Consider the following 109,318-nt stretch of genomic DNA (forward strand, 5'->3'; position numbering starts at 1 on the left):
CGAAGAATAAGCGCTGTTGACGAAGCTGCTGATCTCCCCCCTTGTGGGGAGATGTCCGGCAGGACAGAGGGGGGCGCGAAGGATCGCTGCCTTCAAAGCACCGCGAGCGAATTCGCCCGACTAGACCCGCCGCTCCACCATCATCTTCTTGATCTCGGCGATCGCCTTGGCGGGATTGAGTCCCTTCGGGCAGGTCTGCGCGCAGTTCATGATGGTGTGGCAGCGATAGAGCCGGAACGGGTCTTCCAGATTGTCGAGCCGCTCGCCTGTCGCCTCGTCGCGGCTGTCGATCAGCCAGCGATAGGCCTGCAATAGGGTGGCCGGGCCGAGATAACGATCGCCGTTCCACCAGTAGCTCGGGCACGACGTCGAGCAGCAAGCGCACAGGATGCACTCGTAGAGCCCGTCGAGCTTTTCGCGGTCCTCGTGGCTCTGCAGCCATTCCTTGGCGGGCGTCGGCGAGACCGTCTGCAGCCAGGGCTGGATCGAAGCGTGCTGGGCATAGAAATTGGTGAGGTCAGGCACCAGGTCCTTGATCACAGACATGTGCGGCAGCGGATAGACCTTCACGGCGCCCGAAATGTCCTCGGCGCCCTTGGTGCAGGCCAGCGTGTTCGAGCCGTCGATATTCATGGCGCAGGAACCGCAGATGCCTTCGCGGCAGGAGCGGCGCAAGGTCAGCGTCGGGTCGATCTTGTTCTTGATCCACAACAGCGCGTCGAGAACCATCGGCCCGCAATCGTCCATGTCGACGAAATAGGTGTCCATGCGCGGGTTCTCGTCGTCGTCCGGCGACCAGCGGTAGATGCGGTATTCGCGCAGGTTCGTGGCGCCTTCCGGCTTCGGCCAGGTCTTGCCTTGCTGGACCTTCGAATTCCTGGGAAGCGTGAGTTCGACCATTACTTGCGGTCCTTTCGGATGACGAGCTTCAGCCCGGACCAGATTTCGTTCACGGCGGCGACCTTGACGTCGACGAGGTCGTTCACAAAGATTAGCGGAGTTGTCATCAGAAAAGCCCTAGGTAGCGCTTCCGCTTGACAGCGCTTGGTCTGCCTGCATCCAACACATCGGAAACACCTGCGGTGTCGAGCGCAATAATCAGAGCCTCGACACCCTTATTCAACTTCAGCGTCATCTCATCTGCGTGTAGCGGGACGACGGCAAAGAAATTAACCTTAGTGCCATCGGCCGCGCGGAGGATATCTCTCTTGTCGGGCCAACTCGGTGGACGGAGAAGAATTACGCCGGACATTTTGGTGTTCTCGGCGTAAGGCTCCGGCGGACCGTCTTGCGACGCAACAGTATGCGAACCCCATATCCAGCTTCCATAGTCGTGAGGCATCCGGGCGAGCGACTTCATCAAGCGGATGGGCCAGTATTTATTCGGGTCAGCGAGTTGGTTTTCGGGGATCATTCCGTTTTCCCCAGCAGCAAACCATGACGCCGGGAGCGTGAAAACCAGTTCGGCTCGTTCATAATCCTCGCGGGGGTGGAGATTGCCCGGAACATTCATCGGGAGATCGCTCATCCCGCTCGTTACAAGAGTCCAGTTATTTTTAATATCGTTTGGTGGAAACACGAGTAGATCAAGATGTACTTTATCAGAGATGATTTCGTGTAAAACGCCTGCTTGTTCGCCCAGGAATTCTCCAAGAAATCCTTGGATTTCTTCCAGGTAGACGGCGACATCTGTCGGGCCTCGAAACTCCGTTCTCACACCAGTGTAGTCGTACACTGAAGTTCCGTTGGGTAATTTCGACAGCTTTATCATTGCCGCGTCAGTACACCCTGGCCTTCGGCGCGATCTTGGCCAGGCTGATGCCGCCGTCCTTTTCCGCCAGCAGCGGCTCGGTGTGCACTGGCCGGTAGGTGAGCGTCACCTTGCCGTCTTCGCTCAGATGAGCCAGCGTATGCTTGCGCCAGTTGGCGTCGTCGCGCTTGTCGAAATCCTCACGCGCGTGCGCGCCCCGGCTCTCCTTGCGCGCCTCGGCGCCGTAGACCGTGGTGATGGCGTTGGCCATCAGGTTTTCCAGCTCCAGCGTCTCGACGAGGTCGGAATTCCAGATCATCGAGCGGTCGGTGACCTTGATGTCCTCGAGTTCGCCCCAGAGTTCCGAAATCCGCTTGCAGCCGTTCTCGAGCGAGTCCTGCGTGCGGAACACCGCGGCGTCTTCCTGCATGGCGCGCTGCATCTTCTCGCGCAACACCGCGGTCGGGATCGAGCCGTTGGCGTGGCGCAGGCGATCGAAGCGCTCCATGATCTTTTCGACCGAGGCTTCGTTGGGCGACGGGATCGCCGACTTGCGGTCGATCACCTGGCCGGCGCGGATCGCCGCCGCGCGGCCGAACACGACGAGGTCGATCAGCGAGTTCGAGCCGAGCCGGTTGGCACCATGCACCGAAGCGCAGCCGGCCTCGCCGACGGCCATCAGGCCGGGCGACACGCGGTCGGGATGCTCGGCCGTCGGGTTGAGCACCTCGCCCCAGTAATTGGTCGGCACGCCGCCCATATTGTAGTGGACCGTCGGCAGCACCGGGATCGGCTCCTTGGTGAGGTCGACGCCGGCAAAGATCTTGGCCGATTCCGAGATGCCCGGCAGCCGCTCGTGCAGCACGGCCGGATCGAGATGGTCGAGATGCAGGAAGATGTGGTCCTTGTTCTTGCCGACGCCGCGGCCCTCGCGGATCTCCAGCGTCATGCAGCGCGAGACGACGTCGCGCGAGGCGAGATCCTTGGCAGACGGCGCATAGCGCTCCATGAAGCGCTCGCCCTCGGAATTGACGAGATAGCCGCCCTCGCCGCGCGCACCTTCGGTGATCAGGCAGCCGGCACCGTAGATGCCGGTCGGGTGGAACTGCACGAACTCCATGTCCTGCAGCGGCAGCCCGGCTCTGGCTGCCATGCCGCCGCCGTCGCCGGTGCAGGTATGCGCCGAGGTGGCGGAGAAATAGGCTCGCCCATAGCCGCCGGTCGCCAGCACCACCATCTTGGCCGAGAAGCGGTGGATGGTGCCGTCGTCGAGGTTCCAGGCGACGACGCCGGTGCAGGTGCCGTCCGGCTCCATGATCAGGTCGAGCGCGAAATACTCGATGAAGAACTGGGCGTTGTTCTTCAGCGACTGGCCGTAGAGCGTATGCAGGATGGCGTGGCCGGTGCGGTCGGCGGCAGCACAGGTGCGCTGCACCGGCGGACCGTCGCCATAGTTCATCATGTGGCCGCCGAACGGCCGCTGGTAGATCTTGCCTTCCTCGGTGCGCGAGAACGGCACGCCGTAATGCTCGAGCTCGTAGACCGCGGCCGGCGCCTCGCGCACCATGTATTCCATGGCGTCGACGTCGCCGAGCCAGTCCGAGCCCTTGACGGTGTCGTACATGTGCCACTGCCAGGAATCGGGACCCATGTTGGACAGCGAGGCGGCGATGCCGCCTTGCGCGGCCACCGTGTGCGAACGCGTCGGAAACACTTTGGTGATGCAGGCGGTGCGCAGCCCCTGCTCGGCCATGCCGAGCGTGGCGCGCAGGCCGGCGCCGCCGGCGCCGACGATCACGACGTCGAATTTATGGTCGACAAAAGTGTAGGCGGAAGCCGTGTTGGCTGTATTTGCGTTGGCCAAGACGTCAGCCTCCGAATGCGAGTTTGAGCAGGGCAAACAGCGAAGCGACGCCGACTGCCACGCAGAAAAAGGTGTTGAGCGCGATCAGCGCCAACCTCAGGCCTTCGCCATGCACGTAATCCTCGATGATCACCTGCATGCCGATGCGCATGTGGTAAAGCGGCGAGATCAGCACCAGCCCGAGCATGACCACCACGAACGGGTTCGCAAGCGCCGCCCGCACATCCGCGTAGTCATGGCCGTTGATCGCGATCAGGAAGCCGACGAAAAACAGGACCAAAGGAATGTTGGCGATGGCGGTCAGTCGCTGCCGCCAGAAATGCCCGGTGCCTTCGCGGGCCGAACCGAGGCCGCGGACCTTCGCCAGCGGCGTGCGCATGTCCGAATTGTTCGCGCTCATCAGAAAGCTCCCCGCGCCATGTAGCCGGCGATCCAGATCAGCAGCGTCAGCACGATCGAGCCGGCGAGCGTCGCCCAGGCGATCCTCGACGCGGTGTGTTTTTCCAGTCCCGCGCCGGCGTCCCAGACGAGGTGGCGCAGCCCGCCCAGCATGTGGTGCATCAGCGCCCAGGTGTAGCCGAACAGAACCAGCCGGCCGAGCCAGGAGCCGAAGGCCCAGTTGACCCAGTCGAAGGCGGCCTGCGAGCTCGAAGCTGCGATCAGCCACGCCGCCACCAGCAGCGTCCCGAAATAGAGCGCGCCGCCGGTGATGCGATGGATGATCGACATCGTCATCGTGATCGGCGGCCGGTAGACCGTCAGATGCGGCGAGAGCGGCCGTTCACGTCTGGCAACTGCGCGGGTGGCTGGTGATTTGCTCATGGCTCCCCCAGATCGGCATCCTGGAGCCGCGATGGGAATGCGGCGTTTGCCGCCCTCATATATGGCTTCGGACAGCCGGTTTCTAATGCTCTTTTTGCACCGCGTCAAAGCCGGAAAAACGTTTTGGAAACATCATTTAGTCTGACAAATTGGAGGCCGCGCGCTTCAATCGATTAGCGGCTGTTTAGAAGCCGGCGCAGCGTTCGCCGCAGTGCAACAAACTGCGCTATCTTCTGCAAGTCTGCGGGGTGGATCCCCTCTTCATCACCAGCGCCTCGCGTCCGTCGATCACGATTGCGTCATGCGTCGCCGCTTCCTGGTAGCGGCTGCTCTGGTTGGCGGGCGAGGCGGCGAACTCCTCTGCCGTGCCATCCGGCCGCATGACGCGCAACGCGCTGCCCAGATTCTGGATGGTGATCAAGCCGCCATTGCCGCATCTGTAGCTGGCCGTGCCGATGCCGGACCGCGGCGTCGTAAGGTCGGGGACGATCTTGGTTGGTGGTGCGGGCGTCTTGGCCGCTGTCGGGACCGACACTGCCGCAGGTACTGGGGGCGTCGCAGGTATCGACGTCGCCGCTGGCGCGGCGGGCTGCTGGTTCGGCGCAGGCGAAGCCGGCAGCGGTGCGGCATCGGCCGACTTGGGCGCGCCGTCCTGCGGTACGCAGGCCGCGGCCGCGAGAAGCAGCGGGATGATGATCGAGACCCGAACCGTGTGGCCAAAGCTCATACGCTGCCCTTTCGTGCGCGGCACCCTACAGCAATTCCGGGAAAAGTGTGAACGGTTGGGTTCGGCGTGTTCGCCGTGGCCTTCCGTCCGGAATTGCGTCGAAACAAAGAGATAGCCGCTTGCCGTTACTGTGAAACGGTGGACCGCTGTAGCCACGCGACGTTGCAAGATCAAGGTGACCTGAAGTCAGATCGGCACTGCGACCGCCCTGTTGCCTGGCAAGCCGGCCCTCGAAAATTAACCATGTTCCTTAAGAACCGGCGCCGAAGGCCTCCCGCCTCTTAACAAAGGTTAAGAAAGAGTTAATTTCCGATTCGAACCGGATTCCAGGCGCGATCTGTCGCGCCGATCAAGGGAGAGCGACATGCGTTCGAATTCAGTGTGGGCAAGCCTCGCGGCCGCGGCGCTGGCAGGGTTTGTCATGGCAATCGCCGCGCCGGCCGAAGCCGGCTTGCGCCATCACGACCGCGTCTATGCCGATTCCTTCGGCAATCTCGTCATCGACAGCGCCGCCGGCTACAAGCGCATCGTCGTCGGCGAGGGCAAGCTTGCGAAAAAGCTTTCCGAATTCACCAGCGCCGGCCAGCCGGATGTCGTCTATGACGATGCGGACGAACCCGGCGCGCCCGGCTGCTACCAGCCGCCGGTGCTGGTGAAGGGCCGCTCCTATATGTACGGGCTTTCCGACGGCGAGATGCCCAATCTCAGCCCTTGCCGTTGAAGCTCGTCGGCGCCTGGCGCCGCCGCGCCTGATACGCGTCCGGTGTCATTAGCCGACGGCGAGCGGCTCGGCAGCGAAGGCGGTTTCAGGTCTCTCATAGGAAAGCCGCACGCTGTCGCGGCCGTTCTTCTTGGCCTTGTAGAGCGCTTCGTCGGCGCGCCGCATTAGCGGCATCAGCCCTTCCCTGCCGGAGCGGGCGGCGACGCCGAAGCTGGCGGTCACCCTGATACCGGGAGGCAGGCCCTCGATCGCGCCGGCCGAATAGAAGGCGCGGATCGCTTCGGCAAAGAGCCTTGCCGCCCCCAGGTCGCTGAGCGGCAAAAGCACGGCGAACTCTTCGCCGCCGATGCGGCCGGCGGCCCCGCGCGCGCCGGTGGCGGAACGCAGCTTGGCGGCGAAATCGGCGATCACCCGGTCGCCGGCCTCATGTCCGTGCTGGTCGTTCAGCGCCTTGAAGTGATCGAGATCGGCAAGCACCAGGGCGACGGGAAACCCCGCCTTGCCGCACTGGTCGAGCAACACGGTTGCCCGCTCCTCGAAGCCGCGGCGGTTGAGGATGCCCGAGAGCGGATCGGTATGGGTCTCGGCCTTCAGCGCCCGCATCACATCGAGCGCCGCGGCCGTGAACAGGCTAAGCGCGATCAGCAGCGACAACAGCGCGTGCGAAAGCAGCGCCGTCGTCCAGTAGGACGAGCCGTAGAAGCCGTCATAGCTGGGGAACGGTCCATGCGCGATGACGACGATCAGCGTGCGGGCGATGAAGTTCAGCCCGGAAAGCAGCGACAGCGCGAACAGGATTTTCTCGGTCGGACCGTTGTTGCGCACCGTTCTCAGTTCCGAGGCGACCAGCATGCTGAGCGCGCCAAAGCCGAAATTCATGACGAGCACGCGCCAGGTGAGGTCCGGCTCGACGAACATGAACCAGATGAAAGCGGCGAGCCCGCCTCCGGTCACGATACCGATGCCGACATAGGGCACGCGCCGCCCGTAGCGCGCGACGATCGCGCTGGAGAGGCAGCAGGCGGCGATCGTGAAGCAGATGTTGGAAGCCAGCTTGGTCAGCGCCACGCCGATCGGAAGCGTGAAATACTGCAGCAGGAAACCCGGCGCCGACAGGCAGTAGCTCGCGCCGAGCGCGGCCAGATACGGGCGATGGCGCTGATAGGAAAACAGCACGAGGAACGCGGCGCCAAGCGCCAGCGCTATCGTCGGATTGAGCAGCGCTATGAGCAGACCGGTGTCCAAAGGACTGCGACTTTCCCCAACTTACCCAGGGGGAGATACTAGGACCTAAGCCCAAACAAGCGGTTAAGCCCCCGACGAGCACATCGCATGCCACACGGAACCGGCCTGCCGGAGCGGCGTTGTCCGGCCAGACAGGAGACGCCAGACGGGAGACGATCGAGATGGCCGGCACGATCACTTTGACGAACCACGATGAAATCCGCTCCTGGGCGGCGGCGCGCGCCGGCTTCCCGGCCATTGTCGACATCTCGCCCGAGGCGGGAACGCAGCCCATGCTGCGGCTGGTTTTTGGGCAGCAGGCGTATGAAGACACCGACCGCCCGGAGCGTTCGATCAACAGCGGCGGCTACGAGCTCGTGGAGTGGGACGAGTGGTTCAGGATTTTCGACGAGCGGCAGTTGGCCTTGGTCGTCGCCGCCGACGAGCCCGGCAGGCGCGAGGAGTTTCACGAGATCATTCGCAGATAGAGCGCTGAAAGCAAAAGGCCCGGACGTCCTGTCCGGGCCTTTGTTGAGAGACGCAGCCGGCTGTTACTTCCAGTCGCGGATGTCGACAAAATGGCCGGCGATCGCGGCAGCCGCCGCCATGGCCGGCGACACCAGGTGGGTGCGGCCCTTGAAGCCCTGCCGGCCCTCGAAATTGCGGTTCGAGGTCGAGGCGCAGCGTTCATGCGGCTTCAGCCGGTCGTCGTTCATGGCCAGGCACATCGAGCAGCCCGGTTCGCGCCAATCGAAGCCGGCGGCAACGAAGATCTTGTCGAGGCCTTCGGCTTCCGCCTGTTCCTTGACCAGGCCGGAGCCGGGCACGATCATGGCGTTGACGCGCGGATTGACGGTCTTGCCCTCGACCACCTTGGCGGCGGCGCGCAGGTCTTCGATGCGGCCGTTGGTGCAGGAGCCGATGAAGACGCGGTCGAGCGCTATGTCGGTGATCTTGGTCCCCGGCGTCAGCCCCATATAGTCGAGCGCGCGGATCTTCGACGTGCGCTTGTTCTCGTCCGCGATCTCTTGCGGATTGGGCACGATGCCCTGCACCGAGACGACGTCCTCGGGCGAGGAGCCCCAGGAGACGATCGGCGGCAGTTTCTGCGCGTCGAGCACCACGACCTTGTCGAAATGCGCGCCTTCGTCGGACTGCAGCGTCTTCCAATAGGCGAGCGCGGCATCCCAGGCAGCGCCCTTCGGCGCGCGCGGCTTGTCCTTCACATAGGCAAAGGTCGTCTCGTCCGGCGCGATCAGGCCTGCCCGCGCGCCGCCCTCGATCGACATGTTGCAGATCGTCATGCGGCCTTCCATCGACAGCGAACGGATCGCTTCGCCCGCATATTCGATGACGTAGCCGGTGCCGCCGGCGGTGCCGATCTCGCCGATGATGGCGAGGATGATGTCCTTGGCGGTGACGCCTTCCGGCAACTGGCCGTCGACGCGCACCAGCATATTCTTGGCCTTGCGCTGGATCAGCGTCTGGGTGGCCAGCACATGCTCGACTTCCGACGTGCCGATGCCGTGCGCCAGCGCGCCAAAGGCGCCGTGCGTGGAGGTGTGGCTGTCGCCGCAGACGATGGTCATGCCCGGCAGGGTGAAGCCCTGTTCCGGTCCGATGATGTGGACGATGCCCTGGCGGATATCGTTCTCGGAATAATATTCGATGCCGAAATCCTTGGCGTTCTTGGCCAGCGCCTCGACCTGGATGCGGCTTTCCTCGTTCTTGATGCCGAACTTGCGCTCGGGTGAGGTCGGCACGTTATGGTCGACCACGGCCAGCGTCTTTTCCGGATGGCGGACCTTGCGGCCGCTCATGCGCAGGCCCTCGAAGGCCTGCGGGCTGGTGACTTCGTGGACGAGGTGGCGGTCGATATAGAGCAGGCAGGTGCCGTCGTCCTGGCGGTCGACCGTGTGGTCGTCGAAGATCTTGTCGTAGAGGGTGCGCGGTGCGCTCATGTGCGTAAATCCGTCGATATGAGAATAGGAAAAGCTGGCGTGGCTTCGGCCGGCAAGCGACTTCGATCAGTCGGCCCGGCGAAGTCGGCAGGTGAGCGCGCCGCAGACCCGCGCGGCAAATCGCGACGGCAGGCGCTTTCTGTCCTGCAGCACGAAGCCCTTGTAGGCCGGATCGCTGAAAAGCTTTTCCATGGCGGCGTAGATAGCAATGTTTTGGCTTTTCGGCAATTAGCGGCTGGGACCTTGTTCCTCGCCCTCACATTCCCACACCTTCGGAGGGCAAAGGCAGAGCGCCAAGGTCGGCGAGCGCGCGCCCTTCCTCTCCCCCGCCGATCGGGGGAGAGGTGGCGAGCGAAGCTCGACGGAGTGGGGGTCGACTTGGCTCGGCCATTGTTATTTCAAACCGAGCAATGCCTCGGCTTTATAGGGGCCGGTGGCGAGTTATTAGCGACGGCGCATTTGAGCACCGCCGTCCCCCGCTCCGTCGCTGCTTCGCAGCGCCACCTCTCCCCCCTCCGGAGGGAGAGGAAGGGAGGCAAGATCGGCGAGCTCACGGCTCAAACCACCTCGAACACGAACGTCTTCACCAGCGCTTCCGGGTCGCCGATCGCGTAGCAGCGGAACCACGGGCTTTGCTCTACGAGCCGCCATCTCTTCGCCTGGGTCAGCTCGTCGAACACCGTTTGAAAGCCGCCGCTCTCGAAAACCTGGTCGCGCACGGTGAAGATGGCATGGCCGCCGCTTTTGGTGATGCGCACCAGTTCGTGCAGGCCGGAGGCAGGGGCATGACCGATGGTGAAGACGCCGGTCGAGAAGAAGGCGCGGAAATGCCGGTCGGGCCAAGGCAGCGGACCGCCGAGCATCGCCTTCTTCAACTCGCCATAGGCCGGCTTGCCATTGGCTTGGCGGCTGCCGGCGATCTTCAGCATGTCGTCGGAGAGGTCGAGGCCGGCGATGTCGCCATAGCCCAGAGCCTTGAGCGACGGCCCCGACAGGCCCGTGCCGCAGCCGGCGTCGAGCAGCGGACCTTCGCCCGCCGGCACGTGCCGCGCCACCCAGGCGGTGATCAGGAAAGGCAGGAGATAGCCGAGCGAGGCGGTCTCGCTGTCATAAGTCGCGGCCCAGTCGGCATAGGCCTTTGCGAGTCCTTCCGGCGAGTCGGCCGAATAGACGGAGTCCAGCGCCGCATTGGCCTTGTCGAAATTCATGGGACGTCTCCTCCGCCGGATACATGTGACCAAGGTAGAGCAATTCCAGGAAAAGTGGGAACCGGTTTTCCGTCCGGAATTGCGTCGGAAACAAAGAGGTAGCGCCGACTTTGGCTCCCCGCTATTGCTGATGCTGCCGGCGCAGCCGCTGTTCCAGCGTCCGCAGCCCCAGCGACAGGCCGACGGTGAGGATCAAGTAGATATAGGCGACGATCGAATAGGTCTCGAAGAAGCGGAAGGAGCCCGCGGCATAGACCTTGCCGATCTGGGTGATGTCGGCGACGCCGAGCACCGAGACCAGCGAGGAATCCTTGACCATGGCGACGAAATCGTTGCCGAGCGGCGGCAGGATCATGCGGATCGCCTGCGGGAACACAATCAGCCGGAAGCGCTGCGCCCGGCTGAGCCCAAGCGCCTTCGCGGCTTCGATCTGTCCCTTCTCGACCGACTGGATGCCGGCGCGGAACACTTCCGAGATGAAGGCCGAGTAGCCGATGGTCAGCGCCATGATGGCGCGCCACAGCAGCGACACGTCGCGCACCAGCAGTTCGCCGATCACGCCGGCGCTCTGCAGCGGCGCAGTCAGCGCATTCCAGGCGGCGACGAAGGCCGGCGCGCCGGCAAAGGCGATCCAGAACAACAGCACCAGGATCGGCACGCCGCGGATGATCTCGACATAGAAGCGCGCGATCTGCCGCAGCCATTGCGACCCCGACAGCGCCATTAGCGCAATGCCAAGTCCAAGCGCGGAGGCCAGCGCGAAAGCGACCGCGGTGACGAAGATGGTGATGCCGATGCCCTTGGCGACGGTGGCGAAGACCTGCGCATAGAGGTCGCTGGAGGCAATGGCGAGGGCGGCGGCCAAAGCAAGGGCGAGGGCGGCTGCCAGCCACCAGGGGAATTCGGATTTGACGGATGGGGTGGCGGGCATCAGTTCCCAACGCTGGTGAATAGATGCCTTCGCAAGAGCTGCCAATCTCCCCCCTTGCGGGGGAGATGTCCGGTAGGACAGAGGGGGGTGCTGTCCCGCCGGCCTATCAACTGGTTGCGATCACCGCCTCTGACCGGATTCTCTTCGCAGAAGCTTAGAACGGAAATGTCGCGATCCTGCACACCCCCTTCTGCCCTGCCGGGCATCTCCCCCGCAAGGGGGGAGATTGGCAGCTTTGCCGGCCGTCGCGACAACAGCGCCTACTGCCCCATCTTGTAATCGAGGAACCATTTCTTGTTGAGCTTGTCGAACGTGCCGTCCGCCTTGAGCGCGGCGATCGCGGCATTGACCGGCTTCACCAGGTCCGACCCCTTCGGGAAGATGAAGCCGAAATCCTCGGTGCCGAGCGGCCCGCCGATCAGCTTCAGCTTGCCTTCGGAGGCATCGACATAGCCCTGGCCGGCGGTGCCGTCGGTGAGCACGACGTCGACGTCGCCCGTCTTCAGCGCCTGCACGGTCGCGCCGAAGGTCTCGAACAGCTTTATGCGCGGGTTCTGCTCGTTGCCGTCGAGCACGCTGTAGACGGCGGTGTAGAACGGCGTGGTGCCGGGCTGGGCGCCGATCAGCCCGTCCTTGAAGGCGCCGAAGGTCTTGGCGTCGGTGAAGCGGCCTTCATCGCCGCGCACCAGCATGAATTGCTCCGAGCGCATATAGGGGTCGGAGAAGTCGACTTTCTCCTTGCGGTCGTCCTTGATGGTGATGCCGGTCATGCCGATGTTGTACTGATTGTCGGAAACCGCCTGGATCATCGCGTCCCACGAGGTGTTCTGATACTCGACCTTGAAGTTCAGCCGCTTGGCGATCTCGTCCATCGCATCATATTCCCAGCCGATCTGCTTGCCGGTCTTCTTGTCGATGAACTGCAGCGGCGGATAGGCGTTTTCCGTTACCACCACGACCTTTTTGCCGCCGAGATCGGGCAAATTGTCGGCGAGCGCCGCGACAGGCGCGAGAAGGCAGGCCACCATGGCGGCCAGCAGCAGTTTCGACTTGGTCATGACAAATCTCCGAAGGTGCAGGCCGCGCTGCAATCTCGCGGCCAGGAAGAATCCGGTGCCGACTTTAGAGCAATTCCAGGAAAAGTGTGAAGCGGTTTTCCGTTCGGAATTGCGTAAAAACAAAGAGATAGAGCCGCATGCGCCTTGCAAGCCGGCCCGCGCTGACGCAGCCGGCCAACACGCAATCCGATGCTCTTCGGGGATGGTTTCGAGGATAGCCTTTGCGGCGTTCAATCCTGGTCGGCCGTGGCTTCGCGCAATCCGGCGACCAGTCGCGTCAGTGTGCCGTGCAGGGCTTTGAGCTCGGCTCGCTCCAGCGGCATGCCGCAGCTCAGTCCCTCCTGCACGTCCTTCATCTTCGCCCGCAGCGCCTGACCCTTCGCTGTCGGCTCGACCAGCACCCGGCGTTCGTCGGCGCTATCGCGCCGGCGGGTGACGAGGCCGCCGGCTTCCATCCGCTTGATCAGCGGCGTCAACGTCGCCGAATCGAGGCCAAGTGCTGCGCCGAGCTCGCCGATCGTGCTCGGCGAATGCCGCCACAGGACCAGCATCGCCAGATATTGCGGATAGGTGAGGCCGAGCGGATCGAGCAGCGGCCGGTAAAGCTTTGTCATCAGCCCGCTTGCCGAATAGAGCGCGAAGCAGAGCTGCTGGTCGAGGCGCGGCACCTCGATCGCCCCGGCGCCCTGCGCCGGAGCTTGCTTGGTCATGATTTCGGTTTTCGTCGTCATGCAGCCTTTGCCGAGAGCGCCACGTCGATATTGCCCCGGATGGCATTGGAATAGGGGCAGATCTTGTGCGCTTCGGATACAAGCGCCTCTGCGCCCGCCTGATCAAGTCCCTTGATCTCGGCCGCCAGTGAAACGCCGAGCCTGAAGCCGCCCTGGTCGTTCGGATAGAGGCTCACCGTGGAGGTGACCGAAGCGTCCTCAAGCGGCAGCTTCTGCTGGCGTGCGACGAAGCGCACCGCGCTCTCGAAGCAGGCGGCATAGCCGACGGCGAAAAGCTGCTCGGGATTGGTGGCGCCGCCCTTGCCGCCAAGTTCGTTCGGCATCGCCAGATCGACCTTGAGCAGGCCGTCGCTCGTCTCGCCGTGACCGTTGCGGCCGCCGGTGACGTGAGCCTGGGTGCTGTAAAGTGCCGACATTTTTGTCTCCATTTGATTGTACACGATTATTTAGTGTACAAAGTAATTTATTGTCAAGAGCCGCGATGTGCGTCCCTCACTTGTGTTCGGATGGATGAGAGGCACCGAGGTCGTCATCCACGGGCGGAGCGACGCGAAGCGGAGCGTAGACCCGAGGATCCATTCCGTTACCACTGTCGTAGGGTGCGACGGCGCAGAATTCTGCACCGTAGCGGTGCTTCAAAGTCACGGAATGGATCCTCGGGTCTGCGCGCGTCGCTGCGCTCCTTGCTCCGCCCGTGGATGACGACGCTCAGATGTTTCAGCCAATCGCCAAGACATGCAGTCCGAGAACGCGGGTAGGATAGGACTTGATCGGGAACCGAAAGCCCTGGCTCTTCCGCCCAATGAAAAAGGCGGCCGAAGCCGCCTTTCCAAAACTTGTTTCGACGAAACCTTATTCGGCGGAGGCGGCCTCGGCCGAAGCAGCCTCAGCGGCGGCCTTCTTCTCGGCGGCTTCCTTGGCGGCCGTCTCGGCGGCCAGCGCCTGGGCGGCCGCGACCTTCTCGGCCTCGATGCGGGCGCGCTCGGCGGCCAAAGCATCACGCTCTTCGTCGTTCAGCTTGCGGGCGCGCACGCCGGTGTTTTCCGAAATGCGAGCCGACTTGCCGCGACGGTCGCGCAGGTAATAGAGCTTGGCGCGGCGAACCTTGCCGCGGCGCACGATCTCGACGCCCTCGACCATCGGCGAGTAGACCGGGAAAACGCGCTCGACGCCTTCGCCGTAAGAAATCTTGCGTACGGTGAAATTCTCCTGGAAGCCCGAGCCGGCGCGGGCGATGACGACGCCCTCATAGGCCTGGACGCGGGTGCGGGTGCCTTCGGTGACGCGCACCTGGACGCGCACGGTGTCGCCCGGCTGGAATTCTGGCAGCTTGCGCTTGGCTTCGATCTTGGCGGCCTGTTCGGCCTCGAGCTGACGGATGAGATCCATCTCAAATATCCACTTCTTGTTCTTCCGACAGTCAGAGCGTCCAACGCTCGCCTTGCAGTTCCAATGACCGCTCGGCTATGCCCCCAGTCCCCAAATTGTATCGGGGAACATCGGGCAGGGACGGCTACACCGCACTTGTTGACGGGTCCGAAAGATCGTTCTTCCGGTTCGGGCGGGCACATACAGGCATTTTGCCGCTTTGTCACGCCCTAATGCATGTCGCCAGGAAGTGTGAGCGGTTCCGGCACGGCCTCATGCATCAAAAAAGACCTTGAGGCATATTTTTTGCCCCCATGGCCCCACATTACCGCGGCCGTGCCGGGTTGCGCGCGGCTTGTAAGCTTCCTAAGCGGGGAAAATGACTTTTTTCGATGCCGCCTTGCTCTTTCTCTCGGGTTTTGTCTCCGGTGCGGTCAACGCCGTCGCCGGCGGCGGCACCTTCGTAACCTTCGGCGCCATGACGCTGGTCGGCGTGCCGCCGATCGTCGCCAACGCCACCTCCTCGGTGACGCAGTTTCCCGGCTACATCACCTCGACGCTGGCCTATATCGACGACATCAGGCATTTCTGGCGCCAGGCGCTGCTGCTCTGCGTGATCTCGGCCTTCGGCGCGCTGGTCGGTTCGCTCATCCTGCTTGCGCTTTCCAACCCGTCCTTCCGCGCGCTGGTGCCCTGGCTGCTGATCGCCGCGACCGCGCTGTTCGCCGCCGGGCCATGGCTGAAACCGGCGCCCAAGCCCGGCGCCGAAGCCAGGGTCGGCTCGTTCGCCGGGTCGCTGGCGCAATTTGTGACCTCGATCTATGGCGGCTTCTTCGGCGCCGGCATGGGCGTGATGATGCTGGCCACGCTCGGCCTGACCCAGGCCGGCGATTACCACCGGCTCAACGCGCTGAAGAACATGCTGGCCGTGGTCATCGCGGCCATCGCCATCCTGGTCTTCGTTTCAGGCGGCGTCGTCGCTTGGCCGCAGGCGATCGTCATGATCCCGGGCGGCGCGCTCGGCGGCTATGCCGGCGTCTGGATCGCCAAGCGCGTGCCGCAGGGCGTGGTCCGCGGCTTCGTCGTCGCGGTCGGCCTGTTCCTCGCCTTTTACTATTTCACCAAAGGCTGATCCGCTGCCAAGAGGTCCGGCCGCCGCTCCCGTGTGAGCTTCTCGGCCTCGGCGCGACGCCATTCGGCTATTTTCTTGTGGTTGCCGGAGATCAGCACGTCAGGGATCGGTCTGCCTTCGAATTCCTGCGGCCGCGTGTAATGCGGATGCTCGAGCAGGCCGTTCTCGAAACTCTCTTCCTCGCCCGACACCGCATTGCCCATGACGCCGGGCAAAAGCCGCACCACGGCGTCGAGCAGCACGAGCGCCGCCGGCTCGCCGCCCGACAGGATGAAATCGCCGATCGAGACTTCCTCCAGCCCCCGCGCCTCGATCAGCCGCTGGTCGACGCCCTCGAAACGGCCGCACAGGATGACCGCGCCCGGTCCGGCGGCCAGTTCGCGCACGCGCGCCTGCGTCAGTGGTTTTCCACGCGGGCTCATCAGCAGCCTTGGACGCTCATCGCCCGGCGGCGCGGCGTGGTCGATCGCCTTGGCCAGCACGTCGGCGCGCATCACCATGCCGGCGCCGCCGCCGGCCGGCGTGTCGTCGACCGTGCGGTGCCTGTCGGCGGCGAAATCGCGGATCTGGATCGCCTCGAGCGACCAGGTGCCGGCCTCCAGCGCGCGGCCGGCCAGCGACAGGCCGAGCGCGCCCGGGAACATCTCCGGATAGAGCGTCAGCACCGAAGCGGCAAAGCTCAACGGTTGCCCCCGGCATCCTTCGGTCCGCGCGGCCGGCCTTTCGGGTCGAAGCCGGCATCCCTGGGCGCTTCGCCGTCTTCTTCGTCTTCAACCAGCCCCGCCGCCTGAGGGTTGACCTCCACGAATCCGTCGGCGATCGAAACATGCGGCACGGCGGCCTGCGTGAACGGGATCAGCACGCCCTTGCGGCCGGCAAGCGTGACGTCGAGGATGTCGCCGCCACCGAAATTATGCACGGCGACGACCTTACCGATGACGCCCGTATCGTCCCTGACGTCGAGACCGATGAGATCGGCGTGATAGAACTCGTCCTCCTCGCCGTCGTCGGGCAGCACCGAGCGGTCGACGAACAGCTCGGTGCCGGCCAAAGCCTCGGCGGCGTTGCGGTCACCGATGCCCTTGAAGCGCACGACCACGACCGTGCCGGCCGGCCGGATGTCCAGGATCTGGAAGGCGCGGCCATCCTTGGCATAAAGCGGACCGTAGTCGGCCAGCGCCAGCGGGTCCCCGGTGAAGGTCTTCACCCGCAATTCGCCCTTGATGCCGTGCGCGGCGCCGATAACGGCCATCTGTACGGGGTTTTCGAGCTTCGACATCGGCGGCGCTTCCTTTGCCCTGCTCTACCCTCCTGAGACCATCATTTCAATGATCGCCTCTTCACCGCTTCCTAACCCGCATGCCCGAAACTGCCGCCATGCAGGAATTCCTCATCCCGGCCAAACCCGACCTCCAGGCGGCGCGCCAGACCTGGCTGAAGACGCTGGCGCATGAGCGCCGGCTGTCGCCGGAGACGGTCGAGGCCTATGAGCGCGACACCCGCCAGTTCCTGCATTTCTTGACCGAACATCGCGGCGGCTCTCCAGGCATCTCGGACATTGCCGACCTGCGCCCCGCCGATTTGCGCGGCTTCCTCGCCAAGCGCCGCAATGAAGGCGCTGGCGCGCGCACGCTGGGCCGCGGCCTTGCCGGCATCCGCTCGCTGCTGCGCTTTCTCGAACGGCGCGGTCTGGTCAATGCCGCCGGCGCGGCTGCTCTGCGCGCGCCGCGCCAGCCGAAATCGCTGCCCAAGCCGCTGACGGCAAGCGATGCCAAACAAGTGGTGGCGACGGAAGGCCAGCTCGCGGACGAGCCATGGATCGCCGCCCGCAATGCCGCCGTGCTGACGCTGCTCTATGGTTCCGGCCTGCGCATCTCCGAGGCGCTCGGCCTGACCGGCGCCGATCTCGCGACGGAAGCCGACACCGTGCTGCGCGTCACCGGCAAGGGCGGCAAGACGCGGCTGGTGCCGGTGCTGCCGGTGGCCCGCAAGGCGGTCATCGAATACCGCCGGCTCTGTCCCTTCCACATCGATACCAAGGAACTGCTGTTCCGCGGCGCGCGCGGCGGCCCGCTCAACCCGGCCATCGTCCAGCGCGAGATGGCCAGACTGCGCTCGGCGCTCAACCTGCCGGACACGGCGACGCCGCATGCCTTGCGGCATTCCTTCGCCACCCATCTGCTTGGCCGCGGCGGCGATCTGCGCACCATCCAGGAACTGCTCGGCCACGCCAGCCTGTCGACCACCCAGATCTATACCGGCGTCGACACGGCAAGGCTGCTGGATATCTACGAGAAGGCGCATCCAAGGGCGTGAAGCCGCTGGGGGATGGCGCGAAGCCCTCCGGACTTCGTCATTCCAGGGCGGAGCAAGGAGCGAAGCGACGCGCGCAGACCCTGGAATGACGAAGCGATAAGCGTTGCGGCCAAAGCATTCTCTCCGAAAACCCGAGCGAACGTCAAAAGAGCTCACCGCACCAGAAACAATTTCATCCTCCCAATTAACCGTTTTGCCGCTTTTCGGCGCTAAGACGCTTCTCCATGAAACGCGTCATCGCCATCGCCGACCGCGCGGCCCTTGTCTCGTTGAAGCTGCTTGCGGCGCTCAACCTGCTGTTTTTCCTGTCTTTCCTCGTCGTTCTGCTGATCGCCGGCCGAGCGCATGCCGAAGCGCCCAGTTGCGCCGGCACCGATCTTTTGACCGCTCTGGAAAAGAACGACCCCGCCGCGTTCAAGAAGGTCGAGACCGAAGCGGCGGCCGTTCCCAACGGCAAGGGCCTGCTTTGGAAGCTGGAGAAGCCGGGCGAAAAGCCATCCTATCTGTTCGGCACCATGCACATGACCGATACGCGCGTCACCACGCTGCCGGCCGCCGCGCAGAAGGCCTATGACGGCGCCGGCACAATCGTCATCGAGACCACCGACGCGCTCGACAAGGCCAAGATGATGGCCGCCATGGCCAGCGAACCCGGCCTGATGATGTTCACCGACAACACCACGCTGTCGTCGCTGTTGTCGCCGCAGGATGCGGCGGCGCTGGACAAGGGGCTCGACGCCCGCGGCATTCCGCCGGCGACGGTCGCCAAGATGAAGCCGTGGATCCTGTCGGCGATGATGGCGTTGCCGGCCTGCGAGGTGGCGCGCCAGAGCGCCGGCGAACCCGTGCTGGACGTCAAGCTCGCCTCGGACGCCAAGGCTTCGGGGAAAGACATCGAAGGGCTCGAGACCGCCGTCGATCAGTTGCGCGCCATGGCTTCGCTGCCGCTCGAATTCCATATGAAGAGCCTGGTCGAGACGATGAAGCTCGGCGACAAGGTGAACGACGTCAACGAGACGATGATCGTGCTCTACCAGCGTGGCGAGGTCGGCATGTTCTGGCCGCTCTTCCGGGCCGTGCTGCCGGAGACGGCGGACGACAAGGCCGGCTATGCCGCCTTCGAGCAGACCATGATCACCAGCCGCAACAAGGTGATGGCGGCGCATGCGGGGCCGATTTTGGCCAAGGGCAACGTTTTCATGGCCGTCGGCGCCATGCATCTGCCTGGTCCGGAAGGACTGGTCGAGGATTTTCGCAAGGCAGGGTATAGTGTTACCGCCGTCAACTGAGTCGTCTGGCGGCTGGCGGACCTGAAAACGCCGGTTTTTCAGCGCTTTCCGTCCGTCCGCGTGAAACCCGATGCGGGCTCAGCGCGTTGATGGCTGTTATTTTGATGACTTTCATCCAAGGAGGACACGTTTCATGGCGAACCCTAACGACCCCTTCACCCCTTCGAGCACGCCTCCCAAGTCGGGTGGTGGCGGCAGCGGGTGGCTGATCGCCCTAGTTGTTATTATCCTGGCCATTGTTGCCTATTATGTCTTTGGCAGAAGCGGCGGCGAGCATGCGCCGGCCCCGGCTGAGCCGCCGGCCGCCAGCACGCCGGCTCCGGCGCCTGCAACGCCGGCTCCAGCCCCTGAGCCAGCTCCGGCGCCTGCCCCGGCTCCCGCTCCGGCACCTGCACCCGCCCCTGCGCCGGCACCTGCACCGGCACCGGCTCAGTAATAGGACGGCATCAAACGACAAACGGCCCGCCAACAGGCGGGCCGTTTTGGTTGGGACAACTGCGGCGCCTCGTCATACCCGGGCTTGACCCAGGTATCCATGCCGTAACCGTTGCCGTAGAGCGCAACAGAGCAAAATTCTGTAACCGTTGCAACGGCTTAGCGTCACGGCATGGATCCTAGGGTCTACGCGCGTCGCTTCGCTCCTTGCTTCGCCCTAGGATGACAAAGCGATGGGTTCTGCGCTGGCGCGCAGCTAAATATGAATCGGCTTGAAGAACGTCGCCAGAGCCGCTTCCTTCACCGCTTCCGACATCGTCGGATGCGCGTGGCAGGTGCGGGCGAGATCTTCGGACGAACCGCCGAATTCCATCAGCACCGCCGCTTCGTGAATCATCTCGCCGGCGCCGAAGCCGACGATATGGACGCCGAGCACGCGGTCGCTGGCCTTGTCGGCCAGGATCTTGACGAAGCCGTCGGTGTGCAGCATGGCGCGCGCGCGGCCATTGGCGCTGAACGGGAATTTGCCGACCTTGTAGTCGATGCCGGCCTTCTTCAGCTCTTCCTCGGTCTTGCCGACCGAAGCGATCTCCGGGCTGGTGTAGACGACGCTCGGGATGACGTCGTAGTTCACATGGCCGGCCTGCCCGGCGATGATCTCGGCGACTGCCACACCTTCATCCTCGGCCTTGTGCGCCAGCATCGGTCCGGCGATGACGTCGCCGATGGCATAGATGCCGGGCACATTGGTTCTGAGATGCCCATCGGTCTTGACCCGGCCGCGCCCGTCGAGCTCGACGCCGGCCTCCTTCAATCCGAGACTGTCGGCATAGGGACGCCGCCCGGTGGCGACCAGCACGACATCGGCCTCGATGGTTTCCGCCGCGCCGCCCTTGACCGGTTCGAAGGTGACAGTCGCGCCCTTCTTGGCCTTGGCGACGCCCGTGACCTTGGCGCCGAGCTTGAACTCGAAGCCTTGCTTGGAGAGCAGCCGCTGGAACTGTTTCGACACCTCGCCGTCCATGCCGCCGAGGATGGTGTCGAGGAACTCGACGACCGTGACCTTGGCGCCGAGCCTTGCCCAGACCGAGCCGAGCTCCAGCCCGATGACGCCGCCGCCGACCACCACCAGGGTGGCTGGCACCTTGGCCAGCGACAGCGCGCCGGTGGAGGAGACAACCGCCTTCTCGTCGAAATCGACTTGGACGCCCGGAATGCCGGCGACGTCCGAACCGGTGGCGATGACGATGTTCTTGGTCTCGATCTCCTCGACCTTGCCGTCCTCGCCTGTCACCGACACCTTGCCGGCGGAAATCACCTTGCCGGTGCCGCGGAAGGAATCGATCTTGTTCTTCTTGAACAGGAAGGCGACGCCGTTGACGTTGGAGGCGACCGTCGTGTCCTTGTGCGCCATCATCTTCTTCAGATTGAGCTTCGGCGCCGGTATCTCGACGCCCAGCGTATCGAAGGCGTGGCCGGCTTCCGCGAACATCTCGGAGGCGTAGAGCAGCGCCTTCGACGGAATGCAGCCGATGTTGAGGCAGGTGCCGCCGAAAGTGGCGTTCTTCTCGACCACCGCCGTCTTCAGCCCGAGCTGCGCCGCCTTGATGGCGCAGACATAGCCGCCAGGCCCCGATCCGATGATAACGACGTCATAAGCCATGTCTTTTTCCTTGTCCTGGCGCCGGAGCGGTTCGGATAGGAACCACTCCAGATTATTTCCTTGTACGCAATTCCGAACCGGAAAACCGCTACGCACTTTTCCTGGAATTGCTTTAGCGGCCGCCGCTCACATCGAGGATCGTGCCCGTTATATAAGAGGCCGCGTCCGACAGAAGATAGAGAACCGCGCTCGCGACTTCATCCGCCGTTCCCGCGCGTTTCATCGGCAGCGCGTCCTGCATCCGCGCCACGCGGTCTGGCTGGCCGCCCGAGGCGTGGATTTCGGTCTCGGTGATGCCGGGGCTGACCGCGTTGACGCGGATGCCTTCCAGCACGACTTCCCGCGCCAGCCCAATGGTCATGGTGTCGATCGCGCCCTTGGAGGCGGCATAGTCGACAAATTCGCCGGGCGAGCCGAGCCTCGCGGATGCCGAGGACAGGTTGACGATGGCGCCGCCCTTGCCGCCATGCCTCATCGACATACGCTTCACCGCCTCGCGGGCGCACAGGAAGGAACCAACGACATTGATGCGCATCATGCGCTCCAGCCGCGCCATGCTCATCTCGTCGACCCGCGCCTTGACGTCGACGATGCCGGCATTGTTGACGAAAGCGTCGAGCCGGCCAAAGGCCTGGTCCACGGCTTCGAAGATTGCGATGACATCGGCCTCGTTGCCGACATCGCCCTTGACCGCGAAGGCGTCGCCGCCAGCGGCTTTGAGTTCGGCGACAAGAGCGTCGGCAGCCGACTGGTTGGAGACGTAATTCACCGCCACGCGATAACCAGCCTCACTCGCCTGCCGGCAGATGGCCGCGCCGATGCCGCGGCTGCCGCCGGTGACCAGCAGTATCTTCCTGTCCACGCTCATTCCTGGCAGCCTTTCAGCACGAAGATGTCCCACGGCACTTTGGAGAAGCCGGCGGGGCCATAAGCGGCCGACATTTCGAGCGACGGCCCAAGATCGGGAAAGATCAGGCTTTTCGGCGCATCGGCGCCTTCGGCCGGCAGCAGGCCGATCGTGCCCTTCTCGTCGGCGCTGTAGATGACGCCTTCCCAGACCGTGCAGGCGGCAAGCTCCTCGCCGGTGACGTCGCCGGTCGGGCATTTGTACATCAGCGAGCCATGCGGCCGCGCGGCGCTGCCCTCGGTCCACATCGCGATGCCGTCGAGCACGACATTGTTGTCGAGGATCATGCGAAAGGCGTTGGTGATCGTCGCCGAGCTGCCGGCCGCGCCGAAGTCGATTTCGGCGCCGCTCTGCGCCTCGCCATAGACGGCGAGCTGGATCGGGCAGGCAGCCTGCGCGCCGGAACTCGCCGCAGTGAGCACCAGCGATCCGGCCATCAATCCGATCATGGGCGAGGCGGCATTCGTCATCACTTGGCCTGGTCGCCTTCTCGGCCGTCGGCGTTTTCCAACACGCCGAAATCGGTCATCAGGACGACCGGCTCGCCGGCTGCGTCCAGTCCCCAGAAAGACGGATAGAAGCCATCGCCCCAGCCGCTCCAGAACATCGCGACGTTGACCGGATTGCCGGCGTCCGGATGGTGCATGACGAACCGGTCCTGGTTGGGCGCGAACTCGGCCGCCAGCACATCGTCATAATAGTTCTGGTCGGGCTTGAGCTTGTCCTGCGCCGCCGACATCAGGGCCATCGCGGCCTTGTCCATGAACGAGCCGAGGCCGGCATCGACTGGATAGCCGAAGATCTCGTCGCCGTTCAGCGTCGAAACGTCCTGGCCGGGCAGAAGGGCAAGCTCCCAGCGCACCGGCACGCCGGAACGGAAGCGAAGGAATGCGGCGGCGACGCGGCCCTGCGCCTCGAACAGCATGACCGGATAGCGCCCCGGCTTCACCTTGCGGGCCAGCGCCGGCCAGTCGTCGGTCGTGATCAGGGGATCGCAGGCGATGATCTCGCCGGTCGGCAGTTCCAGCTCGCCGATCGGCGAGACGATGATCTTGCGCTCCGCCAATTGCGCATCGGAGAGCGCAAAGATGCCGAAATTGCTGCTCGCCGTCGCCGGATCCCAGTCGGCGGCCACGGCGAGCGATGGGATGGCGGCGGAGAAGCCAAGCAGGATAGTGCCGCACCGGAAAGTCCGCCGCATGCCGCGCGCCGTCTGGCCGAGCCCGAACCCGAACTTTTCCAGCCAGCTGCTCACGGCACGACCGATCCGATCACAGATCGAGCACCAGCCGCTCGGGGTCCTCCAGGCTCTCCTTGACCCGCACCAGGAAGGTCACCGCTTCCTTGCCGTCGACGATGCGGTGGTCGTAGCTGAGCGCCAGATACATCATCGGCCGGATGACGATCTGGCCGCCGACCACCACAGGCCGGTCCTGGATCTTGTGCATGCCAAGAATGCCGGACTGCGGCGCGTTCAGGATCGGCGTCGACATCAGCGACCCGTAAACACCACCGTTGGAAATCGTAAACGTCCCGCCTTGCATGTCGGCGACCGACAGCTTGCCGTCGCGCGCGGCAACGCCCAGCCGGCCGATCTCCTTCTCGATCTCGGCGATGGACATCTGGTCGGCATCGCGCACCACCGGCACCACCAGCCCCTTGTCGGTGCCGACGGCAACGCCGACATGGGCGAAATTCTTGTAGATGATGTCGGTGCCGTCGATCTCGGCGTTGACCGCCGGGATTTCCTTCAGCGCATGCGTCACCGCCTTGGTGAAGAAGCCCATGAAGCCGAGCTTCACGCCATGCTTCTTCTCGAACACGTCCTTGTACTTGGACCGCAGCGCCATCACCGCGCTCATATCCACCTCATTGAAGGTGGTGAGCATGGCGGCGGTCGACTGCGCCTCCTTCAGGCGGCGTGCGATGGTCTGGCGCAGCTTGGTCATGCGCACGCGTTCCTCGCGCGGCGCATCCTCGGTCGAGGACGGCGCCCGGGCAACGACCGGCGCCGGAGCAGCCTTCGGCGTCTCGGCGGGCTGCGACGGCGCGCCCTTGGCGATGGCGTCGAGCACGTCGCCCTTCAGCACCTGGCCGCGTTTGCCGGAGCCGGACAACTGGTCGACCGAGAGATTGGCCTCCGCGATCAGCTTGGCGGCGGCAGGCGCCGGCGGCATGGTGCGCGGCTCGATCTGGCCGGCATCGCCAGCGATCCTGGCGGTTTCGGCCGCGGCCTGCTTGCCGGTGGATGCGGCATCCGGGCTGGAGGCCTGGGCGACTGCCTGCGGCTTGGTCGCCGGGGCCGCGCCGCCCGCCGAAATCGAGCCGAGCAGCGCCCCGACATTGACTGTCTCGCCTTCCTTGACGGCGATCTCGGCCAGCGTTCCGGCGCCCGCGGCAGGCACTTCCACCGTCACCTTGTCGGTTTCGAGCTCGACCAGGGGCTCGTCCGCGGCGATCGCGTCGCCGACCTTCTTGAACCACTTGCCGACAGTCGCCTCGGTCACGGATTCGCCGAGAGTGGGGACGCGGATTTCGGTAGCCATTGTGCCTGTCCGTTGTCTTCTTGAGGTCTGTTTCGTCAGGTCTGCTTATTCACCAAGCGCCCTATTCGCCGAGAGCATCGTCGAGCAACGCGGCCAACTGGCTGAGATGCTTCGACATCAACCCTGTCGCCGGCGAGGCCGAGGCCGGCCGGCCGGTGTAGCGCACCCGCTGATGCTTGGCGTCGATATGCGCCAGCACCCATTCGAGATAGGGATCGATGAACGACCAGGCGCCCATGTTCTTGGGCTCTTCCTGGCACCACACCATCTCGGCGTTGCGGAAACGTGACAGCTCGGTGATCAGCGCCTTGGCAGGGAACGGATAGAGCTGCTCGACGCGCAAAAGGTAAATGTCGTTGATGCCGCGCTTCTCGCGCTCTTCGTAGAGGTCGTAATAGACCTTGCCCGAGCACAGCACGACACGGCGGATCTTGGAGTCCTTCACCAGCTTGATCGGCTGGTTGGGGAGCAGCTGCGCATCGTCCCACAACAGGCGGTGGAACGAGCTTTCGCCCGACATTTCCGGCAGCGTCGACACCGCCCGCTTGTGGCGCAGCAGCGACTTCGGCGTCATCAGGATCAGCGGCTTGCGGAAGTCGCGCTTCAACTGCCGGCGCAGGATATGGAAGTAGTTGGCCGGCGTGGTGACGTTGGCGACCTGCATGTTGTCTTCCGCGCAGAGCTGCAGGAAGCGCTCCAGGCGCGCCGACGAATGCTCCGGCCCCTGGCCCTCATAGCCATGCGGCAAGAGGCAGACGAGACCCGACATTCTCAGCCACTTGCGCTCGCCCGACGAGATGAACTGGTCGAACACGACCTGGGCGCCGTTGGCGAAGTCGCCGAACTGTGCTTCCCAGAGCGTCAGCGCCTTGGGCTCGGCCAGGCTGTAGCCATATTCGAAGCCGAGCACCGCCTCTTCCGACAGCATCGAGTTGATGACCTCGTAGCCGGCCTGCGCCGCCGACAGATTGTTGAGCGGGATGTAGCGGTTCTCGTCGCGCTGGTCGTAAAGCACCGAATGGCGCTGCGAGAAGGTGCCGCGCTCCGAATCCTGGCCGGAAAGCCGGATCGGATTGCCGTCGAGCAGAATGGCGCCGAAGGCCAGCGCCTCGGCTGTCGACCAGTCGATGCCTTCGCCGGACTCGATCGCCTGGCGGCGGTTCTCGAGGAAGCGCAGGATGGTCTTGTGCGCCTCGAAATCCTTCGGCACCTCGGTCAGCTTCTTGCCGATCTCCTTCAGCGTGCGCACCGGCACGGCGGTCTTGCCGCGCCGCTGTTCGTCCTGGTTGTCGGCGGTGCGCAGGCCCGACCACGCGCCGTCCAGCCAGTCGGCCTTGTTGGGCTTGTAGTGCTGGCCGACTTCCCATTCGGCTTCCAGATGCGCGCGCCAGTCGGCCCGCATCTTGTCGACCTCGGCCTGGGTGACGTGGCCTTCGGCGATCAGCCGGTCGGCATAGACCTGCACCACGGTCTTATGGGTGCGGATGTTGCGGTACATGATCGGCTGGGTGAAGGCCGGCTCGTCGCCCTCATTATGGCCGAAGCGGCGGTAGCAGAACATGTCCACCACCACCGGCTTGTGGAACTTCATGCGGAACTCGGTCGCGACCTTTGCGGCATGCACCACGGCTTCCGGATCGTCGCCGTTGACGTGGAAGATCGGCGCCTCGATCATCTTGGCCACATCCGAGGGATAGGGCGAGGAGCGCGAGAAGCGCGGATTGGTGGTGAAGCCGATCTGGTTGTTGATGATGAAATGCAGCGTGCCGGCGACGCGATGGCCGCGCAGGCCCGACAGGCCGAGAATTTCGGCGATCACGCCCTGGCCGGCAAAGGCGGCGTCGCCATGCAAAAGCAGCGGCATCACCTTGGCGCGCTCCGACAGCGGAACGACCTCGCCGCGCTCGCGGCCGGCGAGCTGGTCCTGCTTGGCGCGCGCCTTGCCCATCACGACGGGGTCGACGATTTCCAGATGCGAGGGATTGGCCGTCAGCGACAGATGCACCTTGTTGCCGTCGAACTCGCGGTCCGACGAGGCGCCGAGATGGTACTTCACGTCGCCCGAGCCTTCGACCTCGTCGGGCGCGGCCGAGCCGCCCTTGAACTCGTGGAAGATGGCGCGGTGCGGCTTGGCCATCACCTGGGAAAGCACGTTGAGGCGGCCGCGATGCGCCATGCCGAGCACGATTTCCTTCAGGCCGAGCTGGCCGCCGCGCTTGACGATCTGCTCCAGCGCCGGGATCAGCGACTCGCTGCCATCGAGGCCGAAACGCTTGGTGCCCTTGTACTTGACGTCGATATACTGCTCGAAGCCCTCCGCCTCGACCAGCTTCGACAGGATCGCCTTCTTGCCGGTGGCGGTGAAGGTGATCTCCTTGTCGGCGCCTTCGATGCGCGCCTGGATCCAGGCCTTCTCTTCCGGGTCGGAGATGTGCATGAACTCGACGCCGAGCGTCGAGCAATAGGTACGGGCCAGGATGTCCAGCATCTGCCGCACGGTGCCGAATTCGAGCCCCAGCACATTGTCGAGGAAGATCGGCCGGTCGTAGTCGGCTTCGGTGAAGCCGTAATTCTCCGGCGACAGCTCGTTGTAATCCTCGAGCGGCTTGGCGATGCCGAGCGGGTCGAGATTGGCGTGCAGATGGCCGCGCATGCGGTAGGCGCGGATCATCATGATGGCGCGCACGGAATCGCGCGTTGCCTGGTGCACGTCGGCGTCGGAAAGCACGGCGCCGTTGATGACCGCCTTTCCCTTCACCTTCTTTTCGATCGCCTTCTCGATCAGCCCCCAATTGCCGTCGAGCGCCGAGACCAGCTCGCCATTGGCCGTCAGCGGCCAGGACGGCTTCGCCCAGGAGGCGCCCTTGGCGTTCTTGCGGACGTCGCCCGCGTCGTCCTTCAGCGCCGCGAAGAAGTCCTGCCACTCCGGATCGACGGAGGCGGGGTTGTCTTCATAGGCGGCGTAGAGCGCGTCGATATAGTCGGCATTGCCGCCATAGAGGAATGAGGTGAGCGAGAATTGGTCGTTGGCCTGATCTTGTCTTGCCATTTTCGTCTGCGGAGCCTGGCTCCGTCTCCTTTCGAGGGGAATAGTGAGTAGTCAGTAGTGAGTAGAACGATGGAAATTCCCGCTCAGCTGCTACTCGCCCGTTCTTCCCTGTTCACTACTGCCTACTCACTACTGCCTTAACCCTTGATCGCCTCGACCAGCGTCGTTCCGAGCCGCGCCGGCGATGGCGAGACCTTGATGCCGGCCGATTCCATCGCCGCGATCTTGTCTTCCGCGCCGCCCTTGCCGCCCGAGATCACCGCGCCCGCATGGCCCATGGTTCGGCCGGCCGGCGCCGTGCGCCCGGCGATGAAGCCCGCCATCGGTTTCTTGCGGCCGCGCTTGGCTTCGTCCTTGAGGAACTGCGCGGCGTCTTCCTCGGCGGAGCCGCCGATCTCGCCGATCATGATGATCGACTTGGTCTCGTCGTCGGCGAGGAACATCTCCAGCACATCGATGAATTCGGTGCCCTTGACCGGGTCGCCGCCGATGCCCACCGCCGTGGTCTGGCCGAGGCCGACATTGGTGGTCTGGAAGACTGCTTCATAGGTAAGTGTTCCCGAGCGGGAAACAACGCCGACCGAGCCCTTGCGGAAGATGTTGCCGGGCATGATGCCGATCTTGCATTCGTCGGGCGTCAGCACGCCCGGGCAGTTCGGGCCGATCAGCCGCGAGGTCGAGCGATCGAGACGCGCTTTGACCTTGACCATGTCCATCACCGGGATGCCTTCGGTGATGCAGACGATGAGCGGGATCTCGGCCTCGATCGCCTCGATGATGGCTTCGCCAGCGCCCGCCGGCGGCACGTAGATGACGGAAGCGTTGGCGCCCGTCTTTGCCTTGCCTTCGGCCACCGTGGCGAAGATCGGCAGGCTCTCGCCCTTGGCGCCCGTCCAGGTCTCGCCGCCCTTCTTGGGATGGATGCCGCCCACCATCTTGGTGCCGTGATAGGCCAGCGCCTGCTCGGTGTGGAACGTGCCGGTCTTGCCGGTCAGGCCCTGCACCAGCACCTTTGTGTTCTTGTCGACGAGAATGGACATGGTGGCCCTTTTCTAAAAACCGTTGGTCGTGGAAGACTGCGCGGTCATGGTCACAGCCGCTTGAGATCGGCGACGGTGAGGTCGCTCTTGGCATTGCCGGTGTTGAGCGTTGTCGCCGGCTCGAACATCAGCACCACAGGTTCTTTGCTGAGCGAGCGTGGCCGGTGTTCGGTGCCTTTCGGCACGACGATGAAGTCGCCCTCGCCGAGCTCGACCGGCCCGTCGCGGAAATCGATGGCGATCCTGCCGCGCAGCACCAGGAAGGCCTCGTCCTCGTTGTCATGCGCGTGCCAGTCGAAAACCTCGCCGAACTTGGCGACCTTCGCCTGGCTGTCGTTGACGTCGCCGGCGATATGCGGATCGAAGACCTTGGTGATCGTCCGATCCGCTGCCTCGACCAAGTTTATCTTGCGCGGGGGCATCCGTTCAGCCCTTCACCGCCTTGACAATCTTCTTGGCTGCGTCGTCGAGATCATCGGCCGACACCACGTTCAAGCCGCTGTCGTTGATGATCTTCTTGCCGAGCTCGGCATTGGTGCCTTCCAGCCGCACCACCAGCGGCACCTTCAGGCCGACTTCCTTGACCGCGGCGATGACGCCTTCGGCGATGACGTCGCACTTCATGATGCCGCCGAAGATGTTGATCAGGATGCCTTCGACCGCGGGGTCCTTGGTGATGATCTTGAACGCCGCCGTCACCTTCTCCTTCGAAGCGCCGCCGCCGACGTCGAGGAAGTTAGCCGGCTCAGCGCCGTAGAGCTTGATGATGTCCATCGTCGCCATGGCAAGGCCGGCGCCGTTGACCATGCAGCCGATATTGCCGTCGAGCGCGACATAGGCGAGATCGTATTTCGACGCCTCGATCTCCTTCTGGTCCTCTTCAGTGGTGTCGCGCAGTTCCATCACGTCCGGGTGGCGGAACAGCGCGTTGTTGTCGAACGATACTTTTGCGTCGAGCACGCGCAGATGGCCGTCCTTCATGACGATCAGCGGATTGACCTCGAGCAGGCTCATGTCCTTCTCGACGAAGGCCTTGTAGAGAATCGGGAACAGCGTGCCGCCATCCTTGGCCGCGTCGCCGTCCAGCTTCAACGCGGCGTTGAGCTTCTTCACGTCGTCGGCGCTCACGCCCTTTTCCGGGTCGATGGCGACGGTGACGATCTTTTCCGGCGTGTCATGCGCGACCGTCTCGATATCCATGCCGCCCTCGGTCGAGACGACGAAGGCGATGCGGCCGACCGAACGGTCGACCAGGATCGACAGATAGAGTTCGCGCTCGATGTCGGCGCCGTCCTCGATATAGAGGCGGTTGACCTGCTTGCCGGCCGGACCGGTCTGCTTGGTTACCAGCGTGTGGCCGAGCATCTCGTTGGCGTTGGCGACCACTTCGGCCGCCGACTTCGCCAGCCGCACGCCGCCCTTGGCGTCGGGACCGAGTTCCTTGAACTTGCCCTTGCCGCGGCCGCCGGCATGGATCTGGCTCTTCACGACATAGAGCGGGCCGGGCAGCGCTTGTGCCGCGGCCTCCGCCTCGCTTGCCTTGAACACCGGAACGCCGCTTGCAACCGGCGCGCCGAACGTCTTCAGCAGCGCCTTGGCCTGATACTCATGGATGTTCATGCGCTTGGTCTCCGGGGAAGGACGTTTTACTTGCCGGCGAGATGCGGGGCGATCTTGGTGCAGGCCTCGGTCAGGCCCTGCACGGCCGCCACCGAAGAATCGAACATCTTCTGCTCGGTCTTGGAGAGGTCGATCTCGATGACGCGCTCGACGCCGCCGGCGCCGATCACCACCGGAACGCCGACATAGGTGCCCTTGATGCCGTACTGGCCCGAGAGGTGCGCCGCGCAGGGCAGCACGCGCTTCTTGTCCTTGAGGTAGGATTCGGCCATGGCGATCGCCGAGGCCGCCGGCGCGTAGTAGGCCGAGCCGGTCTTGAGCAGGCCGACGATCTCGGCGCCGCCGTCGCGCGTGCGCTGCACGATCTGGTCGAGCTTCTCCTTCGAGGTCCAGCCCATCTTGACGAGGTCGGGCAGCGGGATGCCCGAGACAGTCGAATAGCGGATCATCGGCACCATCGAGTCGCCATGGCCGCCGAGCACGAAAGCGGTCACGTCCTCGACCGAGACCTTGAATTCCTCGGCCAGGAAGTAGCGGAAACGGGCGCTGTCGAGCACGCCGGCCATGCCGACGACATGGCTGGTCGGCAGGCCGGAGAACTTCTGCAGCGCCCAGACCATCGCGTCGAGCGGGTTGGTGATGCAGATGACGAAAGCCTTCGGCGCGTACTTCTTCAAGCCGGCGCCGACCTGTTCCATCACCTTGAGGTTGATTCCGAGAAGGTCGTCGCGGCTCATGCCGGGCTTGCGCGGCACGCCGGCAGTGACGATGCACACATCCGCGCCCTCGATGCCGGCATAGTCGTTGACGCCGGTCAGCCTGGAATCGAACCCGTCGACAGGAGAAGACTGCGCGATGTCGAGGCCCTTGCCCTGCGGAATGCCCTCGGCGATATCGAACAGCACCACGTCGCCGAGATCCTTGAGGCCGATCATATGGGCGAGCGTGCCGCCGATCATGCCCGAGCCGATGAGCGCTATCTTGTTGCGTGCCATGTGAGGATGTTTTCCTTTGTCTGTGACGAGGTCGTGACGGGGCCGGGAGGCCGAAAGGATGCGGGAAACCGCGAGATTTGGCCGCACCGAATAACGCCGACACGGAAGAAATTCAAACGATTATTTTGAGCTCAACATTTTCAATCGGTTAGATGCATCGGGAATTACGTAAACGTCAAAGTTTGTGAGCCGACTGAGGAGAATTTACACAATGAACGTCGAAATCAGAAGGCTTCATCCCGGCGATGACGCCCTTGTGATGCGGGTGGCCGACAACGTGTTCGACGAGCCGGTGCGGCCCGACCGCCTCGCCGCCTATCTCGCCGCGCCCGGCCATTTCATGATCGTGGCTATAGTTGACCAAACCGTGGTCGGCCAATGCGCCGCTGTCATCCACCGCCACCCGGACAAGGTGAGCGAGCTCTATATCGACGAGGTCGGCGTGGCGCCGCCCTTCCAGCGGCAGGGAATCGCGCGAAAAATGCTCGACGCCATGTTCGAGATCGGCCGCGAGCATGGCTGCGAGGAAGCATGGGTGGGGACCGAGCCCGACAACGAGCCGGCGCGGGCGCTTTACGAGACAAGGCGGGAGCCGCACGGGAAGGCGGAGGATTTCGTGATGTATGTGTATCGGCTTGGAGACTAGCCGAAGACCTCTCCGCTTCGTCATTCTAGGGCGGAGTAAGGAGCGAAGCGACGCGCGCAGACCCTAGAATGACGAAGGTAACCCCTTCTACCCCTGCGCCTGTCTCGCCGCGGCGGTCGCCGCCCCGCCCTTCCGCCGCTCCGTCCAGTCGTCCAGCCAGTCGCGACTCTGCATCTCGACCAGGCGCGAGGCGGTGCGCTCGAATTCGAACACCTCCGTGCCGCGCTTGGCCGTGTAGAGCCCTTGCGGAGGCGCCGCGGCGCTCATCACCAGCCGCATGCGGTGGTCGTAGAGCGTATCGATCAAAAGGATGAAGCGCTTGGCCTCATTGCGCATGCCTTCGCCAAGCACCGGCACATGGTCGATGAACACGGTCGAGAAGCGGCCGGCGATCGCCAGATAATCGCGCGCGCCGAGCGGCTTTTCGCAAAGGTCGGCAAAGGAAAAGCGCGCGGCGTCGCCGGCGGCGCGCGGCACGATGAGGTGGCGGCCTTTGAGCGTCAACGTGACTTCGCCGGCCAGCTGGCCATACGTCATCGCCTTCCAGGCTTCGTCCAGCGCGAACTCGGCCGCGGCATCGTCCGGCGTGACATAGACCGGCTGGCGGTCGAGCTTTTCCTGCCGGTAGTCCTTCTCGGCATCGAGCGTCATCACATGGGCGTTGCGCTCGAGCAGCGAGATGAACGGCAAAAAGAGCTGGCGGTTCAGCCCGTCGCGATAGAGGTTCTCCGGCGCCACGTTGGAGGTGGCGACCAGCACCACGCCGCTGGCGAACAGCGCCGAGAACAGGCGCGACAGGATCATCGCGTCGGCAATGTCGGTGACGGAGAACTCGTCGAAGCACAGCACCCAGGCTTCATCGGCAAGCGATCGCGCCACCGGCGGGATCGGATCGTCTTCCTTGACGTCGCCGTTCTTTCGCGCCGCCCGGTGCTTCTGGATGCGGTCCTGCACATCGGCCATGAAGTCGTTGAAATGCACACGGCGCTTGCGCCGGACCGGCAGCAATTCGAAGAACATGTCCATCAGCATGGTCTTGCCGCGGCCGACGCCGCCATGGATGTAGAGGCCCTTGACTGGCTCGCGCGGCTGCCGCTTGGCCGCGAACAGCCAGCCCAGCGCGCTCGATTTCTGCGCCAGCCTTTTTGCCGAGATCTCTTCGATCAGCCGGTCGAGCGCTGCGACGATGCGCTCCTGCGCCGGGTCGCGCTCGACCGCGCCACTCTGGACGAGATGGTCATAGCGCTGCCTGACGGTCGCATGGGTCTGGATACCGTCGCGAAGATGCATGGGTCACGTCAGCTGGAGCAATTCCGGCTTTCCGCCCGGAATTGCGTGGAAGCAATAGTCGGTTTCGCTCACCTTGTAAGCGAGATCGGCTGCCCGCTGGAAGTCTGGCCGTCGAACTTTTCGCCGCCCGACGAATAGAGCCTGGCCAGCGTACCGCCATTTTCGTCATAGAGCGTCAGCTGCTTGCCGGCGACGTTCCACGACTTGATGCCGTCGATCGGAGCCGGGCAATGCAGCGGACCGGCGCGGTAGCCGGCGCCGAACTTGGTCTGCGGCGTCGCCACCTTGCAGCTCTGCCCGGAGACGTTGACGTTCCAGACGCCGGCGACGCTGGCCGCGGTGAGATCGGTGGCGCCGGCGGGCGCCGTGCCATCCGGCGGCAGCGAGGCGACCTGGCTGTTCTTCGGAGCGGTCGGGAATTGCGACGGATCGGTGGCGCCGGGGGAGGCCGGCGGCGGCAGCTGATTCTGCGTCACCGTGCCGGAGGGCGCCGGGGTCAGCGGCGCCGGCTGCTGGTCGTCCATCGACGAGAAGCGCGAGGTCGAGCAGCCGCTCGCAACCAGCGCGGCCAGCGATACGGCCGCGAGGCCACTCTTCGAAAAGAGGTGGAGCCGCGAAAAGGGGCGGGTCATCGAAAAATTCATCAAAACCTCCGTCGGATCCGGCCGGGGGGAGCCATCCGCGTAATCTCTGCTTCACCAAGATGGCGAAGGTGGCAGAATTTCAACCTGATATGGTTAAAATAGGGTTTTCGAGCCAGCTGTTGCAAATTTATCGCAGCCGGGAGCCGAAGCCGGGAAAATGCCGGAATACTCTCCTAAGCTGTTGAAATGGAGCATTAAATCCGAGCGCTCGGCACAAAGACATAGCCGTCCGGGCCAACGATATAGCATTCGCGCAGGCCATGCGGCTTGTCGATCGAGCCGGCCAGCACGATGTGGCCGAGCGCCGCCGCCTTTTTCTCGACCGCATCCGGATCGGCGCCGTAAAGCCGCAGCTCTATGCCGGCCCCGCGTGTCTCGGCGCCCGCCGTGATGCCGGTCATCGGATTGTCGAGATAGGAATGGTCGGCATGCAGCATGAAGATTGAGCCCAGAAGCTCGATCGCCGCAAAGTCCTCGTCGGCATAGATGATCCGGGCGCCAAGCACGTCGCGGCAGAAAGCCTCCATCGCCGTCATGTCGGTGACCAACAGGTTGACGCCGACCCCATGCGGCAGCGAGCGGCCGAAATCCTCGGCCTTCATCCACGGTGTCTTGGTTCGCTTCATTGCCATGGCGATCACCCCTGTCTCCCGATCCTAGACGAGCCGGGCTTCGGCCATTGGCATTCGCCGGCAAAAAGCTTGCGCCAGGCAGGCGCGTCCTTATCTCAGGAAATGACACAAGCGGGCGGGAGACAGGATGGCCGCGAGAACAGGAACCGCCAACCGCTACTACAGCGGGCCGCCCAGCGATCATTTCGACGGCGCCTTGTTCTTCAATCCCGGCGGCAAGCCGCCCGGGCGCTTCACCGATCTCCTCAAATGGCAGTTCGGCGGCGGGCGGGCGAAATGGCCGGCCACCTTTCCGAGCCCTTATCCCCCGGCCAAGCCGGACCTACGGGTGGAAGGCAGCGCGCTGAGGCTTACCATGGTCGGCCATGCCTCGCTGCTCATCCAGACGGCGGGCTTGAACATCCTGACCGATCCGGTCTGGTCAGAGCGCGCCTCGCCTTTCGCCTTCGCCGGGCCGAGAAGGGTCAATGCGCCGGGAATTATCTTCGCCGACCTGCCGCCGATCGACCTGGTCCTGATCAGCCACAATCACTACGACCATCTCGACCTCGCCACGCTGAAGCGGCTGAAAGAGAACCACGACCCGCTGGTGATCGCGCCGCTCGGCAACGACGCCATCATCGGCCGCGCGGCGCCCGGCATGCGGCTCAGCGTGCATGATTGGGGCGACAGGCTGAGCGTCGGCGCGGCCGCCATCCACATCGAGCCGGCGCATCACTGGTCGGCGCGCGGCGGGCGCGACCGCCGCATGGCGCTGTGGGCGGGCTTCGTCATCGAGACGGCGGCGGGCAATATCTATTTCGCCGGCGACACCGGTTTCCATGACGGCATCAATTACCGGCTGATGGGAGAAAAGCATGGCGGCTTCCGCCTCGCCATCCTGCCGATCGGCGCCTATGAGCCGCGCTGGTTCATGGCGCCGCAGCACCAGAACCCGGAGGAAGCCGTTCAGGGCATGAAGCTGTGCAATGCGGCTCACGCCGCAGGCTGCCATTGGGGCACATTCCATCTCACCGACGAGCCGATCGAGGAGCCGGCGCAAAAACTGGCCGAGGCGCTGGCGGCCGAAGGCTTGCCCTCGGAACGATTCCGCGCCATGCGGCCCGCAGAGTTATGGGACGTGCCGCCCGTCTGACAAAGGAACCCAAGCCGGCGAAACGCGTTGGTTCGCGACGCAATTTCGCCGGAGCTTCCCCATGATCAAGTGGATCATCATCCTTTTGATTGTCGCCGCCGCCGCGAGCCTGCTTGGCATGCCGGCGCTGGCCGGCGCCGCCGCCACGGGCGCGCGCATCCTTATCGGCATCGTGCTGATCATCTTCCTGCTGATCGTGCTCGGCGTCTTCGCAGTAACTTAAGCGCGACCCCTTGGTCGTCGCGGCGCGACCTCTTGGTCGTCGCGGCGCGACCCCTTGGTCGTCGCCACCTGGCCGGACTGGTAATTCCCGCCCGTTTCCGCCATATAGCGCCCAAACGGATTGGAATGACCGGTTAGATGGCAGGCACCGTCCCCTTCGCCAAGATGAACGGCATCGGCAACGAGATCATCGTTGCCGATATGTGCGGCCGTGCCGACAAGGTGACGGCCGCGGCGGCGATCGCGCTCAATGCCGGCGAGGCGACGAAGTTCGACCAGATCATGGCGATCCACGATGCGAAGACGCCGGGCACCGCCTATTATATCGACATCCTGAATTCCGACGGCACCAGTGCGCAGGCCTGCGGCAACGGCATGCGCTGCGTGGTGCAGGCTTTGGCTGCCGAGACGGGCAACAAGAGCTTCAGCTTCGAGACCCGCGCCGGCATCGTGAATGCGCAGGAGCACGCCGACGGCCTGATCTCGGTCGACATGGGCAAGCCCCGCTTCGGCTGGCGGGAGATCCCGCTGGCGGAAGAATTCCGCGATACCCGCATGATCGAATTGCAGATCGGCCCGATCGACGCCCCGGTGCTGCATTCGCCCTCGGCGCTGTCGATGGGCAACCCGCATGCCATCTTCTGGGTCGACAACGACGTCTGGTCCTACGAGCTCGACCGCTTCGGCCCGCTGCTCGAGAACCATCCGATCTTTCCCGAGCGCGCCAACATCACCATCGCCCAGGTGACCTCGCCTGAAACCATGATCATCCGCACCTGGGAGCGCGGCGCCGGCCTCACCAAGGCCTGCGGCTCGGCGGCTTGCGCCGCCGTGGTCGCGGCCGCCCGCACCAGGCGCACCGGCCGCAGCGTTTCGCTGCTGACGCCGGGCGGCGGCGAGCTCAATGTCGAATGGCGCAATGACGACCACGTCATCCTGACCGGCGCGGCCGAATGGGAATTTTCCGGCAGCTTCGATCCCTCGACCGGCGCCTGGGCTCGCGACACCGAAAGCGCCGCCTGATGTCCGCCCTTCAAAAGGGCGCGCCCCAAGCCCCCACCGGCAAGGGTATCGACGTCGTCACCTTCGGCTGCCGCCTCAACACCTATGAATCGGAAGTGATGCGCCGCGAGGCCGAAAGCGCCGGCCTCGGCGCGCTTCAGGGCGGCGCTGTCATCTTCAACACCTGCGCCGTCACGGCGGAAGCGGTGCGCCAGGCCAAGCAGGCGATCCGCAAGGCGCGCCGCGAGAACCCTTCGGCCCGCATCATCGTCACCGGCTGCGCGGCGCAGACCGAGCCGCAGAATTTCGCCGCCATGGACGAGGTCGACCTGGTGCTTGGCAATGAGGAAAAGCTCAAGGCCAACTCCTACCGCGCGCTGCCCGATTTCGGCGTCAACGACACCGAGAAGGCGCGCGTCAACGACATCTTTTCCGTGCGCGAGACGGCAAGCCACATGGTCGACGCCATCGAGGGCCGGGCGCGCGCTTTCGTCCAGGTCCAGAACGGCTGCGACCATCGCTGCACCTTCTGCATCATCCCTTACGGCCGCGGCAATTCGCGCTCCGTGCCGATGGGCGCGGTGGTCGAGCAGGTCAAGCGGCTGGCCGGCAACGGCTATGCCGAGATCGTTTTGACCGGCGTCGACATGACCAGCTTCGGCGCCGACCTACCCGGTAGCCCAAAGCTTGGAAAGCTGGTGAAGACGATCCTGCGCCAGGTTCCGGACGTGAAGCGGCTGCGGTTGTCCTCGATCGATTCCATCGAGGCCGACGACGACCTGCTCGACGCCATCGCCACCGAGCAGAGGCTGATGCCGCATCTGCATCTGTCGCTGCAGTCGGGCGACGACATGATCCTGAAGCGCATGAAGCGCCGGCATCTGCGCGACCAGTCGATCCGTTTCTGCGAGGACGTGCGCAAGCTCCGCCCTGCAATCGTCTTCGGCGCCGATATCATCGCCGGCTTCCCGACCGAGACCGAGGCGATGTTCGAGAATTCGGAAGGAATAATCGAGGAATGCGGGCTGACGCATCTCCACGTCTTTCCGTTCAGCCCACGCGAAGGCACGCCTGCCGCGCGCATGCCCCAGGTCCGCCGCGAGGTGGTGAAGGCGCGCGCCGCAAGGCTGCGCGCCGCCGGCGAGGCCGCCTATCGTCGTCACCTTTCGTCGCTTCCCGGCACGCGACAGTCGATCCTGGTCGAGCGCGACGGACTTGGCCGCACCGAGGGTTTCACGCTGACCGCGATCGACACCGGCGCGCCCGGGGAGATCGTCGATGCCGTGATCGCCGGCCATGACGGCGCCCGACTGATTGCGGCGCGCTCTGCCGCGCAAGCCGCCTGAGACTGCGAGACGCATGGCTGGTTTCTTCAAGAAGATATTTTCGTTCGGCAAGAAAGAGGTCGTCGAGGAGCGCGCCGACGAGACGCTGCCGCCGATCAAGTGGGACGCGCTCGACGCGCTGAAGCCGGAGGCCGAGCCTCAATCGGTTCCCGAAGAGCCGAAGCCCGAGCCTGCTCCATCCATCCCGCCGGCACCGGAGCCGACCATTCCCGCCGAGCCGGAACCGCTGCCGCAGCCCGAGCCGGAAGAAGAGCCGCAACCGGCGCCCGAGAAGCCGGAGCCGCCTGCCCCCGAGGAAGTGCCGCCGGCACAACCCGAGCCCTTACCCGCGCCGACACCGGAACCCGAACCTGCTCCGCAGGAAGTGCCCGCACCCGCGCCGACTCAGCCGGACATCGAGCCTTCGCGTCCGGAACCGCAGCCGGAGCAGCCACCGGTCGAAGTGCCGACGCCGCCTGCCGAAGTCCCGGTCGAAACGCCGCCGCCCATCGAGATTCCGCCAGTGGCGCCGCCCTCTGTGGAACCATCCGCCGAAGCCGGCGCGGAAATCACGCCTCCTATTCGACAGCCGACGCCCGTCGAGCCGCAGCCGATCCTGGCCGAGATCGCGCCGGAACCGGAAGCCGTGCCGCCGCCGCCAAAGCCCACGCCCTCTGCCGGCAAGGTGACGGTTTCAAAGAAGGTCGAGCAGAAGGCGGAGCCGGTAAAGGCGCCGGAGCCGGCGCCGCGGCGCTCCTGGTTCCAGCGCATGCGCGAAGGGCTCGCCCGCTCCTCGCGCGAGCTCACCGGCAACATTGCCGGCGTCTTCACCAAGCGCAAGCTGGACGAGGAGACGCTGCAGGATCTGGAGGACGTGCTGATCCGCGCCGATCTCGGCGTGGAAACGGCGCTGCGCGTCACCGATTCTCTCGCCTCGAGCCGCTACGGCAAGGATGTCTCGGACTCGGAAGTCCGCGCCGTAATGGCCGCGGAGGTGGAGAAGGTGCTGACGCCGGTGGCAAGACCGCTCGAGCTCGATCTCAGCCACAAGCCGCATGTCATCCTGGTCGTCGGCGTCAACGGCACCGGCAAGACCACCACCATCGGCAAGCTTGCCGCCAAGCTCACCGATGGCGGCCTCAAGGTGATGCTGGCAGCCGGCGACACGTTCCGCGCCGCCGCGATCGAGCAGTTGAAGATCTGGGGCGAGCGGACGAAATCGCCGGTCGTCGCCTCGAAACTCGGCGCCGATGCGGCGGGCCTCGCCTATGACGCCTTCGAGAAGGCCAAGGAGGCCGGCTCCGACGTGCTGATCATCGACACGGCCGGCCGGCTGCAGAACAAGACCGAGCTGATGGCGGAGCTGGAGAAGATCGTGCGCGTGTTGGGCAAGCTCGATCCGGAAGCGCCGCACACGGTGCTGCAGACGGTCGACGCCACCACCGGCCAGAACGCGCTGAACCAGGTCGAGATCTTCCGCAACGTCGCCGGCGTCAACGGGCTGGTGATGACCAAGCTGGACGGCACGGCGCGCGGCGGTATTCTGGTGGCGATCGCCGCCAAGCATCGGCTCCCGGTCTATTTCATCGGCGTCGGCGAGCAGGTCGACGACCTCGAACCGTTTTCCGCCAGCGAATTCGCCAGGGCGATCGCCGGCGTGGCTTGAACAAAGGCGCGATCTTGGAAGGGCCGCCTGCTTTTCGGCCAGATCATGCGCAAGAAGGACTTTTATGAACATCCTCGAACGCGACCCGTCCGATCCTCGCCGCAAGCCGATCAACCCCGGCTTGAAGTTCCTGCTCGAGCTTGGGCCAGGGCTGGTGTTCTTCTTCGCCACCATTCGCGGCGAATGGCTGGCCGAGAAATTTCCGATACTCAGCCATCTCGGCGAGCCGATCCTGATCGCCACCGCCTTCTTCATGGTCGCGACGGCGCTTTCGCTCGGCGTCTCCTGGCTGCTGACGCGCAGCCTGCCGCTGATGCCGCTGGTCTCGGCGATCGTCGTCTTCGTCTTCGGCGCGCTGGCGCTTTACCTGCAGGACAAGACCTTCGCCTTCATGAAGCCGACGATCATCAATTCGCTGTTCGGCGTCACGCTGCTCGGCGGGCTTCTGTTCGGCCGGTCCCTGCTTGGTTACGTTTTCGATTCCGCCTTCCAGCTCGATGCCGAGGGCTGGCGCAAGCTGACCTTCCGCTGGGGGCTGTTCTTCCTCTTCCTCGCCGTGCTCAACGAGGTCGTGTGGCGCAACTTTTCCGAGGCGACCTGGCTTTATTTCAAGGTCTGGGGCACGATCCCGATCACCTTGCTGTTCACCTTCAGCCAGATGCCGCTGATCATGCGCCACTCGCTGGAGGAAAAAGCTAAGGAAGAGAAGGCCGGGAATTAAAGCAACCCGGGAAAAGCGTGCAGCGGTTTTCCATCCGAAGTTGCGTCGAAACAAAGAGGGGGCGGCATGGAATTCCTCACCACGCACGATGAGCTGAGGACGATCTACAAGACGCCCCGGCCGACCGACGGCTCGATCCGCAAGGAGCTCAAAAACCTCGACGGCCATTGCCGTTCGTTCATCGGCAAGAGCCCCTTCGTGCTGATCGGCTCTTCCGACGGCGCCGGCAATGCCGACGTGACGCCTAGCGCATGACCCCGAAAATCGAAATCGATTTTCGGAAAGGATCATGCGCCAAATCAAAAGTGTTACAGCGTCCTTTGCGCGTCCAAAGGACGCGCGGCGCTGTAATGGCGACAAGCCCGGCTTCACCGCCATCCTCGACAACTCCACCCTCGCCATTCCCGATCGCCCCGGCAACAACCGGCTGGACACACTGGAAAACATCATCCGCAATCCGTCGGTCGGGCTGCTCTTCCTCATCCCTGGCATGAACGAGACGCTGCGCGTCAATGGCGATGCCCGCATCACCGTCGATCCCGTCTTACGCGAACGCCTTGCGGTCGACGGCAAGGAGCCGCAAAGCGTCATCGTGGTGACGGTCAAGGCCGCCTACATGCACTGCGCCAAGGCCTTCATGCGCTCGGATCTGTGGAAGCCGGAGACCTGGTACGACCGTGCGACCCTGCCGACGCTCGGCCAGATCATACGCGACCAGCTGGCTCTTGGCGAAAGCGCCGGCGAGATCGACCGCGAGCTGGACGACGATTACCGCCAGACCATGTGGTAGGCTTCGCGGACGACTCAACCCTTCGTCCGGCTCCCTCCCTTGATCGAGATCATCGCCATATCGGGCAGCCTGCGCGCCGCCTCGACCAACTCGGCCCTGGTTGCCGCATTGGCCGCCAACGCGCCCGCGAACTGCCGCGTCGAGGTTTATGACGGCCTTGGCCGGCTGCCGATCTTCAACCCCGACGACGAGGGCGAGCGCACGCCGCCGGAAGCGGCACGCCTGATCGAGACGGTCACCCAGGCCGACGGCGTCGTCGTCTCCTGCCCGGAATATGCGCATGGCGTGCCCGGCGGCGTGAAGAATGCGCTGGACTGGCTGGTCTCGCGCGACGCCGCGGTGGGCAAGCCGGCGATGCTGGTCCACGCCTCGTCCCGTTCGCTCTATGCGCGGGCGGCACTGGCCGAGATCATGCGGACGATGTCGTTCGCGATGTATGAGGAGGGGACGCTGGAGATCGCGCTGCTGGGCAAGAAGCCGGCGGAGATGGAGGCGATTCTCAGCGAGGATGCGAACCGGCGGGCGATCCGTGAGGCGGTGCGGGGTTTTGCGAGTTTTATTCGCGGACAAACATAAGGTCGTCATTCCAGGGCGGAGCAAGGAGCGAAGCGACGCAGACCCTGACGCTAAGGCGTTGCAACGCTTACAGAATTCTGCACCGTTGCGCTCGACGTCGAAGGTCACGGAATGGATCCTCGGGTCAAGCCCGAGGATGAGAACGCGAAGGGAAGCGCCCATATCTCGCCGTCGCCGAAAGAACCTCGCAGGCACCCGAACCTGCTGCGCCTTACCCCTTCCGCAGCGTCTCGACATCGGTCTTGCCGACATACCAGTCGCGGGCGTTGACCTCCTCGAACACCACCCAGACATCGTCATTGCCGAGCCCGGTGGCGTCCATGATGGCCGCAGTCACTTTCTTGGCGATGTCAGCCTTCTTGCCGGCCGGATCGGCGGCGATCACTTCCTTGACGATGCGGATGTTGACGAATGGCATGATGTTCTCCCCGTGGGTTCTTCCGTTTGGCGTCAGGCGACGGTTTGGCAATTCGCTCCGGCAAAGCGGATGGCGGTGGTTGCGGGAGCCGCAGCGCCGCGGGCGCTGCTGGGATGCGCAGAAAGGCCAGGAATGGCCGAAGAAGCGCCTGCAGGATCTTCAATAGGTTTTCGCCCCATTCACCATCAGCCGCACCATGTAGAGCGAGGTGGTGCCGGCGATGTAGAGACAGTTGAGCTTGTTGCCGCCGAACACGCAGTTGGCGGTCACTTCCGGCACCTTGACCTTGCCGATCAGCGTGCCGTCCGGATCGTAGCAATGGATGCCGTCGGCGGCACTCGTCCAGATGCGCCCGTCGGAATCGAGCCGGAATCCGTCGAACAGGCCGGCGGTGCAGTCTGCGAAGACCTTGCCGCCGGAAACCTTCTTGCCGTGCTTGCCGACGTTGAAGACGCGCATATGCGCCGGGTTCTTCTCGCCATGCGTGCGGCCGGTGTCGACGACGTAGAGCAGGCTCTCGTCGAGCGAGAAGGCGAGCCCGTTCGGCCGCACCATGTCGGTGATGACGGCCTCGACATCGCCCGTATCGGGATCGACGCGATAGACATTGCAGGCGCCGATCTCGCTTTCGGCCTTGTCGCCCTCATAATCGGTGTCGATGCCGTAGCTCGGATCGGTGAACCAGATCGAGCCGTCGGAGCGCACCACCACGTCGTTGGGCGAGTTCAGCCGCTTGCCCTTCCATTTGTCGGCGATGGTGGTGACCGAGCCGTCAAACTCGGTGCGGCTGACGCGGCGGCCGGAATGCTCGCAGGTCACCAGCCGGCCCTGCCGGTCGACGGTGTTGCCGTTGGAATTGCCGGACGGTTGCCGGAACACGCTGACGCTGCCGTCGGTCTCGTCATAGCGCAGCATGCGGTTGTTCGGGATATCCGACCAAACGACATAGCGGCCGGCGGCGAACCAGGCCGGCCCTTCCGCCCAGCGGCACCCGGTGAACAGCTTTTCCACCTGGGCGCTGCCGTTGAACAGGCGCGCGAAGCGCGGATCGAGAACGTCGTAATAGTCTTCGGCCGCCATGCATTTCCTCCCGGCATCAGGTGACGGGGCGGATCAAGCCAGCCCGGAAGCGATCTGGCAAGACGGCAGGCCAGTAATTTGTATGACAAAACAGATGAGCACTGCGTGAAGCTGGGCGGTCTTGCGTACCGCGTCGGACGCATAGCCTGTTAGCCTGCGATTAACCGGCTATGCGCTGGTTGCAATGGTGCATTGCAACATCTTTCTTTTGCAATGCATCATTCCTATGTCATCCTCACAATCGTCAGGGAGGAACAACTAAGAAGGAACCCTGTCATGTTCGACAATCTTGTCTCCCGCGCCCGCGCCAGCATGGCCAAGCGCCGTCATTACAACCGCCTCGTCGCCGAAATCGAGAACCTGTCCAGCCGCGATCTCGCCGATCTGCGCGCCGACCGTTCGGAAATGCTCTACCAGGTCCACAAGCAGATCTACGGCTGAGCGGCAGGCCGATCGTCCGGCCACTTCGTCATCCTCGGGCTTGACCCGAGAATGACGACGCAAGTATCCGTCTTGACCTGGCGTCCCCGCGCTAACCCGGCGCCGCCAGCGCTTTCTCGATCTGCGGCAACAGCAACGCCCTGACCGACTCGGGCGTCAGCGGCCCGACATGCTTGTAGGCGATCCTGCCATCCTTGCCGATGACGAAGGTCTCGGGCACGCCATAGACGCCCCAGTCGATCGCCGCGCGTCCGGCCGGATCGACGCCGATCGCCTGATATGGATTGCCGAGATCGCCAAGGAAGCGGCGGGCGTTTTCCGGCTGGTCCTTGTAGTTCAGCGCGGCAAGCGTGAAGCGCTTGTCCTGCGACAGGCCGAGCAGCACCGGATGCTCCTCCCGGCACGGCGCGCACCAGGACGCGAACACGTTGACCAGTGTCACCTTGCCGGTAAAGGACTTTGTATCCAGCCCCGGCAGGCTGATCCCTTCGAGCGGCGGCAGGCTGGTCTGCGGCGCCGGCAGTCCGATCAATGCCGAGGGGATTTCAGAGGCGTCGCGGCCCGAAAGCAGCTGCCACAGGAACAGCCCGGCCAGCCCCAGGAACACCAGAAGCGGCAGAAGCACGAACAGGCGGCGCCGCGGCGCCGCCGTTTCGGTTTCGATGCTCATGATTTGACAGCCTTGTCGGAGCGCCGGCGCACTCCGGCCGCCTCCAGCGCCGCGAGCTCGCGCTTGCGCGCCCGCTGGTCGAGCAGGATCCAGCCGATCAGCCCGGCGAGCACGACGGCGGTGATGGCATAGGCGGCGGTGACGAAGAGGGCATGCGCGCTCATGTCAGCCGCTCCCCGCTCTCCGCCGTGCCAATCGTTGCGATCATGTCTTCCCTTAACCTCGCGCCGGCAGTTCCGCAATTTGTCGCGGTGCCGCAGTGAAGGAACATTCTCGTCGTCTCAATCCGTCCCGTGCCGCAGCGCCAATGCCGCGGCCAGCGGACCAAGCACTGCAAGAAACAGCGTCAGCGCGGCAAGAATGAGGAAAGGCTGCAGGAATGGCGCCGGATCGGCCACCGCGCCATAGCTTGCCGAAACGCCGAAGATCAGCACCGGAATGGTCAAAGGCAGCACCAGCACCGAAATCAGCAATCCGCCGCGCGGCAGCGCCACCGCCACCGCGGCACCCGTGGCGCCGATGAAGGTGATGGCCGGCGTGCCGACGAGAAGCGTGAGCGCCGTGGCGCCGATGCCGAGCGGCTCCATGTTCATGAACAGGCCAAGCAGAGGCGCCGCGACCACCAGCGGCAGCACGCTGCCGGTCCAGTGCGCCAGGCACTTCGTCAGCACCGTCAGCGCCAGCATGTGGCGGTCGTTGTTCAGGACAAGGAGGTCGAGCGAGCCGTCCTCGCGATCAGCCTGGAACAGGCGGTCGAGGCCGAGCAGGCAGGCAAGCAGGGCGGCGATCCACAGGATCGCCGGGCCGATGCGCGACAAGAGGTTGAGGTCGGGACCGACGCCGAACGGGATGGTGACGATGACGGCGAGGAAGAAGATGACCCCGATCAACGCCCCGCCGCCGGCGCGGATGGAAAGGCGGATGTCGCGCAGGAAGAGGGGCCACATTATAAAGGGATCCCTTGGCGAGGCTGGCGCTCCGGCACACCCCCCTCTGGCCTGCCGGCCATCTCCCCCGCAAGGGGGGAGATCGAATGTCGCGCGGACTTTCGCCAATCACCGACGCCGCGAAGGAGATGCCGGCGCCGAAGCTGCCAATCTCCCCCCTTGCGGGGGAGATGTCCGGCAGGACAGAGGGGGGTGCCTCGCGCCGACATCAGTCGCCCATCCTCAACACCTTCGCCCCGTCCAACCCCAGCGGCAAATGCGTGGCCGCCACGACAATCCCTCCGTCGCGCAGATGCGCCTTCATCAGCCCTGCGAACCTTGCCTCCGAGGCCTTGTCCAGCCCCGCGGTCGGCTCGTCGAGCAGCCAGACCGGCCGGCGGCTCACCAGGAGCTTCGCGATCGAGGCCCGCCGTCTCTGCCCTGTCGACAGATAGCCGAAGGGCAGATGTCCGAGCCCGCCGAGCGCCACCGTCTCCAGCGCCTCTTCGACGCCCAGTCCCGGCTCGGCCTGGAAGGCGCGCCAGAAGCCGAGATCCTCCTCGACGCTGAGCGCCGTCTTCATCGCGTTGAGATGGCCTAGATAATGCGAAGCCGAGGCGACCGTCGGGAAGGCCTCGCCGCCATCCTCGAACCGCACCTTTCCCTGCGCGGCCGGCAGCAGGCCGGCGACGATTCTGAGCAGCGTCGATTTGCCCGAGCCGTTCTGACCGGTGACAATGAGCGCCTCGCCCTTGTCCAGCGCGAAGCCGATGTTGGAAAAAACCGTCTCGCCGCCGCGCTCGCCGCCTAGATTTTCGGCGATCAGCCGCATTCTTGCCCGTCCCGAAAGCACCGTTTCGCGGCCGTTTCCGGCTCACGCAAATTCGTCCTTCGACTGTCTAGAACTATTCCAGGAAATTCTCTATATGCGGTTCATCCGTGCCAGCGGTCGGCGCGGGATCAGAATTAGCGCCGAACCAGCGCACGCGCCGCCTTGAACGGCTCGGGTTGCTTGGGAGCGGACAGCGGAAATGGCCGTACCCGCACCTTTGCGCGTGATTGCATGCCAACGGCGTCCGTTCCCTTTCAGGCTGAACAGACAAGGACGGATCGCCGTGACCAAATCCCTCGACAGTTTCAATTGCCGCCGCACCCTGACCGCGGGTGGCGCGGACTATGTTTACTTCGACCTCATTGAGGCCGAGAAGAACGGCCTCACCGGCATCGCCCAGCTGCCCTATTCGATGAAGGTGCTGCTGGAGAACCTGTTGCGCAACGAGGATGGCCGTTCGGTCACCAGGGAATCGATCCAGGCGGTCGCCGCCTGGCTGACCGACAAGGGCACCGCCGGCGTCGAGATCGCCTACCGCCCGGCCCGCGTGCTGATGCAGGATTTCACCGGCGTTCCGGCGGTGGTCGACCTGGCGGCGATGCGCGACGGCATCAAGGCGCTCGGCGGCGATCCGGAGAAGATCAATCCGCTGGTGCCGGTCGACCTCGTCATCGACCACTCCGTCATCGTCGACGAGTTCGGCACGCCGATGGCCTTCGCCCGCAATGTCGAGCTGGAATATGAGCGCAACGAGGAGCGCTACAAATTCCTGAAATGGGGCCAGCAGGCCTTCCGCAACTTCCGCGTCGTGCCGCCCGGCACCGGCATCTGCCACCAGGTCAACCTCGAATATCTGGGACAGGTCGTGTGGACCAACGCCGAGGACGGCGAAACCACCGCCTATCCCGACACCTGCGTCGGCACCGATTCGCACACCACCATGATCAACGGCCTCGGCGTTTTGGGCTGGGGCGTCGGCGGCATCGAGGCCGAGGCCGCGATGCTCGGCCAGCCGGTCTCCATGCTCTTGCCGGAAGTCATCGGCTTCCGCCTCACCGGCAAGCTCAAGGAAGGCGTCACCGCCACCGACTTGGTGCTCACCGTCACCCAGATGCTGCGCAAGAAGGGCGTCGTCGGCAAGTTCGTCGAGTTCTTCGGCCCCGGCCTCTCCAACATGACGCTGGCCGACCGCGCCACCATCGGCAACATGGCGCCGGAATATGGCGCGACCTGCGGCTTCTTCCCGGTCGACTCGGAAACCATCCGCTACCTGACAATGTCCGGCCGCGAGGAGAACCGCATCGCGCTGGTCGAGGCCTATTCCAAGGCGCAAGGCATGTGGCGCGACACAGGCTCGGCCGATCCGGTCTTCACCGACCTGCTCGAGCTCGACCTCGGCGACGTCGTGCCGTCGATGGCCGGCCCGAAGCGCCCAGAGGGCCGCGTCGCGCTGCAGGACATCCCCGCCGGCTTCGCCAAGGCGATGGAGACCGAATACAAGAAGGCCGCCGAGATCTCGAAGCGCTACGCCGTCGAAGGCACCGACTACGATCTCGGCCATGGCGACGTCGTCATCGCCGCCATCACCTCCTGCACCAACACCTCGAACCCGAGCGTGCTGATCGGCGCCGGCCTGCTTGCGCGCAACGCCAACCGCCGCGGCCTGAAGCAGAAGCCGTGGGTCAAGACCTCGCTCGCCCCCGGCAGCCAGGTGGTGGCCGAATATCTCGAAAAGTCCGGCCTGCAGAAGGAGCTCGACCAGATCGGTTTCAACCTGGTCGGCTTCGGCTGCACCACCTGCATCGGCAATTCCGGCCCGTTGCCGGCGCCGATCTCCAAGACCATCAACGACAAAGGTTTGATTGCCGCCGCGGTGCTTTCCGGCAACCGCAACTTCGAAGGCCGCGTCTCGCCGGACGTGCAGGCGAACTACCTTGCCTCGCCGCCGCTGGTGGTGGCGCATGCGCTGGCCGGCACCGTCACCAGGGACCTCACCACCGAGCCGCTCGGCGAAGGCAGCGACGGCAAGCCGGTCTATCTCAAGGACATCTGGCCGACCTCGGCCGAGATCCAGGAGTTCATCGAGAAGAACGTCACCCGCGAGCTGTTCGCCCGCAAATATGCCGACGTCTTCAAGGGCGACGCCTACTGGCAGAAGGTCAAGGCGCCGGAAGGCCAGACCTATGCCTGGGACGACCACTCGACCTATGTGCAGAACCCGCCCTATTTCGCCGGCATGGGCCGCTCCTTCGGCAAGGTCGGCGACATCAAGGGCGCGCGCGTGCTCGGTCTCTTCGGCGACAAGATCACCACCGACCACATCTCGCCGGCGGGCTCGATCAAGGCTGCATCGCCGGCCGGCAAGTATCTGACCGAGCATGGCGTCGGCGTCGCCGACTTCAACCAGTACGGCACGCGGCGCGGCAACCATGAGGTGATGATGCGCGGCACCTTCGCCAACATCCGCATCCGCAACCACATGCTGGGCGAGAATGGCCGCGAGGGCGGCTACACGATCCACTATCCCTCGAAGGAGGAGATGTCGATCTACGACGCAGCGATGGAGTACAAGCAGGAAGGCGTGCCGCTGGTGATCTTCGCCGGCGTCGAATACGGCAACGGCTCGTCGCGCGACTGGGCGGCGAAGGGCACCAACCTGCTCGGCGTGCGCGCGGTCATCGCCCAGTCCTTCGAGCGCATCCACCGCTCCAACCTGGTCGGCATGGGCGTCATCCCCTTCGTCTTCGAGGACGGCACCTCATGGGCCTCGCTCAATCTGAAGGGCGACGAGCTGGTCGAGATCGACGGCCTGGACGCGATCAAGCCGCGCCAGAAGATGGTGGCCAAGGTCACCTATGGCGACGGCACGGTGAAGAACGTGCCGATCATCTGCCGCATCGATACGCTGGATGAGCTCGACTACTTCAAGAACGGCGGCATCCTGCAATACGTGCTGCGCGACCTGGCCGCGTAAAATAGGGAGTAGTGAGTAGGAATTAGCGAGTAGGGAAAGAGCGTCACTACTCACTACTCACTACCCACTACTGCCTTACCTTCGGCTTCCCAAACCGCGCCGTCGCCGCCAGCAACACGGCGAGCATCAGCCCGTTGAAGACATGCCAGAGGAAATGCGTGCCGAGCGGGAAGCTGGCGCAGACCAGCGGGTCGATCATGCGGCAGAGGACCGAGACGACGAAGATCGCCGACCCCGCCAGATTGTACCAGCCGGCCCGGTTGCCGGTGGCCGCCACCCACGCTCCGAAGAAGGCGAGCGCCAGGAAGGGCGGCAGGTAGCCCGTGGTGCCGTTCGACGCCTGGCGCAGCCAGTCCGGCACGGCGTAGGCGATCAGGCCGGCCACGGCATAGAAGGCGACGAAGACGAGGATCGCCTTGCCCCATTCCATGCCGAGGAAACGCCGCAGGTTGAACAGCGTGTAGGCCAGCGTGAAGCCGGCGATCGGCAGGATGTCGGCCCAGATCGTGCCTTTGCTGGCGAAGGTGTGGAAAAGGGTCGAGCCGATGCCGATCGCCACCACCCACCAGGCCAGCACTTCGGCGAAGGCGCCGGTCTTGTATCGCCGCACCTGCTGGACGCCCCATAGTCCCGCGGCAATGAAAGCCAGGTTGGTCAAAGCATTAGCCGGCTCGGCCCAAAGTCCAGGCCCCGTCCGTTCGCAATAGAGATCGACAGGGGTCAGGAGAGTTTGCCACATGGTGAGGATGCTGCTCCCGAATCGAACCACGCCTTGAAATGCAATCGCCTCTCCTATTGCGCCCTTACCTGCGGCTGCAACAGCAAAAATTTCACCGCAACGTGACTTCCCGTTGACTGGCGCTTCTGCCACATATTTTAGCAATCAGAACAAGGCCGGCGTCACCGGCGGGAATTGGAAAAGTCATGGCATTTCGAGGACGATTGCGGCTTGCGGCAGTAGCGCTGGCCCTTACGGCGTTGGGCGGCGTGGCCCTGGCAGCCGAGCCTGAGAAGGCCGCGACCGGCAAGCCTCAAGCCGACAAGCCTTTGGGCGTGGTCGAATTGTTCACCAGCCAGGGCTGCAGTTCCTGCCCACCGGCCGACGAGTTGTTTGCCGAGCTCGCCGGCAAGGACGACATCGTCGCGCTCGCCTACCACGTCAATTACTGGGACTATCTCGGCTGGCAGGACACGCTGAGCACCAAGGAGAACACCGAGCGCCAGTATGACTATATGCGGGCCTTCGGCAGCCGCTCGGTCTACACGCCGCAGGCCGTCATCAACGGCCGCAGCCACGTCAACGGCGCCAGCCGCAAGGATGTCGACGGCGCCTTGGCGCGGATGGACAGGACCGGCGAGGGCATGCGGGTCGCCATCAAGGTTAGCCGCACCAGCGACCGTGTCGTGATCGACGCGGGCGATGCCGGCAACGGCCCGACCGACGCCCATCTGGTGATCGTCTATTTCGATCCGCCGCGGATGGTGAAGATCGGCCAGGGCGAGAACAGCGGCCGAAGCCTGACCTACTGGAACGCCGTTTCCGACATCCAGACCGCCGGCATGTGGCACGGCAAGGCGCAGCGTTACGAATTGCCGATGACCGAGATCGCCAAGAAGGGCGGCTGCGCGGTGCTGCTGCAGTCGGTTGGTCAGGACGGCATGCCCGGCCCGATCCTCGGCGCCGCCTTCATCCGCAAGCCGGACCGGCTTTAGCTCCCGCCTTCTAGCAATTGGCTTCTCGTCCGCTCGCGCGCGGACCGCTTCTCACCACAAGGCAGGGCAATCTTTGGGAGTTCGGATAGCCGGCATGCCTTGATCGGCGTGATTGATCGGCCGAAGACCTGATTGCCACGTGGTTCCCCCAATCCGTCGCTGCTTTGCAGCGCCACCTTTCCCCCCTCCGGAGGGAAAGGAAGGGAGCCTTGCTGGACGAGCGTTGTCGGCAAAAAGCCTGGCGCGCCTTTCCTCTACCCCGTCGATCGGGGGAGAGGTGGCTCGGCGAAGCCGAGACGGAGTGGGGGTCGACCAGCGCTGCTTAAGACAATGCATGCGCCAAGCTGCCATTCACGCTATCGCCAAGACCAGCCGCTTGGAAATGTGTGCATGCCGTAGACAAGGGTGAAGGAAAATAAAAAACCGGCGTCAGCTTGCTTCTGACGCCGGTCATTCAGGTTTTGGGATCGTCGCACCTGATTTTTCCAAGGAAAAACCGAGGTTGGTTCGATCCGACGCTGACCCGTGGGCGGGGGGCTTGGGGTTTACGAGCCGGTGCCGGACCGAACCGTCTCAGGCAACGCCGGTAAATTCGTCGGACATTGGGGCATGAGCGCGGATTATTTGTGGCGAGAATGTGGCAGAGCATCACCAATTCCAACATGTGTTTCGCAAACGTGACTGGACGTTTGGGAAACCGCGCGACCATCGGGCCTGCTTAGCCAGGCCTTGCAATTCGACCGCGAAAGCGCGAACCTTGGCCGGCGCATGATTCAATCGAAGGATCGAGGCATGACCGATCACAGCAGCGGGACGGAGGATGGGGAAGCATCCGGAATATTGATCCCGTTGCACGAGGCGCGCAACGCCCGCCTCGACCAGCCGGTGCGATTCGACCGGCGCGAGCTCGACCAGATTCTGAGGCTTTACGGACGCATGGTGGCGGCCAATGAATGGCGCGACTACGCGATCGACCATCTCACTGATCGCGCTGTCTTTTCCGTCTTCCGCCGGGCCAGCGAAGTGCCGCTTTTCCAGATCGTCAAGGACCCCAGGCTGGCACGCCGGCAAGGCGCTTTTGCCGTCATCGCCGCAGGCGGCCGCATCCTGAAGCGCAGCCAGGAACTCGGCCGCGTGCTTGGCGTGTTCGATGCGAAGCTCAAGGTTGTCGAGGCGTAGTCCGGAAAGAGGAAGTGAGGAACTGGAGAAAAGGACTCTGAATACCTTTCTTCAATTGCCCAATTCCCCAGTTCTTCAATTCCCCTTGAGCCTTTCGCGAAACTTCCGTTCCGGCAGCGAATTCGGATCGGGCGGCAATTCCGCGCCGCCATTCAGCGAAAGCTGCATGAACACCGTGTCCAGCCAGCGTCCGTGCTTGTAGCCGGATCCCTCCAGACGCCCGGAATGGCGGAAGCCGAGCTTCTCGTGCAACCGTACCGAGGCGCTGTCCGCGTGGCCGTCGCCGATCACCGCGATGATCTGGCGGAAGCCCGCCGCACGCGCCGTCTCGATCAGCGCCTGCATCAGCAGGAAGCCGACGCCCTGCCCCTTGGCCTCCGGCGCGACATAGACCGAATCCTCGATGACGAATCGGTAAGCGGGGCGGGGCCGGAACGGCCCGGCATAGGCATAGCCGAGCACGGCGCCGTTCTTCTCGGCCACGAGATACGGAAAGCCGCCGGCCGCCAGAGCGTCGAATCGGTTGCCCATTTCGGCGCGGCTGGGCGGCTCCAGCTCGTAGCTTGCCGTGCCATGCGCGACCGCATCGGCATAGATTTCGGTGATTCGGTGGAGGTCGGCCGCGGTGGCGGCCCTGATCGCAGTATTGCTCATAATTTGTGCAGTTCTCTTTCCTGCCTCGATAACAGCAGAGGACTGCGCAAAAAGAAAGGGCGGCCGTTGGGCCGCCCTTCGCAAAGTCTATGGTCCACTGAGACTGGGTAACCGCCCTTAGAGCAGTTCCAGGAAAACTGTGCGCGGTTTCCGTCCGGAATTGCGTCAAACAAGGAGATAGAGGGTTCGCCGTTTCCGTGAAACGGCGAACTGCTCTAGCGGCGATCGCCCATGAACTGCAGCAGGAACATGAACAGGTTGATGAAGTCGAGATAGAGGCGCAGCGCACCCATGATCGCCTTGCGGCCGGCGACGTCGGCGACGTCACCTTCGAAATACATCTCCTTGATCTTCTGCGTGTCGTAGGCGGTGAGGCCGGCGAACACCAGCACGCCGATCGCCGAGATGGCGAAGCCAAGCGCCGACGACTGCAGGAAGATGTTGATCAGCATCGCGATCAGCAGGCCGATCACGCCCATGATCAGGAACGAGCCGAACGCCGACAGGTCGCGCCTGGTCGTGTAGCCATAGAGCGACAGGCCGCCGAAGGCCGCGGCCGTGGCGAAGAAGGTCTGGGTGATGCTGGTGCCGGTGTAGACGAGGAAGATCGTCGACAGCGACAGGCCGACAAGGCCGGCATAGACCCAGAACGTGGCCTGCGCCGCGCCCACGCTCATCGACTGGATACGGAACGACAGGAACATCACGGCGGCGAGCGGCGCCAGGATGACGACCCAGCGGAACGCGCTTGCATAGATGAGCTGGCCGAAGGCGGTCAACTGGCCGTCGCCGGTGACGGCGAGCTGGAAGGCGCCCCAGGCGGCAAGGCCGGTGATCAAAAGGCCAAGCCCCATGAGGTTGTAGACCTTGATCATATAGGCGCGCAGGCCCTGATCGATATCGACGCGCGCGCCGGGGGCGGCGGACGTCTGGTAGTTGCGAATGGGATCAGCCATTGGAAATCCTCTGTTGCTTCTGCCCCGTCCGGTGACAGGTCCACTCGGAGCGGTCCCCGGGACCAGGCGCCGCTGGCGGAGCTCCAGCATGCCTAGCGCGAAATATGATGGTTCTTGACGTCAAGAACAAGACGGTAACGGGCCGTAACGCTTTGTGAGAAGGCAAAAGGCCGGTTTTCGGGTCTTCCGGGCGGCATTCTTACAAAGATTTAACCGGGCGGACGGCTCTCGGCCCTCCGTCAGAGGTTGCGCAGCACCGGCGCTGCCCTGTGGCCAAGCACCCGCCAGGTGCCGGCAAGGCCGATTCCGACGGTGACCGCCAGCGAAACCAGGATCGTCGCCACCGCGACCTCCGGCATGAAATGCGACGGCAGCGTCATGATATGCGCGACCACGAACCAGGCGGCGATGCCGCCGGCGGCAAGCGCGAACAGCGCGGTCGCGAGGCCGATCAGCATATATTCCAGCGAGAAGGCCGTAATCAGCGTCCGCCGCGTCGCGCCGAGCGTCTTCAGCACCACCGCGTCGTGGATGCGCGCCCGGTTGCCGGCGGCAAGCGCCCCGGAGAGCACCAGCACCGAGGCGATCAGCGCCACGCCGGCGGCGGCGCGGATCGCCGTGCCCAATTGCGCGACCAGCCGGTTGACGATGTCGAGCGCGTCCTTGACGCGAACCGTCGTCACCGCCGGAAAGGCGCGGGTGACGGCGTTGAGCAGCCTTGCGTCGTCGGCCGTGCTGGCTTGTTTGTCGGTCAGCGTCGCCAGCCAGCCATGCGGCGCCCCGGCAAAGGTGTTGGGCGAGAAATCCATGACGAAGTTGATGCCCATCGTCTCCCATTGCACCTGGCGGAAATTGGCTATTTTCGCCGTGACGTTGCGTCCAAGCACATTGACCGTGACGGTGTCGCCGAGCTTCAGCCCGATCGCCTTGCCCTCCTCGGCCGAGAACGACACCAGCGGCTCGCCGGAATAGTCCTGCGGCCACCATGCGCCTTCGGTCAGCGTTGCGTTTTCCGGCTGCTTGGCGTCATAGGTCAGGCCGCGGTCGCCGCGCAGCACCCAGGCGCCGTCGGCCGGGATCTTCACCTTGTCGACGTCGACGCCGTTGAGCGCCATGATGCGGCCGCGCAGCATCGGCACCTTGACCAGCGTTCCCCGCGGCGACTCCTTGCCGACGAGGCCGGCAAAGGCGTCGACGTCGCTGCTCTGGATATCGACGAAGAAGAAGTTCGGCGCCCGCTCCGGCAGGCTGCCGGAGATCTGCCGCCTGAGATTCCCGTCGATCAGCGCCAGCGTCACCAGCAGCGTCAGCCCGAGGCCAAGCGACAGCACCACCGAGGGCGTCAGCGCGCCCGGACGGTGGATGTTGCCGAGCGCCAGCCGCAGCGAAACGGAACGCACGCGCGGGCTCTTTTTTGCCGCCCACTGCACCAGCATCGCCACCAGCCGCAGCACCAGGAAGGCAAAGACCGTGGCGCCGACGAAGATCGAGGCGATGCGGTAGTCGTTGGCCGAGAGGATCGCCAGCGCCGCCAGCGCCAGCACAATCGCCAGAGCAGCGCCCGTGTAGGGCACGCGCGGCAGGCCGCGGCTCTCGAATCCCATTTCGCGGAACAGCGCCGTCGCCGGCACGTCGCGGGCGCGTCCGAGCGGCAGCAGCGCGAAGGCCAGCGTCACCAGAAGGCCGAACAGCGCGGCCATGGCGAGCGCGCCAGGATAGAAGCCGCCTTGCGCGGGCACCGGGATGACGGACTGCAGGAGCGCGCTCGCCACGAACGGCATCGCGGCACCCAGGATGAGCCCGAGCACGATGCCGAGGCCCGCGATCAACAGGATCTGCACCAGATAGACGGTGAAGACGAAACCGCCCGAGGCGCCGAGACTCTTGAAGGTGGCGATGACGCCCCGCTTGCCGTCGAGGTAGGCGCGCACGGCATTCGCCACGCCGACGCCGCCGACCACCAGCGCCGTCAGCCCGACGAGCGTCAGGAACTGCGAGAAGCGCTCGATGTTGGCGGAGAGCGCGGGGGCGGCGTTGCTGCGCGTGCGGATCGACCAGCCGGCCTGCGGGAAATCCTTCGCGGCCTCGGCCTGGATCTCCTTGATCCGGGCCTCGGACGCGCCGTCGGGCAGCCGCACCTTGTAGGCATTCTCGACCAGGCTGCCGGGCTGCACCAGGCCGGATGCGGCAAGGCCCTCGCGCGAAATCATCAGCCGCGGCGCGAAACCGAAACCGTCCGAAACCGCATCCGGCTCGCTGACCAGCCTGGCTCGCAACTTGAAAATGGCGCTGCCGAGCTTCAGCCTGTCGCCGATATGAACATTGAGGCGGTCGAACAACAGGTCGGGCGCGGCGGCGCCGAACACGCCGGACCTTTCGCCGAACAATTGGTCCTTCGGCAGCGCCGGATCCGTCTCCAGCGTGCCGTAGAGCGGATAGGCGTCGTCGACGGCCTTTGCCTCGACCAGCGCCTGGTCGGAGCCGTCCTCCAGCCGCGCCATCGAGCGCATGCCGGAAGTCAGTGAGACCGTGCCGAGGCCTTTGATGAAGCCGAGCTCGGCATCCGAAGCGCTGCGCTGGTTAACCTGGAAGCGCAAATCGCCGCCAAGCAGCGTCTGGCCCTGATTGGCGACGCCGGCGGAAATCGCCTGCGCCACCGAATTGACGCCGCCGATCGCCGCAACGCCCAGCGCGATGCAGGCAAGGAAGATCATGAAGCCGGACAGGCCGCCGCGCATCTCGCGCAGCGAGAAGCGCATGGCGAGCTTCAATGTCCGCATCAGGCGGGAACCTTCACGGCTTTCGGCGCGTCCTCGATCCGCCCCGAGCGCATCGAGACCTGCCGCGCGCAACGCGCGGCAAGCGCCGGGTCGTGCGTCACCAGCACCAGCGTCATGCCGCGTTCCGCCGCCTTGGCGAACAGAAGATCGGCGATCTGCTTTCCCGTCGCCTGGTCGAGATTGCCGGTCGGCTCGTCGGCGATGAGGATGCGCGGCGACGGCGCCAGCGCCCGGGCGATCGCCACGCGCTGCTGCTCGCCGCCGGAGAGCTCGCCCGGATAGTGCGTCACGCGGTCGCTCAGGCCGACGGCGGCGAGATCGCGCGCGGCGACGCCGAACGGGTCGGCATGGCCGGCAAGCTCGAGCGGCACCGCGACGTTCTCGAGTGCCGTCATGTTGGGAATGAGATGGAAGGACTGAAAGACGATGCCAATGTTTCGTCCACGAAACGATGCGATCTGGTCCTCGCTTTTGCCGTTGAGCAGCTCACCGGCGATCTGGACCGTACCCGAATCGACCCGTTCCAGGCCGGCAAGAACCATCAGCAGGGTTGATTTGCCCGAGCCCGACGGTCCAACGATGCCGGTGGCTTCACCGGCCGCCACGTCGAGGCTGACGCCCTTCAGCACATGGACGGAGGACGCGCCCTCGCCGAGCGTCAGCGATACGTCCCTCAGCGCGATGACGGCTTCTGTCACAATGAAAGTGCCCTATATGTGGAAAAAGGAGACGCCCGTGTCTCTTTCCTTGGGTTGTTTCGGTCATATGGGGCTCGCCGCATGGCATTCAAACACCGTTTTGCCGCAGCCCTCATGCTTTTCCTCGCCGTTTGCGGCGCCATTACGCCGGCGCGCGCCGCCACCTTCACCATCGTCGGCTTCGGCGACAGCCTGATGGCAGGCTTCGGCCTTGGCCCAGGCCAGGGTTTCACCGACAGGCTGCAGGCGGCGCTGAAGGCTAAGGGCCTCGACATCACCGTCGCCAATGCCGGCGTCTCCGGCGACACATCGAGCGGCGGGCTGGCGCGGCTCGACTGGTCGGTGCCGGACGGCACGAGGCTCGTCATCCTCGAACTCGGCGCCAACGACATGCTGCGCGGCGTCGCTCCCGACATCGCCGAGAAGAACCTCGACGCCATGCTGGGCAAGCTGAAGCAGCGCAACATCCCGGTGCTGCTCGCCGGCATGCGCGCCGCGCCCAATCTCGGCGCCGACTACCAGAAGACCTTCGACGCCATCTACCCGAAGCTTGCCGCCAAATATGCCGTTCGGCTCTATCCGTTCTTTCTCGACGGCGTCGCCGGCCACCCCGACCTGCAGCTGGAGGACGGCCTGCACCCCAATCCGAAGGGCGTCGACGTGATCGTCGAGCGCATCCTGCCCACCGTCGAGAGGGCAATCGCCGACAATGACGGCCCGTCGTGAGTCCAAAACGCCACGGTTTCCGCTGGGGAAACTTTGTGGACAACAAAGCTCTTGCCCCGCGCTTATATCGATGATTCGCTAGGGACGAGAGTTTCGATTCGAGGACAGGAGGCTTCACATGCCACGTCTTTTCACCGCCCTCGAAATTCCGCGTGATGCCGCCCTCTCTTTGTCCCTGCTCCGGGGCGGGTTGCCGGGAGCGCGCTGGATCGACGTCGAAAACTACCATCTGACGCTGCGCTTCATCGGCGATGTCGAAGGCCATGTCGCCGACGAGATCGCCAACGCCCTCGACCGGGTCGACCGCCCCTCTTTTCAAATGACGCTCTCCGGCGTCGGCGCCTTCGGCGGCAAGAAGCCGCATGCGGTGTGGGCCGGCGTGTCGGCTTCGCCCGACCTGGCGGCGCTGCAGGGCGAGATCGACCGCATCTGCCAGCGGCTCGGCCTTCCGGCCGACCCGCGCAAATTCTCGCCGCATGTGACGCTGGCGCGCCTGCGCAATGGGAGCCCGCTCGATGTCGCGCAATACCTTTCGGCGCGCGGCAATTTCGCGGCGCTGCCCTTCCGCGTCGGCCGCTTCGTCCTGATGTCGTCGCGCGATTCGGTCGGCGGCGGCCCCTACATCGTCGAAGAAGCCTGGCCGCTGGTCGGCGAAGCGCTGGCCTCGAGCCGCTTCGCCAGCGCCTCAGATGCCTCGCGGATCATGCGATAGACCGAAGCGAAGGCTCGGCGCCGTCGTAATAGGGATCCGGCACGTCCGCGGTCTTTCCTATCGCGAAATCCAGATAGAGATGGACCCGGTCGCGCGCGGTCGCTGTCGCCAGCGCCTTGAGGTCGCGCACATTCGCCTTGTCCATGCCGAGGATCAGGTCGAAGCGCGAAAAATCCTCCGCCAGCACCTTGCGCGCCCGCTGACCTGAAATGTCGACGCCATGCTTTGCCGCCACCGCGACAGAGCGTGGATCGGGCGCGGAGCCGACCTCCCAGCCGCTGGTCGCGGCCGAATCGAGCACGATGCGCCTGGCCAGTCCGCGCTCGGCCAGCACGCTGTGGAAAACGCCCTCGGCAAGCGGTGACCGGCAGATGTTGCCGAGGCAGACGAACAGAATGGATTTTATGGGCTTTTCGCGCATCGATCCGGCGCTATGGTTGGTTCAATTTCTCGAATAGCACGGGAGCCCGACATGACCAGAGAAAAACTCAGCAAGGAAGCGATCACGGCGGCGCTCGCCGAACTCGAAGGCTGGTCGCTCGCCGCCGACGGCGCTTCCATCAAACGCAGCTTCGTCTTCAAGAATTTCTCCGAAGCCTTCGCCTTCATGACGCGCGTGGCGCTGGCGGCCGAAAAGATGGACCATCACCCGGACTGGTCGAATGTCTACAAGACTGTCGACGTGACGCTGAACACGCATGACGCAGGCGGCGTGACGGCGCTGGATATCGAGTTGGCAAGGCAGATGAACCGATATTTCGGCTGAGTCGAAAAGACTCGCCTTTCTTCGTCATTCCAGGGCGAAGCAAGGAGCGAAGCCCGTGGATGACGATGGGAAGGATGCCTCGGCCAATCGCAGAAACTAGGCGATCGCCAGCCGGGTCACCGCTGGCCAGCATCCCTTTCCGATTTTCCGGCCAAGCAACCGCCCAAACTCTTGTAGCAGCCCCCCGCTTTCACCACATTTTCACGCGGTGGGCCGGCGCAACGATGCGACCGGTCGCCAAGGAGCGACTGATGACGCAAGGTACCGGTTTCGATTTCTTCGGCTTCGGCGACAAGCTTGCCGGCGAGGGCGAGGTCCGCGAGAAATTCTGGCGCACCGCCAGGAAGGCGGCGCGGCAGATTCCGTTCATGGACGAGGTGGTCGCCGCCTACTATTGCGCCATGGACAAGGGCACGCCGATGCGGGCCAAGGCAATCCTGCTCGGCGCGCTGGGTTATTTCGTCCTGCCGTTCGATTTCATTCCCGATTTCGTCGTCGGCCTCGGCTTCACCGACGACCTTGCCGTGCTGACCGCAGCGATCACCGCCGTCAGCGCCCATATCACGCCTGCCCACAGGCAGGCCGCCAGGGACGCGCTGGCGGACAAGAACTGATCTCGCCTCGCCTCACGCCCGTAAATCAGCGCGTGCGAAAAGACAAACTCTTGCCGTTTTCGTGGCATCCAACTCCGCGCCGGGACGTCGCGCCGGCCTCAATCCACAGTGGCGGCGCGGATGGTGGCGGTTTCCTGGGGTGAGTTCCTTTTCTTCGAGGACAATTCACCGTTTGGTAACCCTGATTAAATCAAAATGAAGCGACGGCAGGACGCCACGCGGCCCGCCTCCGCACCATTTGGAATACGGGAAGAACGATGCGCGGATTGATTGCTATAGTTTCCAGCCTGGTCCTGGTGGCCTCGGCAGTGCCGGTGTTGGCGCAACAGGCGACCAAGATCGGCCAGCACAATGCCTGGGGCACCTACAGCTATCAGTCGGCCGCCGGCAAGGTCTGCTATGTGCTGACCGTGCCCACCGACAAGCAGCCGGCGACGCTCGACCATGGCGACATGTTCTTCTTCGTCAGCCAGCGGCCCGGACAGCAGGTCTCCTACGAGCCGCAGTTCATCGCCGGCTACAACTTCCAGGAAGGCTCGAAGGCCACCGTCACCATCGACAAGAAATCCTTCTCGATGTTCACCCGCGGCAAGTCGGCCTGGGTCGAGAACGCCGCCGAAGAGCCGGTGCTGATCGCAGCCATGAAGACCGGCTCCGACATGAAGGTGCAGGCGAAGTCCGGCCGCGGCAACCCCACCTCCTACGTCTTCTCGCTCAAGGGCATCTCGGCCGCGCTGTCTTCGATCGCCAAGTGCAAATAGGCAAGAGCCACAAACCGCCAAAACGACGAATGAACTGACGCAAGGCCGGGCCACCAGGTCCGGCCTTTCCCTTCAGCTTGCCTTGTATCCGCGCCGGTTCGTCTCGGCGGGCGGCGTCGGCGAGGCACGGCCGGGAATTCATACCCGCGGCCAATCGCCCGGAAAAATTTCGCGGCCGACGGAATAGTTTCCCGCCGAGCCCGGTAGATAGCGCAAAGAGGGAGAACACGTTTTGACGCGGCCCGTCATTTTCAGGGCCGCGCCGGAAACAGGGAGCGGCGGCAAGCACTGGGGGATGAGTGTCTTTCAGGGCTTGCAGTCGGGAGGAGCACGCTCCCAGCCGGCCCAGCGGTTGCCTGTCCCCCTGTCCCTGACCGCTGGGCCGCTTTTCACGCCGGCTTTGGCTGGACAGCGCAGTAAGGTAGGCCCGGCTTGCGCCAACACGGGCATGAGACGGGCGGCATGAGATGGGATGAAAGCGAAGTTCGACGTCATACCGCACCTGGAGGATCTGTGGCGTTACGGCAGAGTGCTCACCGGCAATGATTCCGACGCCGATGACCTTGTACAGGAATCTCTCGCCCGTGCGTTGTCGATGGCCGGCAGCTACGATCCCTCCCGGCCGCTGCTTCCCTGGCTGATCAGGATTGTCCGCAACACCTTCTTCACCGGTGCCAGTCAGGCCGATGCCGACAGGCGGCGCCTTGCGTCCATCGCCGACATGTCGGATGCCGCCTCGCCGCCGCCGCAGGAGCACAGCGCCGAACTTTCCAACGTCGGCAGGGCCCTCGCCCGGATGCCGACCGACCAGGCCGAAATACTGCACCTGGTCGGCGTGCTGGGTTTTACCTATTCCGAGGCGGCCGAACTTCTGGGCGTGCCGACGGGAACCGTGATGTCCCGTCTCAGCCGGGCTCGCGCTGCCTTGAAGCACAACATGGAAAATATGGATGACGGAGCTTCCCGTCATCTGAAGATCATTGGAGGGCGTGATGTGGCCCGATAGTCGCGTTTCCGAGCAGGATATCGGCCGCTTGCTGGATGGCGAGCTGTCGCCGTCGCAGCGATCCGAGCTGCAGGCCCGGCTTGCCCGCGAGCCGGAACTGGCAGCGGAGGTCTTTGCCCACGCGCAACGCATGGAAGCGTTGCGCGATTCCCAACCAAGGCGATTGTTTCCGCCCGGCGCGACCGTCGACAAGGCGAGACAGCTGGAACAGGCGCTTCGCCGCAGACGGATGTTCGCGATGCTCCGACTTCAGGTCGCCGCCGTCGCGCTAATCGCGATCGGATGGTCGGCCAACTCGCTGACCGTGCCGCTTCGCCAGGGCGGCAAGACGGCGGATGAAACCTTCATCCTGGCCGCGCGGGATGCGCTGCGCGTCGCGCAACTCAATGCCGGTCCCGAAAAGGGCGTCGAGCTCAAACAGGACAAGATCCAGCGGCTGGTTGGCGCCGTCAACGTCAGCATGCCGACGCTGCCCTCGGCATGGGTGGTCAAGGATGTCCAGGTGCAGCCCTGGAACGGACAGCAGAGCCTGGTCGTGACGGCCGATACACCAAGCGTCGGGCGCATCACACTTGTGGCGGCTCCGATGAACGGCGAGGACGCCGTTCCCCCGACGCCTGCCACCGACGGCCGCGTGCCGACGGTTTACTGGCAGTCTGGGGGTACCGCCTATGCGCTGATGGGGTCCGCCGCGCCGGATCGGCTCGAAGTGGAAGCAAAGCAGATCGAGGTCGCCACGCGCCGGAGCGTCGCGCCCAAGACAAGAGGCTGATCGCGGCCGCCGGCTGCCGGACAAGGGAGACAGAATGCACGCGAAGCTGGAATTCACGATCCGCCGATGCCGCATGCCGTCGGATAAGTCCGCGCGATGAAACTCCTGCCGTTCGAAAGGAGATACTATCCGTCCACCTGTCCCGTTTGCGCCGGAGTGGCCCTGGAAGCCGAGGTCATGCTGCGCAAGGTGGAGTTCCAGTGTGCCGCCTGCGGGCCATTCGAGATCACCTCCGCTGCTCGCACCGCGATGAAGGGCCTATCGCAGGAGCACCGCCGATTGTGGCTGTCGCAAGCGCGGCTGCCGAATTCGACCGTCCCCCTGATTGCCTGCGCGAACGAGATGCTGTCGCAGGTTACCGGCTCCCCAGGTGACCCGGAAAGGTGACCCGGGAAGCGCTGCGCGCGGGCGCTTGCCGATGGCCCGGCATCTCGGCTTGGAGGTTGCCGGGCCGTTTTCGCGCAAGAAGAGATGAGCACGGCTTCATCGACCAGGGACTTATTTGCGATGCGCAGATTGGAAGACTACGAGGAAATCGCACTGATCGGTTATCCTTGCGATGGAGAATATATCGCCGTGATGACGAATGGCGGGCAGCGGAACTGGCTGCTCGGCGGCGAGCTCTGCGAATGGAACGGCGCCATCCTCGCCGATCAAGCCGCTGCCTTGCTCCGATATTATCCGCGGGGGTCGCGCCTCGTCCTCGTTACGATCAAAGGTGACAGCCTCGTTGCGATCCGGGACTGCGACACCGCCACGGGCCCGGCAAAGTCGCAGGCGACTGCGAATGCAAAACCGGGTGAAGGGCAAGCCGGTCCGGCCGAGGACGCGCGGCTCGCCGATTTTCGCGCCGCGGCGATGCTGCGCGATTCCGCGTCCATGTCGTTCGACCCGGCCACCGAAATTGCGCTGTCGACGATCGCGGCGCGCATGAAGCTCGGACGCATGGAATTAATCCGTGTCGCGCTTCGCGAGTGGCTGGCGATGCGTGCAGCCATGTGCTTCCCTCCAGACGAAGGCGCGCCATATGGCTCGCAGGCGCCGGACGGTTTCGGCTGACCGCATCGCGCTTCGAGTTACCGCCGAGTAGCCATGCCCCAGGAATCGCCCGCCGACAGGTCCGCTCTCGATCTCTATGAGCCGATCGATGTCCTGAAACCCGTCGCTCCCGATCTGTGGATCGTGGATGGACCACGGATCGGCTTCGGCGTCGGACCGTTTGAATTTCCTTTCACCACCCGCATGACAGTCGTGCGGCTTCGCAGTGGCGACCTGATCCTGCATTCGCCCGTCGCGCTTGCGCCCGCGCTCCGGTCCGCGGTCGAGCTTCTGGGGCCGGTCCGCTTCCTGGTCGCGCCGAACTCCCTTCACTACTGGTGGCTGCCCGACTGGAAGGTCGCCATGCCTAGGGCGGAGGTTTTGGCCGTGCGCGGCCTGCGGGAACGGGCAAAGCGTCCTATCGCCGTGGACCGGCTGCTGGTGGGGCGCGCCTCGCCCTGGCCCGCTGAGATCGACCTTTTGGTCGTGCGCGGCGACGTCCTCACCGAGGCCGTGCTGTTCCATCGCGCATCGCAAACGCTGATCCTCACCGACCTGATAGAGAACTTCGAGCCAGGCCGGATTCATAGCTGGTTTCTGCGATTGCTCGTCAGGCTCGCCGGCGCGATCGATCCGGACGGCAAGGCGCCGGTCGACATGCGGCTGAGCTTCTTTCGCCGTCGTCGGGCCTTGCGGGCGGCGGTTCACCAGATGCTCGCTTGGCAGCCGGAGCGCGTCATAATCGCGCATGGCCGATGGTATGACAAAGACGGCGCCGCCGAACTCAGGCGCGCGTTCCGTTGGGTTTTGTGACGACGACCCACCTTCGAAGCGCTACGCCTTGACTGATTCGCTCGTCTCCGCGCGCCGCCGCCGGATTGCCTCGGCGATGAAGACGCGCGACAGCGCGTGATAGAGCGGCTCGTGCGAGATCAGCCGCGCCGTGCCGTAGCCCAGCACCGCCGCGCACATCAGCGCGATCACATTGTCGTGGTTGCCGGTCATTTCGAGGATGATGACGAAGGCCGTCATCGGCGCCTGCACGACGCCGGCGAAATAGCCGGCCATGCCGAGCAGCGCCGCGGTTCCCGTGGCCGCGCCGAAGACCAAGCCGAGCGTGCTGCCCAGCCCGGCGCCCACCGCCAGCGACGGCGCGAAGATGCCGCCCGGTATCCCCGACACCATCGACAACAGGCCGGCAGCGAATTTCTCGACGAAGAAGAAGGCCGGCAGCGGCGTGCCTTCGATCGCGCCGCGCGCCTGCGTGTAGCCGGTGCCGAAGGTCAATCCTCCGGAGGCGATGCCGATCGCGGCCACGGCCAGGCCGCAGACAGCCGCCACGACCAGCGTGCGCGGCAGCGGCTGCAGCGCGTTCCAGCGCCGTATGCGGCGCATGACCTTCAGCGCCGAGAGCGAGAACAGCGCGCCGACACCGCCGCCGATGATGCCGCAGGCCAGCACCAGCGGCCAGTCGGCGGCGAAGGCGACCGTGTCCTTGGCGACGCCGAAATAGGTGTAGTTGCCGATGAGCCCGAGCGAGGCAAGGCCGGCTAGGATAACCGCCGTCAGCACCAGGCCGTTGGTGCGCGATTCATAGGCCCGGCCCATTTCCTCGATGGCGAAGACGATGCCGGCGAGCGGCGTGTTGAAGGCCGCCGCGATGCCGGCGGCCGAACCGGCAAGGATCAGGCCGCGCGCCTGCGCCATGCCGCCCCAGCGCGCCGCCTGCAGCATCAGCGAAGCGCCGACTTGCACCGTCGGGCCTTCGCGGCCGATCGAGGCGCCGCAGGCGAGGCCGACGATGGTGAGCGCGATCTTGCCCGCCGCCAAACGCAGCGACAGGATGTGGCTGCGGTCGTCCTCGTCGCGCAGATGCCGTGCCGCGATCGCCTGCGGAATGCCGCTGCCTTGCGATCCCGGGAAGAAGGAATGCGCCAGCCAGGCGCAAAGGACGAAACCGAGCGGCGTCACGAGCAGCGGCAGATAGAAGCGCCAGCCGCCGTCATTGCCCGTCATGAGATGGAACAGGGTTTGCGCGCGGTCGGCGAGCAATGCGAACAGGACGCTGATCAGGCCGATCGAGATGGCGCCGGCCCAGAAGACCAGGCGCGGCTGCCAGACGCGCCGCGACACCCACATCGCCTGTGAGCGCCGCAGCATACGATTCTTTCGGGATATGCCGGCCATGTCCGCCCTCGTGATGGAATTCAGCCCTAGCACAGGCTGAGGGTCGATCAAGACCGCGCAAGCGTAATCGTGCATGCGCTCAAGATTGTCCCGCCGGCTCCGATGCCCGCGGGAATGTCAGGCGGGCAAGGTGGATCTCACATCGCCATTTTTTCACATTCGGCCTGGGCCTTCTTGGTCGACGTATCGATCATGTAGGCTTTGCCCTTGGCGTCGGTGATCATCATCATGCAATGCTTGATGGGCTTGGCCATCTTCATCATATCGGCGCTCATCTTGGCGTCCGGCATCATGGTGCCCATGTGACCGTCCGGCATGATCGCGGTGACCTGCCCGCCCTTCATCATCGTCATGGCGCCCATCGTGTCCTCGGCAAAGGCCTGCGAGGCGCAAAGACCGGCGAGGCCGGCAACGAGTGCGAACTTGATCGAGTGCATCAGAACAACTCCCATTGTTGAGGGGCATGGTCGCCCCTTTCAGGTTCGCGGATGCGCTTCGATTGGTTACGCCAACACGAATATGTGATCGATTTTCAGCCGACCATGGCGGGAGCCAGCCCCGTTCCGCCCTGGCACAGGCGGCAGGGCTCAAAATTTGTTGACCCCTGTGCCAGTCGAAATCGCTATCGCTTCGCATCGATCGGGACATAAAGCATTCGGGTGCGGTGGGAAGGCCAAGCCGGCTGGGCCGCACGACATCGACGCCGGCTTGATCGTGGATGGCCCACAGGCGGGCCACCGCTTCCTGCACGACGGAACTGGCGGACAATTGGAACAGCATCTTTTTGCGACCGAGCGCGACCCGCGTCTCAAGCTGATCATCCCGGCAATCGTCGCCATCGCCTTCCTGATGGAGCAGCTCGATTCCACCATCCTCACCACCGCTATCCCGGCCATCGCGCAGAGCCTCGACACCACCCCGGTCCGGCTCAACCTGGCGATCACCACCTACATCCTGACGCTGGCGGTGTTCATTCCGGTCAGCGGCTGGTTCGCCGATCGGTTCGGCGCCCGCAAGATCTTCGCCCTGGCGCTCTTCACCTTCACCCTCGGTTCGGTCCTGTGCGGCGTGGCCGACAGCGTCGGCATGCTCCTGGCAATGCGCGCGCTGCAAGGACTGGGCGGCGCCATGATGACGCCGGTCGGGCGGCTGATCCTGTTGCGCTCCTTTCCGCGCAGCGGGCTCATCACCGCCATGACCTACATGACCTTGCCGGCGATCGTCGGTCCCGTCATCGGTCCGCTGCTCGGCGGCTTGCTGACCACCTATGCGTCCTGGCGCTGGATCTTCTACGTCAACGTGCCGTTCGGCCTCATCGGCATCTTCGCCGCCTTGCGCTTCGTCGACGATTTCCACGGCGAGGAGGCGCAGCCTTTCGACTTCGCCGGCTTCCTCATGGTGGGGGCCGGCGCCGCGCTGCTGCAGTTCGGCCTGGAGAATATCGGCAGGCCGATCATTTCCTCGCTGGCGACCATGCTGGTGCTGGCCGCGTCGGTCCTGCTCCTGCTCGCCTTCGGCCGCTATGCCCGCCGCGTCGCGGCGCCCGCGGTCGATCTCACGCTGTTTCGCTTCCGCTCCTTCTGGGTCGGCACGCTGGCCGGGGGGCTGTGCCGCATCGGCCTCAACGGCGCGCCGTTCCTTTTGCCGCTGATGCTGCAGGTCGGCTTCGGCATGAGCCCGGTCACGTCCGGCTCGCTGACCTTCGTCGGCAGTTTCGGCGCCTTGCTGATGCGGCCGCTGCTGTCGTTCTTCCTGCGGCGCTTCGGCTTCAAGGCCGTGCTGAGCGGCAGCGCGGTGGTCGGCTCTGTTGCCGTGGCGGGCTTTGCCCTGCTCGATGCCGACACCCCGCATTGGCTGATCGGCCTCTATGTCTTTTTCTTCGGCATCGTGCGTTCGGCGCAGTTCATGTCGTCCAACACGCTGTCCTATGCCGACCTGCCGGCGGAGAAGCTCAGCCGCGCCACCAGCCTCGGCGGCGTCCTGCAGCAGCTCAGCGTTTCGCTCGGCGTCTCGATCGCCGCCATGGTGCTCGGCCTCGTCTCCGGCCAGGCGCATGCGCCGACGGCGGACCAGTTCCATTGGGCGTTCCTGCTGACGGCGGTGATCCCGCTGCTTTCCATACCGGGGTTCTTCTTCCTGCATCCGGAAGACGGCCAGCAGGTCAGCGGCCATCGCCGCAAGGCGGAAGCCGACGCCTGAACCTGCGGGGCGCATGACTCCGTCGCCGAGCTGTGCTATGCGCCGCGCTTCCATCTGCGGCCGATGCTGAAATCGGCCGCAAATCGCTTATATTGGCGCCACCATGACCGTTTCGCTTGATCTTACCGCCGAAGGCGCTCGTGACGCCTTGCGCCGCGCAACACCGGCCGAGAAGCCGTCGCTGATCGGCCTGACCCGCGCCGAGCTCGGTGAAGCTCTCATCAATGCCGGCATCGTGCCGGAGCGTCAGGCCAAGATGCGCGCCCAGCAGCTCTGGCACTGGATGTATGTGCGCGGCGTTTCCGACTTCGCGCATATGTTCAACATCTCCAAGGACTTGCGCACCGAGCTCGACAAGCATTTCACCGTCGCGCGGCCGGAAATCGTCGAGGAGCAGATCTCTTCCGACGGCACGCGCAAATGGCTGTTCCGCTTTCCGCCGCGCGGCGCCGGTCGTCCCGTCGAGATCGAGACCGTCTATATTCCCGAGGAAGGCCGCGGCACGCTCTGCATTTCCTCGCAGGTCGGCTGCACGCTGACCTGCTCCTTCTGCCACACCGGCACGCAGAAGCTGGTGCGCAACCTCACCGCCGAGGAGATCCTGGCGCAGCTGCTCACCGCGCGCGATCGCCTCGGCGACTTCCCCGACCGCGACACGCCGGACGGCGCCATCGTGCCGGCCGAGGGCCGCAAGGTTTCCAACATCGTCATGATGGGCATGGGCGAGCCGCTCTATAATTTCGAGGCGGTGAAGAAGGCGCTGCTGATCGCTTCCGACGGCGACGGCCTGTCGCTGTCGAAGCGGCGCATCACGCTGTCGACCTCGGGCGTGGTGCCGGAGATCGCCCGCACCGGCGAGGAGATCGGCGTCATGTTGGCGATCTCGCTGCACGCCACCAATGACGACCTGCGCGACCTGCTCGTGCCGATCAACAAGAAGTTCCCGCTGAAAGACCTGATCGCCGCCTGCAAGGCCTATCCCGGCCTCTCCAACGCCAAGCGCATCACCTTCGAATATGTGATGCTGAAGGACGTCAACGATTCCCTCGACGACGCCAAGGCGCTTGTGAAGCTGCTCAGGGGCATTCCGGCCAAGATCAACCTGATCCCCTTCAATCCCTGGCCCGGCACCAACTATCAGTGCTCGGACTGGGAGACGATCGAGAAGTTCGCCGACTACATCAACAATGCTGGCTACGCGTCGCCGATCCGCACCCCGCGCGGCCGCGACATCCTCGCCGCCTGCGGCCAGCTCAAGTCGGAGTCGGAGCGCATGCGCAAGGTCGACCGGCTGGCGCTCGAAGCCATGATGATCGCGGGACACGGCGAGGCGTGAGGCGCATCATCGCCTACCTCATCCGCTTTGCCGCCATCCTGGTCGGCTATGTCGTCGCCTCGCTGGCGGCCAGCACCTTCCTCAACGTCCTGGTCTTGGCGCATCTGGGCTACACGCCGGCCGATCCGGAGCCGACAGCCACCGCATCGCTCTACTTCTCGGTGCCTTTCGTGGCGCTGTTCGTCGCTTATTTCGCCTTCATGCCGGCGGCGGTCGTCATTTTGATAGCCGAGGTGCTCGGCCGCCGCGACTGGCTGTTCTACGCGCTCGGCGGCGCCGTCATCGCCATCGTCTTTCTCGGCTTCGTGCACAATCTCGGCGATGCGAATTTCGACATCACCGAAACCAATGCCAGGCTGGCCGTGATCGGCGCCGGCATGGTCGGCGGCATCTTCTACTGGCTCTCCGCCGGTCGCTGGGCCGGAAGCTGGCGTCGCGCGCCCTTGCTCGACGCGGAGCCGTGAACCCTACTTCGCCTGCGCGGTCAGTATCTTGAGCGCGAAGGCAGAGAACACGCCGGCGAACAGATAGTCGACCACGCGGGTGACGCGCGGGCTTGCCTTCATCGCCGCCGAGAACTTTTCCGCCGCCAGCACCATCGGCACCGTCACCGGGATCGACAGCATGATGAACATCATGCCGAGGAAGAACAGCTTTCCGGACGCGTTCGGATCGTGCGCGGAGACGAATTGCGGCAGGAAGGTCATGAAGAACAGGATGATCTTGGGATTGAGCAGGTTGACGCCGAGCCCGGCCGCCCAGCTGCGGAACAGGGAGACTTGCGGTCCCGTCCTCTTCTCCGGCGAGAAGGCCGAGCCCTTCGTCACTGCCTGCCAGGCTAGGAACACCAGATAGCCGGCGCCAAAAATCTTCAGGACGAAGAAGGCCATCGGCGAGGCGACGATCAGCGCCGAGATGCCGACCACAACCAGCGTGGTGTGGATCAGCGTGCCGGTGAGCGCGCCCGCCATCGAAGCAAAGCCGGTGGCGCGGCCCTGGCTCAGCGTGCGCGAGACGAACAGCGTCATGTCCGGCCCCGGCGTGATCGCCAGGATGACGGTGGCGATGGCGAACTGGATGAGCGTCGAAGTGTCGGGAATGAAGGACATGCGCGCGGCCCTGGGAGAGATCGCGCAGCCTATAACGCGACCATTTTTGCTCCGCCAGCGTCTGCCCGGGCAAACTTCTGGCCCAGCCTGTGCTGGAGCCAGGCCTCTGTTCGTCTCTTGCGCCGCCCGGAAAGGCCGTGATACCTCGCCCCGCGAAGCTCTTTTCCCGCGGAACCGCCAAAAATGTCCAAGATCAAGAACGTCAAGAAAGTCGTGCTCGCCTATTCCGGCGGCCTCGACACCTCCATCATCCTGAAATGGCTGCAGACCGAGCTCGGCGCCGAAGTCGTCACCTTCACCGCCGATCTCGGCCAGGGCGGCGAGCTGGAGCCGGCCCGTAAGAAGGCCGAGATGATGGGCATCAAGGACATCCGCATCGTCGATGTGCGCGAGGAATTCGTCGCCGACTTCGTCTTCCCGATGTTCCGCGCCAACACCGTCTATGAAGGCACCTACCTGCTCGGCACCTCGATCGCCCGGCCGCTGATCTCCAAGCACTTGGTCGAGATCGCGAAAGAGACCGGCGCCGACGCGATCGCCCATGGCGCCACCGGCAAGGGCAACGACCAAGTCCGCTTCGAATTGTCCGCCTATGCGCTCAACCCCGACATCAAGGTCATCGCGCCCTGGCGCGACTGGACGTTCAAGTCGCGCACCGATCTGATCAACTTCGCCGAGCAGCACCAGATCCCGGTCGCGAAGGACAAGCGCGGCGAAGCGCCCTTCTCGGTCGACGCCAATCTTTTGCACTCCTCCTCCGAGGGCAAGGTGCTGGAGGATCCGTGGAGCGAGCCGCCGGAATTCGTGCATCAGCGCACCGTTTCGCCGATGGACGCGCCCGATGCCGTCACCGAGATCGAGATCGAATTCCTCAAGGGCGACCCGGTCGCGCTCAACGGCAAGAAGCTGTCGCCGGCCACCATGCTGGCGGCGCTCAACGACCTCGGCCGCGACAACGGCATCGGCCGCCTCGATCTGGTCGAGAACCGCTTCGTCGGCATGAAGTCGCGCGGCGTCTACGAGACGCCCGGCGGCACGATCCTGATCGCCGCCCATCGCGCCATCGAATCGATCACGCTCGACCGCGGCGCCGCCCACCTCAAGGACGAGTTCATGCCGCGCTACGCCGAGCTCATCTATAACGGCTTCTGGTTTTCGCCCGAGCGCCTCATGCTGCAGGCGATGATCGACAAGAGCCAGGAAGACGTCGAAGGCACGGTGCGGCTGAAGCTCTACAAGGGCAATGTCATCGTCACCGGCCGCAAGTCGAAGAAGACGCTTTATTCCGATGCGCTCGTCACCTTCGAGGACGACCGCGGCGCCTACGACCAGAAGGACGCCGAAGGATTCATTCGCCTTAATGGCCTGCGGCTGCGGACGCTGGCGGCAAGGAACCGTCGCTGAAGCTGCTAATCTCCCCCCTTGCGGGGGAGATGCCCGGCAGGGCAGAGGGGGGTGTGAAGGATCGCTGCCTCTCTGATTTGCAGCTGGGCGCCAGCGTGAAAATGGTGAGGATTGCCGGACAGGCTGGAGGGACAGCACCCCCCTCTGTCCTGCCGGACATCTCCCCCGCAAGGGGGGAGATTGGCCATCATCCCGGCTTTCGCCAATCTCCGAGTCCAACAAAAAAGCCCGGCGTATGGCCGAGCTCCTCCGTGGAATGACCGATCTCGATCAATCCGCGTCGATCGCTTCGGCGATGCGGGCGATGGCCTGTTGATAGACGCTTGCCGAATTCCAGCCGGCGATTGCGCCCATATTGGCCTCATAGCTCGCGCCGGCGTGCCAGCCATGGCCCTTGAGGTAGTTGGCGGTGGAAGCCAGCGCCGTGTTGCGGTCGCGCAGGTTGCCGCTGCCGACGCCGTATTTCAGCACGTTTCCGGGCAGGAACTGGGTGTGGCCGATCTCGCCATGCATGGCGCCGACCGAGGCGGCGCTGAGCGCGCCGCGATCGACCAGCTTGAGCGCCGCGATGGCGTGCGGGGTGAAATAATCCGGGCGGCGGCAGTCATAGGCGAGCGTCAGGATGGCCGACACCGTGTTTTGGTTGCCCATCGAGGCGCCGAAGCCGGTCTCCATGCCCCAGATGGCCAGCAGCACGCCCGGCGGCACGCCATAGGTCCGCTCGATATTGGCGAACATCGCCGCGTTCGCCTTCTTCAGCGCACGGCCTCTCGAAATGATGGCGGAAGCGCCGCGGCGCTTCATGAACGCCTCAACGGAGCCGCTGAAAGCCTTGTGGATGGCGCGGTCGGCCGAAATCGTCCTTGTCGCGTAGGTCGCCCCGGCCAGCGCCGAAAGGCCCCTTTGGCCGACGCCGTTGGCCTTGGCCTCGGCGGCAAAGTCCTGCTTCCAGGCGTCGAAGCCGGCGCCGTTCTTGCCGCAGCTGGCCGCGGCCTCGGCGCCTGTCGCCAGCCCAAACATCGCCACCACCGCCGCGGTGGCCACGAAAATCCTTCCCTTGGCAAAAAATGCCATATCCGTCTCCTGGTTGCCTTGAATCACGTCCCGGTTGCGAATTTGCCAGCGAAACGCCTGATTGTCACCGCCCCCGCCGGGGACGTGACACCCGACACTGGCGAAAGAAGGGCAATTTGCCTACGATCAGCCATCAGGTGTGGCGGGCTTGCCTCATGAAAGACGTTGACGTCGTGATCATTGGCGCCGGTTCCGCGGGGCTTGCCGCGGCCAAGACGCTTCGAGCGGCCGGGCTTTCCTTCCTTCTTCTCGAGGCGATGGATCGCATCGGCGGCCGTGCCTGGACCAGCGACCGCCATTTCGGCGTGCCCTTCGACATTGGCTGCGCCTGGCTGCACGCGGCAGACCGCAATCCTTATTTTCCGGACGCCCAGGCGGCCGGCTGGACGCTGCATCACCACGACATGAATGTCGATCACCTCTATTACCGCAAGCGCAAGGCGGGCGAGGAGGAAGAGGCCGAGATGAAGGCGGCCGATGCCAAGCTGTTCGAATTGCTCGCCAATCACCAGGTCGAGGAAGGCGACGACGATCGGCTGTCGGCGCTGCTGGCCAAGGGCCAGGCGCCGCGCGCGGCCGCCACCTTCGCCGGCCCGATGGATTTCGGCGCCGACGAGGACGAGATCTCGATCCGTGACTTCCAGGCGGCGGCCGACCTCGACCCCAATTATTTCAGCAAGGAAGGGTTCGGCGCGCTGGTCGCGCGCTTCGGCTTCGATGTGCCGGTCGAGCTGTCGACGCCGGTGCGCAAGATCCTCTGGGATGTACCGGGCGTCGCCTGCGTCACCGACCGCGGCACGGTGCGCGCGAAGGCGGTGATCGTCACCGCCTCGCCGGCCGTGCTCGCCTTCGAGGAGATCGAGTTCTCGCCGGCGCTGCCAGACGCGCATTTCGGCGCCTTCTTCGACCTGCCCATGGGCATGCTGACCAAGCTGCCGGTGGAGATCAAGGGCACGCGGCTCGGCCTTGAACCTTTCGACGACCTTTTGATCGAACGCATGGCCAGGCACGACATCTATTTCCTCTGCTTCCCCTTCGATCTCGACCTGATGGTCGGTTTCGTCGGCGGCGACTTCGCCTGGGAGATGTCGGCCGCAGGCGAGGCGGCCGGGGTCGATTTCGTCGTCGACCGCCTGTGTGGCATCTTCGGCGGCGACGTGAGGAAGCATGTCGGCCGCGCCATGATGACGAACTGGGGCGCGGAGCGCTTTGTGCGCGGCGCCTATGCCGCGGCGCGCCCTGGCCGTTCGGAGGCGCGCGCGACGCTGATGCAGCCGCTAGCGGAAAAGATCTTCTTCGCCGGCGAGCATGTCGCCGGCCCGCTGATCCAGACCTGCGGCGGCGCCAGGCTTTCGGGCGAAAGCGTGGCCCGGCAGGTCATTGCCCAGCTCGCTACGAAATAGCTTCGGAACGCCGGAGGCCCGGCGGACGTTTCGACGAGGCTTCCACCTCTTCCGCATGTTGAAAACAAGATGAAGCTGTTCGACTGTCCAAACTGCGGCCACCGCCTTTATTTCGAGAACGCCCAGTGTCTGAACTGTTCCAGCCTGGTGCTCTACGACCCGTACGAAGCACGTTTCCTGCTGGCGGGTGCGAGCGGCATTGCCGCATGCGGCAATGCCGATGAATGCGCCTGCAACTGGCGGGCCGAGGCTGGCCGGACTTTCTGCCGCGCCTGCGCCCTCAACCAGGTCATTCCCGACCTTTCCATCGACGGCAACCGTCGGCGCTGGATCCGGGTCGAAGCAGCGAAGAAGCGGGCCGTCTATTCACTGCTCGCCTTTGGCCTGCCGGTCGTTCCCAAGGCCGACGCCAAGGATGAGATCGGCCTTGCCTTCGACCTCCTCGCCGATCCGATCGGCGCCGGTCCGGGCGGAGAGCGCATCCTGACCGGCCATGACAACGGCTTGGTCACGCTCAACGTTGCCGAGGCCGATTCCGTCGAGCGCGAGCGACGACGCGTCGAAATGGGCGAGAATTACCGCACCCTGCTCGGCCATTTCCGCCACGAGCTTGGCCATTATTATTGGGACCGGCTGATCCGTGGCGATCCCGCTCGGCTTTCAGTCTTCCGCGCGCTCTTCGGCGACGAGCAGGCCGATTACGAACAGGCCCTGAAGGCATACTACGCCAATGGCGCGCCGCCGGACTGGCAGCAACGCCACATCTCCGCCTATGCCGCATCCCATCCCTGGGAGGACTGGGCCGAGACCTGGGCGCATCATCTCCACATCGCCGACACGCTGGAAATGGTCCATGCGCTGAATTTTCCGCTGGGCCGGCTGGAGACCGTGGATGCCGACGCCATCCCGCGGGGCGACACTGGTGGCCGTCTGCACCCGGCGCCCGCCGATCCCGACCTGGATCCGGAGCCATTTGAAAGGATCCTGGCCCGCTGGCTGGTATTGTCGGAGGCATCCAACTCGATCAACCGCTGCATGGGTCTGCCGGATCTTTACCCCTTCGTGATTTCCGAGGTGGCGGCGGGCAAACTCGCATTCGTGCACGATCTTTTGACAGGCGCGCCGAAAAAGGCCTGGAACAATTTGTGAGCGGGCGCAAAGCACTTTAGCCGGAACGCATAAGCCTTTGTTTCGTTTCCGATCCCGAGGGAGCGTTGAAAACGGAGAGAAGAACCATGACACGCGTGTTGTTTCCGGCTCTGGCCGGTGCGCTGCTTACAATGTCGGGCGCAGCTTTCGCCGACACTCCCGTACAGGCGGTGACCGACTTGAACGTTCGCGCTGGCCCCGGGCCGCAATATCCGGTTATCGGCGTGCTGGCGGCAGGGCAGTCGGCCACGCTTAACGGCTGCATCGAAGGCAGCAAATGGTGCACGATCGCCGAAGCCGACGGCAAGGGCTGGGTCTATTCCGACTATGTGACGGGCGATTTCGGCGGCAGCCGCGTCGTCGTGACCCGCCGCCCGGCCAATGCCGAGATCGCCGTCGTCGCCCCGCCGACCGACAACATCTACACGACCGATACCTACACCGGCGCCATCGTTTCCAACGACGACGCCATTGAGTCGATCGGCAGGCCGCCGGCCGAGGTCGGCACCTATGTCGCCACGCACCGGGTCGACCCGGTCTATCTCGACGGCGAGGTGGTGACCGGCGCCACACTGCCCGACACGGTCGAGCTGCGCGAGATCCCCGATTACCGGTATCGCTACGTCTATGTGAACAACCAGCCGGCGCTGGTCGACCCTGGCACGCGGCGCATCGTCTATGTGATGCGCTGATCGGGCTTGATCGCTGTCAGATAACGGCCGCCATCGCTGGCGGCCGTTTTTTGATCCTGCGCGCGGCAACTCCGCGTGGACGGTAATTGCGCGGTAACTGCCGATCTCCTAGACCCATGTGGCGAAAGCCTTCGGCAGGGGAGCCGCGTGACGATCGAAAATGCCGCCTTCGAGCGCTATCGCCGCTCGCCGAACGAAAAGACCAATTTGCTGCGCCTGTTCTTCGGGACGGCGATCGTCATCGCCTTCTGGATGGCGATGACGGCTCTGGTGCTGTTTGCCGGCACCTATGCCTACATTGTCTGGCGTCTCCCCGGCCCCTCGACCGGGCGCTACATGCAGGACTTCCTGGCATCGCCCACCGGCATCCTGAGCGCCCTGACCTCCTTTGCCGGCATCTGGATCGGCCTGTGGGTGGCGATGCGCTTCGTCCACGGCGAGCCGCTGTCGGCTCTGTTCGGCGTCAGCCGCCGCGTCGCGGGCGGCGATTTCCTCAAGGGCCTGGCCGCGGTGATGATCACCTCGCTCTTTTCCGAGGTCTTGCTCTATTGGCTGCAGCCCGAGATCGCGCGCGGGCCGATCGCCTTTTCGTCCTGGCTGCTCTTCCTGGTGCCGATCGTGCTGCTCGCCTTCCTGCAGACCTCGTCGGAGGAGATGCTGTTTCGTGGCTATCTGCTGCGCGGCCTCGCCTATCGCTTCAGCAGCCCGCTGGTCTGGGCGCTGCTGCCCGGGCTGCTGTTCGCGTCGCTGCACTGGAATTCGGCCTCGACACTTGCCATCAATGCCTGCGTGCTGGTCTCGATCGGCACCTTTGCCCTGCTGCTCACGCTCCTGGTCTATGTCACCGGCAATCTCGGCGCCGGTTTCGGCGCCCATCTCGGCAACAATCTGACCGGCCTCCTGCTGATCTCGCACCAGGAGGGCTACAATGGCTTCGCGCTGCTCAATGCCAAGCCCCTCGAAGGCCCCGGCTGGACCGGGCTGGACGCTGTGCTGATCGCCGCCATCGGTATCGTCAGCACGCTTTTGACGATGCTGCTGCTTTTGCACCGCCGCTCGCCGCTCAGGGTCGGGACGAGCAAGCAAAGCCTGGGCTGAGCTATCGCCAATCGCGGCGTTTTGGCTCGGATTCCGGCATCGTTTTTTGATGCATGCCGTTGCCGCAAAACCGCTGCGCACTTTTGCGCGACATGCATCAGCCTTGACTCCGCGGCCAATTTCCTGTCTAGAGCCGCTGAATTCCGCGACGAGTTTTCTTTCGCGAAAGCCGACTAGGACGCCGAAGCCTCTTTGAGGCAGGTGCTGTAAAGAGATCCTGGAGGCCAACACCCGGCAGCGCGATGCGCCCCCGGGTGCTTTTTGGCTTTGCGCTTTTGCTTGGCGACCCGGCGCGAACGCACTACCTCTCGGTCGAAACCCACCGAGATCAAGGACCGCAGATGTTTGAATCCCTCCAGGAGCGTCTTGGCTCCATCCTGAACGGCCTGACTGGCCGCGGCGCGCTGTCCGAGGCGGATGTCTCGGCGGCTTTGCGCGAGGTGCGCCGGGCGCTGCTCGAGGCCGACGTCGCGCTGGAAGTGGTTCGCTCCTTCACCGACAAGGTGCGCGAGAAGGCGGTCGGCGCCGCGGTGCTGAAGTCGATCAAGCCTGGACAGATGGTCGTCAAGATCGTCCATGACGAGCTGGTCGAGATGCTCGGCGCCGAGGGCGTGGCCGTCGACCTCAACGCGCCGGCGCCCGTCGTCGTCATGATGGTCGGCCTGCAGGGCTCCGGCAAGACGACCACCTCGGCCAAGATCGCCAAGCGCCTGACCGAGCGGCAGAACAAGAAGGTCCTGATGGCCTCGCTCGACACGCGGCGGCCCGCAGCACAAGAGCAGCTGCGCCAGCTCGGCGAGCAGACCAAGGTCGCTACCCTGCCGATCATCGCCGGCCAGAGCCCGGTCGATATCGCCAAGCGCGCCGTGCAGGCCGCCAGGCTCGGCGGCCATGACGTCGTCATCCTCGACACCGCCGGCCGCACCCATATCGACGAGCCGCTGATGGTCGAGATGGCCGACATCAAGAAGGTGTCGAGCCCGCACGAGATCCTGCTGGTCGCCGACTCGCTGACCGGCCAGGACGCCGTCAACCTTGCCAAGAGCTTCGACGAACGCGTCGGCATCACCGGCCTGGTTCTGACCCGCATGGACGGCGACGGCCGCGGCGGCGCGGCCCTTTCGATGCGCGCCGTGACCGGCAAGCCGATCAAGCTGATCGGCACCGGCGAAAAGATGGACGGGCTGGAGGAATTCCACCCCAAGCGCATCGCCGACCGCATCCTCGGCATGGGCGACATCGTCTCGCTCGTCGAGAAGGCCGCCGAGACCATCGACGCCGAGCAGGCGGCGGCGATGGCCAAGAAGATGCAGTCGGGCAAGTTCGACCTGAACGACCTCGCCCAGCAGCTTCAGCAGATGTCGAAAATGGGCGGCATGGGCGGCATCATGGGCATGATGCCCGGCATGGGCAAGATGAAGGACCAGCTCGCCGCCGCCGGCCTCGACGACAAGATGTTCGGCCGCCAGCTCGCCATCATCTCTTCGATGACCAAGGCCGAGCGCGCCAACCCCGATATGCTCAAACACTCGCGCAAGAAGCGCATCGCCGCCGGCTCCGGCACCGACGCGGCCGAGATCAACAAGCTGTTGAAGATGCACCGCGGCATGGCCGACATGATGAAGGCGATGGGCGGCAAGGGCAAAGGCGGCGGCCTCATGCGCGGCATGATGGGCGGCCTCGCCTCGAAAATGGGCCTTGGCGGCATGATGCCGGGCGGCGGCATGCCCGATCTTTCCAGGATGGATCCCAAGCAGCTCGAGGCCCTGCAGAAGCAGGCGCAGGCCGCCGGTCTCGGCAAAGGCATGCCGGGCGGACTTCCCGGTGGCGGCGGACTGCCGGGCCTGCCCGGCGGCATGAAGCTTCCGGGTCTTCCGGGCCTCGGCGGCGGCGGGCTGCCCGGCCTTGGGAAAAAGAAGTGAGGGGGCGATGAACGAGGAGAAAGACATGGCCGACGCACGCGCCATCCTGGCTGGCTACCGCGCTTCGATCGACAACATCGACGCCGCCCTCATCCATATGCTGGCCGAGCGCTTCCGCTGCACCAAGGCGGTCGGCGTCCTGAAGGCCGAGCATGGCCTGCCGCCCGCCGACCCGTCGCGCGAGCAGCAGCAGATCGCCCGCCTTCGCCAGTTGGCGAAAGATGCGAACCTCGACCCGGATTTCGCGGAGAAGTTCCTGAACTTCGTCGTCCGCGAGGTGATCCGGCATCACGAACAGATCGCCGCTTCCAACGGCGTGACGAAAACCGGCTGAAACCCAGCTGAAAACTCATCAACGAAATCAGAGCTTTTAGGAGAAAACAATGGCACTGAAGATCAGACTGGCCCGTGCGGGCTCGAAGAAGCGTCCTTACTACCACGTCGTCGTCGCCGACGCCCGTTCGCCGCGCGACGGCCGGTTCATCGAGTCGCTCGGCTCGTGGAACCCGCTGCTGCCGAAGGACGGCGAGCGCGTCAAGGTCGACGCCGATCGCGTCAAGCATTGGCTGTCGCATGGCGCCCAGCCGACCGACCGCGTGCTGCGCTTCCTCGACGAGGCCGGCCTTGCCAAGCGCGAGACCCGCTCGAACCCGAACAAGGCCCTGCCCGGCAAGAAGGCGCAGGAACGCGCCGCCCTGTTGAAGAAGGCCCAGGAAGACGCGGCTGCTGCCGCCGCCGCGGCGACCGCCGCGCCGGCCGAGGCTGAAGCCGCCACCGCCGAGTAATCACGGCTTTTTCGTTAACGAGAACGGCGGGCCCATGCCCGCCGTTTTTTATTCGATTGTCCGGTCCGATGCCTCAATAGCCGGACGGGCAGCGCGCCACATAAACGCGTCCGTAGCGGTCGCGGTAGCGGCACTGGCCGGCTTCGCTGGCATGACCGATCAGCGCGCCGGCCACTGCGCCAACAGCGCCGCCGACCACCGCGCCTTGCACCGGATCGCCTGCCACCGCGGCACCGACCGCCGCACCGCCCAGGCCGCCGATCGCAGCACCCTTTTCTGTTTGCGAGCAGGCGCCAAGGGCCACCGTCAGCACCAGGATGGTAATTGCTTTCTTCATTGCTGTTCCTCTCTCAAGCGCCGTCCTCGCCGCCATGCCCTAAACTCACGAACAGCTGAATTGATCCCGCAGATGATGAAGATTGGCCGGCTACGCGCCGGCCGGATTTACGGCACTGAGCGCCAACGCATTGAAACTTCGTGGTTTTCACCGCTCGGTGAGGCGCTTCAGATTGCCGAGCCCGGCCTCGAAATCCTTGCCGATCAGCGTGTCGAAATTCATGAACAGGCCCATCAGCTTGGCAATGAAAGGCCTTGCGCCGCGCATTGCCCAGGTGACCGTGGTGCCGTCGCCGGACGGCGAGAGCGAGAAGTCGACACTGTTGTTGGCCCTGAACGGCCTTTCGAAGTCGAGCTTCAGCGAGACCAGCGATGACGGCGCCGAATTTGTGATCTCCATGCGGCCCTTGCCGGCCTTGGAGTTGCCTTCCCAGGCATAGGCCGCGCCCTTGCCGCTTTCGGCGCCGGACAGCGTGCGCTGCATCTGGGGGTCGAGCTTTTCGAAGGGCGACCATTCCGGCCAACGCCGGAAATCGTCGATCAGCGGGAAGATCGTCTCGGCAGGCGCCTTGATGCTGGCCGAGCGGGTGACGACGAAATCGTTCGGCCGGGTCGCGGCATAGACCAGCACGGCGGCGATGATGAGGGCCAGGATGATGAGGATGGTGGCAAACATCTCTTCTCCTCCCTATCGCGAAAACGGGATCAGCGCGCGCACTCTTGCGTCGCGCAGATAGAGCCCGCCCCACAGGATAATGCCGAGATAGACGCCGAACAGCGTGTGCGAGAACAGCGGGTTGCCAATCCGCACATGCGTCGAAATCGCGCCGCCCATATAGGCGGTGAGCAGGATGGCGCCGAGCACCGACGTGCGTGGCCATGCGTAGAGCGCGGTCGAGACCAGGCCGATGACGCCCAGCATGCGCGCCACATTCGGATCGGCCGGCCAGCCGAGCTGCGCCATCGTTTGCGTGACGATGTCGAGCGGCGGCAGCTTGATGGCGCCGTCGAAGATCATGAACAGGACGATGACGCCGCTGAGGGCGCGCCCGGCCCACAAAGCGCCTTTTGAAGCAGGCGCGGCTTCGGAAATGCTCATGGATATTCCCTCCTGATGGTTTCGAATGCCGGCCATTTGCCGGGTTCGATCCAAGGACGAAGGAACATGCCGCGATCCTACACGCCTTCGTCATACTCGGGCTTGACCCGAGTATCGATGCCGTGACGTCGAACGAAGAATGCAGCGCTCTAGAATGAAGCTCCAGCCAGGCGATCTTAACTTCTGGGTCTGCGCCGCGTCGCTTCGCTCCTTGCTCCGCCCTAGAATGACGAAGAGAACACAGCGCTTTCGACCAGTCTCCGAGGGCAGAGCCCTCGTGGATCGACCTCCTAAGAGAAGTAGAACTTGTCGGCCGCGATCATCTTCGGCGGCGTCTCGTCCAGCGCCTCGAACACGGAGATCTCGCAGACGCGGCAAAGGCCGTCGAGCGCCAAGTCGTTGGCCTCGATGCCGAACGGGTCCTCGAGCTCTTCCGACAGCGCGTCGAGGCCGAAGAACGTATAGGCGATCAGCGCCGTGAACAGCGGCGTAGCCCAACCCGTGGTCGAGACCAGGCCGATCGGCAAGAGCAGGCAGACGACATAGGCCGTGCGGTGCACCAGCAGCGTATAGGCGAAGGGCAAGGGCGTGCCGGCGATCCGCTCGCAGCCGGCCTGGATGGCGGCGATCGCGGCCAGCCTTTCATCGAGGATGCGGAAGCCGATCGGGTCGAGCGCGCCCGCCTCGCGCCGCGCATTGGCGCGCCGGCCCATGCGGCGGACCATGTCGTCGGCCGGATTGGTGCGGGCGGCGGCCTTGTCGACCTCGTCGCCGATGAAGGCGCGGGCGTCCTTTATGCTGTCGATTTTGCGCAGTTGCCCGCGCAGCAGGTGGCAGAAGGCAAGCGCCTCCATCAGAAGCGCGCGCTGCTCGGCGCGGTCGCCGACCAGGCTGGTGGTGGCGCGCGCCAGGTTGCGTATCTCGAAAACCAGCGCGCCCCAGAGCTTGCGGGCCTCCCACCAGCGGTCATAGGCGGCGTTGTTCCGGAACGACAGATAGATCGAGAGCGTCACGCCGACGAGCCCGAAAGGCGCGATGCTGAAAGCACTGAGGTCGAGCTGGAACTGCCGCGCGAGCAGCAGGATGACCGCCGAATAGAGGGCGAAGCCGAAAATCTGCGGCAGGATGCGCGGCACCACCGAACCACGCATGATGAAGAACAATTGCAGGAATGTCGGGCGCGGTCGGACGATCATCGGGTTAACCTTTGCAAGCCGGCTTAGCTTTGATGTCTTATTGTGCGGTCGATGCCCGCGGCGCAACAGCAAGCGACATCGAGATGTCGTCGGCACGGCCGGACCGTCGGTCTTGCATGTATTGAGACATGCGACTGCGACTGCCAAGAGGAGGAGCGACGATGACGGGCGAGACCGACCTGCAAAAACTGCTCGCGTCGATGACGCCGCAACTGCTTGCCGACGTCTATGTGTTCGCGACGCTGGCGCCGGACACGCCGGTCCCGGCGAGACTCGATCCCATCATGCAATTTCGCGAGCGGGAAGGCCTGACCCTGATCACGACCGAAGACGAGGCGAAGGCCGCCGGCCTTGCCGGAACGTTCCGCTGCCGGATGATCACGCTCGACATCCACTCATCGCTGGAAGCCGTCGGCTTCCTCGCCGCCATCACGAGACGGCTCGCGGCGGCCGGCATGGGCGTCAATCCGGTCTCGGCCTTCTATCACGACCATCTCTTCGTGCCGGCGGAGCGGGCGGAGGAGGCGCTGGCCATATTGCAGCGGTTGGCGGCGGAAAGCGGCGGGTGAACTCAGCGCCTGAGCGCATAGAGGATATCCGGCAAGCCTTCCTCGTTGGCCGAACCGTCGCCGAAACCTTCGGCGCGAAAGCCGTGCCGCTCGTAGAAGCGGCGCGCGCCGGTGTTGGCCTGGAAGCAATGCAGCTTGATCACAGGCATCCCGGCCGTGGCCTCGGCAAGCAGCCGGCTGCCGATGCCTTGTCCTGTCCAGATCAGGTCGAGATAGAGCTGCTCGACCCATTCGCCGCTGACGGCGATGAAGCCGACGATGCGGCCGTTCGTTTCGGCGACCGTCACCTGCTGGTTGGGCAGCAGGATGTCGCGGATGAAGAACAGGTCCTCCGCCGGCGTATGCAGGACCGGCATCCACTCGAAAGCGTTGAGTGAGGCACGCATCATCCTGGCGATGGTGGCGGCATCGGAGCCGATGGCCGGGCGTAGGGTGATTTCGGTCCGGTCACTCATAGGCCGGCGCTGCCCCTCATCCGCCCTTCGGGCACCTTCTCCCCGTTGAACGGGGAGAAGGAAGGGCGTCCCGGCCGAAGGCCGAGCCCGCGACTGTGGGCCGCCGGTCGTCCGGCGCCCCCCGCGGAGGGCCAGCCGCAGCAGCGGCGACACGGCCCGTGAGCGAAAACAAACTGCCGAAGGCCGAGCCCGCGACCGCGGGCCGCCGGTCGTCCGGCGCCCCCGCGGAGGGCCAGCAGCGGCAGCGGCGGTGCGGCCCGTGAGCGAGAACTAAACTCCGTCAGGCAGCCTTCTGCTTCGGCTGGATGAGGCCGCGCTCGACCAGCAGCTCGGCGATCTGCACGGCGTTCAGCGCCGCGCCCTTGCGCAGATTGTCGGAGACCACCCACATCGACAGGCCGTTGTCGACGGTCGAATCCTCGCGGATGCGCGAGATGAAGGTGGCGTCCTCGCCAGCCGATTCGAGCGGCGTGATGTAGCCGCCGTTCTCGCGCTTGTCGAGCACCTGGCAGCCGGGCGCCTCGCGCAGGATCTCGCGCGCTTCATCCGCCGTGATCGGCTTCTCGAACTCGATGTTGACGGCTTCCGAATGGCCGATGAACACCGGCACGCGCACGCAGGTCGCCGTCAGCTTGATCTTTGGGTCGAGCATCTTCTTGGTCTCGGCGACCATCTTCCACTCTTCCTTGGTGAAGCCGTCGTCGAGGAAGACGTCGATATGCGGGATGACGTTGAAGGCGATGCGCTTGGTGAACTTCTTGACGTCGACCTGGTCGGCGACGAACACCGCGCGGGTCTGGGTGAACAGCTCATCCATGCCTTCCTTGCCGGCGCCGGAGACCGACTGGTAGGTGGCGACGACGACGCGCTTGATGGTGGCGATGTCATGCAGCGGCTTCAGCGCCACGACGAGCTGCGCGGTCGAGCAGTTCGGGTTGGCGATGATGTTCTTGCGTGTAAACAGCGAGATCGCGTCCGGGTTAACCTCCGGCACGATCAGCGGCACGTCCGGATCGTAGCGGAAGGCCGACGAATTATCGATGACGACGCAGCCCTGCTTGCCGATCTTCGGCGACCATTCCTTCGACACATTGCCGCCCGCCGACATGACGCAGATGTCGGTATCGGAAAAATCGTACTGGTCGAGCGCCTTGACCTTCAGCGTGCGGTCGCCGAAGGACACTTCGGTGCCCTGGCTGCGCCGCGACGCCAGCGCCACCACTTCGCTCACCGGGAAGCCGCGTTCGTCCAGAATGTTGAGCATTTCGCGGCCCACATTGCCCGTGGCGCCGACTACCGCAACCTTGAAACTCATCTGATATCTCCTGTCCCTCTCCGCTTGGTTGTTGGAGAAACCCGCCGGCCTCATGCGGGTTCCGTCCCCGGGCCGGACCCGGGAGAGGGTGGTTAGGCCAAGGGAATCACACCGTTTTGGTGGTGGTTTTGGCCGTAGTTTTGCTGGAACGGACGGACGCGTCTAAGCGCCCAGCCCAATGCGTTACATTGTGGCTGGGGGAGTCGAATGCAAGAAGAGCCATGAAAAGGCCGCGCATTGAAAAACGATCCCGTTCGACGCGGGTTTTTACGCGGTTTGATAGAAGAGTCAATCGGCGCTGCTCTTCCCTTCTCCCCTTGCGGGTCTCGGCGCTGCGCGCCGATCCTCCTTCTCCCGCAGAAGGAGAGGCGGAGCCGCCTGCTCTGTACAATGGCGGCCGCAAGAAGTACGAACGCCCAAATATCCTTTGGCTGGCGCAGTGCCGGCCTTGTGCTCCACGACGAGCACAGAACCCCGAATTCCGAAAGAAGAAAATGTCCAGTTTCGAAACGATCGTTCCTGCGCTGGCGGAGGCGCTGGAAAAGCGCGGTTATTCAGCGCTGACGCCGGTGCAGAAGGCGGTGCTGGAGACGGAGCTCGGCCAGGCCGACGCGCTGGTTTCGGCGCAGACCGGATCCGGCAAGACCGTCGCCTTCGGCCTCGCCGTGGCGCCGACCCTGCTTGGCGGTGCTGAGCGTTTCGCCGGCGCCGGCGCGCCGCTGGGGCTGGTCGTGGCGCCGACACGCGAGCTGGCGCTGCAGGTGCGGCGCGAGCTCGAATGGCTTTACGAACTGACTGGCGCGCAGATCGCCTCCTGCGTCGGCGGCATGGACATGCGCACCGAGCGGCGCGCGCTGGAACGCGGCGCCCACATCGTCGTCGGCACGCCGGGGCGGCTGCGCGACCACATCACGCGCGGCGCGCTCGACATGTCGGCGCTGAAGGCGGTGGTGCTCGACGAGGCCGACGAGATGCTAGACCTCGGTTTTCGCGAAGACCTCGAATTCATCCTCGATGCCGCACCGCCCGAGCGCCGCACGCTGATGTTTTCCGCCACCGTGCCGCGCTCCATCGCCACGCTCGCCCAGGGCTACCAGCGCGATGCGGTGCGGATCTCGGCCTCGGGCGAGGAAAAGCAGCATCTCGACATCGAATACCGAGCGCTCAGCGTTGTCCAGGCTGATCGGGAAAACGCCATCATCAACGTGCTGCGCTACTACGAGGCGCAAAACGCACTGGTGTTCTGCAACACACGCGCGGCGGTCAACCACCTGACGGCGCGCTTCAACAACCGCAATTTCTCCGTCGTGGCGCTGTCGGGCGAGCTCAGCCAGAACGAGCGCAGCCACGCGCTGCAGGCGATGCGCGACGGCCGCGCAAAAGTCTGCATCGCAACGGATGTCGCGGCGCGTGGCATCGACCTGCCCAATCTCGAGCTGGTGGTGCATGCCGATCTGCCGACCAACCCCGAGACGCTGCTGCATCGCAGTGGTCGCACGGGCCGCGCCGGGCGCAAGGGCGTTAGCGCCCTGATCGTTCCTGGAAATGCCCGCAGGCGCACCGAGCGGCTGCTTGGCAATGCCGGCATCAAGGCGACATGGGCGAGCCCGCCCTCGGCCGACGATGTGCTGCGCCGCGACGACGAGCGCATTCTGGCCGACCCCGCGCTTGCCGAACCGATCAACGAGGAGGAGCGCTCCTTCATCGAGACGCTGCTCAACCAGCACGGCGCCGAACAAGTGGCGGCCGCCTTCGTGCGGCTTTGCCGCAGCAGCCGCTCGGCGCCTGAGGACCTGCTCGACGTCGCGCCGTTCACGCCTTCGCATGAAAGATTGGCGGGCGAGAAATTCGCGCGCCGCGACGAAACACCCAGCCGCCGTGACGATTTCGGCGACAGCGTCTGGTTCTCGCTTTCGGTCGGCCGCCGGCAGAATGCCGAGCCGCGCTGGCTGATCCCGATGCTGTGTCGCACCGCCGGCATGTCCAAGCGCGAGATCGGCGCCATCAAGATGCAGCCGGAAGAAACCTTCGTGCAGATCGCCGCCGACTGGGCCGACCGATTCGTCGCCGCGATCGGCCCCGACCGCAAGCTTCAGGGCAACATCGCGGTCAAGCGGATCGACGGCACGCCGGACCTGTCGCGCGCCGGCTACCAGCCGCCGAAGCCGGACAAGAAGCCGCATCGCGGCAAGGGTGCTTTCGACCAGAAGAGTCCCAGATTCGAGAAGCGGGAGCCGGGCGAGCGACAGCCTGGCGGCGAGGCGAAATCTTGGAAGCCTGGCAAACCGAAGTTCGACAAGCCGGGGCCGATGAAAAACAAGAAGTCGAAGAAGCGGCCCGTGTGACTATAAGCCAATCTATCACTCGCTCGGCCAATTCTTGCGCGGCTGTCGCCGACATCGGCAGTGAGAACAAGTGGGGACTTATCCCGGCCGGTGTCACGCTCTAACGCCATGCGTGCATTGCTATTTTCTGCAACCATTGATAGTTTTAAAGGCGATGCAGGGGGGAGTCAATGCGCGGCACTGTGTTTCACTACGACGAGGACCACGACTACGGCTACATCAACGGCGTCGACGGCAAGCGCTACATCTTCGGCCGCAAGGACCTGACAAAGGGCATTCCCCTCGCCGGAGGTCTGCTGGTCGAGTTCACGCCCGACAACGGAACTGCACACGACATCGTGGCCGCGAGCCGACCTTCGCTCCCGGCAAACGGCAATCCGGAACAGCGCGGCCGCATCGCCGAACCCCATTCCGCCAGCTCCATGGGACTGTGGGCCTATTTTCTACGTTCGCTCGGCGACGACTACCGCAATTTCACCGGCCGAGCGCGCCGTAAGGAGTTTTGGGCGTTCTATCTGTGGTTCTACGTCGTGCTCATCGCGCTGTTCGGTTTCGGTATCCTCCTCAACCTGGCGATAAGCGGCTTCGATGACGGCCCAAGGACGTCGATCGGGTACATTCCTGCCCTGCTTTTCGTGCTGGCAGCAATCCTTCCGTCGATCGCAGTCGTCGTGCGGCGTCTGCACGACATCGGGCTGACCGGCTGGCTTGCCTTGCTTTGCTACATCCCGGCTTTCGGAGCCGTGGCGTTTCTGATCTACGGACTTCTACCTTCACAGTTCGGGGAGAACCGATGGGGGCCGATACAGGCCGGCGTCAGGTTCTAGCGACCTTGTTCAGCGCGTCGCCCGACAGCCTGAGGAAGATCTTCTGGCCGTGGCGCTCGGCGCCAAGCCGGCGGTAGAAACGCAGCGCGCCTTCGTTCCTCTCTTCCGTGGGTCAGATCGATGCAGCCGATGCCTTTGCCGACGCAATGGCCGGCGAGAAAGCCGACCAGCGCACGGCCGACGCCCTTGTGGCGAGCGCTTCGGCGTCGTCGACCCTCGCCCAGCGAATGTCGACGGTCATACGATCATCCCAGGAACTTGGCGATGATGGCGTCGCCCATTTCGGTGGTGCCGACTTCCTTCATGCCTTCCGAGAAGATGTCCTTGGTGCGCAGGCCGTCGTCGAGCACGGCGGCGATCGCCGCTTCGAGCTTGTCGGCCTCGGCGACCATGCCGAAGGAATAGCGCAGGCACATGGCGAAGGACGCGATCATCGCGATCGGGTTGGCGATGCCCTTGCCGGCGATGTCGGGCGCCGAGCCGTGCACCGGCTCGTAGAGCGCCTTGCGCTTCTTGGTCTTCACATCCGGCGCGCCGAGCGAGGCCGACGGCAGCATGCCGATCGAGCCGGTGAGCATGGCGGCGATGTCGGAGAGCATGTCGCCGAACAGATTGTCGGTGACGATGACGTCGAACTGCTTCGGCCAGCGCACCAGCTGCATGCCGCCGGCATCGGCCAGCATGTGGTCGAGCTTGACGTCGCTGTATCTGGCCTTGTGCGTCTGGCTGACCACTTCGTTCCACAACACGCCCGACTTCATGACGTTGCGCTTTTCCATCGAGGTGACGTGATTCTTGCGCGTCCGCGCCAGCTCGAAGGCGACGCCCGAAATGCGCTCGATCTCGAACGTGTCGTAGACCTGGGTGTCGATGCCGCGCTTCTGGCCGTTGCCGAGATCGATGATCTGCTTCGGCTCGCCGAAATAGACGCCGCCGGTGAGCTCGCGCACGATCAGGATGTCGAGGCCCTCGACCACGTCCTGCTTGAGCGAGGAAGAGGCGGCCAAAGCCGGGTAGCAGATCGCGGGCCTGAGATTGGCGAACAGCTCCATGTCCTTGCGCAGCCGCAGCAGGCCGGCCTCGGGGCGCACCTCGTAAGGCACGGCATCCCATTTCGGCCCGCCGACGGCGCCGAACAGCACCGCATCCGCCGCCATCGCCTTTGCCATGTCTGCATCGGAGATCGCCGCGCCATGCGCATCGTAAGCGCAGCCGCCGACCAGCCCCTCGTCGGTGGCGAAGCCGCTGCCGAGCTTGTCGTTCATGGCCTTGATCAGCTTCTTCACCTCGGCCATGGCCTCGGGGCCGATGCCGTCGCCGGCGAGCAGGAAGAGATTTTTCGAAGCCATGGAGAACCGTCCGGTGAGAGAATTGAACCGGCGCCTTGCTAAACGGCAAGTGATTGCGGCGCAAGGGGACGAGCGCCGAGATCCTTCACACCCCCCTCTGCCCTGCCGGGCATCTCCCCCGCAAGGGGGGAGATCGATGCACTTCGGCCTTCGCCAATCGCCGACGTTGAAAAAGAGGAGCGGGGCGGCCAAGCTGCCAATCTCCCCCTTGCCGGAGATGTCCGGCAGGACAGAGAGGGGTGCTGTCCCGCCAGCGTCTCAAAGAAGACCGGCAGCGCCTACCGATGCGACAGAACATTCACCAGCCTGCCGAACGGGTCGCGCACATAGAAGCGACGCACGCCCCAGGGCTCGTCAGCCGGGCCATATTCGACGGCGAAGCCGGCGGCCTTCATGGCGTCGAGCGCCGCATCCACATCGTCGACCTCGATCGAAAGGTCCGGCACCGGCGTACCCGATCCGCCCTCGGCCATGAAGCTCACCTGCACCTGCATCCGTTCCTCGGAGCCATAGGTGGCGATCCAGCCCATATCCATGAGCAGATTGAGGCCAAGCACGTCATGATAGAAGCGCTTCGCCGCCGCGATGTCCCTTGTGGCGATGTTGGCTACGATGCGTCGGACAGCCATCGCTCCGGCCCCTGTGCCGTGCGCCGCAGCGCCGTCACCTCGATCTCGATCTTCATCTCCGGCTTGTTGAGCTGGCACACGATCATCGTCGCCGCCGGGCGGATGTCGCCGAACGCCTCGCCGAGGATCGGGAAGACCACGTCAACGAAAGCCTGGTCGGTGATGTAGTAATGCGCCCGCACCACGTCGGCCATGTCGAAGCCGCCATCGGTCAGCGCCTTGGCGATGGTCGCGAGGCAATTGCGCGTCTGCGCCTCGACCGTATCCGGCATCGTCATGGTGGCATAGTCGTAGCCGGTCGTTCCGGACACGAAACACCAGTCGCCCTGCACCACCGCGCGCGAATAGCCGGCGGTCTTCTCGAAGGGGGAGCCGGTGGAGATGAGCTTGCGCATGGGGCGGCCTCGTTGGGTTGCAGTCCTGCATTTAGCAGGCGGAGTGGCGCAGGTCGTGGGCCAAGCCGGGCGGAGCATTGTCACGAAGGCAGGCACAAGCCTTGGAAATTGGTCTGGGCCTTCCTCCGGTCGTCATTCCAGGGCGGAGCAAGGAGCGAAGCGACGCGCGCAGACCCTGGAATCCAGGCCGTGACGTCGAAGCGCCGCCAGCGGAGCAGAATTCTGCTCCGATGCACTCTACGGCAACCGTCACGGCATGATCCTCGGGTCTGCGCTCCGCTGCGCGTCGCTCCGCCCGTGGATGACGAAGCTGACGGGTGGTCAGCAAGACACCGGCCTAAGGTATGTTGAGCTTCAGGTCAGGCCGAGTCGAAAGTGGTGGCTGCCGAGAACCGGAGCGGAGCGTACTTAAGTACGTGAGCACCGAAAGCGCAGGAGGCCGCCACTTGCAGGCCGGCCTCACCTGAATGTCAGCATATCTTAATTCCCCGACCCTTGCGCGTCGTCATAGGCCTTCTTGATGTCATCAGGCCAGTCCTTGACCGGTGGCCAGGCGTGCGGCTCGCCATTGTCGCCGCGGCGGGCGAAATAGACTTTCTGTTTGGCCGGGTCGACGGCCATGAAGCCGTCATTGCCGCCGCAGTCATGCGGCACGCAGCCGGTGGCGTAGAAGGCGCCCGAGGCCGTCTTTTCGGTGCCGCCACCGACCAGCAGGCTGGTCGCCATGTCGGGCATGTCGTCGCCCAGCAGCGCCTGTCCGGCCTTGTAGACGGCCTCGTTGTGGAAGGCGCCGATGATGTTGTCGTATTTCGACGGGTCGACATCCTTCCAGCCGGTGCCGGGTTCGGGCGTGTAGGTCAGGTTGCCGGAGGTCGTCAGCCCTTCCGTAGGCGACCATTGCAGCGCCGGCTTGGAATCGCCGGGCAGCAGATAGGGCACGAAATAGATGGCGCTGTCGGAGACTGCCGCCGGCGGCGCGCCGCATTCGTCCTGTTCGACCGTGGTGGTCTGGATCTCGCCGTCCTTCGGCTTCCAGACGATGACCTTGGCCGGCCCGCACTGGTTGCCGCCGTCGCCGACATCGACCAGCGCCACGTTGACGTCACCGATCTTGACGATCCTGTCGAAGAAGACGTCGTAATTGCTGGCCAGCTGCTTGCCGTCATAGGACAGCACCTTCTCGGCGTCCTGTTCCGGCTGCGTGATGGTGAGCTGGCCGCCTTCGAACGGGATCGGCGCCTGCTTGTCGTCATCCGACGCGGCCTGGTCGCTGCCCGATCCCTGGTCGGATGCGCCTTGATCGGCGGCCGGCTGGTCGGACGTGGCGGGCGCCGGCTGCGTGGCCGGCGCGGCGGTCTGCGCATTCGCGCCGATTGTGGCGAGAGCGAGTGCCACCGAAGCAGCCAGAAGCGAGCGTGTCATGACTGTCCCTCCATTCAGCCGCCACGAACCCGGCCTGCCATGGCCGGGGCCTATCGATATAGCTTAGGTGCTCAGGCCCAGGGGCGCTGCTCGGCATTCTTCTTCTCGAAGGATGCGATGGCGCCGGCCTTCTCCATGGTCAGCCCGATGTCGTCGAGGCCGTTCAAGAGGCAATGGCGCTTGAAGTCGTCGAGGTCGAACGTCACCACGCCGCCGTCCGGCCCGCGGATTTCCTTGGCTTCCAGATCGATCGACAGCGTCGCGTTGGAGCCGCGCGAGGCGTCGTCCATCAGCTTGTCGAGGTCTTCCGGGCTGACGGTGATCGGCAGAATGCCGTTCTTGAAGCAGTTGTTGTAGAAGATATCGGCGAACGAGGTCGAAATCACGCAGCGGATGCCGAAATCGAGCAGCGCCCAGGGCGCATGCTCGCGGCTCGAGCCGCAGCCGAAATTGTCGCCGGCGACCAGGATCTGCGCCTTGCGGTAGGCCGGCTTGTTGAGCACGAAATCCGGGTTCTCCGAACCGTCCTCGTTGTAGCGCATCTCGGCGAACAGGCCGGTGCCGAGCCCGGTGCGCTTGATCGTCTTCAGATAATCCTTCGGGATGATCATGTCGGTGTCGACATTGACGATCGGCATGGGCGCGGCGACGCCGGTGAGCTTGGTGAATTTATCCATGATCCTTGCCCGTCTTCTTGGCTTGCGGGGAGTTTTGCGGGACGGTTTACACAAAGCCGGCGGCAAATGAAAGGCAACTGTTCGTGCATTGCCCTTGGGCCAATGGCGGCCATGGCATGCGCGCCGGAGCTGCAATACCTAAAAAACGGCTTCGAAATCCTGGCCGGCTGGTGCAGTCTGCGATCATGGTTGAGCCTTCCAAAGTCCTTTACGCCAGCGAGCCTGCCCTCGACGTCGCCGAATTCCGCCGTGTGCTGATCGAATCCGGCCTCGGTGAAACACGGCCCGTGGACGACGAAGCGCGCCTTAAGACAATGCTCGGCAATGCCAATCTGGTGCTGACAGCGCGGCTCGACATCGAGGGCAAGCCGCTGATCGGCGTCGCGCGCGGCATCACCGATTTTTCCTGGGTCTGCTACATCTCCGAACTCGCCGTATCCGCTTCGGCACAGGGTCTCGGCGTCGGCAAGGGCCTGATGGACGAAGCACAGCGCCACCTTGGCCCTTCCGTCGCCATCAGCCTGATCTCGATGCCCGACGCCGTCGGCTTCTACGAGCGCATCGGCATGACGCGCATGGCGGACGCCTTCTGGTTCTCCCGCAAAAGCTGACCTGAACCGCCACCGATATCGGAGCAGACTCCTGCCTGGAACCGGCGAGCCAGATCGACCCCCACTCCGTCGAGCTTCGCTCGACACCTCTCCCCCGATCGACGGGGGAGAGGAACCGTGCGAGTTCGCCAACCCTGGCTCCCTTCCTCTCCCTCCGGAGGGGGGAGAGGTGGCGCTGCGAAGCAGCGACGGAGTGGGGGAAGGCGTTGCTCAAAAGCGAAGCCACCTCAAGACAGGCACAATCCGGCAAGCAAGAAAACTTAGGCAAGCAGTCATCAGGCGGCAGAATATTTTTGCCACCGCTTGACATGCAACCAAATGGTTGCATATTAGAGCCATGAGCATGGATGCCGTCTTTCGCGCTTTGGCCGACCCGACCCGCCGGCAATTGCTGGACAGTCTCCATGCCCGGAACGGGCAGACGCTGAACGCGCTCTGCGAGCACATGGAGATGACGCGCCAGGCGGTGACCAAGCACCTGACGATCCTCGAGGAGGCCAACCTCGTCACCACCATGCGCCGCGGCCGCGAGAAGGAGCACTACCTCAACCCCGTTCCGATCAACGAGATCGCCGAGCGCTGGATCGGCAAGTTCGAGCGGGGGCGGCTTGCTGCCCTCAGCCACCTGAAGCAACGCCTTGAAAGGGAAGAGCCGTGAGCGAGAACAGCTTTGTCTATGTCACCTATATCCGCACGACGCCTGAAAAACTTTGGCAGGCGCTGACCGATCCCGAGTTCAACCGGCAGTTCTTCCTCTGCTCCCATCAGGAGAGCGACTGGAAGGTCGGCTCGAGCTGGAAACTGGTCTTCCCCGACGGGCGCGTCGCCGACTCGGGCGAGATCCTCGAGGTTGACCCGCCAAGACGCCTGGTCATCAAATGGCGCAACGAATGGATGCCCGAGGTCAAGGAGGACGGCTACACGCGCTGCACCTTCACCATGGAGCCCGACGGTGAGTTGATGAAGCTCGCCGTCATCCACGAGGCCGACGGCCCGCACAGGCTCATCCCGAACGTCGCCAAGGGCTGGCCGCTGGTTCTGGCGAGCCTCAAGAGCCTGCTTGAAACCGGCAAGGGTTTCGAGCGCCCGCCGTCAAAGGGGTGAGCGTTCGTTTCGGATACGAGACAATCCTTGGTGGAGTTGAATCTGATGCTTCACTTGTCGTTACCGCAAGCCATGGCGAATGCAGACACAGTCATGGCCTCGGCCGAGCTTTGCGCCTCGCCGGGCGAGGTTATCGCGGCACTGGTCACCAGTGAAGTCGAGCGCTGGTGGGGTTCGCCCGAAACCTACCGCATGACCGACTGGTCCGCCGATCTGCGTGTCGGCGGCGGCTGGAACGTCACGGTAGGGGTCGCCGACGGTAGACACCTCCCCGCCGGCGGAAAATTCCTCGAAATCGAGATGCCGCGCCGCATCGTGCAGACGCGGCGCTACGATTGGGACCATCCGGCGCTGGGGCATCACGAGACGACGGTGGCTTATCTGCTGGAGCCGATCGGCGGCGGCACGCGGCTCACCGTCTGCCATGGCGGCTTCGCGGGTTTCCCGGATGCGGCGGCCGAACATGCCGAAGGCTGGGCGCGGGTGCTTGGATGGCTGCAGGGCTATTTTGCCGGCGCGGCCGCCCCTTCGCCCCTTGCGGGAGAAGGGAGCGCTGGCGCTAGATCACATTCAATTCCCTGAACGCCCTTCCTTCCGCCACCCGTTCATATCCAAACGCCCTGCAGTCCACCGTCCTGTACCCGCCATGCACGATCAACTCGGCGAGCGACTTCCCCACCGCCGGCGCCTGCTGCAGGCCGTGGCCGGAGAAACCGTTGGCGAAGAGGAAGTTCTCGACCTCCGGGTGCGGGCCGATCACCGCGTTCTGGTCGAGCGTGTTGTAGTCGTAATGCCCGACCCAGGCGCGCGTCGGCTTGATCGCTTCGAAGGCCGGGATGCGGGTGGCTAAGGTCGGCCAGATCACCTCTTCGAACAGCGGCCAGTTGACGTCGAAATCCTTCGGATCGGGCGCGACATCGCCCTCCTCCGGCTCGGCGCCGCCGGTGAGGTAGACGGAGCCTTCCGGCCGCACATAGATTCCGCTTGGATCGACCAGCAGCGGCATGTCGGCATATTTCTCGCGCGCCTCGAAGACGAAAACGTTGCGCTTGCGCGGCTCGACCGGCAGCGCAAGCCCGGCAAAACCCGCCACCTTGCCGGCGTTCGGCCCGGCGGCGTTGACGACGATGCCCGCTTCCAGCGTCTCGCCATTGTCGAGGCTGACGCCGGTGACGCGATTGCCCTCGCGCGCAATGCCGGTGACGGAGGCGGTGATGAAATCGATCTTCTTGTCGCGCAGCGCCTTGCGGAACAGCGTCAGCAGCGCATGCGCGTCGAACCAGCCCTCGCCGCTGCGGCCAAAGGCGCCGGCGGTGATGCCTTCGACCGACAGCCACGGGAAGCGGCGCGCCAGCTGCCCGGCGTCCTCGAGCAGGATATCGGCGCCCTCGGCGACCTGCGTCTGGTGATTGGACTTGAGGATCGGCAGGCCGGCCTCGCCGGCGAGGATGAGGTAGCCGCCCTCGCGAAAGCCGATATCGGCGTCGGCGCCGAAAATCTCCTTCAGCCGACGGAACAGTTTCAGCGTGAACTGCGACAGGCGGATGTTTTCCGGGATGGAGAATTGCTGGCGGATCGAAGCGAGCGACAGCGTCGTCGCCGCGTGCGGAAACTGCGGATCGCGCTCGATCAGCGCGATCGAGCCGGTAAAGCCCTCCTCGCGCAAATAGTAGGCGAGCGAGGACCCGACGATGGCTCCGCCGATGATGACGATGTCGTAGCGCATTTTTTCTCCGATCATTCGGTCGCGTCTTCACGCAACCGGCAAGTCGATCTCGAAGCGCGTGCCGCGCTCGGAGTCAACCAGCCTGATCGTGCCATCATGCGCTTTCAGGAGGGCCAGCACGATGCCGAGCCCCATGCCGGTGCCGCCGGACTCGCGCCGCGTGGTGAAGAACGGCTCGAAGATCCTGGCGCGGTTGGCGGCCGAGATGCCGTCGCCGTCGTCGCCGATCTGGACCGACGCGCGCTCGCCATCGGCTGAGGCATGGATCGCCGCCTGTCGGGCGCCATGCCTCGCCGAGTTGTCGATGAGGTTGGCGAGTACGATGCCGAGATTCTCGCCCGAGATGCCGAGCCCGATGTCGCCGCCGGCCTCGATACGAGCCTCCAGCCTTGTATCGACCGGCAGCAGCGCGAGCGCGGCATTGAGCGTCGTGCTGTCGCCGCTCGGTTCCAGGTTCTCGGCGCGCGCCAGGTCGAGCAGCCGGCGCACCAGGAGATTGAGCCGCCCGGCGTCGGTGACGATGTTGTTGGAGAAGCGCCGCCGCTCGGCCTCGTCCATCGCGCCGCCGGAATCCCTGAGCAGCTCCGCCGCGCCCTGGATCGCCGTCAGCGGCGATTTCAATTCATGCGAGACATGGGTGGCGAAGGTCTGGATGCTGTCGGAGCGCGCCTGCAGCTTTTGCGCCATGTCGAGGAAGGCCGCGGACAGCGCCGCCATCTCGCGCGTGCCGTGATGGTCGAGCGGCCTGATTGCGTCGCGGTCGCCGGCGGCGATGCGCTTCGTGCGGTCGATCAGCGCGTAGATCGGCCGGCTGACGGTGCGGATGAACACCAGCGCGATCAAAAGTGTGCCGCCGAGGATGGCGATGGCCGCCAACGTCACCTTGCCGCGCTCGCCATAGAGGTGCTTGACGATGTTGTTCGGCGTTCGCGACAGGTACACGACGCCGGCGACCCGGCCGTCGAGCTCGACCGGCATGGCGACGAAGACGCGGACCTTGGTGCCGCGGCTGACCGAATAGAGCGGCGGGGTCGGCTGGTCGGGGATGCGCAGCCTGAGCTCGCTGGCATAGGTGCCGGAAAGCGCGGTCCGCACCTCTTCGATCTGGCCGAGCGACTGGCCGACCTCGTCGCCGCCGGCGATCACCACACCGCGTGGATCGAGCAGCCGGAAGCCAGCGAGCGTCGTTTTCTGCGTCTCGTCGAGAATGCCGTCGAGCCGCGCGCCTATTGCCGCGAAGGCGGGATCGGGCGTGGCGGGAAGCGCCGCCGGCCGCGACGGCATGACATCGTCCGAGGCAAGGTCGAGGCGCGGCTCGATCGGATCATAGGGATAGTTGTTGTCCCTTGCCGGATCGGCCGAGACTGGCGCCCCCAGTCTTTCCGGGGCGATGCCGGCCGCACGCACCTCGCTGGCATAGACGGCGGCGACGACCGCCCCTTGCGCGATCAGCTCGCCCTCGGTCTGGCGGATCAGCTGGTTCTCATAAAGCCGGAAGAAGAACAGCCCGACCAGCGGCAACGCCATGACCAGGATCAGGATGACGACGACGACGGTGGCGAGCCGCGGCCGCCACCTTTCCTTGCTCAACCACCGCATCGGCCGAGCCGGAAGCCGACGCCGTGCACCGTCGCGATCGCATCAAGGCAGCCGACCGCGGCCAGCTTGGCCCGCACGTTGCGGATGTGGCTGTCGACCGTGCGTTCCGAGACATGGATGTTGGAGGCATAGGCATTGGCCATCACCGCGTCGCGGCCAAGCACGTGCTGCGGACGGGCAAGGAAGCCTTTCAGGATCGCGAACTCGATCGCCGTCAAGGTGAGCGGCTTGCCGCCGAAACTTGCTTCATGGCTTGCCGGGACGAGCATGAGCTTGCCATGCGTGAATTCACGATCGTCCGCCTCTTCCTCCGCGGCGGCCGGCCGCGCGCGCCGCAGGATGACGTTGACGCGGGCGACCAGCTCGCGCGGGCTGAACGGCTTGGTCACATAGTCGTCGCCGCCCATCTCCAGACCCAGAATGCGGTCGATCTCTTCATCCCGCGCGGACAGGAACAGCACCGGCACGTCGGATTTTTGCCTGAGCCGGCGGCAGACCTCGAGCCCGTCCATCTCCGGCATGCCGATGTCGAGCACGATGAGGTCGGGCGCGCGGCGCTCGACCGCCTGGAGTGCTGCGGCGCCGTCAGCGACGGCAGCCGTCTTCATGCCGGCCTTTTCCAGCGCGAAGCAGATGATCTCGCGGATGTGCGGGTCGTCGTCGGCGACGAGGATATTGTGTGGCATCGATCAATGGCCCGGTGCGGACGGTTGCGCAGATGGAGGAAGCACGAGCGGGCCTCTGTTGTCGAGAACCCGTACCAGCCGCCAGTCGCGAAAGCTCCAGGCGCGCCATTTCTTTTGTTCGGCGAGATAATCGTCGATCATCACCTGGTCGGCCAGATAAGTGGTCGGCATTCCGATCTTGTGTGTGTGGTAGCGGTCCAGCGCCGGCATGGCGACAGCGCCGAGCGAGTGCAGATACGGCGTGTCGAGCGGAGTGCCGGATCCGGTCATTTCCAGGGAATGGTCAACATTGAAGTTGGCGATCGTTGCTGCGAAGTTGACGAAGCAGCAGGCATAAAGCGTCGCCGATAGTGTCACAAGATTGGCGGAAAGCAGCCATTCGCCGGATTTTTGAAGCGCGATGCGGGCGACGATGAGGGCCAGCCCCGCCGCCACCAGTCCCATCCATATGAAGGCGGCGATGCGCAGATAGGTGAGCGCATAGACGTCGATATAGAGATCGAGCCGCAGCATCGAGGAGATCACCAGTGCGATGTTCTGCGCCACCCAGAGATAGACCAGCCCGCGGATCAGCGGATCCCGGGACGTCTCGCTGCCCGAGCGCAGCGCCGCCAGCACGAAGCCGGCGGCGAGCAGCGCGGTGGCGACCAGCGGATAGGCGCCGCGATGCGCATAGGCGGCATAGGTCATCCCGTCGGGCAGGGCGACTCCGCCCCAGAGATAGGTTGCGTCGAGCGCACTCTGCACCGCGAACAAGCCATTGAAGACAATCAGCGCGCGCAGGATGGCCGCCTTGCCGAAGAGGATGTCCTCGGCCTTCGCCGGTCTCGCTGCAGGCGTGGCAGGCAAAACGCGCCTGACACGGAAAGCGAAGCGCGGCAGGCGCGGCCTCAGGAACGCCCAGACGCCGGCAAGCACGATCAGCCAGAAGATAAGCCGCGCGATCTGGATTTTTTCGAGGAGCGCGTAGAGGTCGATCAGCGACAGCCAGTGCTCGATGATCGGATTGGCGGCGCCGAACAGCGCCAGGAAAACGACGCCCAGCGTCAAGGGCACGATCCAGACGACAATCGCCGTGAGCTGAAGCCGCCGCTGGCCGAGTTCCCGCGCCGCCTTGCGCCAGCGGAAGAAGTCGCGGACGAAGCGGAAGGGCGCTGCGACCAGGAACAGGCTGAGCTGGCGGGCTATTCGGGCAGGTTCGTCGCGCAGCCGCCCGGCCAACGACAGCGCGAAGACCGCAAGTGCCGCGACAGCGACCAGTAGCGAAAGCGGGCTGACATTTTCGACGAGCGGCAGCAGCGCGACGAACAGCGCGGCCGGCTTCAGCCAGACCCGGCCGTCGCTGAGCGCCGACGGATGCATGGCGACGACCGTGGCGGCGAGCACGGTCGCGAAGATGAAGACGGTGATCCCGACCGGCTGGCCGTAGAAAAGAAAATCGGCCAGCGCCACCAGCAGCGCGGCGGCGCCGACACGGCGGCAGTAGCTCGGGACAGGCGATGTCTTGCTCGCCGGCGCCGTCATGGTCATCGTCGTCATCGCTGGGCCTTCCTGGCTGCTGTCATGCCGCCGCCGCATGCCGGCCGCGATCTGAAGGGAAGCACCGTCGTCGTGACGCGCCGCCTTTGCGGCTCGACGAGCCACCAGCCTTCGTCGCGGAGCCGGCGCGGCAGGGACCAGCGGGATGTGTGAGGTGTTCGCATGCCGGCTTTGTCGCCGACGGGCACGGTGAACGCGCGGCGGATTGGAGGAGGTTTTCCGCACAGATTTGCAGATTTGGTGCAGGACAGCCTGGCGCCGGCGCCCGAGACGCTCGAGTACGGCAATCGCATATGGCGGTGCCAGCCCCTGGGATGTCGTCAAAGGCGATAGAGAGGGTTCTTGCGCGTGAAGCTGCGATCTATCCTTCGTCATTCTAGGGCGGAGCAAGGAGCGAAGCGACGCGCGCAAACCCTAGAATGACGAAGGACGGGTTGGCAGGACAGCGTGCGCCTCCGCCCTGCCGGGCACCCTTGCGGCCCCTCAAGGAGAAGATTACTCCCCGCCTTGCCTCATCCGCCATCACCCTGCATAGATCGGCCATGGCTCAGGAACCCTACCGCCCGCGCCGCTCGGTGCTTTACATTCCCGCCTCGAACGACAAGGCGCTCGCCAAGATCGCTTCGCTTGCCTGCGACGCCGTCATCATCGATCTCGAGGACGCCGTCCTGCCCGCCGACAAGAAAGCGGCGCGCGACAAGATTGCCGGCATCCTTGGCCGGCGCGAAAAACGCTGCGAGATGGTGGTGCGCATCAACCCGCTCGCCGGCGAATGGGGCGCCGACGATCTGTTGGCCGTGGCCAAGGCCAAGCCCGACGGCATTCTCCTGCCCAAGATCGGCACGCCGCGCGACATCCTCGAGGCCGGCGACCTGCTCGACGACAATTTCGCGCCGGACGGCGTGAAACTGTGGGCGATGGTCGAGACGCCCAAGGCGCTGCTCAACATCGGCGCCATCGCCGAGCTTGGCCGCGATCGAGCGTCGCGCCTCGCTTGTTTCGTCGCCGGAACGAATGACCTGGTGAAGGCGACCGGCATCCTGGCGACGCCCGACCGGCGCTATCTGATGCCCTGGCTGATGCAACTGGTGCTCGCCGCGCGGGCCGGTGGCCTCGACGTGATCGACGGCGTCGCCAATGATTTTCGCGACCTCGACGCCCTGGCGCGCGAATGCGCCGACGGCGCGGCCATGGGTTTCGACGGCAAGTCGCTGATCCATCCCGCCCAGATCGAGCCGGCGAACCATGCCTTTTCGCCGTCGCCCGAGGCGCTGGCCAGGGCGCGTGCGATCAGGGATGCGTTCGCGCGGCCCGAAAATGCCGGCAAGGGCGTGATCGCGATGGACGGCCGCATGGTCGAGCGGCTGCATCTGGCGGAAGCCGAGAAACTACTGGCGAAGGCAATAATCATCGGCGCATGATGCGCCGATATTCAAGACAGGCTCGAAAATGAAACTCTACCGCTTTCTGTCCGGCCCGGACGATTCAACCTTCTGCCACAAGGTGACGGCGGCGCTGAACAAGGGCTGGCACCTGTTCGGCTCGCCGACCTACGCCTATGACAAGAAGACCAAGTCGATGCGCTGCGGCCAGGCCGTGGTGAAGGATGTCGAAGGCCAGGACTACGGCCCGGACACCAAGCTGAGCGACTGGTAGAAAGAGCGGCAACCCCCACTTCGTCATTCTAGGGCGGAGCAGGAGCGAAGCTCCGTCGCGAAGACCCTAGAGGCGCAGCGGATCAGAATATAGGGGACGTTTGCGGGTGTCGGGCGGCAAGCGTTCCGTTCTGCACCGCGGATTTGGTGTTGATGGAACGGCATGGATTCTAGGGTCTGCGCGCGTCGCTTCGCTCCTTGCTTCGCCCTAGGATGACGAAGTGCGCGCTCAGCCCGCCGCCGCCTGCTCGGCCGCTTCCTCGATGCGCTCCATGTCGTCGTCCGACAGGCCGAAATGGTGGCCGATCTCGTGGATCAGCACATGGGTGACGATGTCGCCCATCGTCTCCTCGTTCTCGGCCCAGTAGTCGAGTATGGCGCGGCGGTAGAGCGTGATGCGGTTCGGACCTTCGCCGGTCTGCGGGTTCCAGCGCTCGGCGATGCCGCGTCCCTCGAACAGGCCGAGCAGGTCGAAGGGCGTTTCCAGCGACAGGTCGTCCATGATCTCGTCGGTCGGGAAATCGGCGATCTGGATGATGATCTCGCCGGTGAGCTTGCGGAACTCGTCCGGCAGATGGGCATAGGTCTCCAGCGCCAGAAGCTCCATCTCGTCCATCGACGGGGAGAGCTGGTCGTGCCAGGTGCGTGTCTTGTAGATGCGGGCCATGAAATTTCCTTTGATCCCGGCATATAGGCTTTCGCGCCGATAGAGGCAAATGAGCCGGCTGGGCGTTCGCTTTCAGGGTAAAGCTCGAAGGAATAAATTCCTTATGACTCCGCTTGACTCTTCCGGCACCCTCTGGAATCTATAGAAACATAACAGGAACAATTGCTGTCGGAAGTGAACGTCATGGCGATGAGCGCCGTGGCGCGGGACACTGTTTTTGCCCTGCGCCGCCAGATCGCGAAGATCGAGGGAACGCTGCCCGAGCGCCTGCAGGCGCCGACGGCTGGCGCGCCTGGAGCGATTCCAGGAGAAGTGCGAAGCGGTCTTCCGTCCGCAATTGCGGAAAAGCTGAACCGCTCTGGCGATGCCACCGGACCGGATATGACGCGGGACAGGACGATCGTCCGGCGTGGGCTCGCCGTGGCTTCGGCGGACGCCTTCCTGCATACCGGCATCGGTCGCCTCGACGCCGCCCTCGGCGGCGGCCTGCCCAAGGCGGCGCTCAGCGAAATCCATGGCCTGGAGACCCGCGATGCCGGCGCCGTTGCCGGCTTCGCGCTGTCGCTCGTAAGCCTGGTCCTCAGAGAGAAGCAGGGCCTGCCGATCCTCTGGGTCGGCACGGCGGAAATTTTCCACGAGGCCGGCTTTCCCTATGCCAGGGGCCTTCACGCCCTGTTCGGCATCGAGCCGGAGCAATTGCTGTTTTCCGAGGCGCCAAAACTGCTCGACGCACTGTGGATCGCCGAGGAGGCCGCCCGCATGACGGCCTTTGCCGCGGTCATCCTCGAGATCCGCGGCAGTCCGCGGCGGCTCGACCTCACCGCCACGCGCCGGCTGCACGCCCGCGCCCAGAATGCCGGCCGGCCGCTGCTTTTGCTGCGCCAGGCCGGCGAGGCCGACCCCACCGCCGCCCCGGTGCGCCTCATCGTCTCGGCGGCGGCGGCGGCAAGCCGCGAAACCGTCGCCGGGCCGCTCGCCGGCTCGATCGGCCGCCCCGCCTTCAAACTCGATATCGGCAAGAGCCGCACGGCCCTGCCCGGACAATTCACACTGGAGTGGAACCCAAATGAGCACGCTTTTGCAGAAAGAACAGAGAATTCTGTCACTGTGGTTCCCGCATCTGGCCGCGGAGCGGATCCTGCGCCAGCGCCTGGGGCGGTCCTGGCGTTCCCGGCCCCAGCATCACCTGCCGTCACCTCACCCGCCGCTTGTGATCAGCCATCGCGACAACAACACCCAGCGCATCGCGGCCCTCGACGAGCGGGCTGAGGCGCTCAGATTGAAGCGCGGCATGGGCATCGCCGATGCGCGCGCCATGCATCCCTCGATCGATGTGGTCGAGGCCGATGCGGAAGCCGACCGCCGGCTGCTCGAAGGCCTTGCCGACTGGTGCGACCGCTACACGCCTTTGGTGGCGATCGACGGCGAGGACGGGCTGTTCCTCGACGTCACCGGCTGCACGCATTTGTTCGGCGGCGAGCGCGCCATGCAGGACGAGATCCTCACCCGCTTCTTCCAGCAGGGCTTCGATGTCCGCGCCGGGCTGGCTTCGACGCCGGGCGCCGCCTGGGCGGCAGCGCGCTTCCATGGCGACCGCATCATCGCCGGCGGCGAGGAGGAGGCGCTCCTGGCGCCATTGCCACTGTCGGCGCTGCGCATCGCGCCGGAGACCCGCGTCGGCTTGGAAAGTGTGGGCCTGCGCACCGCCGGCGCGGTGATGGCCGCGCCCCGCGCGCCGCTCGCCCGCCGCTTCGGCGCCACCTTGCTTCTGCGCCTCGACCAGGCGCTCGGCCGCCTCGACGAGGCCGTGTCGCCGCGCCTTCCCGTCGCGCCGCTCTCGGTCGAGCGCCATCTTGCCGAGCCGGTCGTGCTCACCGACGACATCGAGCGGCTGGTGAGCCGGCTGGCGATCGCCTTGAAGACCGACCTCGAACGCCGCGGCGAGGGCGCGCGCACGCTGGCGCTGCTTCTCTTCCGCGTCGACGGCGCCGTCAGCCGCATCGCCGTCGGCACCTCGCGCCCGATGCGCGAGCCGCGGCTGATCCAAAGACTGTTCCATGAGCGGCTCACCGCCTTGGAGCAGACCATCGACGCCGGCTTCGGCTTCGACCTCGTGCGGCTGTCCGTGCTGTCGGTCGCGGCCTTCGACTTGGCTCAGGGCGACCTCACCGGCAAGACGAACGACGATGACGCCGACATCGCGCTCTTCGCCGACCGCGTCCGCGCCCGTCTCGGCGAGACCGCCGTGCTGAAGCCGGTGGCCGTCGAAAGCCATCTGCCGGAACGCGCTGTCAAAACCGTGCCTTTCGCCGAAGCGCCGCAAAGACGCGCCCCGGCGGCCGGCCGGGCAGCACCGCCCCGAACGGCGCCGCCGATGACCGTCTATCCGCCGGAGCGGCCGGTGCGCCTGTTTCGCTCGCCCGAGCCGATCGAGGTGCCGGCGACCGAGATACCGGAAGGTCCGCCGATGAATTTCCGCTGGCGGCGCGCGCTCTACCGCGTCGCCCGCGCCGAGGGGCCGGAGCGCATCGCCGCCGAATGGTGGCGGCAATTGCCCGGCGAGGAGGAGGCGCCGACCCGCGATTATTACCGCATCGAGGACAGCGAGGGACGCCGCTACTGGCTCTACCGCCAGGGCCTCTACAGCAGCGCCGCGCAGGCCGCGCCGCCGCGCTGGTTCATGCATGGGGTGTTCGCATGAACGCGCTGACCGTCATCCCCTATGCCGAGTTCGGCATAAGGTCGAACTTCTCCTTCCTGCGCGGCGCTTCGAAACCCGAGGAACTGGTGGTGACCGCGAAGTTCTACGGTTTTGCCTCGATCGGCCTTGCCGACCGCAACACGGTCGCCGGCGTCGTGCGCGCATGGCAGCAGGCCAGGGTGGAGAAGATGGCCTATCATCCCGGCTGCCGCCTGGTTTTCGGCGACGGCGCGCCGGATATCCTCGCCTATCCCCGCGACCGCCAGGGCTGGGGCCATCTCTGCCGCATGCTGACCCAGGCCAATCTGCGCGACGAGAACGAGAAGGGCGCGACGCTGCTCCAGTTGAGCGACCTGCTCGAATGGGGCGATCGGATGTCGCTGGCGATCCTGCCCGATCTGTCGGCAGGCGCCGAGGATAGCTTGTCATTTATTAGCCGGCTTAAGGATCGTTTCGGCGCGGCGCTCCGGCTGGCCGTGGCGCCGGATTATGCCGGCAACGATCGTTTCCGCATCGAACAGGCCGCGTCGATGGCCGAGCACGCCCGCGTCCCGCTGATGGCGACCAACGACGTGCTCTATCACGCCGCCGACCGCCGCCCGCTGCAGGACGTGCTCACCGCGATCCGCCTCAACACGCCGGTTTCCGAAGTCGGGCTCGAGCTGACGGCCAATGCCGAGCGCCACCTGAAGCCGCCGCTGGAGATGGCGCGGCTTTTCCGCCGCCACCCGCAGGCGCTGGCGGAGACGCTGCGCTTCGCCGACGAGCTCACCTTCTCGCTCAGCGACCTCGAATACAATTATCCGGACGAGCCGACCGAATCCGGGCTTGGACCGCAGGCCGAGCTCGAACGCCTGGCGCGGGAAGGGGCGGTCAGGCGCTATCCGGCCGGCGTTCCCGATTATGTGCTGAAACGCATCGACAGCGAGCTCGCTTTGATCGAGCGCCTGAACTACGCGCGCTATTTCCTTACCGTCCATGACATCGTCAAATTCGCACGCAGCCAGGACATCCTCTGCCAGGGCCGCGGCTCGGCCGCCAATTCGATCATCTGCTTCTGCATCGGCATCACCGAGGTCGGCCCCGAACGCATCGACACCTTGTTCGAGCGCTTCATCTCGGAAGAGCGCAACGAGCCGCCCGACATCGACGTCGATTTCGAGCATGAGCGGCGTGAAGAGGTCATTCAGTACATCTATACGAAATACAGCACCAAGCGCACCGCCTTGGCCGCCGCCGTCATCAGCTATCGCGGCCGCTCCGCCTTGCGCGAGGTGGCCAAGGCCATGGGCCTGTCGGAAGATGTCCGCAGCGCGCTGTCCAGCACCATCTGGGGCTGGTCGACCTCCGAGCTTGGCGAAAAAGAAGCCAATGCCGGCGGCCTCGACCGCACCGATCCGCTGTCCAGGCAGGTGCTTGAGCGCGCCAACGAGATCATGGGCTTTCCCCGCCATCTTTCCCAGCATGTCGGCGGCTTCGTCATCACCAGGGACCGTCTCGACGAGGTCGTGCCCATCGTCAAGACGGCGATGGAGGAGCGCAAGATGGTCGAGTGGGACAAGGACGACCTCGACGCGGTGAAGATCCTCAAGGTCGACGTGCTGGCGCTCGGCATGCTGACCTGCCTGAAGCGCGCTCTGACTTTGCTCACGCAGCATTATCCGCAGGCGCGGGACGATTACGGGCGGCCCTACAGCTTGGATTCTATCCCGCCGGAACACCCTCGCGTCTACGACATGATCTGCCGGGCCGACACGCTTGGCGTCTTCCAGATCGAGTCGCGCGCTCAGATGTCGATGCTACCGCGGCTTAAGCCCCGCGAATTTTACGATCTCGTCATCGAGGTGGCGATCGTGCGTCCCGGCCCGATCCAGGGCGACATGGTGCATCCCTATCTGCGTAGACGACAGGGCAAGGAGAAAGCCGAATACCCCAAGCCTGAGCTGGAAGAGATCCTTGGCAAGACGCTCGGCGTGCCTTTGTTTCAGGAGCAGGCGATGAAGATCGCCATTGTCGCCGGCGGCTTCCGGCCGGGCGAGGCCGACGAACTGCGCCGCGCCATGGCGACCTTCAAGCGAACCGGCACGATCGGCAACTATGAAACGCGGATGGTCGAAGGGATGGTCGAGAAAGGCTATCCCAGGGAGTTTGCCGAGCGCTGCTTCAAGCAGATCGAAGGTTTCGGCGAATATGGCTTTCCCGAAAGCCACGCCGCCTCCTTCGCGTTGCTGGTCTATGCCTCCTGCTGGTTCAAGACCTTCTTTCCCGACGTGTTCTGCGCCGCCATCCTCAACGCGCAACCGATGGGTTTCTATCAGCCGGCGCAGCTCGTGCGCGACGCGCGCGACCATGGCGTCGAGGTGCGCGAGGTCGACATCAACCATTCCGTCTGGGACTGCACGCTGGAGGCCGCCGCCTTCGATCCGTTCCGCATCCTCGAGCGCCACGCCTCGATGCGCGGCGTCATCGAGACGGCGCATGCCGTCCGCCTCGGCTTCCGCCAGATCAAGGGCCTGTCCGAAGAGCGCATGGATATAGTCGTTGCCCAGCGCGGCGATGGCTATCGGTCGGTCAGGGATGTCTGGTTGCGCTCGGGCCTCGATGTCGGCGAGATCGAGAAGCTGGCGCAGGCTGATGCGTTCCGCTCGATCGGTCTCGACCGCCGTGCCGCGCTCTGGGAGGTGCGGGCGCTCGACGGCAAGAGCGCAGCCGAGAAACTGCCGCTGTTCGACCGGCCCGCTCTCGGCCTGCGCGAGCTGGAGCCGGAAACGAAACTGCCGAAGATGCCGCTCGGCGAGCATGTCGTGCACGACTACCGCTCGCTCGGCCTGTCGCTGAAGGAGCATCCCGTCGCCTTCCTGCGCGAAAGGCTGGATCGCGCCGGCGTCACCGCCAATGCCCGCCTGCCGTCGGTGCGCGACGGACGCCGCGTCTCCGTCGCCGGACTGGTGCTGGTGCGCCAGCGCCCAGGCAAGGGCAATGCGATCTTCCTCACGCTGGAAGACGAAAAATCGATCGCCAACGTCATCATCTGGCCACGCGTCTTCGACCGCTTCCGCTCCGTCGTCATGGGCGCCCGCTTCATCCGCGTCACCGGCAAGCTGCAGCATGAATCGGACGTCATCCACATCGTCGCCGACCGGATCGAGGATCTGACCTCTTGGCTGAGCGTGTTGCTGGAGTCCGCCAACCGCCCGGTCATCGAGCATAATCCCGCCGAACGGCCGGCTGGATCAGAGTCCGCCGCAAGCCGCGGCCTGCCGGTCCGCCAGGATATCGCCACGCTGTCGGGCACGGCACGCCAGGTCATGCCGAAGGGGCGGAATTTTCAGTAGCAGCGATTTCCAGCACAAAAGGGAACGCAGCAGAGGCAAGAAGCGTAATCGCCGCCTGCGCAAGCGCACTCATGACGGCCCGCCGAGCCGCGGCATCCGCGGCGCCAGCATGTCCTCGGCCGAAATCGTGCGCGCCTCCGAAGGCAGCATGATCGGGATACCGTCGCGCACCGGATAGGCGAGCTTCGCCACGCGCGAGACCAGCTCGCTGCGCTCGGGGTCCCAGGTCAGCGGCCCCTTGGTCAGCGGGCAGGCCAGCAGCTCCAGCAGCTTCGGGTCGACCTCGGCCTTCCGCCCGTCACGTCCGTCAGCCATGAACCCATTCCCGTACCGGCAACCTATTGCAGGCTTGACCCAAATTCATCATCCTCGCGCGCCAGCGTTATTTCGGTGATGGCGATCAGCGTCTCGGCGCGCGTCTTCAGGTCCGGCGCTTCCAAGAGCGCCTGTTTCTCGGCCGGTCCATAGGGCGCCATCATCGACAGCGCGTTGACCAGCATGCCGTTTTCGGCGCGGCTGACGCTTTCCCAGTCGGCCTCGAGGTCGTTGGCCTGCAGATAGGCGCGAAACGCCTTGAGCAGCGCCGGCCGGTCGACCTCGGCGCCGGCCGGGTCTTCATCGAGGTCGGCCAAGAACGGCCTGATCTTGCACTGCCGGAACGGCGCCTTTGCCGCGAGCTCCTGCACGATGCGAAACCGGCATACGCCCTGCAGCGAGATCAGGTAGCGCCCGTCGCCGGTCTCGGCAAGCGAGATGATGCGCCCGGCGCAACCGACGCTGCACAGCTCGGGCTCGCCGTCATCGCGCAATGCGCCGTCAAGGCTGGGCTGGACCATGCCGATCAGCCGCGAGCCGGCCATCGCCAGGTCGATCATCTGCAGGTAACGCGGCTCGAAGACGTTGAGCGGCATGCGGCCGCCCGGCAGAAGCAGCGCCCCGGCAAGCGGGAACACCGGGATTGCCGGCGGCAGATCCTTGGCAAGCCGATAGAGTGCGTTACC

The 109,318-nt window shown here is 64.8% G+C and carries 115 protein-coding genes and 3 pseudogenes (1 of these 118 cut by a window edge); 52 read left to right on the forward strand and 66 right to left on the reverse strand.

The genetic code is table 11. From position 1 onward, the window contains the following. Positions 1-120 precede the first annotated feature (120 nt). From FJ424_RS12115 to FJ424_RS12145, 7 genes and pseudogenes are all read right to left on the reverse strand, one after another. On the reverse strand, positions 121-900 hold the full coding sequence (locus FJ424_RS12115) for a succinate dehydrogenase iron-sulfur subunit (protein WP_140659900.1): 780 nt from the start codon (positions 898-900) through the stop codon (positions 121-123). Beyond that, positions 900-980: pseudogene (locus FJ424_RS34445) on the reverse strand (DUF3052 domain-containing protein); the annotation flags it as partial. The gene FJ424_RS12115 and the pseudogene FJ424_RS34445, both read right to left, overlap by 1 nt. Before the next feature lie 26 nt (positions 981-1,006). Then, positions 1,007-1,735, reverse strand: a complete 729-nt coding sequence (locus tag FJ424_RS12125) for a suppressor of fused domain protein (RefSeq protein ID WP_181182268.1) — start codon at positions 1,733-1,735, stop codon at positions 1,007-1,009. 43 nt (positions 1,736-1,778) lie between these two features. After that, on the reverse strand, positions 1,779-3,614 hold the full coding sequence (sdhA, locus tag FJ424_RS12130) for a succinate dehydrogenase flavoprotein subunit (protein ID WP_140659902.1): 1,836 nt from the start codon (positions 3,612-3,614) through the stop codon (positions 1,779-1,781). Positions 3,615-3,618: 4 nt separating this feature from the next. Further along, positions 3,619-4,014 (reverse strand): succinate dehydrogenase, hydrophobic membrane anchor protein, encoded by a 396-nt coding sequence (gene sdhD, locus FJ424_RS12135; RefSeq protein ID WP_140659903.1) that lies wholly within the window; start codon positions 4,012-4,014, stop codon positions 3,619-3,621. Next, complete coding sequence (sdhC, locus tag FJ424_RS12140) at positions 4,014-4,436, reverse strand: succinate dehydrogenase, cytochrome b556 subunit (protein WP_140659904.1); 423 nt, start codon at positions 4,434-4,436, stop codon at positions 4,014-4,016. The genes sdhD and sdhC overlap by 1 nt, the downstream gene beginning before the upstream one ends. Positions 4,437-4,662: 226 nt before the next feature. Then, the gene (locus FJ424_RS12145; protein WP_140659905.1) at positions 4,663-5,163 is read right to left on the reverse strand and encodes a hypothetical protein; all 501 of its coding nucleotides are present in this window, start codon (positions 5,161-5,163) and stop codon (positions 4,663-4,665) included. Positions 5,164-5,527: 364 nt separating this feature from the next. Between FJ424_RS12145 and FJ424_RS12150 the strand changes: the two genes are divergently transcribed. Further along, positions 5,528-5,884: a hypothetical protein gene (locus tag FJ424_RS12150; protein ID WP_140659906.1), complete on the forward strand. Its 357-nt coding sequence runs from the start codon at positions 5,528-5,530 to the stop codon at positions 5,882-5,884. 48 nt (positions 5,885-5,932) lie between these two features. Here FJ424_RS12150 and FJ424_RS12155 read toward each other — a convergent pair whose 3' ends face one another. Next, the gene (locus FJ424_RS12155) at positions 5,933-7,129 is read right to left on the reverse strand and encodes a GGDEF domain-containing protein (RefSeq protein WP_140659907.1); all 1,197 of its coding nucleotides are present in this window, start codon (positions 7,127-7,129) and stop codon (positions 5,933-5,935) included. A 161-nt stretch (positions 7,130-7,290) separates the two neighbouring features. Here FJ424_RS12155 and FJ424_RS12160 point away from each other — a divergent pair, with 161 nt between their 5' ends. Continuing rightward, positions 7,291-7,596: a hypothetical protein gene (locus FJ424_RS12160; protein WP_140659908.1), complete on the forward strand. Its 306-nt coding sequence runs from the start codon at positions 7,291-7,293 to the stop codon at positions 7,594-7,596. Between the two features lie 63 nt (positions 7,597-7,659). Here FJ424_RS12160 and leuC read toward each other — a convergent pair whose 3' ends face one another. From leuC to rplS, 8 genes are all read right to left on the reverse strand, one after another. Continuing rightward, entirely contained in the window at positions 7,660-9,069 is a 1,410-nt protein-coding gene (gene leuC, locus FJ424_RS12165) for a 3-isopropylmalate dehydratase large subunit (RefSeq protein WP_140659909.1), read from the reverse strand. Between the two features lie 66 nt (positions 9,070-9,135). Continuing rightward, positions 9,136-9,261 carry a hypothetical protein gene (locus FJ424_RS34330; RefSeq protein ID WP_140659910.1) on the reverse strand — a complete coding sequence of 42 codons (126 nt, stop codon included), beginning with the start codon at positions 9,259-9,261 and terminating at the stop codon, positions 9,136-9,138. Between the two features lie 365 nt (positions 9,262-9,626). Next, complete coding sequence (locus FJ424_RS12175) at positions 9,627-10,277, reverse strand: class I SAM-dependent methyltransferase (RefSeq protein WP_140659911.1); 651 nt, start codon at positions 10,275-10,277, stop codon at positions 9,627-9,629. Positions 10,278-10,398: 121 nt separating this feature from the next. Next, a complete protein-coding gene (locus FJ424_RS12180; protein ID WP_140659912.1) occupies positions 10,399-11,208 on the reverse strand; it encodes an amino acid ABC transporter permease in 810 nt (269 codons plus the stop codon). Between the two features lie 260 nt (positions 11,209-11,468). Then, positions 11,469-12,266 (reverse strand): transporter substrate-binding domain-containing protein, encoded by a 798-nt coding sequence (locus tag FJ424_RS12190; protein ID WP_140659913.1) that lies wholly within the window; start codon positions 12,264-12,266, stop codon positions 11,469-11,471. Positions 12,267-12,496: 230 nt separating this feature from the next. Next, on the reverse strand, positions 12,497-12,997 hold the full coding sequence (locus tag FJ424_RS12195) for a MarR family transcriptional regulator (RefSeq protein ID WP_140659914.1): 501 nt from the start codon (positions 12,995-12,997) through the stop codon (positions 12,497-12,499). Then, on the reverse strand, positions 12,994-13,413 hold the full coding sequence (locus FJ424_RS12200) for an organic hydroperoxide resistance protein (protein WP_140659915.1): 420 nt from the start codon (positions 13,411-13,413) through the stop codon (positions 12,994-12,996). Before FJ424_RS12200 ends, FJ424_RS12195 begins: the two co-directional genes overlap by 4 nt. A gap of 436 nt (positions 13,414-13,849) precedes the next feature. Beyond that, positions 13,850-14,386 (reverse strand): 50S ribosomal protein L19, encoded by a 537-nt coding sequence (gene rplS / locus FJ424_RS12205; protein WP_140646029.1) that lies wholly within the window; start codon positions 14,384-14,386, stop codon positions 13,850-13,852. 358 nt (positions 14,387-14,744) lie between these two features. Between rplS and FJ424_RS12210 the strand changes: the two genes are divergently transcribed. Then, positions 14,745-15,497: a sulfite exporter TauE/SafE family protein gene (locus FJ424_RS12210; RefSeq protein WP_140659926.1), complete on the forward strand. Its 753-nt coding sequence runs from the start codon at positions 14,745-14,747 to the stop codon at positions 15,495-15,497. Here the strand turns inward: FJ424_RS12210 and trmD are convergent. Then, on the reverse strand, positions 15,479-16,180 hold the full coding sequence (trmD, locus tag FJ424_RS12215; RefSeq protein ID WP_140659925.1) for a tRNA (guanosine(37)-N1)-methyltransferase TrmD: 702 nt from the start codon (positions 16,178-16,180) through the stop codon (positions 15,479-15,481). The two genes, FJ424_RS12210 and trmD, sit on opposite strands and share 19 nt — an antisense overlap. Beyond that, positions 16,177-16,776: a ribosome maturation factor RimM gene (gene rimM, locus FJ424_RS12220; protein WP_140659924.1), complete on the reverse strand. Its 600-nt coding sequence runs from the start codon at positions 16,774-16,776 to the stop codon at positions 16,177-16,179. Before rimM ends, trmD begins: the two co-directional genes overlap by 4 nt. A 98-nt stretch (positions 16,777-16,874) precedes the next feature. Between rimM and FJ424_RS12225 the strand changes: the two genes are divergently transcribed. Next, positions 16,875-17,813 (forward strand): tyrosine recombinase XerC, encoded by a 939-nt coding sequence (locus FJ424_RS12225; RefSeq protein WP_140659923.1) that lies wholly within the window; start codon positions 16,875-16,877, stop codon positions 17,811-17,813. Positions 17,814-18,037: 224 nt separating this feature from the next. Continuing rightward, positions 18,038-19,102, forward strand: a complete 1,065-nt coding sequence (locus FJ424_RS12230; RefSeq protein WP_140659922.1) for a TraB/GumN family protein — start codon at positions 18,038-18,040, stop codon at positions 19,100-19,102. A 691-nt stretch (positions 19,103-19,793) separates the two neighbouring features. Here the strand turns inward: FJ424_RS12230 and lpdA are convergent. From lpdA to mdh, 10 genes are all read right to left on the reverse strand, one after another. Further along, positions 19,794-21,200 (reverse strand): dihydrolipoyl dehydrogenase, encoded by a 1,407-nt coding sequence (gene lpdA / locus FJ424_RS12240; protein ID WP_140659920.1) that lies wholly within the window; start codon positions 21,198-21,200, stop codon positions 19,794-19,796. 112 nt (positions 21,201-21,312) lie between these two features. Then, positions 21,313-22,068, reverse strand: a complete 756-nt coding sequence (locus tag FJ424_RS12245) for an SDR family oxidoreductase (RefSeq protein WP_140659919.1) — start codon at positions 22,066-22,068, stop codon at positions 21,313-21,315. Beyond that, positions 22,065-22,577: a hypothetical protein gene (locus tag FJ424_RS12250; protein WP_140659918.1), complete on the reverse strand. Its 513-nt coding sequence runs from the start codon at positions 22,575-22,577 to the stop codon at positions 22,065-22,067. Before FJ424_RS12250 ends, FJ424_RS12245 begins: the two co-directional genes overlap by 4 nt. Continuing rightward, a complete protein-coding gene (locus tag FJ424_RS12255; protein WP_140659927.1) occupies positions 22,577-23,308 on the reverse strand; it encodes a DUF4241 domain-containing protein in 732 nt (243 codons plus the stop codon). Before FJ424_RS12255 ends, FJ424_RS12250 begins: the two co-directional genes overlap by 1 nt. Positions 23,309-23,378: 70 nt before the next feature. Beyond that, entirely contained in the window at positions 23,379-24,653 is a 1,275-nt protein-coding gene (gene odhB, locus FJ424_RS12260; protein WP_140659917.1) for a 2-oxoglutarate dehydrogenase complex dihydrolipoyllysine-residue succinyltransferase, read from the reverse strand. Between the two features lie 61 nt (positions 24,654-24,714). Further along, the gene (locus tag FJ424_RS12265) at positions 24,715-27,702 is read right to left on the reverse strand and encodes a 2-oxoglutarate dehydrogenase E1 component (protein WP_140786357.1); all 2,988 of its coding nucleotides are present in this window, start codon (positions 27,700-27,702) and stop codon (positions 24,715-24,717) included. A 137-nt stretch (positions 27,703-27,839) separates the two neighbouring features. Further along, positions 27,840-28,742 (reverse strand): succinate--CoA ligase subunit alpha, encoded by a 903-nt coding sequence (gene sucD / locus FJ424_RS12270; RefSeq protein ID WP_140658601.1) that lies wholly within the window; start codon positions 28,740-28,742, stop codon positions 27,840-27,842. Between the two features lie 50 nt (positions 28,743-28,792). Then, entirely contained in the window at positions 28,793-29,164 is a 372-nt protein-coding gene (locus FJ424_RS12275; RefSeq protein ID WP_140646016.1) for a cupin domain-containing protein, read from the reverse strand. Positions 29,165-29,168: 4 nt separating this feature from the next. Continuing rightward, positions 29,169-30,362: an ADP-forming succinate--CoA ligase subunit beta gene (sucC, locus tag FJ424_RS12280; RefSeq protein WP_140658602.1), complete on the reverse strand. Its 1,194-nt coding sequence runs from the start codon at positions 30,360-30,362 to the stop codon at positions 29,169-29,171. A gap of 26 nt (positions 30,363-30,388) precedes the next feature. Beyond that, positions 30,389-31,357, reverse strand: coding sequence for a malate dehydrogenase (mdh, locus tag FJ424_RS12285; protein ID WP_140646014.1), 969 nt, complete (start codon positions 31,355-31,357; stop codon positions 30,389-30,391). A 211-nt stretch (positions 31,358-31,568) separates the two neighbouring features. Between mdh and FJ424_RS12290 the strand changes: the two genes are divergently transcribed. Then, a complete protein-coding gene (locus FJ424_RS12290; protein WP_140658603.1) occupies positions 31,569-32,003 on the forward strand; it encodes a GNAT family N-acetyltransferase in 435 nt (144 codons plus the stop codon). 87 nt (positions 32,004-32,090) lie between these two features. On the opposite strand, the gene zapE is transcribed toward FJ424_RS12290, so the two are convergent. The 3 genes from zapE to FJ424_RS12305 form a co-directional block, all read right to left on the reverse strand. Then, complete coding sequence (gene zapE / locus FJ424_RS12295) at positions 32,091-33,293, reverse strand: cell division protein ZapE (protein WP_140658604.1); 1,203 nt, start codon at positions 33,291-33,293, stop codon at positions 32,091-32,093. 68 nt (positions 33,294-33,361) lie between these two features. Next, positions 33,362-33,937, reverse strand: coding sequence for a protease inhibitor Inh/omp19 family protein (locus tag FJ424_RS12300; RefSeq protein ID WP_226892081.1), 576 nt, complete (start codon positions 33,935-33,937; stop codon positions 33,362-33,364). Positions 33,938-34,131: 194 nt separating this feature from the next. After that, positions 34,132-34,569, reverse strand: coding sequence for a VOC family protein (locus tag FJ424_RS12305; protein WP_140658605.1), 438 nt, complete (start codon positions 34,567-34,569; stop codon positions 34,132-34,134). Between the two features lie 127 nt (positions 34,570-34,696). Between FJ424_RS12305 and FJ424_RS12310 the strand changes: the two genes are divergently transcribed. From FJ424_RS12310 to FJ424_RS12350, 9 genes and pseudogenes are all read left to right on the forward strand, one after another. Then, a complete protein-coding gene (locus FJ424_RS12310; protein WP_140658606.1) occupies positions 34,697-35,704 on the forward strand; it encodes an MBL fold metallo-hydrolase in 1,008 nt (335 codons plus the stop codon). Positions 35,705-35,765: 61 nt separating this feature from the next. After that, complete coding sequence (locus FJ424_RS12315) at positions 35,766-35,927, forward strand: DUF1328 family protein (RefSeq protein ID WP_066991727.1); 162 nt, start codon at positions 35,766-35,768, stop codon at positions 35,925-35,927. 137 nt (positions 35,928-36,064) lie between these two features. Continuing rightward, complete coding sequence (gene dapF, locus FJ424_RS12320) at positions 36,065-36,949, forward strand: diaminopimelate epimerase (RefSeq protein ID WP_140658607.1); 885 nt, start codon at positions 36,065-36,067, stop codon at positions 36,947-36,949. After that, positions 36,949-38,274: a tRNA (N(6)-L-threonylcarbamoyladenosine(37)-C(2))-methylthiotransferase MtaB gene (gene mtaB, locus FJ424_RS12325; protein WP_140658608.1), complete on the forward strand. Its 1,326-nt coding sequence runs from the start codon at positions 36,949-36,951 to the stop codon at positions 38,272-38,274. Before dapF ends, mtaB begins: the two co-directional genes overlap by 1 nt. A 13-nt stretch (positions 38,275-38,287) precedes the next feature. Next, entirely contained in the window at positions 38,288-39,919 is a 1,632-nt protein-coding gene (ftsY, locus tag FJ424_RS12330; protein ID WP_140658609.1) for a signal recognition particle-docking protein FtsY, read from the forward strand. A gap of 64 nt (positions 39,920-39,983) precedes the next feature. Next, on the forward strand, positions 39,984-40,640 hold the full coding sequence (locus FJ424_RS12335; RefSeq protein WP_140658610.1) for a septation protein A: 657 nt from the start codon (positions 39,984-39,986) through the stop codon (positions 40,638-40,640). 66 nt (positions 40,641-40,706) lie between these two features. Further along, positions 40,707-40,886 (forward strand): annotated as a pseudogene (locus FJ424_RS12340) (pyridoxamine 5'-phosphate oxidase family protein); the annotation flags it as partial. Positions 40,887-40,929: 43 nt separating this feature from the next. Beyond that, on the forward strand, positions 40,930-41,430 hold the full coding sequence (locus FJ424_RS12345) for an MSMEG_1061 family FMN-dependent PPOX-type flavoprotein (protein ID WP_181182155.1): 501 nt from the start codon (positions 40,930-40,932) through the stop codon (positions 41,428-41,430). 39 nt (positions 41,431-41,469) lie between these two features. Continuing rightward, positions 41,470-42,006 carry an NADPH-dependent FMN reductase gene (locus FJ424_RS12350; protein ID WP_140658611.1) on the forward strand — a complete coding sequence of 179 codons (537 nt, stop codon included), beginning with the start codon at positions 41,470-41,472 and terminating at the stop codon, positions 42,004-42,006. A gap of 211 nt (positions 42,007-42,217) precedes the next feature. On the opposite strand, the gene FJ424_RS12355 is transcribed toward FJ424_RS12350, so the two are convergent. Both FJ424_RS12355 and FJ424_RS12360 read right to left on the reverse strand, forming a co-directional pair. Continuing rightward, positions 42,218-42,424 carry a 4-oxalocrotonate tautomerase family protein gene (locus FJ424_RS12355; protein WP_013892236.1) on the reverse strand — a complete coding sequence of 69 codons (207 nt, stop codon included), beginning with the start codon at positions 42,422-42,424 and terminating at the stop codon, positions 42,218-42,220. Between the two features lie 159 nt (positions 42,425-42,583). Next, positions 42,584-43,504, reverse strand: coding sequence for an SMP-30/gluconolactonase/LRE family protein (locus tag FJ424_RS12360; RefSeq protein ID WP_140658612.1), 921 nt, complete (start codon positions 43,502-43,504; stop codon positions 42,584-42,586). 276 nt (positions 43,505-43,780) lie between these two features. Between FJ424_RS12360 and FJ424_RS12365 the strand changes: the two genes are divergently transcribed. Further along, entirely contained in the window at positions 43,781-43,945 is a 165-nt protein-coding gene (locus tag FJ424_RS12365; RefSeq protein ID WP_181177681.1) for a hypothetical protein, read from the forward strand. 91 nt (positions 43,946-44,036) lie between these two features. On the opposite strand, the gene FJ424_RS12370 is transcribed toward FJ424_RS12365, so the two are convergent. The 4 genes from FJ424_RS12370 to ccmA all read right to left on the reverse strand — a co-directional run bounded on the left by FJ424_RS12370 (position 44,037) and on the right by ccmA (position 46,373). Next, on the reverse strand, positions 44,037-44,615 hold the full coding sequence (locus tag FJ424_RS12370) for a DsbE family thiol:disulfide interchange protein (protein WP_140658614.1): 579 nt from the start codon (positions 44,613-44,615) through the stop codon (positions 44,037-44,039). Further along, on the reverse strand, positions 44,612-44,779 hold the full coding sequence (gene ccmD, locus FJ424_RS12375; RefSeq protein WP_140658615.1) for a heme exporter protein CcmD: 168 nt from the start codon (positions 44,777-44,779) through the stop codon (positions 44,612-44,614). Before ccmD ends, FJ424_RS12370 begins: the two co-directional genes overlap by 4 nt. Before the next feature lie 117 nt (positions 44,780-44,896). Next, the gene (gene ccmB / locus FJ424_RS12380) at positions 44,897-45,562 is read right to left on the reverse strand and encodes a heme exporter protein CcmB (protein WP_140658616.1); all 666 of its coding nucleotides are present in this window, start codon (positions 45,560-45,562) and stop codon (positions 44,897-44,899) included. A gap of 208 nt (positions 45,563-45,770) precedes the next feature. Next, positions 45,771-46,373, reverse strand: coding sequence for a heme ABC exporter ATP-binding protein CcmA (ccmA, locus tag FJ424_RS12390; RefSeq protein WP_140658617.1), 603 nt, complete (start codon positions 46,371-46,373; stop codon positions 45,771-45,773). A gap of 283 nt (positions 46,374-46,656) precedes the next feature. Here ccmA and acnA point away from each other — a divergent pair, with 283 nt between their 5' ends. Then, positions 46,657-49,347 (forward strand): aconitate hydratase AcnA, encoded by a 2,691-nt coding sequence (gene acnA, locus FJ424_RS12395; RefSeq protein WP_140658618.1) that lies wholly within the window; start codon positions 46,657-46,659, stop codon positions 49,345-49,347. 67 nt (positions 49,348-49,414) lie between these two features. Here acnA and FJ424_RS12400 read toward each other — a convergent pair whose 3' ends face one another. Continuing rightward, positions 49,415-50,086: a ceramidase domain-containing protein gene (locus FJ424_RS12400; protein ID WP_140658619.1), complete on the reverse strand. Its 672-nt coding sequence runs from the start codon at positions 50,084-50,086 to the stop codon at positions 49,415-49,417. 185 nt (positions 50,087-50,271) lie between these two features. Here FJ424_RS12400 and FJ424_RS12405 point away from each other — a divergent pair, with 185 nt between their 5' ends. Together FJ424_RS12405 and FJ424_RS12410 are read left to right on the forward strand one after the other, a co-directional pair. Next, the gene (locus FJ424_RS12405) at positions 50,272-51,060 is read left to right on the forward strand and encodes a thioredoxin family protein (RefSeq protein WP_140658620.1); all 789 of its coding nucleotides are present in this window, start codon (positions 50,272-50,274) and stop codon (positions 51,058-51,060) included. Between the two features lie 792 nt (positions 51,061-51,852). Then, complete coding sequence (locus tag FJ424_RS12410) at positions 51,853-52,239, forward strand: DUF2794 domain-containing protein (RefSeq protein ID WP_140658621.1); 387 nt, start codon at positions 51,853-51,855, stop codon at positions 52,237-52,239. A gap of 75 nt (positions 52,240-52,314) precedes the next feature. Here the strand turns inward: FJ424_RS12410 and FJ424_RS12415 are convergent, their stop codons facing one another. From FJ424_RS12415 to FJ424_RS12430, 4 genes are all read right to left on the reverse strand, one after another. Next, entirely contained in the window at positions 52,315-52,893 is a 579-nt protein-coding gene (locus FJ424_RS12415; protein ID WP_140658622.1) for a GNAT family N-acetyltransferase, read from the reverse strand. 215 nt (positions 52,894-53,108) lie between these two features. Continuing rightward, the gene (locus tag FJ424_RS12420; protein ID WP_140647847.1) at positions 53,109-53,849 is read right to left on the reverse strand and encodes a Bax inhibitor-1/YccA family protein; all 741 of its coding nucleotides are present in this window, start codon (positions 53,847-53,849) and stop codon (positions 53,109-53,111) included. A 239-nt stretch (positions 53,850-54,088) separates the two neighbouring features. Further along, positions 54,089-56,629 (reverse strand): ABC transporter permease, encoded by a 2,541-nt coding sequence (locus FJ424_RS12425; RefSeq protein WP_140658623.1) that lies wholly within the window; start codon positions 56,627-56,629, stop codon positions 54,089-54,091. Next, on the reverse strand, positions 56,629-57,327 hold the full coding sequence (locus FJ424_RS12430; RefSeq protein WP_140647849.1) for an ABC transporter ATP-binding protein: 699 nt from the start codon (positions 57,325-57,327) through the stop codon (positions 56,629-56,631). Before FJ424_RS12430 ends, FJ424_RS12425 begins: the two co-directional genes overlap by 1 nt. A gap of 81 nt (positions 57,328-57,408) precedes the next feature. On the opposite strand from FJ424_RS12430, the gene FJ424_RS12435 reads away from it, so the two are divergent. Beyond that, the gene (locus FJ424_RS12435; protein ID WP_140658624.1) at positions 57,409-58,053 is read left to right on the forward strand and encodes an arylesterase; all 645 of its coding nucleotides are present in this window, start codon (positions 57,409-57,411) and stop codon (positions 58,051-58,053) included. A 118-nt stretch (positions 58,054-58,171) separates the two neighbouring features. Further along, the gene (gene thpR, locus FJ424_RS12440) at positions 58,172-58,765 is read left to right on the forward strand and encodes an RNA 2',3'-cyclic phosphodiesterase (RefSeq protein WP_140647851.1); all 594 of its coding nucleotides are present in this window, start codon (positions 58,172-58,174) and stop codon (positions 58,763-58,765) included. Here the strand turns inward: thpR and FJ424_RS12445 are convergent. Further along, positions 58,672-59,186: pseudogene (locus tag FJ424_RS12445) on the reverse strand (low molecular weight protein-tyrosine-phosphatase). The gene thpR and the pseudogene FJ424_RS12445 overlap by 94 nt on opposite strands. Before the next feature lie 51 nt (positions 59,187-59,237). On the opposite strand from FJ424_RS12445, the gene FJ424_RS12450 reads away from it, so the two are divergent. The 8 genes from FJ424_RS12450 (at position 59,238) to FJ424_RS12485 (ending at position 64,535) form a co-directional block, all read left to right on the forward strand. Next, positions 59,238-59,531: a 4a-hydroxytetrahydrobiopterin dehydratase gene (locus FJ424_RS12450; protein WP_140658625.1), complete on the forward strand. Its 294-nt coding sequence runs from the start codon at positions 59,238-59,240 to the stop codon at positions 59,529-59,531. 251 nt (positions 59,532-59,782) lie between these two features. After that, complete coding sequence (locus tag FJ424_RS12455; RefSeq protein ID WP_140658626.1) at positions 59,783-60,145, forward strand: YkvA family protein; 363 nt, start codon at positions 59,783-59,785, stop codon at positions 60,143-60,145. 257 nt (positions 60,146-60,402) lie between these two features. Continuing rightward, on the forward strand, positions 60,403-60,906 hold the full coding sequence (locus FJ424_RS12460) for an invasion associated locus B family protein (protein ID WP_140658627.1): 504 nt from the start codon (positions 60,403-60,405) through the stop codon (positions 60,904-60,906). Positions 60,907-61,378: 472 nt separating this feature from the next. Continuing rightward, positions 61,379-61,912, forward strand: coding sequence for a sigma-70 family RNA polymerase sigma factor (locus tag FJ424_RS12465; RefSeq protein ID WP_140658628.1), 534 nt, complete (start codon positions 61,379-61,381; stop codon positions 61,910-61,912). Beyond that, positions 61,899-62,684, forward strand: a complete 786-nt coding sequence (locus FJ424_RS12470; protein ID WP_140647857.1) for a hypothetical protein — start codon at positions 61,899-61,901, stop codon at positions 62,682-62,684. Before FJ424_RS12465 ends, FJ424_RS12470 begins: the two co-directional genes overlap by 14 nt. A 96-nt stretch (positions 62,685-62,780) precedes the next feature. Next, complete coding sequence (locus tag FJ424_RS12475; RefSeq protein ID WP_140658629.1) at positions 62,781-63,071, forward strand: hypothetical protein; 291 nt, start codon at positions 62,781-62,783, stop codon at positions 63,069-63,071. Positions 63,072-63,191: 120 nt separating this feature from the next. Continuing rightward, a complete protein-coding gene (locus FJ424_RS12480; RefSeq protein WP_140658630.1) occupies positions 63,192-63,743 on the forward strand; it encodes a hypothetical protein in 552 nt (183 codons plus the stop codon). 33 nt (positions 63,744-63,776) lie between these two features. Continuing rightward, positions 63,777-64,535: a DUF4336 domain-containing protein gene (locus tag FJ424_RS12485; protein ID WP_140658631.1), complete on the forward strand. Its 759-nt coding sequence runs from the start codon at positions 63,777-63,779 to the stop codon at positions 64,533-64,535. 21 nt (positions 64,536-64,556) lie between these two features. Here FJ424_RS12485 and FJ424_RS12490 read toward each other — a convergent pair whose 3' ends face one another. Together FJ424_RS12490 and FJ424_RS12495 are read right to left on the reverse strand one after the other, a co-directional pair. Continuing rightward, positions 64,557-65,909 carry a chloride channel protein gene (locus FJ424_RS12490; protein WP_140658632.1) on the reverse strand — a complete coding sequence of 451 codons (1,353 nt, stop codon included), beginning with the start codon at positions 65,907-65,909 and terminating at the stop codon, positions 64,557-64,559. A gap of 137 nt (positions 65,910-66,046) precedes the next feature. Next, positions 66,047-66,346 carry a hypothetical protein gene (locus FJ424_RS12495; RefSeq protein WP_140647862.1) on the reverse strand — a complete coding sequence of 100 codons (300 nt, stop codon included), beginning with the start codon at positions 66,344-66,346 and terminating at the stop codon, positions 66,047-66,049. Positions 66,347-66,677: 331 nt separating this feature from the next. Here FJ424_RS12495 and FJ424_RS12500 point away from each other — a divergent pair, with 331 nt between their 5' ends. The 3 genes from FJ424_RS12500 to FJ424_RS12510 all read left to right on the forward strand — a co-directional run bounded on the left by FJ424_RS12500 (position 66,678) and on the right by FJ424_RS12510 (position 69,908). Then, positions 66,678-68,108 carry a DHA2 family efflux MFS transporter permease subunit gene (locus tag FJ424_RS12500; protein WP_140658633.1) on the forward strand — a complete coding sequence of 477 codons (1,431 nt, stop codon included), beginning with the start codon at positions 66,678-66,680 and terminating at the stop codon, positions 68,106-68,108. Positions 68,109-68,211: 103 nt separating this feature from the next. Further along, the gene (rlmN, locus tag FJ424_RS12505; RefSeq protein WP_140658634.1) at positions 68,212-69,444 is read left to right on the forward strand and encodes a 23S rRNA (adenine(2503)-C(2))-methyltransferase RlmN; all 1,233 of its coding nucleotides are present in this window, start codon (positions 68,212-68,214) and stop codon (positions 69,442-69,444) included. Further along, entirely contained in the window at positions 69,441-69,908 is a 468-nt protein-coding gene (locus FJ424_RS12510) for a hypothetical protein (protein WP_140658635.1), read from the forward strand. The genes rlmN and FJ424_RS12510 overlap by 4 nt, the downstream gene beginning before the upstream one ends. 3 nt (positions 69,909-69,911) lie before the next feature. Here the strand turns inward: FJ424_RS12510 and FJ424_RS12515 are convergent, their stop codons facing one another. Then, on the reverse strand, positions 69,912-70,553 hold the full coding sequence (locus tag FJ424_RS12515; protein ID WP_140658636.1) for a LysE family translocator: 642 nt from the start codon (positions 70,551-70,553) through the stop codon (positions 69,912-69,914). A 183-nt stretch (positions 70,554-70,736) separates the two neighbouring features. Here FJ424_RS12515 and FJ424_RS12520 point away from each other — a divergent pair, with 183 nt between their 5' ends. Then, positions 70,737-71,957, forward strand: a complete 1,221-nt coding sequence (locus FJ424_RS12520) for an argininosuccinate synthase (RefSeq protein ID WP_140658637.1) — start codon at positions 70,737-70,739, stop codon at positions 71,955-71,957. A gap of 270 nt (positions 71,958-72,227) precedes the next feature. On the opposite strand, the gene FJ424_RS12525 is transcribed toward FJ424_RS12520, so the two are convergent. Next, positions 72,228-73,031: a lytic transglycosylase domain-containing protein gene (locus FJ424_RS12525; RefSeq protein ID WP_140647868.1), complete on the reverse strand. Its 804-nt coding sequence runs from the start codon at positions 73,029-73,031 to the stop codon at positions 72,228-72,230. 155 nt (positions 73,032-73,186) lie between these two features. Between FJ424_RS12525 and FJ424_RS12530 the strand changes: the two genes are divergently transcribed. The 7 genes from FJ424_RS12530 (at position 73,187) to rpsP (ending at position 80,080) form a co-directional block, all read left to right on the forward strand. After that, positions 73,187-74,434 (forward strand): NAD(P)/FAD-dependent oxidoreductase, encoded by a 1,248-nt coding sequence (locus FJ424_RS12530; protein WP_140658638.1) that lies wholly within the window; start codon positions 73,187-73,189, stop codon positions 74,432-74,434. Between the two features lie 69 nt (positions 74,435-74,503). After that, a complete protein-coding gene (locus FJ424_RS12535; protein WP_140658639.1) occupies positions 74,504-75,583 on the forward strand; it encodes a putative zinc-binding metallopeptidase in 1,080 nt (359 codons plus the stop codon). An 86-nt stretch (positions 75,584-75,669) separates the two neighbouring features. Beyond that, a complete protein-coding gene (locus tag FJ424_RS12540) occupies positions 75,670-76,275 on the forward strand; it encodes a DUF1236 domain-containing protein (RefSeq protein WP_140658640.1) in 606 nt (201 codons plus the stop codon). A 147-nt stretch (positions 76,276-76,422) separates the two neighbouring features. Further along, a complete protein-coding gene (locus FJ424_RS12545) occupies positions 76,423-77,373 on the forward strand; it encodes a type II CAAX endopeptidase family protein (RefSeq protein WP_140658641.1) in 951 nt (316 codons plus the stop codon). A gap of 341 nt (positions 77,374-77,714) precedes the next feature. Further along, on the forward strand, positions 77,715-79,295 hold the full coding sequence (gene ffh / locus FJ424_RS12550; protein ID WP_140658642.1) for a signal recognition particle protein: 1,581 nt from the start codon (positions 77,715-77,717) through the stop codon (positions 79,293-79,295). A gap of 7 nt (positions 79,296-79,302) precedes the next feature. Next, positions 79,303-79,629, forward strand: coding sequence for a chorismate mutase (locus FJ424_RS12555; RefSeq protein ID WP_140658643.1), 327 nt, complete (start codon positions 79,303-79,305; stop codon positions 79,627-79,629). A gap of 49 nt (positions 79,630-79,678) precedes the next feature. Beyond that, entirely contained in the window at positions 79,679-80,080 is a 402-nt protein-coding gene (gene rpsP / locus FJ424_RS12560; RefSeq protein ID WP_140658644.1) for a 30S ribosomal protein S16, read from the forward strand. A 73-nt stretch (positions 80,081-80,153) separates the two neighbouring features. Here the strand turns inward: rpsP and FJ424_RS12565 are convergent, their stop codons facing one another. The 4 genes from FJ424_RS12565 to FJ424_RS12580 form a co-directional block, all read right to left on the reverse strand. Continuing rightward, positions 80,154-80,417, reverse strand: coding sequence for a YMGG-like glycine zipper-containing protein (locus FJ424_RS12565; protein WP_095770014.1), 264 nt, complete (start codon positions 80,415-80,417; stop codon positions 80,154-80,156). A gap of 147 nt (positions 80,418-80,564) precedes the next feature. After that, on the reverse strand, positions 80,565-81,092 hold the full coding sequence (locus FJ424_RS12570) for an SRPBCC family protein (protein ID WP_140658645.1): 528 nt from the start codon (positions 81,090-81,092) through the stop codon (positions 80,565-80,567). Positions 81,093-81,104: 12 nt separating this feature from the next. Further along, entirely contained in the window at positions 81,105-81,515 is a 411-nt protein-coding gene (locus tag FJ424_RS12575) for a DoxX family protein (protein ID WP_140647876.1), read from the reverse strand. Between the two features lie 290 nt (positions 81,516-81,805). Then, a complete protein-coding gene (locus FJ424_RS12580) occupies positions 81,806-82,711 on the reverse strand; it encodes a bestrophin family ion channel (protein WP_140658646.1) in 906 nt (301 codons plus the stop codon). Between the two features lie 161 nt (positions 82,712-82,872). Here FJ424_RS12580 and FJ424_RS12585 point away from each other — a divergent pair, with 161 nt between their 5' ends. After that, positions 82,873-83,280 carry an ACT domain-containing protein gene (locus FJ424_RS12585; RefSeq protein WP_140658647.1) on the forward strand — a complete coding sequence of 136 codons (408 nt, stop codon included), beginning with the start codon at positions 82,873-82,875 and terminating at the stop codon, positions 83,278-83,280. 2 nt (positions 83,281-83,282) lie between these two features. On the opposite strand, the gene FJ424_RS12590 is transcribed toward FJ424_RS12585, so the two are convergent. Together FJ424_RS12590 and FJ424_RS12595 are read right to left on the reverse strand one after the other, a co-directional pair. Next, on the reverse strand, positions 83,283-83,735 hold the full coding sequence (locus tag FJ424_RS12590; RefSeq protein WP_140658648.1) for a GNAT family N-acetyltransferase: 453 nt from the start codon (positions 83,733-83,735) through the stop codon (positions 83,283-83,285). Between the two features lie 280 nt (positions 83,736-84,015). Next, on the reverse strand, positions 84,016-85,050 hold the full coding sequence (locus FJ424_RS12595) for an aspartate-semialdehyde dehydrogenase (protein WP_140658649.1): 1,035 nt from the start codon (positions 85,048-85,050) through the stop codon (positions 84,016-84,018). 494 nt (positions 85,051-85,544) lie between these two features. Between FJ424_RS12595 and FJ424_RS12600 the strand changes: the two genes are divergently transcribed. Together FJ424_RS12600 and FJ424_RS12605 are read left to right on the forward strand one after the other, a co-directional pair. Continuing rightward, complete coding sequence (locus tag FJ424_RS12600) at positions 85,545-87,395, forward strand: DEAD/DEAH box helicase (RefSeq protein ID WP_140658650.1); 1,851 nt, start codon at positions 85,545-85,547, stop codon at positions 87,393-87,395. A 170-nt stretch (positions 87,396-87,565) separates the two neighbouring features. Then, positions 87,566-88,222, forward strand: a complete 657-nt coding sequence (locus tag FJ424_RS12605) for a DUF805 domain-containing protein (RefSeq protein WP_140658651.1) — start codon at positions 87,566-87,568, stop codon at positions 88,220-88,222. A 112-nt stretch (positions 88,223-88,334) separates the two neighbouring features. Here FJ424_RS12605 and FJ424_RS34335 read toward each other — a convergent pair whose 3' ends face one another. The 6 genes from FJ424_RS34335 to leuD all read right to left on the reverse strand — a co-directional run bounded on the left by FJ424_RS34335 (position 88,335) and on the right by leuD (position 92,694). Beyond that, positions 88,335-88,463 carry a hypothetical protein gene (locus FJ424_RS34335; RefSeq protein ID WP_281405340.1) on the reverse strand — a complete coding sequence of 43 codons (129 nt, stop codon included), beginning with the start codon at positions 88,461-88,463 and terminating at the stop codon, positions 88,335-88,337. Between the two features lie 4 nt (positions 88,464-88,467). Continuing rightward, positions 88,468-89,571: a 3-isopropylmalate dehydrogenase gene (gene leuB, locus FJ424_RS12615; protein ID WP_140647185.1), complete on the reverse strand. Its 1,104-nt coding sequence runs from the start codon at positions 89,569-89,571 to the stop codon at positions 88,468-88,470. A gap of 278 nt (positions 89,572-89,849) precedes the next feature. Then, positions 89,850-90,200 (reverse strand): VOC family protein, encoded by a 351-nt coding sequence (locus FJ424_RS12625; RefSeq protein ID WP_140786358.1) that lies wholly within the window; start codon positions 90,198-90,200, stop codon positions 89,850-89,852. Continuing rightward, the gene (locus FJ424_RS12630) at positions 90,179-90,595 is read right to left on the reverse strand and encodes a RidA family protein (RefSeq protein WP_140659043.1); all 417 of its coding nucleotides are present in this window, start codon (positions 90,593-90,595) and stop codon (positions 90,179-90,181) included. Before FJ424_RS12630 ends, FJ424_RS12625 begins: the two co-directional genes overlap by 22 nt. 480 nt (positions 90,596-91,075) lie before the next feature. Then, the gene (locus tag FJ424_RS12635) at positions 91,076-92,017 is read right to left on the reverse strand and encodes a hypothetical protein (protein WP_140659044.1); all 942 of its coding nucleotides are present in this window, start codon (positions 92,015-92,017) and stop codon (positions 91,076-91,078) included. Positions 92,018-92,088: 71 nt separating this feature from the next. Continuing rightward, positions 92,089-92,694, reverse strand: coding sequence for a 3-isopropylmalate dehydratase small subunit (gene leuD / locus FJ424_RS12640; RefSeq protein WP_140647189.1), 606 nt, complete (start codon positions 92,692-92,694; stop codon positions 92,089-92,091). Positions 92,695-92,879: 185 nt separating this feature from the next. Between leuD and FJ424_RS12645 the strand changes: the two genes are divergently transcribed. The 4 genes from FJ424_RS12645 (at position 92,880) to FJ424_RS12665 (ending at position 94,991) form a co-directional block, all read left to right on the forward strand. Beyond that, complete coding sequence (locus tag FJ424_RS12645) at positions 92,880-93,305, forward strand: GNAT family N-acetyltransferase (RefSeq protein ID WP_140659045.1); 426 nt, start codon at positions 92,880-92,882, stop codon at positions 93,303-93,305. Positions 93,306-93,642: 337 nt separating this feature from the next. Beyond that, complete coding sequence (locus FJ424_RS12655; RefSeq protein WP_140659046.1) at positions 93,643-93,963, forward strand: metalloregulator ArsR/SmtB family transcription factor; 321 nt, start codon at positions 93,643-93,645, stop codon at positions 93,961-93,963. Continuing rightward, entirely contained in the window at positions 93,960-94,409 is a 450-nt protein-coding gene (locus tag FJ424_RS12660; protein WP_140659047.1) for an SRPBCC family protein, read from the forward strand. Before FJ424_RS12655 ends, FJ424_RS12660 begins: the two co-directional genes overlap by 4 nt. A 45-nt stretch (positions 94,410-94,454) precedes the next feature. Beyond that, complete coding sequence (locus tag FJ424_RS12665; RefSeq protein ID WP_140659048.1) at positions 94,455-94,991, forward strand: SRPBCC domain-containing protein; 537 nt, start codon at positions 94,455-94,457, stop codon at positions 94,989-94,991. Here the strand turns inward: FJ424_RS12665 and FJ424_RS12670 are convergent. The 4 genes from FJ424_RS12670 to FJ424_RS12685 are packed head-to-tail and all read right to left on the reverse strand — an operon-like array spanning position 94,969 to position 99,959. Beyond that, positions 94,969-96,135 (reverse strand): FAD-binding oxidoreductase, encoded by a 1,167-nt coding sequence (locus FJ424_RS12670; protein ID WP_140659049.1) that lies wholly within the window; start codon positions 96,133-96,135, stop codon positions 94,969-94,971. The genes FJ424_RS12665 and FJ424_RS12670 overlap by 23 nt on opposite strands. Before the next feature lie 27 nt (positions 96,136-96,162). Continuing rightward, complete coding sequence (locus tag FJ424_RS12675) at positions 96,163-97,734, reverse strand: ATP-binding protein (protein WP_140659050.1); 1,572 nt, start codon at positions 97,732-97,734, stop codon at positions 96,163-96,165. Beyond that, positions 97,722-98,420 carry a response regulator transcription factor gene (locus FJ424_RS12680; protein ID WP_140659051.1) on the reverse strand — a complete coding sequence of 233 codons (699 nt, stop codon included), beginning with the start codon at positions 98,418-98,420 and terminating at the stop codon, positions 97,722-97,724. Before FJ424_RS12680 ends, FJ424_RS12675 begins: the two co-directional genes overlap by 13 nt. Before the next feature lie 3 nt (positions 98,421-98,423). Further along, complete coding sequence (locus tag FJ424_RS12685) at positions 98,424-99,959, reverse strand: DUF4173 domain-containing protein (RefSeq protein ID WP_246677227.1); 1,536 nt, start codon at positions 99,957-99,959, stop codon at positions 98,424-98,426. A gap of 542 nt (positions 99,960-100,501) precedes the next feature. Here FJ424_RS12685 and FJ424_RS12690 point away from each other — a divergent pair. After that, complete coding sequence (locus FJ424_RS12690) at positions 100,502-101,380, forward strand: CoA ester lyase (protein ID WP_140659052.1); 879 nt, start codon at positions 100,502-100,504, stop codon at positions 101,378-101,380. A gap of 28 nt (positions 101,381-101,408) precedes the next feature. Further along, positions 101,409-101,615, forward strand: a complete 207-nt coding sequence (locus FJ424_RS12695; RefSeq protein ID WP_140647198.1) for a DUF1737 domain-containing protein — start codon at positions 101,409-101,411, stop codon at positions 101,613-101,615. 228 nt (positions 101,616-101,843) lie between these two features. Here FJ424_RS12695 and FJ424_RS12700 read toward each other — a convergent pair whose 3' ends face one another. Then, positions 101,844-102,281 carry a metallopeptidase family protein gene (locus FJ424_RS12700; protein WP_140647199.1) on the reverse strand — a complete coding sequence of 146 codons (438 nt, stop codon included), beginning with the start codon at positions 102,279-102,281 and terminating at the stop codon, positions 101,844-101,846. A gap of 183 nt (positions 102,282-102,464) precedes the next feature. Between FJ424_RS12700 and FJ424_RS34005 the strand changes: the two genes are divergently transcribed. From FJ424_RS34005 to FJ424_RS12715, 3 genes are read left to right on the forward strand one after another with little or no spacing between them, the layout of a single operon-like run. Next, positions 102,465-103,550: a hypothetical protein gene (locus tag FJ424_RS34005; protein ID WP_140659053.1), complete on the forward strand. Its 1,086-nt coding sequence runs from the start codon at positions 102,465-102,467 to the stop codon at positions 103,548-103,550. Continuing rightward, complete coding sequence (locus FJ424_RS12710) at positions 103,492-104,982, forward strand: DUF6504 family protein (RefSeq protein WP_140659054.1); 1,491 nt, start codon at positions 103,492-103,494, stop codon at positions 104,980-104,982. Before FJ424_RS34005 ends, FJ424_RS12710 begins: the two co-directional genes overlap by 59 nt. Then, positions 104,979-108,317, forward strand: a complete 3,339-nt coding sequence (locus FJ424_RS12715) for an error-prone DNA polymerase (RefSeq protein ID WP_140659055.1) — start codon at positions 104,979-104,981, stop codon at positions 108,315-108,317. The genes FJ424_RS12710 and FJ424_RS12715 overlap by 4 nt, the downstream gene beginning before the upstream one ends. Positions 108,318-108,386: 69 nt before the next feature. Here FJ424_RS12715 and FJ424_RS12720 read toward each other — a convergent pair whose 3' ends face one another. Both FJ424_RS12720 and FJ424_RS12725 read right to left on the reverse strand, forming a co-directional pair. Beyond that, a complete protein-coding gene (locus FJ424_RS12720) occupies positions 108,387-108,632 on the reverse strand; it encodes a Trm112 family protein (protein WP_140659056.1) in 246 nt (81 codons plus the stop codon). Between the two features lie 23 nt (positions 108,633-108,655). Beyond that, positions 108,656-109,318, reverse strand: the 3' portion of a protein-coding gene (locus FJ424_RS12725) for an LON peptidase substrate-binding domain-containing protein (protein WP_140659057.1). The gene runs 9 nt beyond the window's last position; 663 of the gene's 672 nt are visible here — the last part of the coding sequence; its start codon lies off the right edge, out of view; its stop codon occupies positions 108,656-108,658.

The organism is Mesorhizobium sp. B3-1-8 (genome assembly GCF_006439495.1).
GTDB lineage: Bacteria > Pseudomonadota > Alphaproteobacteria > Rhizobiales > Rhizobiaceae > Mesorhizobium.

What these genes read in the sequence shown, in the direction of transcription:
- FJ424_RS12520 (WP_140658637.1), top strand. Translation starts at nt 70,737, where the DNA reads ATGTCCAAGATCAAGAACGTCAAGAAAGTCGTGCTCGCCTATTCCGGC.
- leuD (WP_140647189.1), bottom strand. Translation starts at nt 92,694, where the DNA reads ATGGATAAATTCACCAAGCTCACCGGCGTCGCCGCGCCCATGCCGATC.
- FJ424_RS12150 (WP_140659906.1), top strand. Translation starts at nt 5,528, where the DNA reads ATGCGTTCGAATTCAGTGTGGGCAAGCCTCGCGGCCGCGGCGCTGGCA.
- thpR (WP_140647851.1), top strand. Translation starts at nt 58,172, where the DNA reads ATGCCACGTCTTTTCACCGCCCTCGAAATTCCGCGTGATGCCGCCCTC.
- FJ424_RS12250 (WP_140659918.1), bottom strand. Translation starts at nt 22,577, where the DNA reads ATGACGAATGCCGCCTCGCCCATGATCGGATTGATGGCCGGATCGCTG.
- FJ424_RS12470 (WP_140647857.1), top strand. Translation starts at nt 61,899, where the DNA reads ATGTGGCCCGATAGTCGCGTTTCCGAGCAGGATATCGGCCGCTTGCTG.
- FJ424_RS12195 (WP_140659914.1), bottom strand. Translation starts at nt 12,997, where the DNA reads ATGACGACGAAAACCGAAATCATGACCAAGCAAGCTCCGGCGCAGGGC.
- FJ424_RS12315 (WP_066991727.1), top strand. Translation starts at nt 35,766, where the DNA reads ATGATCAAGTGGATCATCATCCTTTTGATTGTCGCCGCCGCCGCGAGC.
- FJ424_RS12200 (WP_140659915.1), bottom strand. Translation starts at nt 13,413, where the DNA reads ATGTCGGCACTTTACAGCACCCAGGCTCACGTCACCGGCGGCCGCAAC.
- FJ424_RS12190 (WP_140659913.1), bottom strand. Translation starts at nt 12,266, where the DNA reads ATGACCAAGTCGAAACTGCTGCTGGCCGCCATGGTGGCCTGCCTTCTC.
- FJ424_RS12490 (WP_140658632.1), bottom strand. Translation starts at nt 65,909, where the DNA reads ATGGCCGGCATATCCCGAAAGAATCGTATGCTGCGGCGCTCACAGGCG.
- FJ424_RS12305 (WP_140658605.1), bottom strand. Translation starts at nt 34,569, where the DNA reads ATGGCAATGAAGCGAACCAAGACACCGTGGATGAAGGCCGAGGATTTC.
- FJ424_RS12465 (WP_140658628.1), top strand. Translation starts at nt 61,379, where the DNA reads ATGAAAGCGAAGTTCGACGTCATACCGCACCTGGAGGATCTGTGGCGT.
- FJ424_RS12335 (WP_140658610.1), top strand. Translation starts at nt 39,984, where the DNA reads ATGAACATCCTCGAACGCGACCCGTCCGATCCTCGCCGCAAGCCGATC.
- FJ424_RS12680 (WP_140659051.1), bottom strand. Translation starts at nt 98,420, where the DNA reads ATGCCACACAATATCCTCGTCGCCGACGACGACCCGCACATCCGCGAG.
- FJ424_RS12595 (WP_140658649.1), bottom strand. Translation starts at nt 85,050, where the DNA reads ATGAGTTTCAAGGTTGCGGTAGTCGGCGCCACGGGCAATGTGGGCCGC.
- FJ424_RS12225 (WP_140659923.1), top strand. Translation starts at nt 16,875, where the DNA reads ATGCAGGAATTCCTCATCCCGGCCAAACCCGACCTCCAGGCGGCGCGC.
- FJ424_RS12115 (WP_140659900.1), bottom strand. Translation starts at nt 900, where the DNA reads ATGGTCGAACTCACGCTTCCCAGGAATTCGAAGGTCCAGCAAGGCAAG.
- FJ424_RS12365 (WP_181177681.1), top strand. Translation starts at nt 43,781, where the DNA reads ATGTTCGACAATCTTGTCTCCCGCGCCCGCGCCAGCATGGCCAAGCGC.
- FJ424_RS12160 (WP_140659908.1), top strand. Translation starts at nt 7,291, where the DNA reads ATGGCCGGCACGATCACTTTGACGAACCACGATGAAATCCGCTCCTGG.
- FJ424_RS12570 (WP_140658645.1), bottom strand. Translation starts at nt 81,092, where the DNA reads ATGTTTGCCACCATCCTCATCATCCTGGCCCTCATCATCGCCGCCGTG.
- sucD (WP_140658601.1), bottom strand. Translation starts at nt 28,742, where the DNA reads ATGTCCATTCTCGTCGACAAGAACACAAAGGTGCTGGTGCAGGGCCTG.
- ccmB (WP_140658616.1), bottom strand. Translation starts at nt 45,562, where the DNA reads ATGTGGCCCCTCTTCCTGCGCGACATCCGCCTTTCCATCCGCGCCGGC.
- rlmN (WP_140658634.1), top strand. Translation starts at nt 68,212, where the DNA reads ATGACCGTTTCGCTTGATCTTACCGCCGAAGGCGCTCGTGACGCCTTG.
- FJ424_RS12485 (WP_140658631.1), top strand. Translation starts at nt 63,777, where the DNA reads ATGCCCCAGGAATCGCCCGCCGACAGGTCCGCTCTCGATCTCTATGAG.
- FJ424_RS12145 (WP_140659905.1), bottom strand. Translation starts at nt 5,163, where the DNA reads ATGAGCTTTGGCCACACGGTTCGGGTCTCGATCATCATCCCGCTGCTT.
- mtaB (WP_140658608.1), top strand. Translation starts at nt 36,949, where the DNA reads ATGTCCGCCCTTCAAAAGGGCGCGCCCCAAGCCCCCACCGGCAAGGGT.
- FJ424_RS12530 (WP_140658638.1), top strand. Translation starts at nt 73,187, where the DNA reads ATGAAAGACGTTGACGTCGTGATCATTGGCGCCGGTTCCGCGGGGCTT.
- sdhC (WP_140659904.1), bottom strand. Translation starts at nt 4,436, where the DNA reads ATGAGCAAATCACCAGCCACCCGCGCAGTTGCCAGACGTGAACGGCCG.
- FJ424_RS12540 (WP_140658640.1), top strand. Translation starts at nt 75,670, where the DNA reads ATGACACGCGTGTTGTTTCCGGCTCTGGCCGGTGCGCTGCTTACAATG.
- FJ424_RS12720 (WP_140659056.1), bottom strand. Translation starts at nt 108,632, where the DNA reads ATGGCTGACGGACGTGACGGGCGGAAGGCCGAGGTCGACCCGAAGCTG.
- FJ424_RS12700 (WP_140647199.1), bottom strand. Translation starts at nt 102,281, where the DNA reads ATGGCCCGCATCTACAAGACACGCACCTGGCACGACCAGCTCTCCCCG.
- rpsP (WP_140658644.1), top strand. Translation starts at nt 79,679, where the DNA reads ATGGCACTGAAGATCAGACTGGCCCGTGCGGGCTCGAAGAAGCGTCCT.
- FJ424_RS12580 (WP_140658646.1), bottom strand. Translation starts at nt 82,711, where the DNA reads ATGATCGTCCGACCGCGCCCGACATTCCTGCAATTGTTCTTCATCATG.
- FJ424_RS12525 (WP_140647868.1), bottom strand. Translation starts at nt 73,031, where the DNA reads ATGGCATTTTTTGCCAAGGGAAGGATTTTCGTGGCCACCGCGGCGGTG.
- FJ424_RS12590 (WP_140658648.1), bottom strand. Translation starts at nt 83,735, where the DNA reads ATGAGTGACCGGACCGAAATCACCCTACGCCCGGCCATCGGCTCCGAT.
- FJ424_RS12425 (WP_140658623.1), bottom strand. Translation starts at nt 56,629, where the DNA reads ATGCGGACATTGAAGCTCGCCATGCGCTTCTCGCTGCGCGAGATGCGC.
- FJ424_RS12480 (WP_140658630.1), top strand. Translation starts at nt 63,192, where the DNA reads ATGCGCAGATTGGAAGACTACGAGGAAATCGCACTGATCGGTTATCCT.
- odhB (WP_140659917.1), bottom strand. Translation starts at nt 24,653, where the DNA reads ATGGCTACCGAAATCCGCGTCCCCACTCTCGGCGAATCCGTGACCGAG.
- FJ424_RS12630 (WP_140659043.1), bottom strand. Translation starts at nt 90,595, where the DNA reads ATGCGCAAGCTCATCTCCACCGGCTCCCCCTTCGAGAAGACCGCCGGC.
- FJ424_RS12565 (WP_095770014.1), bottom strand. Translation starts at nt 80,417, where the DNA reads ATGAAGAAAGCAATTACCATCCTGGTGCTGACGGTGGCCCTTGGCGCC.
- FJ424_RS12345 (WP_181182155.1), top strand. Translation starts at nt 40,930, where the DNA reads ATGCGCCAAATCAAAAGTGTTACAGCGTCCTTTGCGCGTCCAAAGGAC.
- leuC (WP_140659909.1), bottom strand. Translation starts at nt 9,069, where the DNA reads ATGAGCGCACCGCGCACCCTCTACGACAAGATCTTCGACGACCACACG.
- FJ424_RS12535 (WP_140658639.1), top strand. Translation starts at nt 74,504, where the DNA reads ATGAAGCTGTTCGACTGTCCAAACTGCGGCCACCGCCTTTATTTCGAG.
- FJ424_RS12575 (WP_140647876.1), bottom strand. Translation starts at nt 81,515, where the DNA reads ATGAGCATTTCCGAAGCCGCGCCTGCTTCAAAAGGCGCTTTGTGGGCC.
- FJ424_RS12555 (WP_140658643.1), top strand. Translation starts at nt 79,303, where the DNA reads ATGAACGAGGAGAAAGACATGGCCGACGCACGCGCCATCCTGGCTGGC.
- FJ424_RS12625 (WP_140786358.1), bottom strand. Translation starts at nt 90,200, where the DNA reads ATGGCTGTCCGACGCATCGTAGCCAACATCGCCACAAGGGACATCGCG.
- FJ424_RS34005 (WP_140659053.1), top strand. Translation starts at nt 102,465, where the DNA reads ATGGCGATGAGCGCCGTGGCGCGGGACACTGTTTTTGCCCTGCGCCGC.
- FJ424_RS12715 (WP_140659055.1), top strand. Translation starts at nt 104,979, where the DNA reads ATGAACGCGCTGACCGTCATCCCCTATGCCGAGTTCGGCATAAGGTCG.
- ccmA (WP_140658617.1), bottom strand. Translation starts at nt 46,373, where the DNA reads ATGCGGCTGATCGCCGAAAATCTAGGCGGCGAGCGCGGCGGCGAGACG.
- lpdA (WP_140659920.1), bottom strand. Translation starts at nt 21,200, where the DNA reads ATGGCTTATGACGTCGTTATCATCGGATCGGGGCCTGGCGGCTATGTC.
- rimM (WP_140659924.1), bottom strand. Translation starts at nt 16,776, where the DNA reads ATGTCGAAGCTCGAAAACCCCGTACAGATGGCCGTTATCGGCGCCGCG.
- FJ424_RS12475 (WP_140658629.1), top strand. Translation starts at nt 62,781, where the DNA reads ATGAAACTCCTGCCGTTCGAAAGGAGATACTATCCGTCCACCTGTCCC.
- zapE (WP_140658604.1), bottom strand. Translation starts at nt 33,293, where the DNA reads ATGCATCTTCGCGACGGTATCCAGACCCATGCGACCGTCAGGCAGCGC.
- sdhD (WP_140659903.1), bottom strand. Translation starts at nt 4,014, where the DNA reads ATGAGCGCGAACAATTCGGACATGCGCACGCCGCTGGCGAAGGTCCGC.
- FJ424_RS12690 (WP_140659052.1), top strand. Translation starts at nt 100,502, where the DNA reads ATGGCTCAGGAACCCTACCGCCCGCGCCGCTCGGTGCTTTACATTCCC.
- FJ424_RS12210 (WP_140659926.1), top strand. Translation starts at nt 14,745, where the DNA reads ATGACTTTTTTCGATGCCGCCTTGCTCTTTCTCTCGGGTTTTGTCTCC.
- FJ424_RS12685 (WP_246677227.1), bottom strand. Translation starts at nt 99,959, where the DNA reads ATGACGACGATGACCATGACGGCGCCGGCGAGCAAGACATCGCCTGTC.
- FJ424_RS12695 (WP_140647198.1), top strand. Translation starts at nt 101,409, where the DNA reads ATGAAACTCTACCGCTTTCTGTCCGGCCCGGACGATTCAACCTTCTGC.
- FJ424_RS12300 (WP_226892081.1), bottom strand. Translation starts at nt 33,937, where the DNA reads ATGAATTTTTCGATGACCCGCCCCTTTTCGCGGCTCCACCTCTTTTCG.
- FJ424_RS12405 (WP_140658620.1), top strand. Translation starts at nt 50,272, where the DNA reads ATGGCATTTCGAGGACGATTGCGGCTTGCGGCAGTAGCGCTGGCCCTT.
- FJ424_RS12420 (WP_140647847.1), bottom strand. Translation starts at nt 53,849, where the DNA reads ATGGCTGATCCCATTCGCAACTACCAGACGTCCGCCGCCCCCGGCGCG.
- sucC (WP_140658602.1), bottom strand. Translation starts at nt 30,362, where the DNA reads ATGAACATCCATGAGTATCAGGCCAAGGCGCTGCTGAAGACGTTCGGC.
- FJ424_RS12255 (WP_140659927.1), bottom strand. Translation starts at nt 23,308, where the DNA reads ATGCGGCGGACTTTCCGGTGCGGCACTATCCTGCTTGGCTTCTCCGCC.
- FJ424_RS12175 (WP_140659911.1), bottom strand. Translation starts at nt 10,277, where the DNA reads ATGAATTTCGACAAGGCCAATGCGGCGCTGGACTCCGTCTATTCGGCC.
- mdh (WP_140646014.1), bottom strand. Translation starts at nt 31,357, where the DNA reads ATGGCACGCAACAAGATAGCGCTCATCGGCTCGGGCATGATCGGCGGC.
- FJ424_RS12645 (WP_140659045.1), top strand. Translation starts at nt 92,880, where the DNA reads ATGGTTGAGCCTTCCAAAGTCCTTTACGCCAGCGAGCCTGCCCTCGAC.
- ccmD (WP_140658615.1), bottom strand. Translation starts at nt 44,779, where the DNA reads ATGAGCGCGCATGCCCTCTTCGTCACCGCCGCCTATGCCATCACCGCC.
- ffh (WP_140658642.1), top strand. Translation starts at nt 77,715, where the DNA reads ATGTTTGAATCCCTCCAGGAGCGTCTTGGCTCCATCCTGAACGGCCTG.
- FJ424_RS12435 (WP_140658624.1), top strand. Translation starts at nt 57,409, where the DNA reads ATGGCATTCAAACACCGTTTTGCCGCAGCCCTCATGCTTTTCCTCGCC.
- FJ424_RS12675 (WP_140659050.1), bottom strand. Translation starts at nt 97,734, where the DNA reads ATGCGGTGGTTGAGCAAGGAAAGGTGGCGGCCGCGGCTCGCCACCGTC.
- FJ424_RS12370 (WP_140658614.1), bottom strand. Translation starts at nt 44,615, where the DNA reads ATGAGCATCGAAACCGAAACGGCGGCGCCGCGGCGCCGCCTGTTCGTG.
- FJ424_RS34335 (WP_281405340.1), bottom strand. Translation starts at nt 88,463, where the DNA reads ATGACCGTCGACATTCGCTGGGCGAGGGTCGACGACGCCGAAGCGCTC.
- FJ424_RS12410 (WP_140658621.1), top strand. Translation starts at nt 51,853, where the DNA reads ATGACCGATCACAGCAGCGGGACGGAGGATGGGGAAGCATCCGGAATA.
- FJ424_RS12290 (WP_140658603.1), top strand. Translation starts at nt 31,569, where the DNA reads ATGAACGTCGAAATCAGAAGGCTTCATCCCGGCGATGACGCCCTTGTG.
- leuB (WP_140647185.1), bottom strand. Translation starts at nt 89,571, where the DNA reads ATGGCTTCGAAAAATCTCTTCCTGCTCGCCGGCGACGGCATCGGCCCC.
- FJ424_RS12635 (WP_140659044.1), bottom strand. Translation starts at nt 92,017, where the DNA reads ATGACACGCTCGCTTCTGGCTGCTTCGGTGGCACTCGCTCTCGCCACA.
- FJ424_RS12670 (WP_140659049.1), bottom strand. Translation starts at nt 96,135, where the DNA reads ATGCGCTACGACATCGTCATCATCGGCGGAGCCATCGTCGGGTCCTCG.
- FJ424_RS12180 (WP_140659912.1), bottom strand. Translation starts at nt 11,208, where the DNA reads ATGCCCGCCACCCCATCCGTCAAATCCGAATTCCCCTGGTGGCTGGCA.
- FJ424_RS12275 (WP_140646016.1), bottom strand. Translation starts at nt 29,164, where the DNA reads ATGCCCCCGCGCAAGATAAACTTGGTCGAGGCAGCGGATCGGACGATC.
- FJ424_RS12655 (WP_140659046.1), top strand. Translation starts at nt 93,643, where the DNA reads ATGAGCATGGATGCCGTCTTTCGCGCTTTGGCCGACCCGACCCGCCGG.
- FJ424_RS12600 (WP_140658650.1), top strand. Translation starts at nt 85,545, where the DNA reads ATGTCCAGTTTCGAAACGATCGTTCCTGCGCTGGCGGAGGCGCTGGAA.
- FJ424_RS12360 (WP_140658612.1), bottom strand. Translation starts at nt 43,504, where the DNA reads ATGGCGGCCGAAGACTATTACGACGTTCTCGATCCGCGCTTCGCGCGC.
- FJ424_RS12460 (WP_140658627.1), top strand. Translation starts at nt 60,403, where the DNA reads ATGCGCGGATTGATTGCTATAGTTTCCAGCCTGGTCCTGGTGGCCTCG.
- FJ424_RS34330 (WP_140659910.1), bottom strand. Translation starts at nt 9,261, where the DNA reads ATGGAAAAGCTTTTCAGCGATCCGGCCTACAAGGGCTTCGTGCTGCAG.
- FJ424_RS12605 (WP_140658651.1), top strand. Translation starts at nt 87,566, where the DNA reads ATGCGCGGCACTGTGTTTCACTACGACGAGGACCACGACTACGGCTAC.
- FJ424_RS12665 (WP_140659048.1), top strand. Translation starts at nt 94,455, where the DNA reads ATGCTTCACTTGTCGTTACCGCAAGCCATGGCGAATGCAGACACAGTC.
- FJ424_RS12265 (WP_140786357.1), bottom strand. Translation starts at nt 27,702, where the DNA reads ATGGCAAGACAAGATCAGGCCAACGACCAATTCTCGCTCACCTCATTC.
- dapF (WP_140658607.1), top strand. Translation starts at nt 36,065, where the DNA reads ATGGCAGGCACCGTCCCCTTCGCCAAGATGAACGGCATCGGCAACGAG.
- FJ424_RS12495 (WP_140647862.1), bottom strand. Translation starts at nt 66,346, where the DNA reads ATGCACTCGATCAAGTTCGCACTCGTTGCCGGCCTCGCCGGTCTTTGC.
- FJ424_RS12455 (WP_140658626.1), top strand. Translation starts at nt 59,783, where the DNA reads ATGACGCAAGGTACCGGTTTCGATTTCTTCGGCTTCGGCGACAAGCTT.
- FJ424_RS12585 (WP_140658647.1), top strand. Translation starts at nt 82,873, where the DNA reads ATGACGGGCGAGACCGACCTGCAAAAACTGCTCGCGTCGATGACGCCG.
- FJ424_RS12230 (WP_140659922.1), top strand. Translation starts at nt 18,038, where the DNA reads ATGAAACGCGTCATCGCCATCGCCGACCGCGCGGCCCTTGTCTCGTTG.
- ftsY (WP_140658609.1), top strand. Translation starts at nt 38,288, where the DNA reads ATGGCTGGTTTCTTCAAGAAGATATTTTCGTTCGGCAAGAAAGAGGTC.
- FJ424_RS12415 (WP_140658622.1), bottom strand. Translation starts at nt 52,893, where the DNA reads ATGAGCAATACTGCGATCAGGGCCGCCACCGCGGCCGACCTCCACCGA.
- FJ424_RS12245 (WP_140659919.1), bottom strand. Translation starts at nt 22,068, where the DNA reads ATGAGCGTGGACAGGAAGATACTGCTGGTCACCGGCGGCAGCCGCGGC.
- FJ424_RS12400 (WP_140658619.1), bottom strand. Translation starts at nt 50,086, where the DNA reads ATGTGGCAAACTCTCCTGACCCCTGTCGATCTCTATTGCGAACGGACG.
- FJ424_RS12515 (WP_140658636.1), bottom strand. Translation starts at nt 70,553, where the DNA reads ATGTCCTTCATTCCCGACACTTCGACGCTCATCCAGTTCGCCATCGCC.
- FJ424_RS12310 (WP_140658606.1), top strand. Translation starts at nt 34,697, where the DNA reads ATGGCCGCGAGAACAGGAACCGCCAACCGCTACTACAGCGGGCCGCCC.
- rplS (WP_140646029.1), bottom strand. Translation starts at nt 14,386, where the DNA reads ATGGATCTCATCCGTCAGCTCGAGGCCGAACAGGCCGCCAAGATCGAA.
- FJ424_RS12355 (WP_013892236.1), bottom strand. Translation starts at nt 42,424, where the DNA reads ATGCCATTCGTCAACATCCGCATCGTCAAGGAAGTGATCGCCGCCGAT.
- FJ424_RS12450 (WP_140658625.1), top strand. Translation starts at nt 59,238, where the DNA reads ATGACCAGAGAAAAACTCAGCAAGGAAGCGATCACGGCGGCGCTCGCC.